The following is a 115343-nucleotide window of genomic DNA, read 5'->3' on the forward strand; positions in this document are numbered from 1 at the left end:
TGCCTTGCGAGCCGATCGAGATGCTGTAGGTCGTCGGCAGGGACACCTGCACAAAGTCGGTCGGGACGGTTTCAGCGACGGTGTAGCCGCCCGAGCCGAGGCCGGCGATGCGATAGTTGCCGTCGGCGTCGGTGACCGCGCTGCCCGAGCCGGCCGTGACGGTGACGCCAGGTTGCGGCACGTCGCCAAGGCCGTCGCCATCGAAGTCGATGGTGACGCGGCCGCGGACCTCACCGCGCGCGGGGGCGGAGAGGCTGCACCCGCCGCAATCGTCGTGCTTGGTGTCGCTGCCTCGACCGCCGAATCGCTTGTCGCAAGTTTGACAGCGGTAGAGATTGTCGTTGCCGCGGTTGCCGAAGAGCCAGTCGCAATTGGAATCCGAGCCACTGTGGACGTGATCGTTGCCGCGGTTACCGAAGGCATAATCGCCGCCGCCCTCGGTGGAGAGGCAGTCGATGCCGCGGTTGCCGAACATGAAGTCCTTGTTGCCACCGCCGGCCATTTGATCGTCGTCGAGATTGCCGAACAGGAAATCGACTCCGGCATCGCCGCGGATGGTGTCGTTGTTCTTGTTGCCGAAGGCAATGTTCGTGCCGCCGCCGCCGAAGAACTGATCGTTGCCCATGTTGCCGAAGAGCAGGTTCAGTCCGCCCGCGCCGACGAGCACGTCATCGCCGCCGTTGCCGAAGGCGATGAACAAGGCCGGCCCGCCGGATTGGAGGATGTCGTTCCCGCCGTTGCCGAACAGGACGCCCAGGCCGCTGCTGGATCGCAGGCGATCTTCGCCGCCGTTGCCAAAAAGCACGGCCAGGCCCGGGCCGCCGGTGACTTCGTCGTGATCGGTATTGCCGAACGCAACGCAGAGGCCTGCGCCGCCGGTGACTTCGTCGTTGTCCTTGTTGCCGAAGAGGACGGACAGGCCGGGGCCGCCGATGACGTCGTCATCGCCCTTGTTGCCGAACAGGACGTTCAGCCCCGCGCCGCCTTCGACGTGATCGACGCCGGCGTTGCCGAACAGGATGTTGACGCCCGCGCCGGCCTGCACGGTGTCGTTGTTCTTGCCGCCGAAGGCGATGTTCAGGCCGCTGCCGGCGTTGATTGCGTCGTCCTCGCGGTTTCCAAAGAGCACGTTCAGGCCGTCCTGTGACGTAATGGTGTCATTGCCGCGATTGCCGAAGACGAGATTCAGGCCCGTGCCGGCGGTGATGGCGTCGTTCTCGGCGTTGCCGAAGAGCAGATTGATGCCGTCGCCGGCGGTGATCGTGTCGTTTTCCTTGCCGCCGAAGACGAGATTCAATCCGTCGCCGGCCGAAACGATGTCGTCGCACGGCCCGCCGAAGAGCAGATCGATCTCCATGGGCGGCACGGTCGGCAGCAGCAGGCGGCCGAGGCTGGTGATGTCGTCCTCGCCGTCACCGCCGAACATGAGGTTGCCGAACGCGATCGGTGTCGGCACGCTGCTGATGGGAACGACGACGATGCCGCCGTTGTCGGCGCGCAGAATGTCGTTGCCGTCGGCGCCGAAGACCAGGTCGATGCCGTTGTAAGCGTCGACTTCGTCGTTGCCCGTGCCGCAGAAGATGAGGTCGGCCGCGCCGCCGAGATCACCCACGCCGAGGTTATTAAGCAAGTCATCGAGGTCTTCGTTGACGCCGGAGCAGAGGTCCGAGCCGTTCGCACCCTGGATAAGGTCATTCCCCGGACCGCCGAAAAGCAGGTTGCCGAAAAAGATGATGACGGCCTGTCCGCTGGTGAGATCGCCAATGATAATGAGCGATCCTTCCTTGCCCTCGATGGTGTCGTTGCCGCCGGCGCCGAAGGCGAGGTCGATGCCGCCCTGGGGATTGTCGGTGTCCTGATTCTCGTAGTCGGCGCGGATCAGGTCGTTATCCGGTCCGCCGAACAGGAGGTTGCCGAAAAGCAGGCAGAAATCCTGATCGGGCAGTTCGATGTTGCCGCCGGTGCAACCATAAATGTTGTCGTCGCCCGTCGAGCCGAAGATCAGGTCGATTCCGTCGTGCTCGTCGCCGCCTTCGGGCGGATCGGCCGCGTCGCCGTGCAGGATGTCGTTGCCAGCTTGGCCGAAGATGAGATCGCCGAGGTCAATCTTGAACGTGTCGTTGATGTTGAGGACATGCCCCTTGCCGGCGGAGGCGGTGTCATCGCCGCTGCCGCAGAAGATCAAATCGATGCCGTCGAGCGTTTCGATCTCGTCGTTCTGGTCGCCGCCGAAGATCACGTTTCCAAGCTTGAGTTCAAAATCGGGGTCGCTGGAATCGCCGATGGAGAGCAGCCCGCCGCCGTAGCCGAAAATGGTGTCATCGCCATCGCGTCCGAAGATCACGTCGATGTCGTCGTCGGCGCGATCGGCCTCGGGGTCGTCGCCATGGAGTTCGTCGTTGCCGTTGCCGCCAAAGAGGAGGTCGCCCAGCGCGAGGCGGAAGTCGTCGTCGCCGATGGTGAGCAGATGGCCTTTGCCGGCGGATGACACGGTGTCGTCATCGTCGCCGCCGAAGATCACGTCGATGCCGGCGGTCGTGTCGATTTCGTCCTTGCCGTTGCCGCCGAAGATGAGGTTGCCCAGCCGCAGCTCGAAGTCGGGATCGCTGACATCGCCGATGCTCAACAAGCCGCCGGCGTGGCCGTGAATGGTGTCGTCGCCGTCGCGCCCGAAGATCACGTCGATGTCCTGATCGGCTTCGTCGGCGTCGGGGTCGTCGCCATGGATCGTATCGTGGTCGCCGCCGCCGAAGATGAGATCGCCCAGGGCGAGGCGGAACTGGCTGCTGCCGCTGCCGATGGTGAGCGACGCGCCCTTGCCGGCGTTGATGGTGTCGTCGCCGTTGCCGCCGAAGATCACATCGATGCCGTTCTTCGTCAGGAGGTCGTCGTTCCCGTCGCCGCCGAAGACGAGATTGCCCAGCTTGATCGTGAACGAGCCGATCGTCAGATCGCCGCCGTGGCTGACGCGCACGCGGTCGTTGTCGCCGCCGCCCATGACAAAGTCGATCTCCTCGGGGTCGTCGTCCTCGCTGTCGCCGGCCACGATCGTATCATCGCCGTCGACGCCAAAGAAAATGTCGCCCAGCGCAACGGAGAGACTTCCGCGGGTAAGCGTCTGGCCGCCGCCGCCGAAGATGCAGTCGTTGCCCTTATTGCCGACGAGGATGTCAACCTTCGCGCCACCCTTGATCAGGTCGTTGCCGCCGCCGCCGAAGATTAGATCGTTGCCGTCGTCGCCATGCAGCTCGTCGTCGCCGCCCAGACCGATGATCAAGTCGGCGTCGTCGCCGCCTTCGATCTTGTCGCTGCCCGTCGAGCCGATCAGTACGTCGTTGCCCGGCCCGCCAGTCAGCGTGTTCGTCGGCGTTACTTCGCAATTGTTGCTGGCGCCGAGCAAGGTCAGCGTGTCCCCGAGGATCGGCGCTGCCGCCGTAATGAGCGCGTCCAGGTCAGCCGCGAGCTGGTCGGCCTCGGCGCGCAGCGCGTCGGCCGCAGCTTCGACGTTGGCCTGCGCCTGGGCTTCCAATGCATCGGCCGCTGCGAGCACTTCGGCCTGCCCGCGCGTGTGCATCGTCTCGCCGCGATTCTCCAGATCGCTCTCGGCTTGCCCGACCCACTGCTCCCAGTCGGCGGCGAGCGCATCGGTCGTCGCGCTAAGCGTGTCGCCGGTGGAAACCAGATTGTCGCCCTGCATCTCCATCTGCGCCGCGTTGGACGAGGGGATTTCATCGTCGCCCTTGCTGTCGGCCAGCGCTTCCAGTGCGTTGCCGTCGGCTTCGTAGGCGTCGCCCTCTAACTCGACCTGATCGACGCGCGCCTCGACGGTGTCCGTGATGGCTTCGAGCGCTTCGACGCGCCGTTCTACTTCGGCGCAGATGGGCGGCAGGCCGCTGGGGTCCTGCAAATCTTCATCAAACTCGGTCTCGGTCGGCTCGGGGTCTTCGTCGCACATCAGGGAGAGTTCACTGATCGTCAGCACGTGGCTCTCGATGGTCTGCATCAAGAGTGCAACGGGGTCGCCGTTCTGCACTTCCATGCCAAGACTCGCCGCGCGGTCATACAACGTCTGCGCGCGAATGAGCAGATCGTTCGCGTAAGGCAGGAGCAATTCGAACTCGTCGATCATCACTTCCACGTCGGCCGAGAGGACTTGTGCTTCCTGTGAGATGCCCTGCACGTCACCGGCGACGTAGTTATTGAGATAATTTGCGATGCGGCCGTGGGCCTTCTGCACCGTCGCGGCGGTCGGCTGGACGAGTTCGCTCTCGATGTCGCGCACGTAATTGGCCGTGGGGAGGACCAGGTTATTCCCGGCGTCCTTCGCCAGCGTTGCGGCGTTCTCGACCAGGCACGACGCGGTGTTGCATCCGCTCTGCGGGGCATCGAGCATGTCCAGCACGCGATCGAGGTAGGTTTGCGCTTGCTGAAGCGTCGAGATCATCGTGAGCGCGTCATTCAGCGACGTGACGTTCAGATCGAGACCGCCCAGGACGATGTCCTCGCCGCCGCCGCCGTGGACTTCAATCACCCACGTGTCGGAGATCGCACCATTGGAATCGTCAAAGACGACCAGGTCGTCGCCGTCGTCGGCCGTGACGCGAATCGCACCGAAGGGCGTGGCGGTCGAGTCGTAGCTGCAACTGGGCGTGGCATCGCCGGCGGGGGTGTAGATATCGACAATCGCCGGATTGCCCGCGTTCTTGACGACGCGCACGCTGTCGTCGCCGGTCGTGCCCTGAATCTCCAGCACGTTGCTGATGACATCGACATTCAGCGTCCCGCAGGGGGCGGCTTGGGCTTGCACCGCCGCGAGGATCGGAAATCCTGCGGCGAAAAGCAGCGCCGTCATCCGGCCGCGTCGCGTACGAGATGAAACGAATACGAGCTTGCTGCGTGCCGTTCGACCGCGCGCGCGCAGAATCGCCATCGCCGCCACGACGAGCAGCAGCGCCGTCGTCGGCTCGGGCACAAGTCGAAACGCCACGGTCCCATCGTCCATCGGACCGGTCTGCGTCGAATTCGGCGGAATGTGAATGTTGCGGAGCGTGATCATGTGCGTGCCGGCTGGCAAGAGGAACGTCGACTTGCTGAACTCGGGGCGATTCCACGCCACGTCCGGATCAGTCGTATAAGGCGCGTCATCAAACGGACCGACGGGGGGAATGAGGGCGGGCCAGTCCGGCATTGCGGGGGTCGCGCCGAGCAGGATGCCGTCGAGCCAGACTTCGTTGCGGTCGGAAACGACGAACAAGTCGGTCACGTCCATCTGCACCGGGTCGGACGACGAGTAGGTAAAGATCGGCGAGTAATACGAGCCGACAGCCATGATCTCGTCGAGCACGGTCCACGAGCCGTCGATCGGCAGGACGATCATGGCTTCCGGCGCGTAGCTCGGCGTGCCTTGGAGGCTCGAGATGGGCGTGGCGATAGCGGACGAGACAGAAGCTGAAAACACAAAAAGTGCGATTGCGGCTCGCAACATGGTTAACCCTCCGGTGCGCACGTTTCCCTACAAGGAGACGTGAGATGTCTTGAGGCGGCTGTAAGCAACGAGCAGTGTATCAATTAATGCTTGTCATGTCAAGATTTATGAATCGATTGGGGATGCGTCGTTGCTTCAAACCGCGAGGTCAAACAGTGGATTCGACACGTTCAAATGAAGCGAAAGTGCGTCAATCAAAAGGATTCGTGCGTTGCGTCACGGGCTGATGCTCGCCATGGCAGTTGGATTGCCGCCGCCGCGAAAGACGAAATACACCGCGCCGCAGAGGCACAGCCCGGCCCAGAGATAATCCAGCTTAATCGACTCGCGAAGATAAAACACCGCAAACGGCACGAATACAGACAGGGTGATGACTTCCTGAAGGATTTTGAGCTGGCCAACGTTGTAAACCTGATGTCCGATGCGATTCGCCGGGACCTGGAAGAGGTACTCCAGCAGGGCCACGCCCCAACTCACGATGGCCGCGAGGATCCACGGCTTGTGTTTCAGCTCCTTGAGATGGGCGTACCATGCGAAGGTCATGAAGACATTGGAAATCGTCAGGAGAAGGATGCTTTGAACAATCACGGGCATGGGAAGTCACCTTGTGCTTCGGCCGGTGCGCCGACCCGATCGGCGCGGGGTCTGCGGCAAATCGCGCCTATTGTAGCAAGCCAGGAGGGAGTTTCATGAGCAGGCAGTTCATTCTTGCATTGCCGTTGCTGCGCGGGTCATCAACCGCCGTGTCAGAGTCGTTCTATTGCGGCCAGCTCGGCTTCCAATTGGAATCGGAGAACCGGCCGGCGCCGCCTGCCACCGACCCGGCCTTCCTCGCGCTGATTCGCGATGGGGTTCGGCTGCACCTCTCGTCGCACGCAGGGGATGGCGTGTTTGGAGCGGTCGTTGCTTTTGCTGTTCGCGACGTGGACGCGCTGCACGCGGAGTTCGGGTCACGTGGCGTGGCCATCGCGCTGCCGCCCATCGATCAGACCTGGGGCAATCGTGAGATGTACGTGCGCGACCCGGACGGCAACGCGCTGCGATTTCTTCAATGCGATCGTTGACAGGCCGATCAGCCTCGCGCCAACTGCTCTTTCTTTTCCGCGATGACCAGTTGGAGAATTTTTTCGAGATTCGCCTTCGGCTCGTAGCCCGTCATTTCGCGGATTCGATCAAGGCAGGGAATGCGCCGCATCATGTCGTCGAAGGGGCGGCCGTATGCTTCTTCATACGATAGAAACCTCTTGGTGCTTTTGCTGCCCGTCATCGCGATGATCTTGTCGGCGAGGCCCTCAATGGAAACTTCTTCGGTGGCTCCGACGTTGTACACCCGCCCGGCGGCCTTCGGATTGTTCATCAGCTTCACGATGGCATCGACGACGTCTCCAACGAAACCGAAGCAGCGCGACTGTTTGCCGGTCCCATAGATGTGGATGGGTTCATTCTTCAGGGCCGCTTCGACAAAGCGTGGAATGACCATGCCGTAGCGGCCGGTTTGCCGGGGGCCGACGGTGTTGAAGAAGCGAGCGACGACGACGGGCAGCCCGTACTGCTGGTGATAAGCGAGTCCAAGAAACTCGTCGATCGCCTTGGAGCAGGCGTAGGACCAGCGGCTGAACCGCGTCGCGCCCAGGACCGTGTCATCGTCTTCGCGGAAAGGCACTTTCTCGCTCTTGCCATAAACTTCGCTCGTGGAGGCGATCAGCACGGGCTTGCGAAACTTGTTCGCGATGGCGAGGACGACTTCGCTACCGTGAATATTGGTTTCGATCGTGTGTACGGGTTCATCGACAATCAGTTGTACGCCTACGGCTGCGGCGAGGTGATAGATCATGTCGCACTGCTCGGTCAGCACGTGCAGAGTGTGTTCGCTGCGCACATCGTCGTGGACGAATCGCAGGCGCGGATTGGACCGGGCGGCTTCGAGGTTGCGCGCGTTGCCGGTGCTTAAGTTATCCAGCGCAATGACTTCGTGACCGTCGGCAAGGAGCCGATCCGCCAGATGAGACCCGATGAAGCCCGCGCCGCCCGTGATGAGAATTCGCATGGGTGTGATTCCGAACCGTCCCGCCACCCGAACCGCCACACGCGGACGAGCACCGATCGCGCGGAAGTATAGAGCAAGGCGCGCGGCGCACCAAATCCGTATGCTCGGCCATTCCGGAAGGGGCCGGGGCGTTCGCGCAACGGGGATTGAGGAGGCGCAGGCAGGGCGCGCAATTCTCCCTCGTGTCACGCGGCTCGCCCGGAAGGCATGTCTTACCGGATTCTAGGCCGACTCTGACCCGAAAAGCAGCGGCTGCGCGCGTGAATCGGTGGGGCGGTCGCGACGATATTAGAAGAGGCGATCGTCCGCGAAGTCGGCGTGCTTGCGCGCATAGACTTTGTTGGCGTCGCCGTGAATCGTGGGGTGCAGAATGAGACAGGGTGAACAAATGGATTTGGAATCGGCCCAGCGTGAGCGTGAGGCGATCGCGGCGCTGGCGGGCAGCCGCGATCAGATTCGCGCGGAACTGGCGAAGGTGATCGTCGGCCAGGAAGAGGTCATCGACCAGATCCTGATCTGCCTGTTCAGCGGCGCGCATTGCATTCTCGAGGGCGTGCCGGGCCTGGCCAAAACGCTGATGATCAAGTCGCTGGCGCGGACGCTAAGCCTGTCGTTCAACCGAATTCAATTCACTCCCGACCTGATGCCCAGCGACATCACCGGCACCGAGATCATCGAGGAGAACAAGGCAACGGGTGTTCGCCAGTTGCGGTTTGTCAACGGACCCGTTTTCGCCAACGTGATTCTCGCCGACGAGATCAACCGAACGCCGCCCAAGACGCAGGCGGCGCTGCTGGAAGCGATGCAGGAGCACCAGGTGACGGCGGCGGGCTTCACGCATCGCCTGCCCGAGCCGTTCTTTGTGCTGGCGACGCAGAATCCAATCGAGCAGGAGGGGACTTATCCCCTGCCCGAAGCGCAGCTCGACCGGTTCATGTTCAAGATTCTGATGGCGTACCCCAGCGCGGCGGAAGAGTTGCAGATCATCAACAAGACGACCACTATCGAATCAATCGAAATGAAACGCGTGTTTACCGCCGATGACCTGCTCGCGCTCCAGGAAGTCGTGACGCGCGTGCCGTGCGCCGAGCATGTCATGGATTATGCAATGCGACTCGCGCGAAGCAGCCGGCCGCAGTTGACGGACGCGCCGGAGTTCGTCCGGCGGTATGTCAGTTGGGGCGCCGGGCCGCGGGCATCGCAGTATCTGGTGATGGCCGGCAAGGCGCGAGCAATTCTGGCCGGACGGTATCACGTTTCGACGGACGACGTGCGTGCGGTCGCCCATCCGGTCATGCGCCATCGGATCGTGACAAATTTCACGGCGGAAGCCGACGGCGTCACGTCGGATGGTGTTATTGATCGGCTGCTGGAATCCGTGCAGGGGGCTTCGACCCCGGATCTGGATGCCATCGATGCGCGGCGCGTGCTGGTGCCGTAAGGGAAATAGGAACCGTTCAAAGGACCGGCGGGCGGTGTCCGCTCAATATTGACAACTGGCCGATTCTCCCCCGGGATCCAATCCAATGATCGCGCAAGGCGAAAATCTTCAGAAATACCTGAACCCGGTTGTGCTGGCGGGGATCGCCGGATTGGATCTCCGCGCGAGGCTGATGGTTGAGGGTTTTGTGAGTGGTCTGCATCGCTCTCCCCTCCATGGATTCAGCATCGAGTTTGCCGAGTATCGCAAGTATGCCCAGGGGGACGATCTGCGGCACCTGGACTGGAAAGTCTTCGGCCGGACCGACAAGCACTACATCAAGGAGTACGAGCAGGAAACGAATCTCCGGATGCTGATCGCGGTCGATGCTTCCGAATCAATGAACTACAAGAGCAGCGATTCCGCCTGGTCGAAGCGCGAGTTCGCCATCACCGCGGCGGCGGGGTTGTCCTACCTGGCGCTCCAGCAGGCCGATTCGGTTGCGCTGGCCACGTTTGACACGCGCCTGCGCCGGCATGGCCGCGCAAGCAATCAACCGAACCAGTGGAAGCAGGTCGTGGCGGAACTGGAGCATCGCCCCGGTACGGGAGCGACGGCGTTTCGCGCGGTGCTCGACGAACTGGCCGAGAGCCTGCGCGAGCGTCACCTGATCATCGTGTTAAGTGATCTGCTCGGCGAGCCGAACGAGATCATCACAGGGATCAAACATCTGCGCCACCGCCGGCATGAACCCATCGTGTTGCAAATTCTGGATCACGCCGAGCTGACGTTTCCGTTTGACGGCCCCGTGCGGTTCATTGGAATGGAGGGCGTCGGCCCGCTTGCGACCGATCCGACCGCGTTGCGCGCGCGCTACCTCGCGGAAATCCATCGTCATCTGGACACCATCCGGCAGGGCTGCCACGCGCAGCAGTGCGACTACCAACTCCTGGACACCAGCGCGCCGCTTACCACGGCGCTAAGCGCTTACCTCGCGAATCGTGCGGCGCGCGTGCGCCGCCACCACTGACCTGCGCGCCGGCGTTGCCCGGCCGGATCCTACGGCGGTTCCCATGTCATTCGTTCACGGCGGGATGGCGATGGCGGCGGCGGGCCTGGCGATGGTGCCGCTGCTGATTCATCTGCTCAATCGCCGGCGTTACCGCGACGAACCGTGGGCCGCCATGCAGTTCATCCTGTCCGCCGTCCAGCGCACGCGCAGGCGGCTGCGCACCGAACAATGGATTCTGCTGGCGGTGCGTACGGCGGTGATGGCGCTGGTCGGATTGGCTGTAGCGCGGCCTTATCTAAAGCCGAAATCCGCACTGCTCTCCGTGGGCGAACGACGCGTCGACCGCGTGATGGTATTGGATGACAGCTTATCGATGCGGGCGTGCACGTCCACCGCGCCGAGTGCCCTGGAGAATGCCCGATCGGCCATCAGCAGATTGCTGGAGCGCAGCGCCGGCAGCGGCGGGTTTGCGCTGGTGACGGCATCGCGACCTGCGCGGGCGTGGTTTGATCAACCGGTGCAGGATCGGCTCGCGTTTCGACAAGCGGTGGAGTCGATCAGCGGCACCTGGGCCGCTTCCGACTTGCACGGCGCGTTGGAACAGGCGGACGCGATTCTGTCGCGCAGCACCGCGCCGCCGGAAGCACGGGAAGTTTATGTTTTCTCCGATTTCTGCGAGCGCGATCTGCAAGCGCCGCCCGGGGCCGGTGAGTCTCCGTTGGCGCCCGTCGTCAATGCCTCGCGCATCGTGTTGATACGATCGACTTCGGATTCTCGTCCCAATCGAGCGGTGACGGACCTGCGCGTCGTTGGTCAGCCGGCGTTGCTGAACGGCGCTGCCGAAATTCGTGCGGAGGTCACGAACTTTTCCACCCATGAGATGGCTGCGGCGACGCTGTCGCTGCACGTTGCGGGGCGTGAAGTCGGTCGTAAGGGGATCGGATCGCTGGCGGGCGGCGGAAAGGCGACGGTTGAGTTTCATATCGCACTGACACCGGGCGCCGTCCATGTGATCGAAGCGATGTTGAACCGATCGGATGACGACTGGCTGCCGGACGATGATCGGCGGTGCTTGGCGATCGATGTTCCGGCGCGGTGCCGAGTCCTGCTGGTCGAAACGCGCACGGCGCATGGAAGAAGCGATCACTCGCTTTTCTATTACCAGTTGGCGCTGGGCGGGATCGATTCAGCACCGACCAGCGGTTCGCCTTTTGACGTGACGCAGGTGGAGGCGGTGCAATTTCGGGATGTCGTGCTGAAGGATTATGACGTTGTGGCGGTGGTTGACTGGGCAGCCTTGCAACCCGGCGACCTTGAACGATTGCGTCGGTTCGTGACCTTGGGGGGCGGGCTGATTGCCTTCTGCGGTGGCGAAGAAGGAGTGCCGGCCGCGGCGCTGAATGGAATCCTTCCGGTCCGACTGCTGGACGTTTACCAGGCACCGACGGCTGCGCCACCGCCGACCCTGATGCTGGCTGATCCGAGACACCCCGTGCTCGGCGACTTCGCCGGGCAGCAGCGGAACATCCTCGGCCGTGCGCACGTCACGGCGTGGCGACGGATACAGCCTGAAGCGAACGAGCCGCGTCTGGATCGTGTCATTGATACAAGCAGCGGCGATCCCGTTCTCCTGACGGCCGAAGTCGGTGCCGGCCGGATCGCGCTGTGGCTGACCTCGGCGGACATGTCGTGGACGAATTTCCCAGCCAAGCCGGATTATCTCCCGTTGATGATGAATTTGACGGGATTCGTCGCGGGGGATCGGAATTCAGGGCGCAACGTGCTCGTCGGCGAGGCGTTGAGCGGGCGTGTTTCGTTGGCCGAGTCGGGTCGAATCGAATTCACGCTTCCGGACAAGACGCGTCAGCGCGCCGAGCCGGATCGGGACGAATGGGGCGGTCGCTGGAATCTGCGCGACACGGCCGAACCGGGCGTCTATGAATGGACGCGAGGTGCCATGCGGGATGCGTACTGCGTCAACGTGGACACGGCCGAAAGCGATCTGCGACGAGCGGATTCCCGGCGCGTGGCACAGGCGTTCGGCGACCGGGCGATTTGCGTCGATTCGTCGGAGCCGGCGGCGTTGGCCGGCGAAACCGGCGTCAGAGAATGGGGCTGGATGCTCGCGGTGATCCTGTTGCTGGCCGCGACGATTGAATCGCTGCTCGGGCGATTGTTCGGGGGCGCGCGATGAGTCGATTCGCGGAATGGTTGCTGAACCTCGAGGCGTCCGGTCTTCACGGCGACGGGACGCTGACGCTGCGTTTCGCGACGCCGCCGGCAGCGTGGATCATGCTGATCGGCGCGATTTTGTCGGTTGCCTTTGTTTATCGCATCTATCGAGCGGAGCCGATTCCTCTCCGATGGAAAGTCGCGCTCATGACGCTGCGCGTCGGAGCCGTGTTGACGGTTTTATTCATTCTCGCCCAGCCGGTGCTTGTGCGGCGAATCACCAACGAAACACGCGGCCACGTTGCCATTCTGGTGGATCGCTCCACAAGCATGGACGCCGCCGATGGCGATTGGCCCGCGTCCAGGGAGGTGGAACCCGGTCCGTCCGCGACAAAGCGCCTGAACGCTGCATTACGATTGCTTCCCCACGGCGACGGCCAACTCGCCGCGCTTCCAGCGCAGCACGAAATCTCGCTTTGGTCGTTTGCCGGGTCCGCGCAGCGACAGGAGGCAATGCTCGAGTCACAGCGCATTGAGATGGGGACCACGACCGATCTGGCCACCGCGATCAGCGCGGTGCTCAAGGAGATTCCCGGCGCGAGGCTGGCCTCGTTGATTGTCATGTCCGACGGCCGCCACACGGCGGCGACGTCCCTGGAGGCCGCGCTGTCGCAGGCTCAAGCCCGTCGCGTGCCGATTCACACCATAGGAGTCGGGTCCTGGGAGCCGCAGCGTGACCTGCGCATTGATTCGGTCTGGCACGATGACGAGGTGTTTGTCCAGGACTCGGTGACGCTTCGCGTGCAAGTGGAGGCTCGCGGGGTTGATGCGGCACAGGATGCGACCGTCGAGCTGCGCGATGTGGAGAGCGGCACGCTGCTTTCTTCCTATCGCGGAGAATTAACCGCCAATCAGCGGCTGGCTTCGTGGGATTTGATCTACCGGCCGTCCGGGGTTGGGCGCCGATCGTTGGAAGTGCGCGTGCTGCCCGTCGCCGGCGAGCGAGACACCACGAACAACACGGCGATCGTTTCGATTCGCGCGCATGAGCAGAAGCTCCGCGTGCTGTATGTTGAGGGGTACCCGCGTTATGAATACCGTTTTCTAAAAAACCTGCTTGTTCGCGATCCGACGCTGGAGAGCAGTTGCCTTCTGCTGTCGGCGGCGCCGGGCTTCGCGCAGGAAGGACACCGCCCGCAGACTCGATTTCCGGCCAGTCCGGAAGAATTGCGAACCTACGACGTGGTGTTGCTGGGCGATGTCGATCTTCGCCGTGAGGATGCGATCAGCGGCACCCAGCAGGAATGGCTCGTGGAGTTTGTATCGGCGCTGGGTGGCGGCGTGGGGTTTTTGGCCGGGACGGATCACATGCCGCAGGTGGTTCGTCAGACAACATTGGAAAAGCTCCTGCCGGTGGCGCTGGATACGCAGTTGGCGGTGGGGCCGCAGCGAGCCGGCGAGGCGCAGTCCCCGCGGATCACCGCCGAAGGAGACGAGAGCGGATTGTTTCATTTCGCCGAGGATCGCGCCGCGCAGCGCGACATCGCGGCTGCGTTGCCGGGATGGCATTACGTGGCGCGGGTGCTTGGTGCGCAACCCGGTGCGAACGTGCTGGCGACGGTCGCCGGTGGCGCGGGGCCGTTCGAGGCGATGCCGGTCATTGTCATGGGACGATATGGCGCCGGTCGCACGCTCTTCGTCGGCACCGATGATCTTTGGCGCTGGCGCGAATACGGCGACGATGCGTACTACGAAACGTTCTGGCTCGGCGCGATCCGGGCGTTGGCGCGCGGCCGGAAGTTTGGATCGGACAGGCCTTGGCGGCTGGAGACCGATCGCAAGCGTTACGATCTGGGGGACCCTGTGCAGGTTCGTCTGACGTTGCGCGATGCGTCGATGCGATATCAGTTCGGTGATCTGGGCGTCGTCGTGCGCGATGCGCACGGCGCGGTGGATCGAGCCGGCCTGCAACTCAAGTTGCCCGGCAGCGGCGTCTGGGAAGGCACGTGGGAGGCATCGGTCGCCGGGACGCTGACGCTCGCGGTCGCGTCGGATGCCTTCTCCGGCGAGACCGAGCCGCCCAGTTGCTCGATTGAGGTGCAATCGATCGACCTGGAGCGGCGCGAACCTTCCGCGGATCGCCAGATGCTTGCCCGCATCGCCGAGCAAACCGGCGGCCGTGCATTCTGGTCGACCGATGATCTTTCGGAGCTTGCGAAGCTCATTCCGGATCGCAGCATTCAGACGCCCGCGGACATCGAGACGCCGCTATGGGATACGCGATTGATCGTTCTGGTGCTGACGAGTTTGCTGGCAACCGAATGGATTCTTCGGCGGGCATTGAGCCTTCCGTAACGAGTTATGGCGATGGGATCGAATCACGTGCCTGGGAACGATCTGCTTGCCCGTCTGGCAGGGGTGCGTCGACGCATTCGGTGGCTTCTGGCGCTGGAGGCCGTCGGGCGAATTCTGCTGGTCAGCGTGTTGTACGCGGTCGTCGTCGCCGGGGCCGACTGGTGGGTGCATTTCCCGGGGTATGCCCGGCTGATTTTTAATGCGACATTTGTCGTACTGATCGGTCGCTATGCCTGGCGTCGCGTCTATCGTCCGGCCACGGTGCCGATCCATCTCGATCAGATCGCGCTGATACTGCCCGAACTGCCTGGAGAACTGCGCGATCGCTTGGCGGCGAGCGTCGCGTACCTTGACCACGGCGGGGCGGGTTCGTCCGCCCTGTGGCAGACCGTCATTGAACAAACGAGCGATTCGCTCGGCCATGCGAGGTTGGCGCGCGGGATTCGACCGGAGCGGGCGCGTCGTTGGATGACGGCGGGCGTGTTGAGCGTGCTTGGGATGGCGGCTCTTGCGACGTGGCAGGGTCCGCTGGTGCGGGTGGGCCTCGCACGGTTGACAACTCCACTTGGTGATTCGGCGTGGCCGCGTCGCGTGGAGATCGTCCCACTGACGGGCGATGCGGTGGTGGCGGTGGGTGAGTCGTTTGAAGTGGCCATGCGGGTGGCGCGGGGCGAAAGCCGACTTCACCGCGTATACCTGAATCTGCACCTGCCGTTTGGTCGCATTCAACGCGAAGTGCTTCGCCGCGGAGCGGATGGCGTCTACCGCCGCACCCTGGATGCCATCCGCGCCGACGTGCAATACTCGTTCGCCTGCGGCGATCACGATTTGTCTGATTCGCCGTTTACGATCCGTGCCGCGACCCGGCCGGAGGTCGTCGCGCTGAACGCCGAGGTGTCACTCCCCTCGTACGCCGGTTCAATCGCACCCGAATTGCAAGCCGACACCGAGGAGGGATTTCATGCAATTCGCGGCGGATCGCTGCGGCTGCGCGCGACCTGCCATCTCCCGAGTGCCGCGCAACGTTCCAACGCGAGCGTCAAGCTGGAATTGGAGGACGGGCGCACCGTGGAAATGCACCACGGAGAGGAGGCGGAGTGGACCGCGACCCTGCTCGCGGAGGAATCGACTTCATTCGTTATCGAGCTTCGTGATGGACTGGGGTTGACGCCGCGCGACCGGCGGAGTTATCGACTCTTCGTCCGAGCGGATCAGCCGCCGTCGGCGCGGATCATTGAGCCGACCGGGGTGCTGGACATCACGCCGCGCGCTGAACTCGACTTGGTCGTTCACGCCGAGGACGACGTGGGTTTGACGGGCGTGCTGCTTGCCGCCTCGGTTGAGCGTGTGTCGGCGGAGAGGCAACCTTCCCAGTGGACCGCTGATCTCCTCGCCGAGGGAGTTGATCTGAAGACGGACGCGATTGCCGGTGCGACATCGATCGCGGAACCGGCGGCGGTCCAGCCAGCCGGTTCGACCGCATCGCCGCGGGAAGTACAACGGGCGTATCGCTGGTCGCTGGCGGAACTCAATGTGCAGCCGGGTGATTCGGTCATCTATCACGTCGAATCGCGCGATGCGTTCGTGCAGGACGGTTCGCCGCGCACGGTGCGCACGCTGCCTCAACGGCTGATTGTTCTCTCGCCACCGGATTTTGCCAAGCGGCTGCGCGACGAATTGCTGACGTCGCAGCGATCGCTTCGGCGCCTGTTGGCGGACATCGTTTCAATCGAAGGCCGCACGCGCGCATTGGAAGAAGCACAGGCGATATCACGAGCCACAACGCGACCGCTTGCGGCCGAGCTGCGCCGGGCGCGTCAGTCCGCCGCATTGATCCTGGATCGGCTTCAACTGGTCATCGACCGCGGCTATGCCAATCGGCTGGGTCACGACGATGCCGTTCAAATGACCCGCCGGGTTCATCAGGAAGTGTCGGAAATCTCGGACGAGTTTCTCGAACTTGCTGCCGTCGCGCTGGAAGCGATTCCGGACGAGCCGGAGGCATCGACCGCGACGCGTCTGGTCGTCACGGCCCTGGAGATGGAGAGCCGGGCGATCACGGGAATTCATGCGATCCTGGACCGGTTGGCGCGATGGAATGACTACGAGGAACTGGTTCGACGTGTGCGCGAATTGCAGGAGCGGCAGGAAGCGCTCATCCGCGTGGTGGCCGAGGCGGCTCGCGCAGCGCAGGACTTGAGAATTGACACGCTCGGCGGAGCGGGCAGCGGAGCCGAAGGCAACGGCGCGAACGCCCCGCGCGTGTTGGATACCGCGGCGCAAGACCAGCGACAGCTAAGCGCCGAAGCGACACGCCTGCTGCTAAGCATGAAGGACTTCGGGCGAGAGGTTGAGGGTGTGAAGCCTGCGCGGGTGGCAGCGCTGGAGGCGGCGGCCGACCTGGGGTATCGACACAACGTCGTCGGGCGCATGGAAGAAGCCGTGGCGGAGTTGAGCGCGGGCCGCGCCGGGCTGGCGGGCGACGCGCAAGCCGGTGCGGCCGCCGGATTGCGGGCGATGGTGGCTTTGTTGGAGGACGCACCGCAGCGGGAACTGTCGCTCCTGTCCAAGGCGCTGGCCGACGCGGCGGACCGGTTAAAGAAAATCATCCTCGCGCAGCGCGACTTGATCGGTCGGACGGAGTCCGCGCAGCCGGAATGGGCGCGCCTGGTCACGCGACAATCGACGCTCGCGCGGACAACCAGTGCGTTCTCGGCGGGTATCAAGGTGGCCGACTCGGAATCGGAGACGGTGCGCGAGCACACCGGCAAATCTTCGGAGGAGATGCTGGCCGCGGCGGACGGGTTGTCTGCGGGGGATGGGATCCGGGCTCGTACACGTCAGGATGCGGCGCTGGAGCTGCTGGAGACGGCGTTGCGTGTTCTGGAGCGTCGGCAAAGCGAAGCCGATCAGGCCGCGGCGGAGAAATCGCTGGCGGCGCTGGCCGAGCGATTGATCGCGATTCACCGGGAGCAGGGATTGATTCACACCGATACGCAGTGGTTCGCGTCGCGCAGCGCGGACGCGGCCCGCTTGACGCGCGCCGATGTGCTTCGCGCGGGGCAGCTTGTTCTGCGGCAGTCGACGCTGAAGGAACAACTGGAGGAAGCGCGGGAAAAGATGGCGGGCAGCATCGTCTTCAATCATGTTGCCGCACGCGTGGCACAGGATATGTCGGAATCGGCCGGATTGCTCGACGCGCGTGCGTGGGATGGCGCCTTGGCGGTGCAGGAGCGTATACTGGGGGCTCTGCGGCAACTGATCGGCGCCATCGAAACGCTTCCGCGTCCCGATCCGTCGAAGCAGTTTGCCGATGCGGCCGGCGCGGGGCAGTCCGCCGCGCAGCCGACGATGGAGCGGTTGATCCCGCCGCTGGCGGAATTGAAGGTGTTGCGGTCCATGCAACAGGCGCTGCATGAGCAGACGGTGCGCTGGGCAAGCGTGAAGGGGGAGAGCGAAGCCGATTCGCAGCGCCGGCACGAAGCGCTGCGGGCCGTGGGGACGGGGCAGCGAGAATTGCATGAACTGGCGACCCAATTGATCGAGCAGTCGGCTTCGCAGGGGAGCGCTCCATGACCAGAAAACCGAACGCGAGACTCAACGTCATGGCCGGGGCGCGCATGGTCGTGTTTATGGCACTGATTGGGGTGATGGCGGCGGTCGTGTTTGCCGCACAGGAGACCGGGCCGACCCATGCCGGAGAAGCTTGCTCGACGCCGCCGGCCTCGACCCAGCCGGTTGAGCATGAGAGCCACGCGACACGTGCCCCGGCTGCAACGCAATCATCCCGTGCATCGCGTGACGAGATGGTGCGGAAGCTGCTCGGCGGGGAATCGACGGTGGTCGATCAAGTCGATCGGATGCTTCAGGACATGGGCGAAGCTACGACGCGCCTCACGGCGCAGCTCGACGCCGGATCGGAGACCCAGGCGGCCCAGCGCCGGGCACTGGAGGGTCTCGACGTGCTGATTCGCCAGGCTGGAGAAAATCGACGCGCGTCGCCGCAAACGTCCCGCGTTCGTCCGCGTGGCGAGCGCGACGCGCAGCGCCGACGCACGCCGGATGAGCGGAAGCAAACGAATCAGGGCAAAGGGGGGCAGGCCCAGCGCGGCGGACCCGGTGCGGCGGGTGGCGCGGGCGAGGATTCGGCGAACAAGAAGGCGGCCAAGGCCGAGATGGTCCGCGGGTGGGGATACCTGCCTGGCCGGGAGCGTGACGAGGTCATTCAGGGGTTCGACGAAGAGTTCCTCGCGAAGTATCGTGAGCAGATCATGGAGTATTATCGGCGGCTGGCGGAAGCGGCTTCGGTGCAACCGGTGTCGGGTGAACCACGATGAAATCGACGCGAGGCATCATGGGGAACGCTGGGATGTCCATTGGAGCGATTCTCCTGCTCCCCGTTATCGCCACGGCGCAGGCGCCGACGTCGCAACCCGTTGCCACCGCGAAGCGCGCGGGGCGCGTGGATCGGCCGACTGTCGAGCAGGCTGCCGCGATTGAACGCGGGTTGAAATGGCTCGCCGAGCAGCAGAAGCCCGACGGCTCCTTTGGCAGCGGGTCACAATACGGGCGCCACGTGGGCATCACGTCGCTGGCGTGCCTTGCTTTCATGAGCGAGGGGAGCATGCCGGAGCGGGGGCGCTATGCGAAGAATGTCGATTCAGGTCTGGATTTCGTGCTCAAGGCCTGTTCGGAACAATCGGGCCTGATCGCGGCGGAGACGTCGTACGGCCCGATGTACGGCCACGGATTCGCGACGCTGTTTCTCGCCGAAGCCTATGGCATGTCGCATCGCGGCGACTTGCGCGAGAAGCTTCAAAAAGCCGTCGCGCTGATCGTTCGCACACAAAATGACCAGGGCGGCTGGCGGTATCATCCCGTCAAGGCGGATGCGGACATTTCCGTGACGATCTGCCAGGTCATGGCGCTGCGCGCGGCGCGCAACGCCGGCATCACCGTCCCGAAAGAAGTGATCGACAAGTCGATCAAGTATGTGCGTGAGAGCCAGAACCCCGACGGCGGGTTTCGCTACATGCTGGACTCGGCCGGCTCGATGTTCGCGCGGTCGGCCGCAGGCGTGGCGGCGCTGTATTACGCCGGCATGTACGACGATCCGGTGATCCGCAAGGGACTGGCGTACCTCAAAAAGTTCACGCCGGGTAAGACGGAAGAACAGACCCACTACTACTATGGGCATTACTATGCGGTGCAGGCGATGCACGTGGCGGGTGGGGAACATTGGGAGCAATGGTGGCCGGCGATTCGCGACGAGTTGCTCGCCAAGCAGTTGCCCGATGGCTCGTGGCGCGGCGAGGCGGGCACGGAGTATGGCACGGCGATGGCGCTGATCGTGCTTCAGGTGCCGCGTGGAAACCTACCGATTCTCCAGCGTTAGGAAATGCCTGACGGGGCCGCAGGTGACATGAGAATGAGGACGCTGATTCAAGACACCAGGCGGCGCCGGTCCGGGCTGGCGGCCTTGATTGCCCTGGGCGCGATGACGACCTTGGCGCGCGGCCAATCGGCGACCGTGTATACAATTGACGGCAGATCGCAGACGAACGCCCTGGTGTCTCTTGCGATTCCCGGCGGCGTGACGCTCGGGCGGGAGGGGGAGCATTCGACGTTCGACTGGAAGGACGTGGACCGGCTCGAACTGAATCCCCGCGGCGAGGCCGTGGCGGGGCCGTGGAGCGTGACCTGTTCCGACGGCAGCGTGTTGTTCGGCCGCATCGCGGGCGGTGGCGAAGACGCGGTGCGAATGGAACACGCGGCGCTTGGCGCGCTGTCGATCTCCCTGGAATACGTTGATTTCATCGACCGGCATGCGGCGCCGGGCGAGGTGATCGAGGCCGGTCGCGGCGACGGCGGGCGTGATCGCGCGGAAGATCGCATAATATTGACAAATGGAGACGTTATCAAGGGGTCGATCGCGCGGCTGACAAGCGAAGGCGTGGCGCTTCTGGCCAACGAGCGTGAGCGGCTCGTCGCCTGGAGCGTGATTCGTCGGGTGAGCCTTGCGGCGTTGCAATCGGGTACCGCGTCAGGAAAGCGCGAAACGTCCGGGGGAATTGCCGAAAGGCCCGGGGCGCTGGTGTGGTTGGTGGATGGCTCGATGCTTGTGGCGCGGCGAGCAACGTTGCGCGAAGCGTCGGTTCAGGTGGAATCGGCGCTGGGACAGACGATGGCGGCGCCGCGGGAAGCGGTTCGAACGATCGAGTCGACCGGTGGGCGTCGCGTATGGCTAAGCGAGGTGCCGCGGTCGAGCGCCCGCGCGATTCGTTATTTTGATCACTCGATGCCGCCGTCTTTTCCGGTGCCGGGAAACATCGAATCAATCAAGCTGGGCGGCGTCACACATTCGCGCGGTCTGCGGTTTGCAGGGGCGGGTCATCGCTCCTGGAATTTACAGGGTCAATTTGCATTGCTTCGCGCGAGCCTGGGCATGGAAGACGGGGCGGGACCGCTGGCTGATGCGGACGTGGTGATTCGCGTGGACGGTCGCCCCGTGATCGAGCATCGCGGCTTGCGGAGCGGCCAGCCGGCCCGGCCGGTGGAAGTCAATCTTGCCGGCGCGAAGGAACTGGAGATCGAGGTCGGCTTCGGCCGGCGCGGTCCGGTGCAGGATTGCGTCGTGCTGGTCAATCCTGCCTTGATAAAGCCGCAATGAAGTCTCTGGCCGCGGCGGCGTAGCGTCCGGCGTCTGGCCGGGCGGCGAGCTGTTCAGCAACCGACTTCGCGGCGGCCGCATCGTGGCTATAATACAAAAGTCGCGCGAGGGCGTAATGGCCGGCCGGGCTGTTGGCTCGATCCGGCGGGAGCGAGGCGAGCATCGCCTTGGCCGATACGATGTATTGGCGCTGCGCGTGCGACATGGAGATCGCAGCCGGCGGTCCGAGCAGTTCGATCAAATCGGCGTCTTCCCCGGATTTCAAAGCGAGCCAAACAGCCGCCCAATCCGCGAATCGGCGATGCTCGGTGGTTTCAAGCAGGGCCTCCCGCTGCGCGCGACACGCCGCGCGATCGCCCCGCACGGCCTGGGCCCAGGCAAGCCAGGCTTGCCGTTCCGGTGCCGCGAATGCGGCAGGCGGCGCCGTATTCCAAAGCGAGAGCAGATCATCGCCGCGTCCCAGGCCGGCCAGCAGATCGTGCAGGCCGATTCGCGCATCGCGGTCGGCGGGATTCAGGCGGAGCAGCTCACGATAGTCGCTCTCCGCCGGGGTGAATTGTCGTTGTGCTGCGAGCAGCGCTGCCCGGTTCAGACGCGGCGCGCGAGCAGAAGGTTCTACGATGATCAGGCGATCGTAAATCGCCATCGCTTCGGCGGGCTGTCCCAGATTAGTGAGGGCCACGCCGAGGTTCAACAGGGCGGGGCGGTCGTTCGCGTTCAAATCCAGGATCTGCCTGCACCGCTTGACGACGGCGGGCCAATCCGCGCGGCGGACGGCGATCATCACGAGTTGATAGATCGCGTCGCGCTGAAACGGGCTGACGGCGACTGCGCGCTCGTAGCATTGCTGCGCGATCTGAAGGTTGCCGCTCTTGAAGAAATGGAAATCTCCCAACGCCATCAGCACCGGCACGTAGACGGGGTTTTCATTTAATACTTTTGAATAAATAGCGGTCGCCTCGGCCTCCTTTCCGACCATTTCCAGGGTTCGCGCGTAGTAATACTGCACGCGCAAGTTGTTCGGCATCCGGCGCGCGGCCGATTCAAGTTCCCGCTCGGCGGCTGTCCAGTCACGCTGGAAGCGATGGGCGATCCCGGCTTGCAGCGCCAGCCGCGGTGAGTCGGGCCATTTTTTGCGTGCCTCGGAAATGACGCAAAGCGCTTCATCGATGCGTTTCTCAAAGATGTACGCTTTGGCCAGCTCCGCGTGCGCGTCAACGTTGTCGGGATTGATCGCCACCATGTGCAGGTCCCGCGCGACGGTCGAACGCCACGTTGGCGCGAGCCGCTGATCGGCCAGCAGCCAAACCACTGCGAGGCCGCAAAAGGGCGTGGCGGCGAGTGCCGGTAACCAGATGGGTCGGCGCTGTGCTCGCAGGAAGTCCAGAAGTTGAATCACCGCGGCCGCGAGCGCCAGATGCAGCCCGACCATCGGCAGGTACATGTACCGGTCTGCGGTGAGGAATCGGCGTGCGAACGTCGCCGCGAGAAAGGGCGTCATGAGAATCACAAACGCGACCAACCCGGTGAAGGCGAGCGGGCACCGGCGCGCGGCGATCCGGATGAGCACCGCCAGGGCTGTCCATTCCAATAGCGCAATGAGCACGGGGATGCTCACAAAGGTGACGTTCTCCGGCGGTGGCGACCATGCTGCAATGCGAGAAGGCCACAGGAAGTTCTCAAAGTAATAACGGCTCGCGAGCAGCAGGCGCACCGGCGCAGGCGTCGAAAGCTCTTTCTCTGCAAGTTCGATCATGCCGAGCTTGTCGGTTGTCAGCAGGGCCGCGACCATGCCGGCCCCAGCCAGCACCAGCAGCACGCCATGCAAAATCCCGTCACGGCGTGAAAGCCGTCCGTGTCGCCGCCACGCCAGCCAGGCGCCCGCGACTGGAACGGTCGGAATGATCTTGGACAACAGCGAGAGCACCCACGCAAGGACGGCCGTCCACGCCGCGCCACGGGACAGAATCCCCGAAGGGCGAAGGCAAGCGATCAAAGTAATCAACGAGAAGAGCGTGCCGAGCAGGATCATCCGGCCGCAGATCCATCCGACCGGTTCGATCACATAGGGATGGATGGCGAACAGCAGCGCGGTAATGAATGCGATTCGACGGCAATTCGCGACGAGGCGGATGAGCCAATGGACGAGCAGCACGTTGATGCCGTGCAGGGCGATGTTGGTGAGCTTGAAGTTGAGCGCGCTGACGGGGAATTGCGCGTCGGGCGTCGGTGCGGCGAGTGCGTAGTTCGCCATGAACGAGAGCATCGGGATCGGCTGGTACAAATCCTGGTGAACGACGGTTAACAGCGTGGCGGCGTGCTTCCATGACGGCCGATTGACCAGTCCGTGCTCGATGATGAAACGCTGGTCGTCGCCGTTAAGAAAATCGCCCTGGCGCGTCGGCAGCACGGCTGTCGCTGCGGCGGCAAGAAGGATGCAGATGGCCGCCAGATGCGGAACGGTTCTCGCGCGGATCGCCATAGGCACTTTCAGAAACTCGGCGTTCGCCGGCCCCGATTCAGGGCCGTATCATTCGGGGGATGGTCAAAACCCGCAACCCGTTGACTCGGCTCGATACCCATCATGGCTCGCTCGAATTCGGCGGGCGTTGCCGGGTCATGGGCATTCTAAACGTGACGCCCGACAGCTTCAGCGACGGCGGGCGATTCGTCGATGCGTCGGCGGCTGTGGCCCGGGCGCTGGGGATCGAAGCCGAGGGCGCAGATGTGCTGGATATCGGCGGGGAATCGACGCGTCCCGGCTCGCTGGGCGTGGAGGCGACAGAACAGGTACGGCGCGTGGTACCGGTTGTCCGCGAGGCGCGGGCGCGGGGGTTGAGAATTCCGATCTCGATTGATACGCGGAGCGCGAAGGTGGCCGAAGCGGCGTTGGATGTCGGGGCGGACATGGTGAATGACGTGTCAGGCTTGCGGGACGACCCGGACATGATCGCGCTGGTGCGCGAGCGGGGCGTTCCTTTCATCGTGATGCACATGCAGGGCACACCGGCGACGATGCAGGCGAACCCGTGCTACCAGGATGTCGTTCGCGAGATCCGCGCGTTCTTCCTGCAACGTGCCGAGGCACTCGATGCCGAGGGCGTGGATACCAGCCGGATGATCGTCGATCCGGGGATCGGGTTTGGAAAGACAATGGAACACAATGTGGAGCTGGTGCGGCGCGTGGCGGAATTCAAGGCTCCGCAACCGGTTCAATCCAGCGCGGCTGTTCCGGCGGCGTGGCCGGTACTGATCGGACCTTCGCGGAAGCGATTCATCGGCGAACTCATGTCCGGAAGGTCCGCCGAACAGGCCGGCGTTAAGGACAGCGACCGGGAAGCCGGAACGGCGGCGGTTGTGGCGTGGTGCGTGCTGGCGGGCGTGGAGATGGTCCGTGTGCACGATGTTCGGACGATGCGCGGCGTCGTCACGATGTTGGCGAACACGGGCCGATAAAGGAGCCAATCGTTCCCGGCGCGTGGAGCCTTCTGATTGCACAATGCCTCGCGCCTCATAACAACCTGCAGATCAAGGCTGGTGTCGATTGACGCGATGTATGAGGGTGCCGTTTGGCACGATCCATTAAGGGGGAAATCCATGCCATCGACGACGCTCCAGCCGGTCCACGTGAAACGCAACGAGAAGAACAACGGCGCGTGCCATGCTTCGCCGCGCGTTGAGTCGAAGCCGCCGCACGAGACGCTGCCGACGGGTCATCATCCCAATTTCAATCGCATCACGGATGAGCAGTTTACCAAAGCCGCCGAGCACATGAAGCTGGAGAGCGAAATCCAGATGCTGCTCCGCACGCCGTATCGCGAACTGGTCGTGCAGATCCCCGTACGGATGGACGACGGGCATCTCGAGTTGTTCCACGGCTACCGCGTTCAGCACAACGCCGTGCGCGGGCCGTACAAGGGCGGCCTGCGGTTTCACCCGGAGGTGGACCTGAACGAGGTTCGCTCTCTGGCCGCGTTGATGACGTGGAAGACGGCGATAGTCGACGTGCCGTTTGGCGGGGCGAAGGGCGGAATCACCTGCGACCCGACGAAGATGTCGCGGCGCGAGTTGCAGACGTTGACGCGAGGCTTCACGCAGAAGATCGACCTGGCGCTGGGTGTTTATCGCGACATCCCCGCGCCGGACGTGAACACGAACGCGCAAGTGATGGCCTGGATCATGGACGAGTATGGCAAGAAGCACGGCTACACGCCCGCCATCGTCACGGGCAAGCCGGTGAATCTCGGCGGCTCGCTGGGCCGGGAGGAAGCGACGGGTCGCGGCACGATGATCATCACGCGCGAAGTGTGCAAGTCGATGAAGCGCGATCTTCGCAAGAGCACCTTCGCGATTCAGGGCTTCGGCAACGTCGGCTCGTGGGCCGCGCGGCTGCTCGCCGAACAGGGCGCGCAGATCGTCGCCGTGTCGGACGTGAAGGGCGGCATCTTCAAGGAGGGCGGGCTGGACATTCCCGCAGTGGTTGAACACTTCAAGCAGACCGGTTCGGTCGTTGGCTTCAAGGGCGCGAAGGACCTCACGAACGAAGAGCTGCTCGTGCTGGACGTGGACATTCTGGTTCCGGCGGCGCTGGGTGGCAGCATCGATCATCACAACGCCGAGGCCGTGCAGGCGGAGATCATCATCGAGGCGGCGAACTCACCCGTGACGCCGCGAGCCGATGAGATTCTCGAGCGGCGGGGCGTGACGGTTGTGCCCGACATTCTCACCAATGCGGGCGGCGTGACGGTGTCGTACTTCGAGTGGGTTCAGAATCTCCAGCAGGTGCAGTGGGAACTGGAGCAGGTGAATGCCCAGCTTGAGAAGAAGATGGTCGCCGCGTGGAACGCCGTCGGCAGCGTCCATCGCGATCAGAAGATTCCGCTGCGCATGGCGGCCTACGTCGTGGCGTTGCAGCGTGTCGCCGAGGCGACGCGGCAACGGTGCTGATTCATTTGATACAATCGTTTTGAGAATGTAGAAACGAGCAGGGCGCGGTCTTGTGGAAACATCCCATGCGGCCGCGCCCTTTTCACATTCTTATTTCTCCATTCTACATTCCGCCGCGTCTGCACGATTGGGCGGAAACGATCGGGTCACCCTACTTGCCCCGTTCGGTCCCGAACCCTTATCATCCGCCCCCATGCTGGTGCGGCTGCAATCTTTTACACTTGTCGGCATTGAGGCCGTCGCGTGCGAGGTCGAGGTTAACGTCGCTTCGCGCGGGTTCGAACACACCGCCATCGTCGGTCTGCCCGACGCCGCGGTGAAAGAGAGCCTCGATCGCGTCCGCACCGTGCTGGAGAATTGCGGCTACCCCAGCCCGGCTCATCGCACGCTCATCAATCTCGCCCCGGCCGATGTTCGCAAGGAGGGGCCGTCGCTCGACCTGCCGATCGCGCTGGGCCTGCTCTTCGCGGCCGACGGTTCGATGCCCGACGCCGCCAGTCATTACATGATCGCGGGCGAGCTGGCGCTGGATGGGCGCTTGCGGCCGATTCGCGGCGGGCTGTCGATGGCCATGCTCGCCAAGCGCGAGGGGTATCGCGGGGTCATTCTGCCGCGCGACAACGCAAATGAGGCGGCGGTCGTCGACGGCATTGAAGTCATCCCCGCATCGTCGCTGACCGAGGCTGTAGGGTTCCTGACCGAGCAGTTGCCGATCGAACCGATGGCGGTCGATCTCAACGAGGTGTTCCGCCAGTCGTCGCAGTACGACGTGGATTTTTCCGACGTGCGCGGGCAGGACGGCGTGAAACGCGCGGTGACGTTGGCGGCCGCCGGCGGACACAACCTGCTCATGATCGGTCCACCCGGCTCCGGCAAGACGCTCATGGCCAAGTGCCTGCCGACGGTTCTGCCGCCGCTCACGCTTGAGGAATCGCTGGAGACGACGCGCATCTGGTCGGCCGCCGGCAAACTTCCGCCCGGCGCTGCATTGCTTGCGACGCGGCCGGTTCGCACGCCGCATCATTCCGCCAGCGCGCCGGCACTGGTCGGCGGCGGGACGATTCCCCAGCCCGGCGAGGTCTCGTTTGCGCATCATGGTGTGTTGTTCCTCGACGAGTTTGCGGAGTTTCCGCGGCCCGTGTTGGAGACGCTCCGCCAGCCGCTTGAGGATGGCGCGGTCACGATTTCCCGCGCGCACAGTACGATTCGCCTGCCTGCGCAATTCATCCTCGTCGCCGCGATGAATCCCTGCCCCTGCGGCTATCTCGCGGATCCGCGAAGGCGGTGCAATTGCTCGGTTGTTCAGATTGAAAAGTACCTGTCGCGCATCAGTGGACCGCTGATCGACCGGATTGATATTCATGTGACCGTGCCGGCCGTGCCGTATCAGGAACTGCGCCACGGCAAGCCCGGTACGACTTCGGCCCAGATGCGCGAGTGGGTCATGTCGGCGCGGCAGCGTCAGCGTGATCGGTTCGGGGCGGGCACGACGACCCTCAACGCCCGCATGTCGCCGCGCCAGGTTCGACAACATTGCCAACTGGATGCTGACGGTGAACTCGTGCTGAAGCAAAGCATGAGCGAACTGGGCTTATCCGCCCGCGCGCACGACAAAGTGCTGCGCGTGGCGCGAACCATTGCCGATGTGGAGGGCAGCGAGACCATTCGCGCGGAGTACGTCGCCGAGGCGGTCCATTTCCGCCAGTTGGATCGGCAGCGGTAGGGCAGTTCAGTGCCATGCATAGCATGGCACAAGGGGTGGCATGGCCGCAGCGTCTGGCGGGCATGTTGATTGAGCAATCGCACCGATCATGGTGGAGCCAAGACAATCCCTCGTTTGCTTAAGGATGCGCTACCGGGCCGCCGCTTCGGGCTTCATCGGAGTCAACGTAATATGCTCCGGGGAACTGGCGCCGCCGGAGAGAATGATCGACATCGCTTGCGCGGGGGTCAGATCGGTCTCGACGAGGTTTTCGACCGGAACAAACTCCATGTACCCGCTGGTGGGATTGATGGCGGTCGGCAGGTAAACGGTCGCGAGTTTCTGACCCGAGTTACGGTCGGTCGTGAAGCCCGTGACGAAGCCGATGGCCTGAAGGCCGGGGCTTGGGAACTCGATCAACACGACTTTTTGCGCTTTGGTCGGGCCGTCGCCGACGCCGCTAAGCGAGCCGATGAAGCGTTTGATGGCGGAATAGATCGTGTCTACCAGCGGGATGCGTCCCAGCAGTTTTTCGAATACTTCGATCAGCCGCCGCCCGACGACGTTCGAGCCGAGCCAGCCGAGCATGTAAAGCATCAAGACGGTAATGACGACGGCGATGGTGATTTCATACCACGCGGCGTTAGCCGGGTCGATCGCGCGGGGCGAGGCCGATCCGACGCCGAACGCACGATAAAGCGTCCAGCTTGACCAGTAGACGAGCTTGACGCCGATCGACAGCGCCGCGTTATAGACGTATCGAATTAGAATCGCCGTGACGGCCAGCGGCATAATGAGGATGACGCCGGTGATGATGCGTCCTCGGAAGGAGCGCGGGGTCATGCCGGACTTGATGCGTTCACGGACTCCTTTCTGTGGCGGCGATGTAGTATCGTTGCCGGGTGGCATTCAGATCGTCCTGTTTCGTGAGTCGTTCGGGGCGTGCTGCCGGATCGGTCCGGTTCGCTGGAGCGATTCCGTCGGCCCGCTGAATTATACGCGTGGGAGTATATCGCGCTGCATGGGAATAGGCATCGGCTCGGCCGGAAAACCCAGAAACGCAATTGCGATCAAGACGTTGATTGAATAGGATGATGCAACGGCCCCCAAGCCCGATCGGAATGCGAGGCGGAGCATGTCAGGACTGGAGCGCGCGGTCAAATCGGCGCAGCGGCGACTGTGGCTGAATCGCTGGCTTCGGCTTTGGGGCTGGTCGTTGCTGTGGTGCGCCGGCGCTTGGATGCTACTCATCGTGGCCGATCGGGTATTCGCGCTTCGGATTCCCATGAAGTGGGCATCGGGCGTTGCCGGGGGGTTGAGCCTAGTTGTTTCGTGTGCTTGGTTCGCCGCGACGCGGGAGGCGAAGCTGACGGCGGCGCGGGCGCTGGATGCCGCAGCGGGGCTGCGCGAGCGCGTCTCGACGAGTCTGGCTCTTGATGCCGCCCGTACAGATGTTAATCCGGATGATCCTTTCACCCGCGCGGTAGTGGCGGACGCCGAAGATCGCCTGGCTGGGATTCGAGCAAGTCGCCTGATTAGCGTGCGCTGGTCGCGGTCGATGACGCTGGGCGCGACGATGGCGTTGGCGGCGGCGCTGACGCTGCTGCTGCCCGAGTTCGATATTCAGAAAAAGAACGAGAGCCGGGCGCAGGCCGAGGCACGGCTGGCGGCGCTGAACCGATTGCGCAACGCCGTGGCAAAGCCGGTGACGGCGATGCAGCAGATTGCCGACAAGCAGGGCGATGAGGCGTTGAAGTCCCAGGTGGCTCAATTGGAGCAGGCGCTGGAGCGCGATCCGAATGCCGATGCCGAGGTCGTGCGGCGCGAAGCGGCCAAGCAACTGGACAAGCTCCAGGATGCGCTGCGAAAAAAGGCGGAGGAGGACCGCTTTCGGGCGATGGAAGAGATCAAAAAGCGTCTGAACCGCCTGGGCGCGCCGGAAGATCCGAAGGGCGAGGCCGCGAAGCTGATGGAGCGTCTCGCGGCGGGCGATTTCGAGTCGGCGCGCGACCAGGCGATACGGTTGCAGGAGGAACTGGCGAAGCGCGCGAAAGACGGCACGTCCGACCCGCAGAAGACGAAGGCATTGCAGAAACAACTGAACGAGTTGGCGGAGAAGTTGAACAAGGCCGCGGAAGACAAACAGACCGAGCGCGAGATGAAGAACGCCGGTCTTACCAAGGAGCAAGTGAAGAAAGTCCTCGATACGCTGGCCAAGAAGGATAAACACCAACTTGAGAAACTGGCGCAGGAGCTGGCCGAGCAGTTGAAGAATAAGGGCATCACCGAAGATCAGATCAAGATGATGGCGGACAAGGCCCAGCAGCGTCTGCAAGCCGCGCAGCAGTGTAAGAAACTCGGCGACCAGATGAGCGAGGCCGGCAGGCAATTGGAGCAGGGCGATACGGAGGCGGCGGCGAGCGAGCTGGGCGAAGCCGCGGAGATGCTAAGTGACTTAGAGCAGGTGGAACAGACCATGAATGAATTGGACGCGCAGATGTCGCAGTTGGCGGAAGCGCGCGATGAGTTATCCGGAGACGGCGACAACCACGGCGATGGGGAGGGGGACGGCGAAGGCAACGGTGAAAGCGGCAAGTGCGGAAGTTGCAATGGCACCGGGTTTCGAAAGGATGGCTCGCTGTGCGGCGGCTGCGAGGGGACCGGCAGTGAGAAGGGCAGCGGGAGTGGTAAGGGAAGGCTGGGGCGCGGTCACGGATCAGGCCGGCGAAATATTGACAACACGACCGACGTGGATTTTGTGAACAAGAAGGACAAGGGCAAGCTGACCAAGTCGGGCAAGATCATCGGGCAGCAATTCATTCAAGGCGAGCACCTCAAAGGCAAATCAGACGTCGAGCTGATGGAGGTGTCCCGTGCGGCGGAGGCGGATGCGGCCGACGCGATCAGCAAGGATCGCATTCCGCGAGCCTATCGCAAGGGCGTGAAGAATTACTTTGATCGACTGGGTCAGGACCTTGGCCATCGCGACGCACAACCAACGGGCGCCAGGCCGGGCGAACCCGAGAAGAAACCATGAGGACAGGCCGCTGGTTGCATTGCGTAGCTTCCAGCGAACGTCAGCAAGAGTCAGTCACATCTGATTGAATCACGAGAATACTGCTTGTCGGTCGAAGGACGCGCATCATGGCCGGATTGAATGGATTGCGCGTTTGGGTTCCGGGAGGAACGGGATTATTGGGCACGCCGCTGGTGCGCCGATTACGCGAAAGCGGGGCTGGTGTCCGCGCGGACGGCGCCGCAACGTGCGACATCACACGCGCGGAACAGGTCGGTACGGTCGCGGAGGAGTTTGCACCTCACGTCGTGATCAACGGCGCGGCGTTTACACAAGTCGATGCGTGTGAATCGCGCGAGGCCGAGGCGATGGCGGTCAATGCCGATGGAGCGGGGCACGTCGCCGCGACGTCGCGCAGGATCGGGGCGCGGCTCATTCACATTTCGACTGACTACGTCTTCGCGGACCCGTCCGATTCACCGGGTGACGCGAGGCCGCATCGGGCGCGGCGGGTGGACGACGTGACCGGACCGCCGGAAGCGCTCTGTGCCTACGGGCGGACAAAACTGGCGGGTGAACAGCGCGTGTTGCAGGCGCATCCGGAAGCGTTGATTGTACGGACGGCGTGGTTGTACGGGCACGACGGGCCGGGCTTTCCGCAGGCGATTCTCCGCCAGGCGCGGGCCGGCGGGCCGCTGCGAGTCGTCAACGATCAGACGGGGTCGCCGACGTATTCGGAAGACCTGGCGGATGCGCTGGTTCGGTTGGTTGTCGCAGGCGTGGATCACGGGCATCGCGTATTACATGTCACGAATGCCGGCGCCTGCACATGGTGGCTGTTTGCGCGAACGGTGATTGATTTGGCGGGGTTGGAGGCGACGGTGGAGCCCATCACGTCGGCGCAGGCAGGTCGTGCGGCGCGGCGGCCAAGTTGGAGCGTGCTGGACAACAGCGTGTACCAGCAGATCACAGCTCATCGCATGCGTGATTGGCGCGATGCGGTCGTGGCGTTCATGAAGAGAGAAGCCGACGCGCGACGTCCGGTCTAGACCCAGCCGCGGAGCTTGCAGGCCTCGGCCACTCGAGCGACGCTGACCATGTAAGCAGCCAGCCGCATGTGAACCTTGGCCTGCTCGCGCGTCTTCCACACGGCGTTGAAGGCGTCGGTCATGTGGCGATCGAGCTGCGAGCAGACGGCCTCCAGCGACCAGTAGTAGTTGTAGGTGTTCTGAACCTGTTCGAGGTAGCTGACGGTCACGCCGCCGGCGTTGGCCATGAAGTCGGGCAAGACCAGGATGCCCTTCTTGTGCAGGATGGCATCGGCGTCGGGGGTCGTCGGACCGTTGGCCAGCTCGCAGATCAGCTTGGCCTTGATGTTGTTGGCGTTGGCGCCGGTGATGACGCACTCCAGCGCCGCCGGAACCAGAATGTCCACGTCCAGCACGAGCAGCTCTTCGTTCGTGAGGTCCTTCGCGCCCTTGAAGCCGATGACCGAGCCGGTCTGCTTGAAGTGTTCAACCACTGCGGGAATGTCCAGCCCGCCCTCCTTGAAGATGCCGCCCTTCACGTCCGACACGGCGACGATCTTCGCGCCCTGTTCGGCGAGCAGCCGCGCGGCACACGAGCCAACGTTGCCGAAGCCCTGAATCGCGTACGTGGCCTTGGAAGGATCGAGGCTGATCTTGGCGGCCGCCTCGCGGACGGTGTAGATGCCGCCTCGCGCGGTGGCGTTGCCGCGGCCTTCGGAGCCGCCCAGCGGGAGGGGCTTGCCGGTGATGACACCGGGATGGCTGTGTCCGACGATGGTTTCGTATTCATCCATCATCCAGGCCATGATTTGCGGGGTGGTGTTGACGTCGGGCGCGGGCACGTCTTTGTGAACGCCCAATTCGCCGGCGACGGCGCGGATGTAGGCGCGGGCGAGGCGCTCCTTTTCGGTCTCGGAAAGCTCATTCGGGTTGCAGATGATGCCGCCCTTGCCGCCGCCGAGGGGGATGTTGACCACGGCGCACTTCCAGGTCATCCAGGCCGCGAGGGCGCGAATCGTGTCGATGGTCTCATCGGGGTGCCAGCGGATGCCGCCCTTGGTCGGGCCGCGCGCGGCGTTGTACTGCACACGGTAGGCATGAAAGACACGCGTCTTGCCGGTGTCCATCTTGACGGGCAGCGTGAAGTGAAACTCCTTCATCGGCCAGCGGAGCAGTTCGTGCGTCGCGGTGTCGAGTCCGAGCTTGGCGGCGGCTTCGTCGAGTTGCTGCTGGGCGATCTTGAACGGGTTCATCTCGGCCATGGTTGAATGCTCCTTGCGTAGCGGCTTGACTCGAAGGGCCAAATGCTAACGCGGCCGAGCGATCACGACAAACCGGTCCACACAAGCGCGAACCCGGCGCGGACCGCGTGGGTCGGCCCTTCGCAGAATACCGATCTTGCAATCTGTGTGCCGCCGCGCCGACGCTGGAAGGACTAAGCGGTACCGCAGAATGATTCATAGGGTGTGGTACCCGCCCCAGCGGGTGAACCACAGGCGAGACGCCTGTGCCACAGGTGAAGACTCATTACGGCTTCACTTAGCCTGCATGACGGATCGGGACATGAGAATAGGATCGACGGCCCGAAGGCGTGATCAGAATGAGGATTGTTCGATGCGATCCGCGACGCCGGAATCAGCGGTTGGAACCGGTCAGGGACTCGATCAACGATTGCTCTTTCTCAATCAAGGTGCGCAGGGCCTCGCGGAAAATGCGCTGGGAGAGGAACGGGTCGCCCAGCAGAATTCGGCGGAAAGCCGGGGCCGGCCACTCCAGGATCACGGACTTTTCCGCAGCCCGGACCGAGGCGGAACGCGGGATTCCGCACAAGACCGCCAATTCTCCAACGATCGCGCCGGGATCCGTGAATTTCAGACTCATGTCCTTGCCGTCGCGCTGGACGAAGACTTCCAGACGGCCGTCCAGCACGAGCAGGGCGCATTCCGCGGCATCCTTCTCCTTGAAGACGACCTCACCGGGATTCAATTCACGAATCTGGCCGGCCTGGAGAATCGCCTGCGCCCCGTGCGGCGTGAAGCCCGCAAAGAGCGGGAACCGGGTGATGGCGACATCGTATGCGTGAGACATGTGCGCGATCCTGGTGCCACTCATGAGGCACGTTCGGGTTATTTGAGATTTCCCAGATTCGGCTGGGTCAGCAGCTTCTGCACCAGCAGGTAATTGACGCCATGGTACGCGGTCATCTCGCCGCTGACGAGGAAGACAATGGGCTTGGTCGCGCCGGAGGTAACGATTTCCATGTCTTCGAGGAGTCGATTCGGCAGCAGGCGGACGGGCGGTTCAACCGGCCCTTGCCCGCGGCTTTCGAACGAGAAGGTGTAGTAATCTCCTTCGCGCGTGAGGCGACCGGGGCGGTCCACGATGCGATACCCATCGGGGTAGAGTTTGGGCACCAGCGCGCCGACCGCGTTGACCGGCAGGGCCGTCGGGTCAATGGCCGAGGTGCGATCCTGACCGGGCCGCGACGGCAGAATAACGGGCCGGGGCGTATCGCCGGAATCGCGCGACAGCTCGCGAAGAATCTCCGCCGCGCTGGGTTCGCGACGCGGCTCGGCCTCGTCATCCGTTTGACGCGAGGCCCCTGCGGCAGCGGCGGCCGGCTGCGAAGCGGCGGGTTTTCCTGATGTATCGGGCGCGGTCTGCGCGAGAAGCGGCCACGCCAATGCGAGCATCGCGGAACAGGCCCCTGCCGCAACGCAACAACGATCCATTGATGCGAAAGACTTCATGGTGTTGATCTCCAGGTCGCAGTGCCTTCCGTGGCATGCCGCCGGGATTATACCTCCTAGCATCCCGCGCGAATCGGCGCGGCGCGTGGGCGCTTCGTCCCGGCTGTCAGGGCGCCAGCAGCGCACGGAGTTGTTCGGCGTCGCTGGTTGGCGCCTTGCAAGTGAAGTTCCGACAGACAAAAGCCGCTGCGCCGGTCGGCGGCGGCTGCTTGCCGGCAAGCAAGGGGATGCGTTTCGCCAAATCGGCTGCATCGGGAGCATCCACGTAGATTCGCGCGAAAACGACGTTGGGCACGTACGTCCGCCACGCTGTTTCGATCAATTTGTCGAGGTTCGCGGCGTCTGCCGAGGCGGCGACGAAGGCCAACTCGCGCGGGCGACGGTGATAAAAATCGATTGCGGAGAGCATCCGTTCGGAGCGAAACGGCGTTTCGTCCAGATGTTTGCTGAACGCGCGAATCATCCGCTCGGCTTCTTCGTGGAGGTCTTTGCGATCCAGCAGCACCGCCAGGCGCAGCAGATTCATGAGTTGCACCGAGTTGCCGGACGGAGTCGCGCCGTCGTTGTTGTCCTTCGCTCGAACGATCAGTTTCTCGCCATCAACGGGCGTGTAGTAGTACGCACCGTGGTCCGCATCGCGGAAGTACCGCGCCAGATCGTCGTTCAGCTTTTCCGCGTGATCCAGCCATCTCGTATCAAAGGTGGTCTCATACAGGTTCAGCATCGCTTCGATCAAACAGGCGTGATCGTCGAGGTAGGCATGCGTATGCGCCTTGCCGGCGCGGTACGTTCGCAGCAGGCGGCCTTCGCGGACCATCCGGGTCATCACAAAGGTCGCCGCCTTCTCCGCCGAGACGCGATAGCGGTCATCACCAAGAATCCGAGCCCCGCGGGCCATGCTCGCGATCATCATGCCGTTCCAGCCCGACAGCACCTTGTCATCCAGATGCGGCTTGACGCGCTTCTCTCGCGCGGCGAAGAGCGTCGCACGCGCCGTGTTCAGGCGTTTTTCCGCTTCGCCGATCTCCAGACCGTGCAGCTTCGCGACGGTCTCCAGGGGACGCTGGATGTTCAGAATGTTCACGCCTTCCCAGTTGCCGTCCTTCGTCACGTCGTAGTAATCGCAGAACAGGGCGGCGTCGCTTCCGAGCAGGGCCTTTACTTCGTCCAGGGTCCAAACGTAGAACCGGCCCTCGTGCCCCTCGCTGTCGGCGTCGCGCGTGGAGTAGTACCCGCCTTCGGGGCTTTGCAGGTCGGCGATGACGTAATCGAGCGTCTCGCGCGCGACGCGCCCATACAGCGGCTTGCCGGTCAATTGAAACGCTTTGAGATAAATGTCGCTTACCAGCGCCTGATCGTACAGCATCTTCTCAAAATGCGGCACGAGCCAGTCCACGTCGGTGCTGTAGCGTGCGAACCCGCCACCGAGTTGATCGTAGATTCCGCCGTGCGCCATCTTCTCAAGCGTCAACTCAACGGCGGCGAGCATGCGCGCGTCCGGCTCCGCCCGGCTGCCGTCGCGTGACTCCTGCGAGGCGTGATAAACACGCAGCATGAGGTCCATCGCCATCGCCGGCGGGAACTTGTTCGTGCCGCCGCCGCTCATGCCGCCCTTGACCGGGTCAAAGGCCTTTGTCAGAAAGACCGCGGATCGCTGGACGACTTCCCAGGGGACCAGTTCCTGTCCTTGCGCGACAGTTGTCAACTGCTGCACCGCCTGCGTCAACTGGTCCGCCTGATCCAATGCCTTTTCACGCTGGTTCTTCCAGATGTCGGCGAGGAACTCCAGCACACGCTTGAAGCCGGGCCGGCCGTAGCGATCATCGGGCGGGAAATACGTTCCGGCGTAGAAGGGCTTGAGATCGGGCGTCAGCCAGACCGACATGGGCCAGCCGCCCGAGCGGGTCAGCGCCTGCGTGGCCATCATGTAGATGTCGTCAAGGTCGGGGCGTTCCTCGCGGTCGACTTTGATCGGCACGAAATGCGCGTTGAGGAACGCGGCGATCTCCTCGTTCTCGAAACTCTCGCGCTCCATGACATGGCACCAATGGCACGCGGAATAACCGATGGACAGGAAGATGGGCTTGTCTTCGCGTCGCGCCTTGTCCAGCGCTTCGGTTCCCCATTCGTACCAATCGACGGGGTTGTATGCGTGTTGCAGCAGGTACGGGCTGGTGGCGCGGGCGAGGCGATTGGGCTTGCGCGAAGAGGTCGAGGTCGTCATGCGGGCGTCCTGTTGAGGGGGTGAGATCGTGCCGGTATTGCTCACAGCCGGCGCGCGGTTGAGTCCTTGCCGGGCGATTTCATCGGATTCGTAGGCGGCATTGCAACCGACGACCAGCAGCACGGTCAACCTGGCAACCCGGAGTATTGCAACATGCCGGTTGCGCGGCAGCGTGATGGTTGATTGCGTATGAAACATTCCGGGAGTATAGGGCGAATGCCCCAAAAGAGCCGATTGCGCAAACCATCGAACCAGGGGCACAAACGCAAGCGTCACGCTTGCGTAGTTGAGCCAAATAAGGTGGCCCAGTCGCCCAAACGGTGAGTTCAGACGACCGGGCCAGAGGGTGGAGTGGGATCTGTTAAAGCCGGACTGCTTACGCGTCCGGGTTTGTTCTGGTTCGTTCGGGTCTCAACCTATTAGACCCGATTGGTTCACCAAGGTTAGATCGCTTTTCCGCGATCCTTCTGTTCTGCTTGGTGAAACGTTCTGCCGCGTCGGGCTTCACTTCGACAGCGTCGTGAAACTCGGTCCAATGAGTAATACTCCGTCCTGCGACAGAAGTTCCATGTGGATCAGAAAATCTTCCACGGCCCGGGCCTTGATGGGGTCAAGGCGACGGATTGCTTCCAGACCGGCCGCCATCGCGGGCAACCGTGCGTAACGCGAGAGCGCCTGAACGCCCGTTCGAACGGCCGCGCCAGTGTGGATGAACTCATGGTCCTTGTCCTTCCCGCCGCCAAACGCTTCCGCGAAAATGTCGGCGAGGTTCTTGGGCTTCGGGAAGACTTTCAATTCGTAATCGCTTTCGATATCCGCCTCGCTCGCGGTGTAGCGAATCGCATCGGCGAAACCGCCGAGCCGATCGACGAGGCCGATCTCAATTGCCTGTTCGCCTGTATAGACTCGTCCGCCCGCAAGGCTCTCCAGGTCACCCTTGATGCGGTCGCCGCGGCCCTGCGTGACGCGATCTTTGAACTCGCCGTAAATGCGATTCATGAAGCCGCTCATCACCTTGTGTTCCTCCTCGGTGAATTTGCGATTGGTGTTCATGATGTCGGCGTGCTTGCCGCGCTTGTATTCGTGACCGGTGACGCCGACCCAGTCCCACAGGCCCTTGGTCACCAATTTGCCGCCGACGACGCCGATGGAACCGGTGATGGTCGAAGGCTGCGCAAAAATCGTGTCCGCCTGCGTGGCGACGTAATACCCGCCGCTGCCGGCCACGTTGCCCATTGAGCAAATGAACGGCCGACCGCTCTTCTTAAATCGCATCGTGGCTTCGGCGATGATTTCGCTGGCAATGGCCGATCCGCCGGGCGAGTCGACGCGCAGGATGAGGGCCTTCACGTTTTTATCCGCCGCGGCCTCGGCGATGGCTTTGCGTATCGTGTCGGAGCCGGCGTTGGAGGGCGGGCCTCCGAACATGCCCGGTTCGCTTTCGCCCTGCGTGATCGGTCCTTCGACGTACACGACGGCAATGGCGGGCTTCTGGGATTCTTCCTTGGGTTTCATGACCTGGGCAAAGAAGCCCCAGATGGCGAACGGGTTCTCAAGATCAAGCTCCGGACCCTTCTTGCGGCCGTAGTCGAAGGCGACTTTCGCATTCTTGCCGTATTTCTTGCGAACGGCCTTGACGAAGTCCTCGCGGAACATCAAGTCATCGACAAGGCCGGCTTCCTTCGCTTCGGCGGGCGACAGGATGGCTTTGTCGATCAATTGATCGAGTTCGTCGATTTCGATCTTGCGGCTCTTGCAGATCTCGCTCTTGAGGGTGGCGAAGATCGAATCGATCAATCGATTGGTCTGCTCTTCCGCCGGTTTGCTCGGTCCTTCGAGGTAGAACGGCTCGCCAGCGGACTTGTAGTCACCGCAGTGGATGATGTCGGCTTGCACACCGATCTTGTCCATCATGCGCTTGAAATAAAGCCCTTCCGAGTACATGCCGGCCAGCTCGACCACGCCGCGCGGCATCAGCACCAGCTTGCTGGCTGCCGACGCCAGCATCAGCCTGCCCATGCCGAGTGTCTCGGTGAAAACCCAAACGTCCTTGTCGGCGGCCCGCAGCGCTTCAATCTGCGTACGCAGTTCCTGAATTTGGGCGATCCCCAGTGCCGCGTTCTCCATGTCGAGGATGACGGCTTTCACCTTGTCGTCCGTTCGGGCCTTTTTGAACTTCGCCAACAAATCGAACATGTTGGTCGGCGCCTTGCCGCCAAACAGTTCGCCCAGTCCGGCGAGTTGTTCGGGTTGCTCGGAGATCTGCCCGGCGACCTTAAAATAGGCAACGATGCTCTTGCCATCCTGCGCGCGGGCGGTCTGCGTGAACGCCGGCCCAAGCAGCGATGCGGACAAGATCAGTGCGAGATTTCGAAACGTGCTTCGCATGGTTTGAGGCTCCACATCAAAAGTGAGTTGTTCCGGGCCGGCCGAATATTCACCACCGCTCAACGCGGCCGATGGCCCGCCGGATGTTTGACCGTCTCCCATCCCAAGCCGTAGAACGAAAATGCCCGGCGCGACTCACGCCGCCGCTTGACAGGCAAAAATCTCCCGCTCGCGGGGTTCAATCCACCTGTTCGGACCGTGCCGAGCGCTCGTCCACGCGCTTGGAATGGCCGGTCTGGATGCCGCCGAATCCCTTGATCGATGGCATGTCTTCGGGCTTTTCGTCCGGGTGATAAGCGAAAACCTCCACGCGGACGACCTCATCAAATGGCAGGGTGACCACAAAGGCACCGACCTTGTAGGCATCGTCGGCGGGGGCACATTCGAAAGAGAGTGAGCTGGTCGTGGATGAAATGATGAGTTCCTTCAATTCATACGAGAAGCCGTCGCGCAGATAGAGAATCGACCGCGCCTCCAGCTTTTCGAGGAACGCGGCGGCCGCCTTGTCGCGTTCGAGGTCCTCGTTCTTCAGTTTTGGAAAATGCGACCGGACGCAGCGGCGTTTGGCCTCGGCGATGCGGTTCTGGTAAGCGCCGCCGAACCACCAGTCGTAATCAAAAATCATGGCAACCCCCATTATGGGCGCGTGTGTTCACGTAGCGTTGCGGATTGTCGCGTACAATCAGGCGAATGTCAAACGCACTTCCAAGCTTGGCGGCGTCGGCGCGCGCTGCGATGGTACGAGACCTCGCGGCGCAGCTGGGTCTCGACGCCTGCGGCATCGGTCCGGCGGCGCCGATTCCGCGCGGAGAGTATCTGCGCACGTGGCTTGCCTCCGGCCGCGCGGGGACGATGCATTACTTGAACCGCCACGTCGGATCGCGCGAGGACGTGCGCGTCTGGTTGCCATGGGCGCGAAGCGTGATCGTGACGGCCTTGAACTATCGCCAGCCGTTGCCTGCGCCCTCGCCGCCGATCGGCGGCGCGCCGCGTGGTCGGGTGGCGATGTATGCCTGGGGCGAGGATTACCACGTCGTCATGAAGGACAAGCTGGGGGCGCTGGCCGAGCGATTGCAGGCAGCGTTGGGTCATCCGTTTCAATTCAAGGTATGCGTCGATACGTCTGCGGTGACGGAGCGCGAACTGGCCGCGATGGCGGGGGTGGGCTGGATTGGTAAAAATACGCTCATATTAAACGCATCGCTGGGTTCTTATTTTGTGCTGGGAGAGCTGTTCACTGATCTGGAGCTGCCGATCGACGGGCCGCAGGCGGACCACTGCGGCAGTTGCACGCGGTGCCTCGACGCCTGTCCGACCGGTGCGTTTCCCGTGGCCTACGAACTGGACGCGAGCCGCTGCATCTCGTACCTGACGATCGAGCATCGCGGCGAGATCGATCCGGAATTGACCGCGGTCATGGGAGACTGGGTCTTCGGTTGCGACGTGTGCCAGGAGGTCTGCCCGTTCAACCAGCGTTCGCCCGAGACGCGCGAGCCGCGCCTGATCGGGACGCTCGATTCCGCCCGGCCGCGGCTGGGAGACCTGGCCCGGTGGAACGGGCCGACGCACCGGCGTGCGACCGCCGGCAAGGCAACGGCCCGCGCGACGCCGGCGACGTGGCGGCGCAACGCACGGATCGCACTGGAGAACATCGTGCGCCGCGCGGAGGACTCGCGATGACGCAAAATCGCTCTTAATCACGTGCGTACACGCGCCGACCTCCGACAAACGTCTGATTCACGCGAACGACGCGGATCGCCGCGGCGCGGATCGCCAGGACGTCGGCATCCAGGATCACGAAATCCGCCAGTGCGCCGGGGCGGATCACCCCCAGCTTTTCGCGGTCGCCCGAAGCCTGGGCCGCGCCGGTCGTATACGCGCGAAGCGCCTGCTCACTGGTGATGTTCTGCTCGGGGACGAAGGTCTGGTCGTTCAAGGTCCGGCCTGTTACCGCGGCGTGAATTCCTTCCATCGGATTGAGCGAAACCACCGGCCAGTCGCTCCCGAACGCCACCACCGCGCCCGCATCGATGAGCGAACGAAACGCGTAGCTCGTCCGGCAACGCTCGATGCCAATAGCACCGAGCGCGTAGCGCCCGTCGTCGGCCTTGTGCAACGGCTGCATCGACGCGACGACGCCCAGCGTTGCGAAGCGTTCGATGTCATCGGGCAACAAATGCTGGGCGTGTTCGATTCGCAAAGGAACCCTGTGCGCGCCCGACTGCGATTCGTTGCTTCTGCGAACCTGTTCGTACGTGTCCAGCACAATGCGGTTGGCCTGGTCGCCGATGGCGTGAATCGCCGGCGACAAGTCCGCCTCCACGGCAGCGCGACACATCTCGGTCAGATGTCCCGCATCGGGCTGATCCTTTCCGCTCGCATACATCACTTCACGAAGCACGCCGTGATGGTCCGGCTGGTCGACGTACGGCTCGGCCATGAAAGCCGTGCGCGAACCAAGCGAGCCGTCCATGAATTGTTTGAATCCGCAGATACGCAACCAGTCGTCGCTCCGTGTGCGGCGGACCTTGCCGATCAGCGGCCGCCAATCCGACTCGCTCACGTATTGGCGCACACGCAGCGTCATGCGGTTCGCTTTGCGCGCGCGGTCGAGTACGGCGTATTCGTTCCAGGGCGACATCGTGTGAACCGCCGTGATGCCGTGGGAATTCGCATGGTGCATGGCGGCTGCCAGCGCCGTGTCCAGCTCGCCGGCCGAAGGCGTTGGCACATGACGCGACACCAGCTCGATCGCCGATTCCTTGAGAATCCCGGTCGGCTCGCCACTCTTTGGATCGCGCTCGATCAGCCCGCCGGGCGGGTCGGGCGGGCCTTCGGCCGTGATGCCGGCGAGTTTCAGGGCGGCGCTGTTCGCCAGCGCGCCGTGGCCATCCATTCGATGAAGGAGCGTCGGCCGATCGCCGGTGACCGGGTCGATCCATGACTTGTTGGGTTGCGTCGGGTCGGGCCAGCTTTCGGTAGACCAGCGCCCGCCGAGAATCCATCGACCGGTGGGAGTCGCCTTGGCGCGTGCCGCGACGCGTTCGATGAAAACCGCGCGATCAGGCACGTCACGAAGATTCAATCGCGTCAGTTGCAAACCGCCGGAGATCAGGTGCAGGTGGGCGTCGATCAGACCGGGGACGATGCGAGCCTGTTGCGCGTCGATGACCTGGGTGTGCCGACCGATGCGCGACGGATCGGGCATTTCGCTGCCGACGTAGACAAACTCGTCCCCTCGGACAGCCAGGACACTTGCTTCGGGCTGGTCGGGATTGCCGGTCCAAATGGCTGCATTGTGCACGATAAGATCGTACTCCCGCGCGCCGCCGGAGCAGCCCGCGATCAGCCCGCACAGGGCGACACTTAAACAAAACCATCGATGCACGGCGAGGCTCCTTAATTGCTCGCATTCGCTGACGCCGGGTCCGCTGCGGTGGCCGGCTCGAGAGCAAGGGTCCTTGCACGGGTCCGTTTCATTTCATTCAGCGCACGGAAGACGGCCCGGCGATCCTCCTGTGCGGTAAAGGACCCGCGTAATCGGCACGGCCCGAACAGATCGTTGGCATCCGTGACGTCCTTTGCGCGAAGCAGGCTGCCCGATTCGATCCGACCGACCAGCGGTTTACCCGGCCGGGGCGGTTGAAAATAGACAAACCCAGCGCCTTCGTAGGTCAAGACGCCGCTCGGCGTCACGAGGTGGTAGGTAATCGCCGCGTTGGTTTGAGTCGATTCCGCATGAGTCCGCCCCGGGTAAGGCACCCAGAAGACCTCGACGTGAACCAGTTGCGACGTCCAGCCGGAAGCATGGCTGGAGCCGGGCCTGGCGTCGGTTTCCGCTTGGCGGCCTTCGACCCAGACCGGCGGCATCTCCATGACGATGAGCCAGTTCCCGTGCGCGTCGCGACAGTAATGGCTGCGGTCAAAAGTCTCCGCATAGCGGACCGGTTCCTCAACCCGTTTGAACGACAGGATTTCAATGCGAGTCGGAGTCGTGCTGCAACCGTAGAGCCCCAGGCACAATGCCAATGCACGGACCAGGCGGCCGGAAGGCGCGAGACCGCAATCGACCCGATCACGTCCGGCCTGGCCATGGCGCAGGCGATCAGGCATCGTGGCCGTCCAGCAATCCGTTGTCAGGGGAGCGCGCGAGGCCGGGGGCGGCATGCTCGATGCCAAGCAGTCCGAGGGCGTCGCGCTCCACGATTCCGACGAGTGCGGCGCGAGGAATCGTGGGCAGGTTCGTACCGATGACGAGTTGGTTGAGCCGATAGAGCGATTCGATGGCGCTTTTCGCCGAGGTGAAGGGGAAATCACTGCCAAAGAGCAGTTTGTCGATCACACCGTACTGAAAGGCCGACAACAGGGCGTTGTAGGCGTGCCAAGAGCGGTGCAGCAGGCCGCTGATGTCCGCGAAGACATTGGGATGCTTGCCCAGAAGCACGATGGTCTCTTCCACCCACGGGTACCCCAGATGAGCGATGACGATCTTCAGCTGCGGCAGATCGCGGGCCACTTCGTCGACCAGCGACGGCCGGGCGAACTCCATCTTGCCTGCCGACGAGAAGTGAACACCTTGGTGAAACAATACCGGCATCCCCAGCCGCGCCGCTTCGGCAAAGACCTGCATTGCGCGGCTGTCGGCCGGGTGAAAGTCTTGCGCGGCCGGTGACACGGTGACGGCTTTCAGCCCGAATTGCTGGTTGGCCGAAGCGAGGTCTTCCATCGCCTCGGAGAGGTTGGTCGGGTCGATGCCGACCGCGCCGATGAGCTTTTCCGGGTGTTCGCGGACGTACCGTGAGATGAGGCTTAGCGGAACCTCGGCGCCGAGGTAACGGCTTTTGAAACCCAGCACGAAGGATTTATCAACCGGGTCGCTCGCCGAAAAGTGGCGGGCGATCGACGCATCGGGAAGGGGGGCGTTGTTGCCACCCAAGCCGGCCGCGGCAGCGCGAGTGGCCCGCGCTTCGAGGGCCGCCTTGGCCATACCCAGTTGCTCCGGTGATTCCCAGACGTGTGTGTGGCAGTCGATAATCATATCGGGGTACGGATCCTGTGTGCTTGACTCGAGCCGCAGCAGTTTCACCCGGTATGCAGGAGAATTCAAGCGCGGGTGAATCGGTCTGTTTGGTGGCGGATGCCCTGTGGCGGCATTTGACGGCGCGATACCGCTCTGGAACGTGTGCGTTGTTTCCCGCGATCCCGGGCGGAAATGGGCGCAGCCGGGCTGCGCCGCATCGTCCCCGAAAGATCGGAATTGAGAACGAACGCATGCGATCGCGCGTCAACGCAGCCCGGCGGAGCTTGTTTGCCGCTCGTTTTCCGGACGACTGTCGGAGTTCCACGCCCTGGGCACGGTGGTTGCATCACGTCCTTGCGATGCGATGGACGGCGTCGGTTGGCTGCGCGGCTCATGCGAGCATCGCGAATCAGCCGAGCGGAGTTGACGACCTCGATGAGGTCGTTGGCGGCTGTCGGGGGCGCGCCGAGATCCATCGCCCAAGCCGGCTTGCATGAGGAGTAGGACCATGATGATTGAATTGAGCCGGGAAGACCTGGCGATCCTGAAAACGTTGGTCAAGGAACGCATAAACGAGTTGGGGCCGGAGATTCGCCACACGCGTACACCGGAATTCCACGACGATCTCAAGAGCCTGCGGACCACCCTGCGCCGCCTCTATGAACAACTGGAATCCGCAGCCGTCGCGAAGGTGTGATGCCGCGGTATGGGTTTCAACGGAATCAGACCTGAATGCGTTTCCAGCGGCCGAGGCGAAACCGCAGCGACATCAGCACGGCACGGCTGACGATATCACCGAACATGCCCAACCAGGCGCCCAGCAGGCCGCCCCGGAATACGATTCCGCCGAGATAGGCCAGCGGCACGCGCACCAGGGCCATCGAGAGAGCGGTGTAGAGCATCGGCGACCGCGAATCGCCGGCTCCGCGCAATGCCCCCACGTACACAATCAGAAACGCAAGCGGAATTTGCACGCATGCCAGTCCGCGCAGCGCGGGCACGCCGCAAGCCCAAACACGCGGGTCATCGGAGAGAATTCGAAACAGCGGCTCGGCCGCGAAATAGAACAACAGCCCGTTGAACGCAAGCAAGCAGGCCGCTTGCCGGGCGGCCTCGCGCGCAGCCAGTGCGGCGCGGTCGGGCTGGTTCGCGCCGAGGTTTTGTCCGACCAGTGCGGCGGCGGCGACGCCGTAGGCGTTCGCGGGCAGGTAGCTAAGCGATTCGATCCGAATGCCGACGATGTGCGCGGCGTAGAGCACGGCCACAGGGAACTCCGACGGAACGCGCGTGACGATCATCATGAACACGAAATGGCCGGAGAAAGTCACCAGCCCATCTCCGGCCGCGGGCACGCCGATTTTCAGAATCCGCCGGATCAGCTGCGAATCCGGTCGCATAAACGACGGTCGTAGCTGCAACGCGGCGCGCAGCACATTTCGGCTGGTTTTCGCAGCGTATTCGCCTGAAGCAGAACCGCCGCCGGATCGTGCCAGCAGGGCGATCATCCAGATCGCACCGCACCATCGCGCCGCGACGGTCCCCCAGGCGATGCCGTCGACGCCGAAGGCGGGAATCGGCCCCCAACCCAGGGCCAGAATCCAGGTCAGCGTGATGTTGATCACGTTCACACCGCCCAGCACGACCAGTGGGGTGCGCGTGTCGCCCGCGCCGCGCAGACAGGCTGCCAGCGCCAGGGAAATCGCGGCCCCCGTCAATCCCAGCGCGTCGATCCGCATGAATCGCACGGAGATGCTGTTGGCTGCGCCGTGCATGTTCAACAACGCCGCGAAACCCGGAGCCGTGGAGAGAACACACAACGTACCCGCCATCCCCATCGCCACGGCGAGCGCAAACGCCTGATTGGTCGCATGACGTGCTTCGTTGAAGTTTCGCGCGCCGGTTGCCCGCGCGACGATGGCTGTCGCACCGGTATCAGCCATCCAGAACAGCATCGTCATGAGCCAACTGATGTAGCCTGCGATGCCGATGGCGTTGGTGGCTTCGGCGGAGATGCGACCGGCGATGAGCGCGTCGTTCCAAGTGACGGCTGCATTGAGCAGTTGTTCACCCAGAACGGGCAGCGCCAGCGCAAACACGGCGGGTCGAATCGGCCCGCCAAGAAGCAGGGATGAGGCGGATTCGGTTGAAACCGGCGGAAATTCTGCGAAACATTCGCTCGATTCGGCATCGGGCACGATCGACGCCGCAGGCGCTTGCGGGGCGGATGGCGGGTTGGTCGATGGAGATGGCATCCGTGCGTCGAGTTCCTGCGGGCCGGAGCAGCGATTCGGATACGGTCGCCGGATTCAGGGTGCCGACTTACGAGTGACTTGCCGGATCCAGCTTACGCGTCGCAGGGCGCGAGGTCGGAACGGATCGACTCGTCGGCTGGTGCCGCGGCTGCGGCGTCGGCGTACGTTTGACCTTGACGGGGGCGGGGCCGTCGCCTCCGGTCGAGATCACTCCAGGCCCCGAGCGCGAGCTGCGCAGATCACGCGCGCCGGGTGGCACGCGGCTCTCGTTGGACCGATTAGGCTGCGTCGCCGGGGGCGGCGTTTGCTTCAGTTGGTCGAGGATTTGTTTTTCGGCGTCCGTCAGCTTGGGTAGGACTTTGCCGCCGACCAGGGGCGGTCTCGCCGGCGGTCCGGCAAGCGTGCGGATTTTCAACACTTGCGTCGTCGCTTGGCGGATCTGCATTTTTCCCGTCGTTTGCGATTCCACATCGGCTACGAGGCTGATTTCCTTTCGCAGCGAGACCTGGATGGGTCGATTGCGGGTGAGGTCATACTCGATGGTTCCCGAATAGGCCCCCTTGTCCAGGCGAAAGTCCTTGGTCTGCTTGCGGGGCGGACGCGGGTACGCGATCGGGCGAGTCGTCGCAGGCTGGGTCGCGGCCGGATGCGGCGGTGCCGGCTGCGACGTGGTCGGCGGCATGACCTGCGCAGGTTGCGTCGTCGGCTGGCTGGCAGGATTCAGCACGACCGGCGATACGGTCGGCTCGGGTTCGGCAATCGGCTCGAGTTTCAAGTCGGACGTCAGATCGATCAGGGCGATGTCGCGGCCTTCGACCTGGCGAACAGACCGGAGGGTGCAGCGCGTGGTGATTTGGATTGCGCCGACGTTTGTCTGCGGCTCGCTCGTGGCGACGGTCCACGTGTCACCCACCCGCTTCGGTTCTTTGGGAAACCAGGACGCTGCGAGCGCTTCAAGCATGACTTTCATGTTCGGCGCCGTCAGCGTGCTGCGCTCGATGGTCTTTCCCATCGATCCGCGCCGCGGGATCGGGCAGGTCAGCGGGGCCGGCGTCAGGGTGATGTTGTGAATGCCGCCGGTTTCCGGCAACAGGAGGAAGGCGGTCTTGGAGCCGGCGATGGCCTCCAGCTCCCGCATCGAGGCGGGCGGAAAGAGGTGCCGGTGCGAGTCGTACACTTCTTCCTCTTTCATGCTCTGCTCGCGCGCTTCATACCGGTCGCATTCCCAGACGAGGCTAAGCATCCCGCTGCCGGGCATGGCCAGAGGCTGCGAGGTCGGGGAGTTGGCCCGCTGTGTGATTGTTCGGCGATCTTTGAGGGTGGCGGTGTAAGTGAGGAGCGGGGCAACCCCGCCGCTGTCGCGAAACTCCGACTCGATTTCGTAGTAAACCGTCTCGGCAGGGTCGAATCGCAGCGAGAACGTGTACGCGGGCGCGTCGTTCTGCGGCGAATCCGCATCGGCGGATTCGAGCGACAGCATCGGAGCGAGTCCGCTCAACAGGACGAGCGCGGTCATCGCCGCGGGAATCCATCGGCGAAGAATCGCGATCGGCATCACGGCTGGCCTCGGTCGGGTCGATCGTGTCACAACGACTCAATCGCTGTCGCAACGATCACACATGAAACGCGCGGCATGGGATCTGTTGATCTTTGTACGCCGGAACTCTGCCCGGCCGGTCATTCGGCGATTTTCTCGATCTTGACCTGAAGCAGGTTTTGACGATGGCCCTTGTGCAGCTTGTAGCCCTTGCGGCGGCGAAACTTCACGATCTCCAGCTTGGGCCCGCGAACGGCCTTCATCAGCGTGGCGGATACTTTCGCACCGGCGACCCATGGCGTGCCGATTCTGCTCTTGGCGCCGTCGCCCAGCATCAGCACTCGATCGAATTCAATGGACTTCGCGCCGGCCGGCAGTTCGCGCGTCTCGACGAAGAGCGTGTCGCCCTTTTCAACTCGGTATTGCTTGCCGCCGTCCTCGATGATGGCATACATGGTGTTCTTCGGCTCCCGTTTGCAAAGGCAGTCTGTGTGCGTCGTTCGATCGGTCGAAGCATCCCAGTATCGGGGAAACGGCTTCACTCGGCAAGGGGTCGGCAAGCTACCAATGGGACCATCGGCGGCCTGCCGGACTTTGCGTACGCGATTAAAATCATGTAATTAAGCGGGTTACGAAAGGGGATCATTCTTGTTATTGCTCCTGCCGATCAAAACTCATTCCGAAGTGCGACGCTGGCCGTGGGCCAACCACGCATTGATCATCGCCAACATCGCCTTGTATGTCATTGTGCTGGCGATGGGGTCCATGGCGCGGTCGGGGCAGGGCGCCGGCGCCGATCTGCGAGAGAGCTGGATGCTGGTGCCCGGCGATTTGCGCCTGGTCTCGTTCTTTTCGTATCAGTTCATCCATGGCGACCTCTGGCATCTTGGCGGCAATCTGCTCTTCCTCTGGTTGTTCGGAAACAGCGTGAACGACAAGATGGGGAACATCGCGTATTTGCTTTTTTACCTCGCCTGCGGCGTATTCGCCGGCGTGGGGTTTGTTCTCACGAGCGACAATCCGTGCCTCGGTTCAAGCGGCGCGATCGCTGGTGTGACCACGGCTTACCTCGTTCTGTTCCCGCGGGCCGTCGTGACGGTCTTCTACTGGCTCTTCTTCACGATTGGCGCCGTGCACGTCCAGGCGATGCTGCTCATCGGTCTGAAGATCATCCTTTGGGACAATATCCTGTCACCGCAGCTACAACACCGGGGCGAAGCGATTCAAGTCGCGTATTCCGCGCACCTTGCCGGCTACTTCTTTGGGTTCGTCGTGACGCTGGTCATGCTTCTGGTGCGCGCGCTTCCGCGCGATCAATATGACATCCTGGCGCTGATCCGACGGCACTACCAGCGCAAGCAGTTCAAGATCGCCATGGCCGATCCGGCGGCGCGGGCCCGGGCACAGTTCGGACGCGTTGCCCGGCCGATCAGCGCCGACCGCGTCGATTTGGCGACGCCCGCCCCGATGAGCGAGGCGGCCCGTCTACGGGCTGATATCGCGGACCTGCTGGCGCAGCGCAATTACGTCGGCGCGGCCGATCGCTATGAGCAACTGGTGGTTCATGAACCGGAAACGTGCCTGCCGCGACGACAAATGCTGGAAGTGGCCAATCAACTCATGACGTTGCAGCGCCATCCACAGGCGGCCCGGGCTTACGAGCAATTTCTCAAGACCTATCCATCCGATTCCGAGACGACGCAAATCAAGCTCCTGCTCGGCATCATTTACGCCAAGTATCTCGAACAACACGAGGCGGCGGTGCACTACCTCCGGGATTGTCTGGAACGGCTGACCAACCGCGACCAGGTCGAACAGGCACAACACTGGCTCAACGCGAGCTGCACGGCGCTGGGCCGTCCGATGGAGTAGACGTCGCGTCGGCGGGGTGTCGAGGATACAATCGATCGTTCCGCGTGCGACGCAGGCGTCGTTGCCGGCAGGTCCGGGGTCGCGTTTTTCGGGAGCCGCCATGAGCGATTCGCTTCGATCAAACGGCCCGTACTCTCTGATTCCCGCCGCGTTGATGTTGTATTTTGGCTGGATGGTGCTGACGCCCTGGCAACATCCGGATTCGTTTTTGCAAACCACGGGGAACATCCTGTGTTGGACCCTTCGCCTCGGCGGGATCGGCATGGGGCTGGTGGCCCTGTTGTACTTCGCGGGCCTGCCGGCGGCGAGGCCTATTGAGACGGTTGTATCGAGCTTGTCCGGGTTGCTGATGATCTTCGGCGGGGGCTATGGCGTCGTCGGCTCCGGCGGCGGCAACGTGCAGGCGATCCTGTACGTCGTGTTCGGTCTGATGTTTCTGCGCGAGGCACGGCAGGCGTGGCGCATGCATCAGGCGGCCCAGGCCGCAGGCACTGCGGATTCGACGGCTGCGGCCGCGCGACCGGTTTCGTCGGCTTTCGCGGAAGCGCCCCATCCGGCCGGCATTCGTCCCGCCCCGCTGGCCGATGCCGACCGAAATCCGCCGCCCGAGGGCTACCTCGACGCATTGGCCAGGGAAGACGGCAAACCACCGACGGCATCGTACGAATGAGTCACGACTCGACCCATCGCGCCACGGATTGGCGGCAAAGTCGCTATTCGCGACAGGTCCTGCTGCCGCAAATCGGACCCGCCGGGCAGGAGCGCCTTCGTGCCGCGAATGTGACGCTAATCGGCTGCGGCGCGCTGGGCACGGTGCTGGCCGATCAGTTGGTGCGCGCGGGCGTCGGGCGCCTGCGCCTCGTCGATCGCGATTACGTCGAATTAAACAATCTCCAGCGTCAGGTATTGTTCGACGAGTCCGATGTGGCGACCGGGTCGCCCAAGGCCGTCGCCGCCGCGCAGCGCCTCGCCGCGGTCAATTCCGATGTTGCGATTGAGCCGATCATCGCGGATGCCTGCGCGACAAACATCGAACAATTCGTTGAAGGGGCGGACGTGCTGCTGGACGGGACGGACAATTTCGAGACGCGTTTCCTGATCAACGATGTCGCCGTCAAGCACGGGATCCCGTGGGTCTACGGCGCGTGCGTCGGCATCGAAGGGATGATCATGCCGATCCTCCCGCGGCAGACGCCGTGTCTTCGGTGCATCTGGGATCAGCCGCCGCCGCCGGGCATGAACCCGACGTGCGATACGGCTGGCGTGCTGGGTCCGCTGGTGCATCTTGTGGCGTCGCGCCAGGCGATCGAGGCGATCAAGATTCTCACCGGCGCGCTCGGCGAAGTGAGACGCTGCTTGATTCAGATCAACGCATGGACCGGCGCGATGGATTGCTTCGATATGCAAGGTGCGTACGAACCGGGGCGGTGCACCTGCTGCGGCCGAGGGCAATACGAGTACCTCGCCGCGGGCGGCGCGCGCACGGCGACCTTGTGCGGCCGGGATGCGGTGCAGATTCCCGGAAGCAGATCGGGGGTCGATCTGGACGCGGTGGCGCGGCGGATAGCCGGTGCGGCAAAGTCGCCGCCTTGTTTGAACCGATATTTACTACGCTTCGATGTGGATCGCTTTACGGTGACGCTGTTCCGCGACGGGCGCGCGATCATCAAGGGGACCGGTGATCCGAATGAAGCCAGGACGGTTTATGCGAAATACATCGGGCAATAGTCGGAGTGGACGCCGCGCGTGGATCGGCGCGGCGGCGCTGGCGGGGTGTCTCATTGGTGGCACCGGCTGCCAGGAGCTGGTCCACATGGGCCAGATCAGCGATCGGCAATCCGCCTGGTCGGTCAACGATGTCCTGATCGAACAGCAGCAGAGCGACGGCTCGTGGAAGCAACTGGGGCGCACCGACGGCAACGGCCGCTGGTGGATCATCAAGGACAAGTTTTCCGGTGGGGGCAAGGTTCGCCTGTCCAAACCGGGGTATTACAGCATCACGATGCCCGAGGCAGAATTCCTGCAACAGAACAACCTGTTGATGATTCCGTCAGGCGAGGCGGAAATGGGCGACGATTACGGAACCGGAAACCGATAAGGGAATGAAGTCGCCGTAATCGTTCCGTTCGGATCGATCGCCGGATGCACGCATGATGGACGCACCGCTTCTTGGAGCCACGATCGTCATGTGCCTGGGTGGGGTGGTGTTTCTCCGTATCCTGGCGCGCGGCCGGGAATTGGCACGCCGCGAGCTGGAGTTCAAAAAGATGCAGGAAGAAATACAAAACGCATTTCAAGCAAGGGGAGCGGCTCCGCCTCCGATCGTATGAATCACTCGATCGGGGTTTGCTTTGCCGGATCGGGGATTCGTCGCTGCGACACAGCGCGGGCGGGCTGGTACATGCCCAGCAAATCTTCGCTGCTATGTAGTACGATTGGCATCAGTTTAACATAACGTTATTGTTTTCAGATGGTTAACAATTTCTGCATCATGCAGGCCATTGGCGATCATCAGCAGAGAGCATAAGATTGAATAGGCTGCCGGTTTTGAGGGGGCGGCCGCTCACACGAGGTCGGGCATGTCTGAAGCACCCACCAGGCTGGACAACATACGGCGTGCAGCGCGATTCGGGCGATGGCTGGCGGTCGTCGGGCTGGCGTCGATGGGCATCGCCGGGCTCTACCTCGCCTCGTGGGCGGAGGTTGACACCTTTCTGCGTACGGTGCTGATGGTTGGCGTGGCGTCGATGGTGTTTCTCCTGGCGGCGGCGTTTATTTTCGCCTGGGACTTGATCGATCTGTTGTTCAAGGTCGAGGCCAACAGTTTTCGATCGTACGATATTCTGCGGGACGTTCATGCCACGATGGCGTCACATGACCGGTTGCTGCAATCCATCGCCGAGAACGCGCCGTTGTCGGACGTCGCCCGCTCGATCAAGCATCGCGAATACGAACGAAACGCCCTGCGGCTGGCCATCAACGAGGAAATCATCCGGGGCGATCACGAAGCGGCTTATGCGCTGCTGGATCAGTTGGAGCAGCGGCATGGCTATCGCAACGAGGCCGAGCGCCTGCGTCGCGACGTGGATCAGTCCCGGGATCGCGAGCGCAATGAGAAACTTCAGGAAGCCGTCCGGCACGTCGAGGACCTGATCGGTCACCTTCAATGGGATCGGGCTCGTCGCGAGATGGACCGGCTCCTGGCGGAGCATCGCAACGATCCGACGGTGGCGGAACTGCCCAAGCTCTTTGCGCGGCGGCGCAACGAGCACAAGCGCCGCCTGCTGAAAGAATGGGATGAATCGGTCCAGCGGAACGAAGTCGATCGCGGTCTAGCCATTCTCAAGGAGTTGGACCAGTTCCTGACGCCGAATGAGGCGGCTGCGTTGGAGGAAAGTGCACGCGGCGTCTTCCGGGCGCGGTTACACAATCTTGGCGTGCAGTTTTCGCTGGCGGTCACGGAACAGAATTGGAAGGGAGCGCTCGAGGCCGGACAGCAAATCATCGACGAGTTTCCCAATACTCGCATGGCCCGGGAGGTGCGCGAGCACATGGTTGTCCTGTCGCGTCGTGCGGCGGAGAACGGCGGGATGGAACCGTCCGGAGTTCCCGTCGAGACGGCTTCGCAAGGATAGTCGTGGCGAAAGACGATATACGGTAAGCTCCGTACGGAACTTACAACGCGAGCCGTGACCCGGCGTGTGCTTCCAGGAGCGGTCGAGTGCATGCGGGTGATCGAAGGATCGGCTCGAGGAGATCAGGGATGATGAAGGCGAATCGAATCACCGCGCGGCGTGGAGTACCAGCATCCATCTTAGTTGCTTCGTTGAGTCTGATGTCGCTGGGTCCTGGTTTGACGGGCTGCACCACCGACGGCTATCCGCTGGACAACACCTATCACTACCAGGGCAAGGCGCCCTCGGCGGCGCCCCCGCCGTCGACGTTCCGTTATCGCTATCCCGACGTGCCGCCGGTGCTCGATGCCGAAGGGTTGAAGCGGCTGGTGTCTCAATATCGTCATCACGTCGTGTTGATCGACTTCTGGGCGTCGTGGAACCAGCGCAATCGGGAAGAGATGCAGATGCTTTCGCGTTTGCAGGAGGACCTGGCCGACGAGGGGTTCCAGGTGATTGCCTGCTGTTTCGACCCGCCGGAGAAGTGGGGCAACGTGATCGTGCCGATGCTGCACGGCGGCAACGCGAATTTTCCATGCGTCGTGATACCGGAATCCAACCGCGCGGCGATTCGGGAATGGCTGCATCCGCAGTGGACGTACGACATTCCCGCGCGATTCGTGATCAGCCGCACCGGCAAGATCGTGAGCTTTGGTTTCTCCGATACGCCGCTTTCTGCCATTGAGCAGCAGACACGCGACCTTGTGCGACACGGGTTGATGGCTTCGCCCGGAGGCATTACGGATGGCCGCGTCGCACAGGTGGCGAGGGTTCCGGACAGCGGTCTGCGAGCCAAGATCATCAATGTGAAGACCGGATCGTACGAATCCATCGCCGAGGTGACGGCCGGTCCGGGTGATTCTCGAAAGCTGGCCGACGCGATGGCCGCGCAAATCGCGCAGCGAATCGACCGTGGAGAGAATCCTCGGATCGGCGTGCTGCCGTTCCCCACGGGGATGGGCCGTCGCGAGGCGGATGCGCTCGGTGTTCTGACGGCGGATTACCTGGTCGAAGCGTTGCAGAAGCAGGGATTCTTTGACTTCATCAAGCCGGCGCAGACGCAGAAGCTGCTGCAGCAGGCAAGCCTGACGCCGACGTCGATCGAATATGATCCGGGCAGCGTGAAGGGGGCGATCCAGTGCGACTACCTCGTCGTGGGCTGGTTGCGCGAGTCGGGATCGGCATCGGGCGAACAACCGGCGCAGCGTGCGAAGGGCGCCGAATCAACCGGCGTGGAGGAAACGCCGGTTCGGCCGGCATCGGCGGGGCTGGAACGCGAGCCGAGCCGTGATCGATTTGACGAGCCGGACGAAGGCGCGGAGTTGGAAACGATGGAATCCATACCGACGAAAAAGGCGGCCAGCGCCCGCAAGCCCGCCCGGGGCGAGTCGGAGTATGAGGAAGACGTGCCTTGACGGCCCGAGCGTGTATCAGCCGATTTTCAGCAGTTCCACATCGAATACAAGTGTAGCGTTTGGCGGGATGACGCCGCCGGCGCCGGCCGCGCCGTAGCCCAGGTCGGGCGGGATGATGAGCATGCGCCGGCCGCCGACCTTCATGGAGCCGACGCCCTCGGTCCATCCGGAAATGACCTGGTTCAATCCGAAGGCGGCAGGCTGGCCGCGATCGCGCGAGGAGTCGAACTTCTTCCCGTCGGGCAGCCAGCCGGTGTAATGCACCGTGACCTTGTCAGTCGGCTTCGGAGAGGGACCGGTGCCCTCGGTCACATCGATGTGGCACAGGCCGGTCCGGCTGGTCTGCGCCTTGGAGAGATCGGCGCCCTTGGATAGGGCGAAGGCCCTGGCTTGTTCCAGTGCGTTCATGCGGCGTCCTTTCAACGACCCGGCGGGCCGTTACTTGACGATGTCCAGCAATTCCATTTCGAAGACAAGGGTCGCATTGGCTGGAATGGCCGGCGGCATGCCCCGCGCGCCGTAGCCCAGTTCCGGCGGAATCAGGAACATCCGCTTGCCGCCGACCTTCATGGTTTGCAGCCCCTCGGTCCATCCCTTGATGAACTGATTCACGGGGTGAACCAACGGCTCGCCCTGATCGCGCGTGGAGTAGAACTTCTTGCCGTCGACCAACCAGCCTGTGCAATGGACCTTGACGCGATCCGTGACGGCCGGCGTCGCGCCCGTGCCGACCTGCACGTCGTACATCCACAGGCCCGATGCGGTCTTCGTCCCTTTGTCCGGGTCGCCGCCTTGCTTTCGCACGACGTTCATGCCGTCGTCCCAGGCCTTCTTCGCCGCCTCCTCGAGGCGCTTCGCTTCCTGCTCCTCGGCCAGCCGTTCCTTGGCGATCTCGGCTTTTATTTCGTCATCCTTGGGATTGAGGCGGGTGGCCTTGGTGATGATGATCGGCTCGACCGGCACGTTCTGGTGGCCGGCCATATCCTGCACCGGGACGCCCTTGATGCGATCGACCACGTCCATGCCCTTGATGACCTTGCCGAAGACGGCATAGGCGGCGCCGTCGCGTGGCATGTTCAGGGCGTCATTATCGACGACGTTGATGAAAAACTGTGACGTGGCGGAGTCGGCCTGGCCGCCGAGACGCGCCATGGCGATGGTCCCGCGTTTGTTGGTGAGGCCATTGCGCCATTCGTTCTTAATTCCGGCGCGAGTGGTTTTCTGCTTCATGTCTTTTTCAAAGCCGCCGCCCTGGATCATGAAGCCGTTTATGACCCGGTGGAAGATCGTGCCGTTGTAGAAGTCGCTCTCGACGTAGTCGAGGAAGTTCTGTGTGGAGATCGGTGCGTGGAAGCGATCCAGTTCGAGGTAGATATCGCCCATCGTCGTGGAAAGTTTCACGTAGTCGCGATCGGCGATTTTCACTTTGTCTTCTCCGGCGGGGGTTGAAGCGGCGTCCGCGGGCTTCTTGTCGTCGGCCATGGCGCAGGCGCTGAAAATCAAGACGAGGGAAAGCCCCAGAACGCGTACAAGCGGTGCAGCGGTCATTCGAAACACTCACATGGGAGATCGCCGCGCCGACCGGTCAAGAACGCCTCGACGTTGCAGCGCAGCCTGTGGGGGAGAATAATCGCGTACGCGGCAGGGGTCAAGAATCGCGCGGATGACGCGGTTCTAAACCGCGCCGGCGCAAAGCGAATTGCGAAGGACCGGCGCGGGAGAATCGCTTTGTCGCGCGATGGCGACGCGCGGCGCGACGTGGACCGGGCCGCCGGAAAGGGACTCCCCGTCGATGATCAGGCGCGCCGCATGCGTGTCGAATACGGCGTAGTGCGAGCCGGTTGCCTCACGCACGTGCAAGCCGATGGCGTACGCGCCGGGGACGACGTTCGCGAGGAACTCGTAGCAAACGTGATGCGACTCGCCGGGCTGCGCGGGTGGCGCCACGGCGTTCAGGCGCGTGCTGCTCGTTTCAAACACCACCGCCTGGTCGTCGAGGCGAATCAGCGACAGACCGTAGGAAGGCCGGAGCATTTCCATCGAGTACGCGACATCAAATTCAAACCGCAGGGCCTCACCGGGATGGAAGACAGCCGAATCGCCCGGCTCGATTCCGTTCAGGCGCAGGTTGCGAACCCGCGCGCCCGCGCCCGGAGCCGCGGCATGGGGCGTCGTTTCGCCGGAGACTTCCCAGTAATGGCCGACGGCGCGGACGGCCGGTCCGATGAACGCGGGGCGGCCGTGCGACAGGACCATGGCGCGATGACAGAATCGCTGCACCGCGCCGAGATCGTGTGAGACGAAGACAATCGCGACGCCATGGCGGAGAAACTCGCGCATCTTGTCCATGCAGCGCGCTCGGAAGGCGCGATCACCCACCGACAGCACCTCGTCGACCAGGAGCACCTGCGGCTCGACGTGCGCCGCGACGGCAAACCCCAGCCGCGCGTGCATGCCGCTGCTGTAGCGTTTCACGGGTGTGTCGAGGAACTCGCCGATCCCGGCGAACGCTACAATGTCGTCGAACCGAGCTGCCGTCTCGCGGCGCGACAGGCCGAGGATGCTCGCGTTCAGGTAGATGTTCTCGCGGCCGGTCAGGTCGCCGTGAAAGCCCGCGCCCAGTTCGATCAGCGCGGAGACCCGACCGGTGATATCAATCTCGCCGCGCGTCGGCGGCATGATGCCGGCGAGCAGCTTCAGCAGCGTGCTCTTGCCCGCGCCGTTCGGGCCGATGATGCCGAAGGCCTCGCCGGGGTTCACTTCAAACGAGACGTCGTCCACGGCCCAGAAATCGTGCCGGGACTCACCGGATGCGCGGCCCGTTGCATCGGTTGGATGGCGACGGAATCGTCGGAGCGATCGCGCCAGCACATCGCGCAGGGAATCCATCGCTTCGCCGCGGCGAAATCGCTTGCTGACGTGCTGGACACGGACGGCGGCGGTCATGTGAGCGCGGATTCCTCCCTGTCGGTGCTTCGCTATTGTTGGTATCGGCTGGGTTCAGGCGGCGGGTCCATCGATCGCGCCGGGCGGTGCATGTGGGCGGGATCGTCGCAGACGGGTTGGCAACGCAGCGGCTCCTGGCGGCCAAGCGGATTCGATTTGCATGCGCCATCGGCTCCTGGGTGGCCGCTCCTGTTTGCGCAGCGCTGTGCGACCGAGTATAGTGCCCCGTTTGATCGAAACGGATGGTGCCCTTTGAGCGGGAAGTCATCGGAGGAAGGCCGTACCAGCGATTCGCGCCTGGCGAAGGTGCGGAACATCGGGATCGCCGCGCACATCGACGCGGGCAAGACGACGACGACCGAGCGCGTGCTGTACTACGCGGGGCGGACGCACAAGATCGGCGAGGTCGACGACGGCACGACGACGACCGATTTCGACGAGCAGGAGCAACAGCGCGGGATTACCATCTTCAGCGCGGCGGTGACGCTTTCGTGGCGCGATCACTCGATCAATCTGATTGATACGCCGGGCCACGTCGATTTCACCGCCGAGGTGGAGCGCAGCCTGCGCGTGCTGGATGGCGCGGTCGTGGTGTTTGATTCGAAGGAAGGCGTCGAGGCCCAGTCGGAGACGGTGTGGCGACAGGCGTCGAAATACAAGGTTCCGCGGATTTGTTTTTTGAACAAAATGGACAAAATCGGGGCGGACTTCTTCGCCTCGGTGACGTCCATCGCCGAGCGGCTTGATTCGCATCCGATCCCCGTGCAGATTCCCATTGGGGCAGAGGGGACGTTTTCAGGCATCGTTGATCTCGTTGAAATGAAGGCCTATCGCTTCACGGGGCAGCAGGGCGCGACGGTCGAGGCGTTTGAGATTCCCTGCGAACTGCTCGACGAAGCAAAGCAATGGCGGCACAACCTTGAAGAGAAAGCCGCCGAGCTGGACGACGACGTGATGCACAAGTATCTCGAAGGCCAACCGCTTGATCCGGCTGAGATTCGCGCTGCCCTGCGCAAGGGCACGCTGGCCCTGAAGGCCAACCCGATCTTCTGCGGCTCGTCGCTCAAGAACATGGGCGTTCAGAAGATGCTCGACGGCGTGGTGGATTATCTGCCCTCGCCGCTGGATCGGCCGCCGGTGGAGGGCTTCGTCTCGCTGAAAGATCACGCGATCATTCATCGTTCGGCTCGGCGCGACGAGCCGATGAGCGCGCTGGTGTTCAAGATTGTCGCCGAGAAGCCGATGGACCTTTACTACGTTCGGGTCTACTCCGGCGTGTTCAAGGGCGGCTCGCGCGTCTTCAATGCGAACACCGGCGAGAAAGAAAACGTCAGCCGCATGTTCCGCATGTTCGCCAAGCGGCGCGAGCAGATCGACGAAGCCGGCCCGGGTGATATCGTCGCGGTGGTGGGGCTGAAAAGCGCGTTGACGGGCCACACGCTCTGCGAGCCGCGTGATCCGATCGTGCTGGAGCGCATCGAATTTCCCACGCCGGTCATCAGCGTATCGGTCGAACCGAAGAACACGAAGGACAAGGAACTGCTGCTCGAAACGCTCGGCAAGATGGCGCGGCAGGACCCGACGTTCAAGCACTTTTACAACCCCGAAACGGGTCAGACGCTGATCTCCGGCATGGGCGAGCTGCACCTCGAAGTGCTGACGTACAAACTGGAGAAGGACTTCAAGGTGCCGGTGCGCGTGGGGCAGCCGCTGGTGGCCTATCGCGAGGCGATCACGAAGCGCGCCGAGGCCGAGGGGCGGTTCATCCGTCAGACGGGTGGTCATGGGCAATACGCCGTCGTGAAGCTGCGCGTCGAGCCGTTCACGCCGGCCAAGGGCGGCGAGCAGTTTGAGTTTTTCAACGAGATCGGCGGAGGCAAGATCAAGTATGAGTATGTGCAGGCCGTGGAGCGCGGTGTGCGCGACTGCCTGCCGATGGGCGTGCTGGCGGGGTACGAGATCCTGAACGTGCGGGCGACGCTGCTCGACGGCCAGGAGCACGAGGTGGACAGCTCGGAGCTGGCGTTTGAAAGCGCCGGGCGGCTGGCCTTTGAAGAAGCCTGTCGAAATGCAGGCCCGGTGATGCTCGAACCGATCATGCGATTAATCGTGACGGTGCCGGATGATTACTTCGGCCCGGTCAGCGGCGACCTGTCGGCGCGGCGCGGGATCATCGAAGACACGGAAATCCGCGGGCGCGACCGTGTGATTCACGCGCGCGTGCCGCTGGCGGAGATGTTCCAGTATTCGACGCGCGTGCGCACGCTCACGCAGGGGCGGGCAAGCTGGTCGATGGAGCCGCTGACCTACGAAGCCATGCCGGAAAATTTGCAAAACGAGCTGTTGCGCAAACACGGGTACGTTTAGACCGAGTCGCCTCGGTTAGTTGCTGGAACGTCAAATAAAGCAGGGCAGGCATCGCACGGCTGCACAGAGTGCACGGCCGGCGGGTTGGAGCTTTTTTGGATGCCGTGCGTCGTAGACCTCGGTCCCGGAATCGCCATAACTTATTGCCGTAAATGTACTTGCGACACGGTGCAATGGGCTTCGCATAATCAGGCATCATGGTTGTTGACAACGTTGGGAAGATGATTACCATTGCTGGGCTACGTTACGCAGAAACGGCGTAACCGGGTCTGTTGGCAGCACGAAGAAGGACAAGCGGTGGCGTTAGACAAGATTCGAATTCGAATGGAAGCGTACGATCACAGCGCGCTGGATATCTCGGCGCGCGAGATTGTGGACCACGCCAAGCGGACCAATGCACGCGTTCGCGGGCCGATTCCATTGCCGACTCGCATCGAGCGCTACACGGTGCTCCGCAGTCCGCACGTGGACAAGAAGTCTCGCGAGCAGTTCGAGATGCGCACGCACAAGCGCGTGATCGACATCTTCGAGCCGACCGCGCGGACGGTAGAAGCTTTGAACCGGCTTGTGGTGCCGGCGGGCGTTTTTGTGAAGATCAAAGCTTAGACACGAACCGGCGATGTCGTCTGTCGCCCGTTCCTCTGTTTTGATCCATTCAAAGACCCTTTTTGATTAGCGTACGCGTGAGCCTTTATCGCGCGTGAAGAAGTCGCATGGATCGCCGGACCGGTGAGGTCTCGGCGCAGGTGGAAGTGCCTTATGAGAGCCGCCATCCTTGGCAAAAAAATCGGCATGACCCGCATCTTCGACGAGGCGGGGGCATCGGTCCCCGTCACGATCGTGCAGGCCGGGCCTTGTCCCATTCTTCAAGTGAAGAAGTTGGAGATTGACGGCTACGAAGCCGTGCAGCTGGGTTACGAACAGGTCAAGCCCAGCCGCGCGACGCTGCCGCAGATCGGGCATGCAAGCAAGGCCGCCTCGAAGCCGCAGCGCTTCGTTCGGGAGATTCGCCTGACCGAAGCGACCGACAAGAACCCGGGCGATGTGGTGACGGTCGAACTCTTCGCCGAGCAGGAGATCAAGTTCGTGGACGTCGTCGGCACGTCGATCGGCAAGGGGTTTCAGGGTGTCATGAAGCGGCACCACTTTGCCGGCCAGGAAGCCTCGCACGGCGTCGAGCGCAAGCACCGATCGGCCGGCGGCATCGGCGCGCAGGGCAATCGTGGGTTCGGCCGCTGCGTGAAGAAGGGCAAGAAGATGGCCGGCCACATGGGCCACGAGCGATGCACGGTCCGCAACCAGCGCCTCGTTTCGATCGACAAGGATCGAAACCTGCTGTTGATCAAAGGCGCGGTACCGGGCCCGAAGGGTGGATACGTTCTGGTTTGTAAGGCGAAGACAAAGGGATAGCACGACGGGTCGCAGGCGGCATCCGGCCGCGGCGGCCTTTTTTGTTTGAGGGAAGACGCGGCCGAGCGGGCGCGAATGGGACGCGCGATTGAGACGGTAAGGACATGATTGAGATACCAGTCTTCAACATGAAGGGCGAGCAGGTCGGCATCGAGAAGCTGGACCCGGCGGTGCTGGGCGGCCGCGTGCGGACCGCGCTGCTCAAGCAGGCGGTCGTGGCGTATCGCAACAACCAGCGGCAAGGCACGGTTCAGACGCGCAGCCGCGGCATGGTCGACGGCTCGACGCGGAAGCTGTACCGCCAGAAGGGGACGGGCAACGCCCGCGCGGGCAACGTTCGCACGCCGGTACGGGTCGGTGGCGGCCATGCCTTTGCGAAAATCAATCGCGATTTCTCGCAGAAGCTGCCGCAGCAGATGCGACAGCTCGCCCGGAACAGCGCGGTGCTGGCCAAGGCCAAAAGCGGCGCGGCGGTGATCCTGAAGGATCTGAAGCTGACCGCCCCGAAGACCAAGCAGATGGCCGGGATGTTGAAGGCGATCAAGGCGGATCGCGGCGCGTTGCTGGCCGTGACGACGGAAGATCCGAACGTGCGTCTCTCGTCGCGGAACATTCCGAACTTCGGCGTGAAGCTGGTGTGGGATGCGAATGCGTATGACATATTGCGTGCGCGGATGCTGATCTTCACGCCCGAGGCGTTTGGCGCGATTACGAAAGACCCGCGAACGGCGGGCCGACCGGCGAGGGCATAGGTGAAGCATGGATATCTATCAGATCATCAAGCGACCGCTGGTCACCGAGAAGGGCATGCACCAGACGAAGCTTTCGCACGCGGCGACGCGAACGCGTCCCGGTCGCGGCGGCTCGTACACGTTTGAGGTTCACCCCGAGGCGAACAAACAGGAGATTCGCGCGGCGGTGGAGAAGATCTACAACGTGAAGGTGTCGAGCGTTCGCACGAGCAACCATCCCGGCAAGCGCCGGCGGTACAAGTTCAAGATGGGTCTGACGCGGCATTGGAAGAAGGCGGTCGTCGTGCTGGATGCGAACTCGCACATCGACCTGTTCTAAACACGGCGCAACGAGAACGAAGGCGAACGAGCCATGGGCGTAAAGATCTACAAGAAGACGACGGCCGGTCGGCGGCAGAGCAGCGTCAACGATTTCGCGGAGTTGACCGACAAGCGCCTGCGCCCGGTGAAGTCGCTGCTTCGTCCGCTGGTCAAGACCGGCGGGCGTAACAACCAGGGTTTCACGACCTCGCGGTTCCGCGGCGGCGGCGCCAAGCGGATGTACCGCGTGATCGACTTCAAGCGCAACAAGGACGGCGTCCCGGCGTCGGTCCAGGCGATTGAGTACGATCCGAATCGAAATTGTTTCATCGCCCGGTTGAAGTACCCCGACGGCGAGCTTCGCTACATCCTCGCGCCGAACGGCCTGATGGCCGGTGACACGGTGATGAGTGGCCCGGAGGCCGAGCCGAAACTGGGCAACTGCCTGCCGTTGAAGGTCATGCCGGTCGGCATGGACATTCACAACATCGAGATGGTCGCGGGTCAAGGCGGCAAGTTGGTGCGCACGGCCGGCGGGGTGGCGCGGCTGGCGGCGCGTGAGGGAGGCTGGGCGACGATCATTTTGCCAAGCGGCGAAATGCGCCAGGTTCGCGCGGAATGTCGCGCGACGGTCGGGCAGCTCGGCAATCTCGACTTCAAGAACATCATTCTCGGCAAGGCCGGCCGGAAACGGCATCTGGGCCGGCGGCCGCACAATCGCGGCACGTCCATGAACCCGGTGGCGCACCCGCTGGGTGGCGGCGAGGGGCGCAGCGGCGGCGGTCGGCATCCATGCAGCCCGACGGGCAAGCTGGCCAAGGGCGGCCGGACGCGGAACCCGCGCAAGAATTCGAATCGTCGCATTCTGCGTCGGCGCAAGAGCCGCCGGTACGGCCAGGTGTCGCTGAAGCGGCGCAAGTGAGAAGAAGCTGAAGGAGTGACGAGGACAGCATGGGACGCAGCCTGAAAAAAGGACCGTACGTCGATCCCCGCCTCTTCGAGAAGGTGGAGCGGGCGATCCGCGAAAACAGCCACGAGCCGATCAAGACGTGGGCGCGGCGCTGCACGATTCCGCCGGAGTTTGTCGGTCGGACGTTCGACGTGCACAACGGCAAGCAGTTCAAGAAGGTGTTCGTGACCGAAGACATGGTCGGCCACAAATTGGGCGAGTTTTCCCCGACGCGTACGTGGCGAGGCCATTCGAAGAAGGCGGCCGGCGAAGCGGCCCCGGCGAAGTGATCGCGCGGAGTAGTAAGACATGGCACTGTTTACATCCAAACACCGATTCGCCCGGATCAGCCCGCGCAAGGCGCGTCTGGTGACCGAGCTGATCGCCGGGCGTCACGTGAATGAGGCGCTGGATCTGCTGAAGTTTACCAACAAGCGCGCGAGCGTCCTGGTGGACAAAGTGCTTCGCGCAGCGATGGCCGACGCCGACGAGAAGGAAGCCGACGTGCGGCGGTTGTTCGTTCACGAGGCGCGGGTCGATGGCGGACCGATCATCAAGCGTTTCCAGCCGAAGGATCGCGGTCGGGCGCATTCGATTCACAAGCGAACCAGTCACATCGTGGTGACGGTCGGCGAAGGACCGAGGGGCTAAAGGCAACATGGGACAGAAAACGCATCCAATCGGATTCCGAGTCGGCGTCACCGAAGACTGGCGGTCGCGCTGGTACGCGCCGAAGGCGGCCTACGCCGAGTTTCTGATCGAGGACCAGCGCATTCGGAAGCTCATCGATGAGAAGCTGAACCGCACGCCGCCCTTTGCGGGTTGCGCCAAGGTGGAGATCGAGCGGACGCGCAACGAGGTGAAGGTCGTACTGCACACGGCGCGGCCGGGCATGGTCATCGGTCCGAGGGGGGCCGAGGTGGACAAGCTCCGCGAGGCGGTGGAGGACCTGATCGATCGCAAGGTGAGCGTCAACATCGTCGAGATCAAGAATCCCGATTTGAACGCCCAGTTGATCGCTCAGGACATCTGCGAGCAGCTCAAGCGCCGCGCCTCATTCCGCCGGGCCATGAAGCAGCGCTGCGAGCAGGCGATCGGCGCCGGCGCGCTGGGCGTCAAAGTCATCTGCAAGGGGCGGCTGGGCGGCGCGGAGATGTCGCGGATGGAAACGCAGAAGATCGGCTCGATTCCGCTCCAGACGCTGGACGCCCACGTGGACTACGGCTTCGCGACGGCGTTTACGACGTATGGCGCGATCGGCGTGCGGGTCTGGCTCTACAAGGGTCAATATGGCGAGGAAGTCGACGCCGCGTCGGCCGTCGAGGGCGGATCGGCGACGGCGCCGCGCGGTCGACGGGCGCGCGCGTTGCGTCAGCAAAGTGGACCGCCCGGCGTGGCATCGGCGCCGGATTCGGCGCCGTCGGGCAGTGACGGCACGAACGCGAGCCAGGAAAGTTAATACGAGGGAGTGAGCAGTCATGGCGTTGATGCCGTCGAGAGTGAAGTATCGCAAGCACCAGCGTGGAAAGGTGCGCGGCAATGCCACCCGCGGCAACACCGTCTCGTACGGCGAGTTCGGGTTGCAGACGCTGGAGGGCGGCTGGATCAGCGGTCGGCAGATCGAGGCGGGACGCATGTGCGCGTCGCACTTTTTGCAGCGGCAGGGTCGTGTGTTCATTCGCATCTTTCCGCATAAGAGCGTGTCGAGCAAGCCGTTGGAGACGCGCATGGGCAAGGGCAAGGGCGAGCCGGATTACTGGGTCGCGGTGGTCAAGCCCGGCACGGTGTTGTTTGAGATTGGCGGCGTGGATGAGACGGTGGCGCGGCAGGCGTTGGGTGGGGTGGCCCACAAGATGCCGATGCGGTGCCGGTTCGTGAAGCGGCGACACGGAATTTGAAGAGAGCGAGTCCGGCGCTGGGCGCCGGGGAGCAAGGGCGATGAAGGTAACGGATATCCGCGAGTTGAAGACCGACGAGCTTCATAACGAGCTGGACCGTCTGCGTCGGCACCTGTTTGACTTGCGCAGCCAGCGCGTGACGGAGAAGCTGGAAGATCCGACGCAACTGGCCAAGACCAAGAAGGACATCGCGCGCCTGCTGACGGTGTTGAATGAGCGTGGCGAGAAGGACGTCGAGCAGAAGCAGATGAAGCTGGAGTCGACCGGCGGCAGCCGGAGCGCGAAGGCGACGGCCAAGAAGGCATAGCGAGCAAACCGGCACGTGCGAATCGTGCCAATGGGTAGAACGATGGCAGCAATGGACACGATGACGACATCCGGTGCGACGGCACGCAAAGGCCGGCGCACGAAGATAGCGGTGGTCGAGAGCGACCGGGGCGACAAGACGCTGCGGGTGCGCATCGATCGCCTGGTGAAGCATGCGAAGTACGGCAAGTATCAGCGTCGTCGGAGCGTGCTGCACGTTCACGACGAGAAGAACGAGGCGAAGGCGGGCGACGTGGTCGAGATCATGGAATGCCGGCCGATCAGCAAGACGAAATCGTGGCGATTGCTGCGCGTGGTGCGCAAGGCGATACAGGTGTCGTAATGATCCAGGCAGAGAGCGTAGTGGACATCGCGGACAACACGGGCGCCAAGCGGGCGTTGGTGATCCGCGTATTGGGCGGCTCGACGGCGCGGGGTTCGTTCACGCGGCGCACGGCGTCGGTCGGGGACATCGTGGTGTGTGCCGTGAAGAAGGCGCTGCCCAACAGTGATTACCTCATGGGTTCGACGCGCAAGGAGCGCGGCGCCCGGCGCAAGGTGAAGGCCGTGGTCGTGCGGACCAAGAAGCAGGTTCGCCGGCCCGATGGCAGCTACGTGAAGTTCGACAGCAACGCGGCGGTGATCATCGACGACGAGCGCAATCCGAAGGGAACGCGCATCTTCGGCGCCGTGGCCCGCGAGCTGCGCGAAAAGGGATTCATGAAGATCGTCTCGCTCGCGAGCGAAGTGGTTTGACACGCTGGGGCCGCCGGCGGCGGCGCTGACAAGGGACGGAACAACGATGGCAGCGAAGATTCGCAAGAACGACCTGGTGGAAGTCATCGCCGGGGACCACAAGGGCGAGCAGGGGCGCGTGCTCCGCGTCGACCCGAAGAACGACCGCGTCTTCATCGAAGGCGTGAACCTGGTCTATCGCCACCTTCGACCCAGCCGCACCAATCCGCAGGGCGGACGCATCCGCAAGGAAGCGGCGATTCACGTGTCGAACGTCTTGCCGGTGGATCCGAAGACGGGCCGCCGGTCACGCGTTCGGTTCGATGTGCAACGGGATTCCGCTGGCAAGGTGCTGTCGCGCAAGCGCGTGACGCGAAGCGGCACGGTGCTGGAAGAGGCGAAGGCGACGGCGACGAAGTAACCATCGGCAACGCGGCGTGAAGTGAATCGCCGCTCTGGAAGAATCAGGAAGAATGCGGTCGCGGCGGACGCGGCCCGGTTTGGAAGACGAGACATGGCACGGTTGCAGGAACGGTACAAAAAAGAGGTGCTTCCGGCGCTCCAGAAGGAGCTGAACCGGACGAACGTTCTGTCGATCCCGCGACTGGAGAAAATCGTGGTGTCGATGGGCGTCGGCAAGGCGACCCAGGAGAAGAAGCGGCTGGACGCGGCGGCGAAGGAGCTTGCGCAGATCACCGGTCAGAAGCCGGTGCTGTGCGCGGCGCGCAAGAGCGTTTCGAACTTCAAGCTGCGCGAGGGCCTTCTGATCGGCGCGAAGGTGACGTTGCGCGGCAAGCGCATGTACGAGTTTCTCGATCGGCTGATTTGCGTGGCGATTCCGCGTATTCGCGACTTCCGCGGATTGGACCCGCGCAGCTTCGACGGCCGTGGCAATTTCAGCATGGGCCTGACCGAACAAACGGTCTTCCCCGAGGTCGACGCGGACAAGGTCGAGTTTCAGCAGGGAATGAACATCACGTTCGTGACGTCGGCCCGGAACGACAACGAGTGCCGGCGGTTTCTGACGTTGATGGGCATGCCGTTCCGGAAAGACGAAAAGACGGGCACGAATAATTAAGGACGGCGGACATGGCGAGAAAGTGCTGGCGGATCAAGGCGAAGGCGAAGCCCAAGTTCAAGGTTCGGGCGTACACGCGTTGCGAAGTGTGCGGGCGGTCTCGCGCGGTGTACAAGAAGTTCAAGTTGTGCCGATTGTGTTTTCGCAACATGGCATTGGAAGGCAAGATCCCCGGCGTGCGCAAGGCGAGCTGGTAAACCGACCACGAAATGAACCGGACAGCCGCATGTTGACGGCCGCCGCGGTGAATGAAACGAGAACGAGGCAGATGCATGTGGAGTGATCCGTTAGCAGACCTGTTGAGCCGGATTCGCAACGGCGTTCGGAACCGGACAAAGCAGATCATGGTTCCGTTCAGCAGCGTGAAGCTGGCCGTTTGCGAGGTGCTGAAGCAGGAAGGCTTCATCGAAGGCGCCGAGAAGATCGACGACGGCAAGCAGGGTGCGTTGCGCATCACGCTGAAGTACGGTCCGCGCGGCGAACAGGTGATCAATTTCGTGAAGCGTGAGAGCAAGGCGGGTTGCCGCAAGTACGTCTCGGTCGATGAGATTCCTCGGGTGCTGAACGGCATGGGCATCGCGATTGTATCGACGAGCCAGGGCATGATGTCGGACCGGCAGTGCCGGGAGAAGAAGGTCGGCGGCGAACTGGTTTGCACGGTGTATTGATTGGTTGGTTGATTCGCTCGGCGACCGGACGCGCCGCGATAGAGGACAGGACGATGTCACGAGTAGGAAAAAAGCCGATTGCACTGCCGAGCGGCGTGAAGCCGACGATCCAGGGCGATCAGATCAGCGTGACCGGACCGAAAGGCACGCTTTCGTTTCGCCATGCGCGCGGCGTGAAGGTAGCGCACGATGCCGGCGCCAATGTGCTCGTCGTCACGCGCGAGGGCGACAGTGCCCAGCATCGCGCGCTGCACGGTACGACCCGCGCGCTGCTTCAGAACATGGTGGTGGGCGTGAGCACCGGTTACGAACAAAAGATGGAAATCTACGGCACCGGATACAGCTGTGCGGTGCAGGGGCAGACGCTCGAGTTGAACGTGGGCTATTCGCACCCGATCAAGGTGCCGATTCCCGCGGGTGTGAAGGTCGCGATCGAGGTCGCCCAGACCAAGGGCGACGAGACACCGGCCAAGCTGACGATTACCGGCATCGATAAGCAGGTGGTCGGCACGGTCGCGCGGGCGGTGAAAGACGCGCGGCATCCCGAGCCGTACAAGGGCAAGGGTGTTCGCTATCTTGGTGAGCAGATTCGACGCAAGGCCGGCAAGGCGTTTGCCGGAACCGGCGCGTAAGCAGGCGATGGGTTGGTGATGCAATGAAGAAACTGAAACTCAAACAGGCGCGTCATGATCGCCGCAAGCGGCGGGTTCGCGCGAACCTGCTGGGCACGCCCCAGCGCCCGCGGCTGACGGTTTTCCGCAGTTTGGCGAATATCAGCGCGCAGCTCGTGGACGACTTGAGCGGCCGAACGCTCTGTGCGGCTTCGACGGTCGACAAGGCGCTCGCCGAACAAGTGAAGTACGGCGGCAACTGCAAGGCCGCTGCGCTGGTCGGCCAGGTGATTGCCGAGCGCGCGAGGATGAAAGGGATCAAACAGGTGGCGTTCGATCGGAACGGCCGCCCGTATCACGGTCGCGTGAAAGCGCTGGCCGAGGCGGCGCGCAAGAGCGGTCTGGAGTTTTAAGGAAAGACGGAAGAGTCAAGCATGGCGATTCGCAGACGACAACAACAACAACCGCGCGACGAGCAATCTGGTCCGTCGTATGACGACAACGTGGTGAAGGTCTACCGTTGCGCGAAAGTGGTCAAGGGCGGTCGGCGATTCAGCTTTGCCGCGCTGGTGGTGGTGGGCGATCGCAATCGCCGCGTCGGTTTCGGCTACGGCAAGGCCAACGAAGTGCCCAACGCCGTGGAGAAGGGCCGCAAGGCTGCGACGCGCGCGATGCGACAGGTGCCGTTAAGCGGCTCGACCATTCCGCACGAAGTCATCGGGCGCTTTGGTTCCAGCCGCGTGAAGCTGCTTCCGGCATCGGAAGGAACCGGCGTCATCGCCGGCGCGAGCGTCCGCGCGGTGCTGGAGCTTGCCGGCGTGAAGGACTGCCTGACCAAGGCCTACGGTTCGAGCAGCCCGAAGAACCTGGTCAAGGCCACGATGAACGCGCTGCTGACGCTGCGCGATCGAGCGACGGTTGAGAAATTACGCGGCGTGACGCTGTCGGCCTGATGGCCCGAATGAAAAAGACCGCCTAGCGAGACGGGAACGGCGACTATGAACATCACAGAGATCACCAAGAAAGCCGGCGCCAAGCCGCCGCGAAAGCGGGTCGGTCGCGGCGAAGGCAGCGGCTGGGGCAAGACGGCCGGCCACGGCCACAAGGGGCAGAATGCGCGCTCGGGCGGGAGCAAGGAGCGCGGTCTGTTGAGCGAGGGCGGCGTGTTTCCGTTGTTTCGGCGGATTCCCAAGGTGGGGTTCAACAACAAGAACTTCGCCGTGCGATACCAGGTCGTGAATGTGTCGGATTTGGACGAGCGATTTGACAACGGCGCGCACGTCACGGCGGCGACCCTTTGGGAGGCCGGTCTGGTACGCGATGCCAAGGCGCCGGTCAAGGTGCTGGGCGATGGCGCGATAAGGAAGAAGTTGACCGTCGAGGCGGAGCGTTTCAGCGCAGAAGCCGCGAAGAAAATCGAGTCGGCCGGCGGCAAGGTGACGCGTCTGGGCCCGCAACCGAAGAAGAAATTTGTCAAGCGTCCGGCGGCGGCCGGGAAGGCTTCGACTGAGGGCGAGCGCGACGATGCGAAGCCCGCCAAGGAACCAACAAGCAAGGATGGGAAAGGCAAGAGCGCGGCGCAAGGGGACGGGGGTAAATCGGCCTGATTAGGCTGGGCTGCGTCGGTGTCGGCGCGGCGATGGGGCGGTGAAACGATGCGGTCACGGCGGAGCGGTGTCCGCGGAAGGACGCGAGAGCGCGATGTTTAAGGCTTTTTTGAACATCTTCAAGGTGAAGGACCTGCGGAACAAGATTCTGTTCACGCTGGGGCTCCTTGCCGCCTATCGGATCGGTTTCTATGTGCCGCTGCCTGGTGTGGATCAGGAGCAACTGACGCGTCATTTTCAGAACATGGGCGGCGATGGCGGCGGCATGCAGCAGTTGACGGAGTACTTCGCCCTGTTCAGCGGCGGCAGTCTTCAGCAAAGCACGATCTTCGGCCTGGGCATCATGCCGTACATTTCGGCGTCGATCATCTTCCAGCTTCTTGGCACGGTCATCCCGGCTCTGGAGAAGCTGCGGAAGGAAGGTGAGGCCGGAAGGAAGAAGTTGCAGGAATACACGCGTTACGCGACCGTAGGGATTTGCATCATTCAGGGTGCCTTCTGGCTGCGCTACATGCAGGCGTCGCGCCTCGTGTTCGCCGAGTACGCTGATATCAGCGCGAGCTTTACCCCGACGGTGTGCTTCTGGCTGATCGGCATCACGGCAATGACCGCGGGCACGTTGTTCCTGATGTGGCTTGGTGAGCAGATCGACGAGTACGGCATCGGCAACGGGGTGAGTCTCATCATCATGTCCGGTATTCTCGCTCGGATGCCGACGGCGATTCTCGAAGTGGCGCAGAACTCCTCGATGGAGGTCGGCGGCACGGCGCAGTTCGGCCCCGCCAAGATCGTCTTCCTGCTTCTCGCGTTTGTCGGCGTTGTCGCCGGATCGATCCTGATCACGCAGGCCCAGCGTCGCATTCCGATTCAGCAGGCCAAGCAGACGCGCGGTCGTCGCGTGTGGGGCGGTCAGCGGCACTACCTGCCGTTGCGCGTCAATCATGGCGGCGTCATGCCGATCATTTTCGCCAGCAGCTTGCTCATCTTTCCGCACCTGATCCTGGACTGGCTGGCCAACATGTTCCCGACGAGCGGTTTTCTGAACATGTTGTCATCCGAGTTCCGCCGTTCGGGTTTTCTGTACGTGTTGAGTTACATCGTCCTGGTGTACTTCTTCGCGTATTTCTGGACGACGGTTCAGTTCCAGCCCAAGGAGATGGCGAATCAGCTCCGCGATTACGGCAGTTTTATTCCGGGTCTTCGGCCGGGCAAACGGACGGCGGATTACCTCGAAACCGTGATGACGCGGATCACCTACGTCGGCGCGGGTTTCCTTGCTGCGATCGCGATTATTCCCCAGGTGGCTGCCGCGGCGATGGAGATTCCCATGGGCGTCGCATCGTTTCTCGGCGGCACCGGATTGCTGATTGTGGTCAGCGTCGGTCTGGACCTCGTGCAACGGATCGAGGCCAATCTGATCATGCGGAATTATGGCGGCTTCCTCGATGAATCGGGCGGAACACGAATCAAGGGAGCTTACGCGTGAACCTGATCCTGCTGGGGCCGCCGGGCGCCGGAAAGGGCACCCAGGCGGTGAAGATCTCCGAGGCGTTCAATCTTGTGCATCTGTCCAGTGGAGACATCCTCCGGGCCGAGCGCAAGAACCAGACGGAGCTTGGCAGGCGGGCGCAGGAGTATATGGATAAAGGCGTGCTGGTGCCGGACGACCTGATACTCTCGATGATGATCGGTCAGATCGGGCGAATTGAAACCGGCCGAGGCTTTTTGCTGGATGGGTTTCCTCGCACGCTGGCGCAGGCAGAGGGGCTTGACCAGCGGCTGGAGACAGCCGGGAGACGAATTGACCGCGTGGTGAACATCGTGCTATCCGACGAGATCGTGACGAAGCGCCTCACCGGGCGTTGGTCCTGTCCGCAGGATGGCCGGGTTTATCACGAGATGTTTTCGCCGCCGCGAGCGGCCGGTGTATGTGATGCGTGCGGGGCGCCTTTGACGCGGCGGAAGGATGATGAGCCGACGGTGGTGGCCCAGCGGCTTCGGACGTATCACGAGGAGACGCGTCCGCTGGAAGCCTATTATTCCCGTCGCGGCCTGATGGTGAACGTGGACGGCTCGGCGGAAGTGAGCGCGGTGACGGACGCGATCCGGAAGGTTTGTCAGGCGGCATGAGAGAAGGGCTGGCACAACATCCGGAGCGCACGGCGCGGGCAGGCTCGAGTATGGCAGTCCTGAAGAGCCCGCGCGAGATTGAGTTGATGCGCGCGGCCGGTCGCGTGGTGTATCAGGTTTTGCAGCGGATGCGCGAGATCGTGCGCCCTGGCATCCGCACCGAGGTGCTGGGCGCCGAGGCGGATAAGCTGATCGCGGAAGCCGGCGGCACGGCATTGTTTCGCGGCGTGAAGACGCCGGCGACGAAGTTTCCGTTTCCGTCGGCGGTTTGCGTGAGCGTGAACGAAGAAGTGGTCCACGGGATTCCGGGGCCGCGTGTGTTGAAAGAAGGCGACGTCGTCAGCATTGATTGCGGCGTGCGCATGAAAGGTTACTGCGGCGATTCGGCGACGACGTTGCCGGTCGGCCGCATTCATCCCGACGTGCAGCGTCTGCTGGACGTCACGTCGGGCGCGCTGGATCTGGCGATTCGTGAGATGCGGCCGGGCCGCATGTGGAGCGAGGTTGCCGGCGCGATGCAGCATTATGTCGAGTCTGCGGGCTTCTCGGTGGTTCGGGAGTTCGTCGGGCACGGCATCGGTCAGGGTATGCACGAGGAGCCGAAGGTTCCGAACTACACCGACCGCAAGCAGCGCAAGACGGACTTCCGGCTGGAGCCGGGATTGGTGTTGGCGGTGGAGCCGATGGTGAACATGGGATCGGCCGAAGTTCGTGCGGGGGATTCGACGGGCTGGCCGCAGGTGACGAAGGATGGTCGCTGGTCGGCCCATTTTGAACACACGGTGGCGGTGACGCCAACGGGTGTGGACGTGTTGACGGACGGTCGATGACGGTCGTCCAGGGCGCGAACGCGCCGGAGGAAGTGCGATGAAAGTACGTAGTAGTGTTCGGCGCATTTGCGAGAATTGCAAGTTGATCAAGCGCAAGGGCGTGATCCGGGTGATCTGTTCGTCCAATCCGCGTCACAAGCAGAGGCAGGGTTAAGACGGCGGGCCGGCGCGCCCCTTGAAGGAGTCACAATATGCCGCGTATTGCAGGCGTGGACATTCCGAATGAGAAGCGAGTTGAGATCGCGCTTCAATACATCCATGGGATCGGGCCGCACCTGTCCCGAGTGATCCTGAAGGAGGCGGGGATCTCCCCGGATGTCCGCGCGAAGAACCTGACGGAAGACGAAATCAGCCGCATCGCCGGCATCATCGATCGCAACTATGTGGTGGAGGGTCAGCTCAAGCGCCAGGTGTCGCAGAACATCGCGCGGTTGAAGGACATCCAGTGCTACCGGGGTCTGCGTCATCGGCGCGGCTTGCCGGTGCGAGGTCAGCGTACGCGGACGAACGCACGGACGCGCAAGGGTCCGAAGAAGACGGTCGCCGGGAAGAAGGGCGTGAAGGAACTGCGCAGCTAGGGCTGCGACGAAACGATCGGCGCCGGTGGTTTAAATCGACCGGCCGCCTGAACGAGGAGTACGACGAGCGTGGCAAAAGCAGCAGGCGCAAAGAAGAAGACGCGGCGAAACGTCGCGCGAGGCATCGCGCACGTGAAGGCGTCTTTCAATAATACGACCGTGACGATCACCGACACCAACGGTGAAGTGCTGTGTTGGCAATCGGCGGGGACGGTGGGTTTCAAAGGCACGCGCAAGAGCACGCCGTTCGCGGCGCAGCGTGCGGGGGAGCAAGCCGCCTCGGCGGCGCGCAAGTTCGGCCTCTCGGAGATTGAAGTCCGCGTGAAGGGTCCGGGCAGCGGGCGGGAGTCCGCGATCTCCGGCCTGCAATCAGGCGGCCTGCGGATTTTGAGCATCGAAGACGTGACGCCGCTACCGCACAACGGGTGCCGACCGGCGCGCAAGCGGCGCGTGTAACCAGAAGGGTTGTTTGAATGGGAAGATACATCGGACCAGTATGTCGGCTTTGTCGGCGCGAGGGCATCAAGCTGATGCTCAAAGGTTCTCGGTGCGAAAGCGCCAAGTGCCCGATGGAGAAGCAGGGTCGCAACATGCCGCCGGGCCAGGCGAAGGCGTTTCGCCGCGGCCAGGGGAGCGAGTACGGCAAGCGCCTGCGTGAGACGCAGAAAGTCAAGCGGTACTACGGCCTCTTTGATACACAGTTCCGCCGGTACTTTGAACGGGCCGCGCACACTGCCGAGAACACCGGCACGGCGCTGCTGACGATGCTGGAGCGCCGGCTGGATAACGTCGTGACCAAGCTGGGCTTTGCGCCGTCGCGGCGAGCCGCGCGGATATCGATCGGTCACGGGCATTTTTCCGTGAACGGTCATTGTGTGAACAAGCCGGGCTATCTCGTGCGTCCCGGTGACAAGATCACGGTCAACAAGCGTGAAGCGAGCAAGAAGATGGTCAAGCACTGGGTGGACTTGGATCCGAATCGCCCGGTGCAGGGATGGCTGAAGCTGGATGGCGGGCAGTTGGAGGGGCAGGTGGTCGCCATGCCGGGTCGCGAGGACGTGCAGATTCCCGTTGAAGAGCAGTTGATCGTGGAGTTCTGCAACCGATGATCGCGTCCGAGGAAAAGCTGAAAATACCGGCCGAGCCGAGCTTGTCCTTAGGCATCGAGCCGAACGAATACGTGGGCGCTTCGGCGTCAGAAGGAACGTCACGCCGTTCCCGGGAGGTCAGAGCGATGCGAATTAGGTGGCGAGGTTTGGAGTTGCCGACCCGTGTGGTGCGGGATGACGCGACCAGCACGCCGACGTATGGGCGGTTTTTGATTGAGCCGTTTGAGCGCGGTTTCGGCACAACGGTGGGGAACAGTCTGCGCCGCATCCTCTTGAGCAGCCTGGAGGGTGCCGCGGTGACGCATGTCCGGATCAAGGGCGCGGACCATGAGTTCATGTCGCTACCGGGCGTTCTGGAAGACGTCACCAACATCATTTTGAACGTGAAGTCGCTCATCGTTCGTTTGAGCGGTGAGACGCCCAAGGCGATGCGCGTTTGTGTGAAGGGCCAGGCCAAGACGATGACGCCGATCCGGGCTGATCAGATCGTCTGTGATCCTGCAATTGAGATCATCAACAAGGACCAGCTTCTTTGCACGTTGACGGACGCGACTGAATTCGACATGGAAATGACCGTCGCGCACGGGCGCAGCTATGCGACGGCAGACGACAACAAGCAGGGTGAGGATCAGGTCATCGGGATCATCCCGGTCGATTCGGTTTTCAGCCCGGTGAATCGCGTTCGCTATCGGGTGGAAGACACGCGCGTCGGCCAGCGCACGAACTATGATCGACTCGTGCTGGAAATCTGGACCAACGGCACGATCACGCCGGAGATGGCGCTGGTCGAAGCCGCCAAGATTCTCCGCAAGCATCTCAATCCGTTCGTCCAGTACTTTGAGTTGGGCAGCGGTCTGGCCATTGAGACGGCCGATGGACAGGGCGATGCGGCGTCGAGCGCGCCGGACGAGGGCATCCTGGCGATGCCGATATCGCGGCTGGAGCTGTCGGTCCGGTCGAGCAATTGTCTCGCGTCGGCGCAAATCGCGACGATTGGCGAATTGGTGCAGATGGACGAGAGCAGCCTGCTGAAGCTGCGAAGCTTCGGGAAGACCTCGCTGAACGAAGTGAAGCGCAAGCTGGCGGAGCACGGCCTATCACTCAAGGACGCTCAACCGATAGATGAGAGTGGCGAGCTGGACGACCACCGGGGCGGCGAAGGCGTGCAGTCGTCGTCTGGGATGCTGGGCGGGTTGGATTCCGGTTCGATGCCGGCGTCGGGCGCTTTGGATTCCATGAGCGGGCATTATTCACCGCCGTCGGGAGATCCGGCCGCCAGTAACCCGGGGTTCAACGGTTGACGGGGTTGTTTTCGATCGACCGGCGCGCGGCGCAAACAGACGAAGCAGTGAAGGTAAGACACCATGCGACACAAGAAATCCGGACGACACCTGGCCCGCACGACGGCGCATCATCTGGCCATGCGGCGTAATATGGCCCAGAGTTTGTTTCAGTACGGTCAAATTGAAACGACGCTGATCAAGGCGAAGGAAGTTCGGCCGTTCGTTGAGCGGCTGATTACCCTCGCGCGGCGCAACACGCTGGCAAGCCGCCAGCGGATCCTGTCGATGCTGAACGATCGCGCCTGTATTCTTCCAGAACAGCAGGAGGCCTACGAGGCAATGAGCTACGCCGATCGCGAGCGCGTTCTTCGCGCTCGTACCGGCCGGCGTCATCGAACCGGGGCCGTCCCGGCCAGCTACAACAAGAATAAGTTTACGTTTGTCGCCACGTCGGTGGTGCACCGGCTGGTGACGGATATCGCCCCGAAGTTCGCCGATCGCCCGGGTGGCTATACGCGGATTGTCCGGTTGGCCAAGCGGCGCGTCGGCGACGGCACCGATCTCGCCCTGCTCCAGTTGGTCGGGTTTGACGATCAGAAGCCCAGCGACTTGAAGAAGGTGGTCGGCAGTCGCCGCCGGAAGACTGCGGAGCGGAAGCGCGCGCTGGAGGGCAAGCGCACCAAGCCGGTCAAGGCCAGCGTGAAGGCCGTCTCGGCGTCGCCGGCGAGTGACGCCGGCAAGTCGACTGAATGACGCGATTTTGACATGCTCGGGGCCGTCCATGTCCGGTCCATGCATATTTTGCAAGATCACCGAGGGAGTGATTCCTTCCCGGCGGATCTATTCCGATGAGCATTGCACCGCCTTTCTGGACATTGCTCCGCTGGCTCCGGGGCATACGCTGGTTGTTCCGCGCCAGCATGTCACCAACCTGCTGGATTGTTCCGCGGACGCGCTGGCCGCAGTGACGCGAGCGTTGCCGCGCCTCGCGACGGCTCTGGTTGCCGCGACGGGGGCGACGGGTTTGAATCTCCTTCAGAATAGCGGCGCCAGCAGCGGGCAGGTGGTCATGCATCTGCATTTTCACCTGATTCCGCGCCGCGACGGTGACGGTCTTGGCTATCGGTGGAACGCCGGCAGCTACGCGCCCGGCGAGGCGGAATCGTTGCAAGATCTCCTGATCAAGCAACTCCAATCGTAAGTCAGCCGCAGTTCGCAGTTCGCGTGCTGTCGCGCGTGCGCGGGGTCGCGTATAATCGCCGCGCGAAGCCGTTGAGGGCCGCAACGCGCGGGAGGTAAAGGCGTGATGAATGACGTGCGACGCGAGCAGGGAGGATCCGGCCGGAGGCGTTTCCGGTTGAGCGGGTGGTTGCTTGCCGCGTTGAGTCTGCAAGCATGTTTGGCGCGCGTGAGCGCGGGTGAGCCGTGGCAGGGCGGTTCGGGCTTTCATGGCGCGGACGATTACCCGGCGCTGAAGCTGCTTTCCTATCGATTTGAACGGGCCGAAGCGAATTTCGCGGACACGGTTGAATTTCCCGGCGGCACGTCGCTGCTGGGCAAGGCGCTGGAATGGGGCGATCTCGTGTTGCTGTTTCGGGCCGACGGACGCGCGGAGGTATTTCGTGCTGACGAGGTGGAAGCGATTCGGCTGCGACGGTTTCGCCGTCATGTTCAGAAGCCGTCCGCGGCAGATTTGACAATTGGCTACATTGAGCGGCTGCCGCGTGACGCAAGCTTTCACGGTCACGTCGCCCTGTCCGATGGGTTGCCCCGACTGGAAGTCGATCCGACAAAGATCGCAGCGCATCCGGCCCCAGGCAGCGACGTCGTTTTTCGCATTCATGTTCGCAATGCGGGGTTCGCCGGGTCGTCGCCGTGCAAGTGGCGGATGTCGGTGGACGGCAGGGAAATCGCGGCTGGGGACTTGCCCGAGGTGTCCGCCGGCGCGGAGCGTGTGATTGAGACACGATGGAAGTGGGATGCGACGGCTGGAATGTTGTGCGTCGAGTTGGACCCCGACAACGCCACGCCGGACTGGTTGAAGTGGAATAATGCCCGGGAGGAATCGCTGGCGGCGCAGGCCATCGCCGTGGTCGTGGATAAGTCGTATTACGAGCGGTTTCGGCAGTATCCGAACATGCTGGATTCGTACTGCTTCGAGGATTGGCTCACGGGGCAGCTCGGGTCGCTCAACGCGTTGTTCGCTGATTCGGTTCATCCATCGTCGCCGCAGGGGATCCTGGAGCGCGTGCGGTGTGATCGAATCCTCGTGGTGGATGAGCCGAACGTGCCGCGGCATCGTGATGCCTGGATGCCGTCACTTCGCCAGGGCGGCCAGCGTGAAGGTCTGGCAGAATACGGCGCGCTGGTCGTACTGGATGATGTGGGCGAGGACCGCTGGGATCTCTACCATCCCCTGAAGTTGAATTGGAGTTTGTTGGGCGACGTTGCCAGCCAGATGGGCCTGGTGGATTGGACCGTGACCGACACGCGGCTGGACCAGTGTCTGGCGGTGAATCGCTTTGAGCGTTATGTGCAGCGGCAACACTTTTTTCCCTATCCGAATACGTTCATGTATCAGCATGGCCCGTATCGATTCAGCGAGGTTTGCGCGGGTTATCTGAACAAGGTGCGTGGCAAGCCGCGCGGCGTATCAGGGGAATTTTTGTATGACGTGCCCGAGACGATTACGCTGGATGTTCGCGCGTGCAACGGCGTGCCGCTGGAGGGGGTGCGTGTCGATGCATATCAGTTGCAGGCGACCGGCGAGCTGGCGGGCTACATCGCGGGAACCAGTCCGCGCGACCCGCTGTATTCTTCCGTGACGGGGCCGGACGGTCGCGTCGATTTGCTGAATCTGGATGCGCCGCAACATACGACTCCCGGCGGATACAGGCTTCGTGCGAATGCGTTCGGCAAGATCGCGGTCGACGGCCGCAACGGGTTGCTGCTACTGAAACTTCAGTCCGGGGATGCCGAGGAGTATCACTTCCTCCGGTTGTTTGATGCGAACGTGGCGTATCTGCGTGGTCATGAGAAGCAGTGGCTGGTAGAAGTTCGCACGAATTTCGGCGTGCCCGATGGTCCGAAGCCCGTGTTGACGATTCCCATTCTGATGGACGATCGCCGCGGCAAGGCGCCGCCGATGCAGGCGACGTGGACGATGCCGCCGATTCCCGATCCAACGGTGATCGAGGAGTTTCGTATTTATAAGCGTGTCGGTCTGGGCGGCGACAACGATTATCCTTATTCGCTCGTCGGGACGCTGCGGCGTATCAGCCGGCGCTGGTCGCTGGTGTACGAGGGGACGTACTTCGATCCGGCGCACATTCTGAATGATCGTTATTCGCGCGATACGTTCTACACCGTCGCACCGGTCGATCGACAAGGGCGGCAGGGGTCGCTTGCGCCGCCCGGTTACCTTGCGCACGACAAGTACCCACGCAAGTTCGCGATCGACGTGGATAGCGCGTACATCACGCTGGGTGGTCCGGGGCCGATGCAAATGCTCCGTTGGGATGGTGACATCGGTACGCATCCGTTCGGTCCGCGGACGCTCCAGGCGCCTGGGTATCGTCCTGATTTCGCCGGTATCGCCGTGACGGCCGATCATCAGTTGGTCATCACCGACCCGACCAATCATGTGCTCGCGTTTTATGATGTTCGCGGGGATTTGCAGCAGATCGTTCCGCAGCGGGCGTATTGGCCGGGCTATTCCAGCGCCAAACCAGGGGAGTTCTTCGAACCGGTTGACGTGGCGGTGGATGGCGAGGGTCGCTTGTATGTGGCCGATCGCGGGAACAACCGGGTTCAGATCCTTGATGCGCAGGGTCATTATCTTGCGAATCTCGACGACGGGTTTCGCTTTGACGCACCGCACGCGGTGGCGTATTCGAACGGGCATCTCGCCGTGACGGACCAGGCTGGCCGGCGTGTGCGGTTGTACGATCTCCGCGAGGGCGAGGCGAAATTGGTTCGCGAGTTGACCGACCTGGTTGAGGCGGATCGGGCGATCGTGAGTCGCAGCGGGCGCCTGTATGTGACGGGCTACAACGCGGTTTCCGAGGAGTATGGTCTGATGATCTGGGCGAAGGGCGACGACGTGCGGCCGGTTCAGACACTGACAAACGTCGAAATGGGCAAGGTCCACGAGCCGCGCGGTCTGTACCTGTACACGAACACCATGGATCAGGACTACGCGTACTTTGTAAACATCTTCCCGTTCGACGTGCGGCGCGTGTTCATGGAGTAGACGCGGGTCGGGCAGATCGCCGGCCTCGGTTTACTCACGAGAAGGCCAGGGTGGCAACTTATTGTGGTGCAAGCCAACCTTCGCGCGCCTCCTCTGGCCAATCGTTGTCCAGCGGTCGAGTCGCGCCGGCCTTCCATTGTGTCAATTGGCCGCCGTCCTTGCCGTCAGCGGATTTCACCGGGCGCACGAACGTGAATTCGTCGTTGTTGCGCCACGCCGGGACGGTTTGCGTTCGCTCGTTGACGTCTTCGGTTTGAATGGCATGCGTCTGACCGGTTGCAAAGTCATAAAGATACAAGCGACCTTTCGAGCCGGGGATCAGCACGCGCGTTTCATCGGGTGAAAGCTGAAACAGCGCCGAGGTCATTTCCATCGGCTCGCTGAAATCGCGAGGCAGGACGCGCAACACGGATGCCGGGGTGCGCGGGTCCAGGACAAAGAGTGTCCATCGCTGCGGCATGTCGCGGTTTGTCGCCGGCAGCGTGAATTCCACCGAGGAGAACATCAGCCGGCCGTCGCGGAGATACCGTACGTTGAACAACTGGCTGAAGAGCACGCCGACGTGGTCCTCCTGCTTGTTGAAAGTCTCCAGGAGTGAACCATTCTCCGCGGCGACCTCAATGGTGGACACGCTTCCGAGCGTCACGGCGCTGTCAGTTCGGCCATCGGTCGGCCCACAGAGGTAGACAAGGCTTCGCCCGTCGGCGCTCCAGTCGTATCCCATTGCGACGTTTGGGTGAATCAGCCGTGGCTCGCCGCCACGGACGGAGATGACGTACAGGCCCACTGCGTCGCCCTGGGCTTCGCCGCCCTTGGCGAGGTAAGCAATCGCCTCGCCTCGAGGCGATACCGCCGGCATCCACATTTCATCGAGCGATTGCCGCAGGAGCTTCCCCGGCGTGAGTTGGTCGGCGTCAACATCAAACAACTGAAGCGACCAGATCGTGGCGTTGGCCTCGCGGAAGTCGGCCCACTTGTCGCCGAGCTTCTCGGGCAGGCCGTCAGGAAGCCTGTCGCGCAAATAGAACAGAATGGCGGCGTTCATGCCCGGTGAATGTCCGCCGTCCGGATCGAGCTTGAACCGGCTCCAGTCACCGTCATAGGCCAGCACGCGTTCCTTCGCGGCCTGGGCGGCCTTCGCTATGTCCTGAATCTTCTGCGGGGAGTAAATCGGCGCGATCTGCTCCCAGCCTTTTACTTCTCGAGCGTATGCAATGGCCAGTCGACGATTGTCGGGGAACCACGCGGCTCGTGCGGCCGTACAGTCGAGCCGGGCACCGAGAAGTTGTCCATCGGCGGCGGCCAAGCGCAATCCCTTGTGGGTCGAAATCGCGGCGGTCTTGCCGTCGTGTGACCAGATGACGCGCTTCTCGGGGATGCACCCGACGGAACTGACAAATAAGAGACACGACAATCGTAGCAGGGCAATGCGATTCATGATCCTTCTCCAGGTTGCGGCAGGGACCGTGGGGATGTCCAGTTCAAGGTACGCGGTTGAGCGGCGACGGAGGGCATCACGCGGCGCAACCGATCAAGCGACCAGAAGCCGACACCGGCCGGCTTGGAATTCGCCAGGGCGACGGATGGTCTCACATTCGAATTCGGCGATGGGATCGACGCGGTTCGCGTGCCGGCGAAGAACGCCAGCCCAATTGCGGCCGCCATCGCAAGCCGCCGGCTGCCGGTTGAGCGCCGGATCGGGGGCGTGGCGATTCGGAGCGGCGGCAGGGTCGCCGGTTGCGTGGGGGGCGGCGCAGCCAGGGCCGCACGGAGATGCCGGAGCGTGGAGGGGATGTCCGTCTCCGCGGTGCCACTCGAGCCGCCCATTACAAGGAAGGCATCCAGCAAAGCCGAGGTGTCGGCATTCAACTCGCCGAGTTCGCGGTCGATCAGGAGTCGATCCAGCGTTGCCTGATCCATTCTTTATCTCCCGTTCGCGCCGATTGGTCAATGATCCCGGCGCAGGATAGACGATAGCTCGCAATCGCGGAATTGACGCCGCAGGGCTTCGACGGCATGGTGCAGTCTGGATCGCACCGTGCCGACAGGGATGCGCAGCGCTTCGGCGATTTCGGCGTAACTCATGTCGTCGCGCAGGCGCAGCTCCAGTGCTTCGCGCTGCGCGGCAGGAAGACCGGCGATTGCCATGCGAATCCCTTCCAAGCGGTCGTCAGCGACATGCGTTACAGCCGGAATCTCCAGATCGCCGTTGATCGTCGCCGTGCGGTGTCGGCGACGAAGATGTTCGCGCAACAGGTTTCGCGCGATCCCGATGAGCCAGGCGCGGGGCGATGCGGCGGCTTCATAGCCGCGCGAATCCGTCGCAATCGTGAGGAAAGTTTGTTGCAAGAGTTCCTCGCAGTCGTGGGCATTCGCCAACCGGGCGCGCAGATACGCGAGGACCTTCGGGCCGTGTGTCTCGTACGCGTCCTTCAGCGCTGCCTGATTCATGGGGTTCGGCGCGGCCATTGAGCGTCGTCGCCGCCCATCCTAAGAGTGAGCGAGGCACGGTCCCAAGTTCATTGATTTTCAGCGGTCTGGGAGTATTTGATAAGTGCTTGGACTGCTGATGGTTATGGTGCAATCGGAGGTGGATCAGGGAATCTGGGCCTGGATGCGGCTGATTTTCTCTTCGACATCGGGGCCGTTCTTGATGCGCTGGGCTTCGCGGTATGCGAGCAGCGCGGCGGTCATGTCACCGCGCAGGAAAGCCTTGTCACCGCGGTCCATTGCCTGCCCGCGGCGAGCCTGAAGAATCTTGTCCTGAACGTCTTTGCGTGCGGACTCGGGCAATTGCGGCAAGGCACTGCGATACACCTGTTCCGCCTCGTCGAACTTGCCGGCGAGCATCGCCGCATCACCGCTCTTGACCAGCCGCGCAGCCTCGAAGGCCGGCGCATAGCGTTCCATCTGGCGACGGGCTTCTTCGGTGTCGGCGTTGTAAAGCGAATTACGGAGGAGGTCTTCGCTGGCAAGGACATCCCCGGCGGCAATGGCGTGCTTGGCCTGTTCCAGGAAGAGGTGGGCACGTGCGGATTTGAGCTTTGCTTCCACTTCAGCGCTGGGGGCCGATTCGCTGGCGCGTTCGTAGGAACTCACCGCGCGGCTGAAGTCCCGCGACATCAGGGCTTCGTCTCCGGTCAGGATCCACTCGAACCGATTCTTTGCGTCAATGATTTCTTTCCGCAGATCGCGCGTTTCACTGGTAATTCGAATGGCTTCGGCCTGCCCCAGGCTGCCGAGGGCCGCGGCAAAGTCGTCGCGCAGGAGCGATCTGCGAGCGTCTTTGAGGGATTGGCGATAGCGGTAATCCCGCTTGGCGGATTCCAAGGTCTCGCGCAGTGATTCGGAATCGGCGCCGCCTTTGCCGGCGCGCTCCTCGTAAGCGGCAAACGCGCGTTCGGCGGCGGCAAAATCTTCGCGAGCGAGGGCTTCCATTCCCTCGGTGACCATGCGCTCGTTGTCCTTCTTGTCCCACATGCGCGTCTGAACTTCCTGGATGCGGAAGGACTCGACTCCCTGCTCGCGCGCGGATGCCAGTCGGAGCTGAACGGCTTCGTAGTCGCTTCGGTCCAGTGCGCGATAGGCTTCGATCAGATCCAACCAGCCGCCCGCCGCGCGCTGAAGCGCGACATCGGAAGGCTGGGTGAGTTTCATGTTGGACAATTCGCGGAAGCGTGCGCGTGCTTCCTCCAATTGTCCGGCTCGGTAGGCGTCTTCCGCCAGCGTGAAGACGATGCGTGCCGGGCTGCGAATCGAACCGTGGAAATAGGACTGCCAGGCCCACTTGCCGCCGTAGGTGGCCACGGCAATGATCAGTGCCGCCACAAAGGCACTCTTGAGCATGCGCGGGTAGCGTTTTTTGTAGCTCTCGTGGGCCTCGGGGGCAGAGGGAACGTGTTCGATGCGCGGAATGACGCGCGCGGCAGGCGGCGTCGCACGGACGTGTCGGCGCGTGCGCGGTCGTGGCGCGGTCGATTGAGCGTCGGCCGGTCTGCCGACGTGGGAAGTCGACGCCGGGCGCGCCGCGGTCGCCGGTCCACCGGGTGAGACCTGTGCCGCCGGGCGCACGGTATGCGGCTGCGTGGCAGGTCGAAGCGGCGGAGCCGTTGGCGCGGGCGCGACAGGCTCGGGCGCGGTCGGCCTCGCCTCGACGGGGACCGATGCAGGAGGCTGCCAGAATGACGGCATGAAACGAGTGGGCGGTCGAACGGGAGCAGGTCGCGGGACAACGGGCGGGGCCGGTCTGGCTGGCGGTGACGATTTCGCGGCGTTCGACGATGCCGCCAATGTGTCAATCGCCTCTTCGATGGAGGTGAATCGATCCTCCAGTCGCTTGGCGGTCATTCGCTCAACGACGCTTGCAAGCGACGGTGGCACAAGCGGGTTGACGGCGTCGGCACGGGGCAGCGTCTCGCGCGGGTTGGCCACCCAGTCGATCCATCGACCAAACCCGGCGGGGCCGGAACCCGCCACCTGTGCGATGAACTGTTCGAAGGCCCGGCGGCCGACGCATACTTCGTAGAGCGTCATGCCGAGGCTGTAGACATCGACGCGATCATCGTAGCCCTGCTCCATGAGCAGTTCTGGCGCGGCGTAACGAGGTGTGATCACCGGCGGGCGGCTGGCATCGCTTTCGTGGGCCGCGCAGGAGAGGTTTGCGATCTTTCCGACGCCGCTGGGTGTGACCAGAATGTTCGTCGGGTCGATGCATCGATGGACGATGCTCAAGCTGTGAAGCAGTTTCAGCCCCGCGCCGGCCGTCCGAAGCAGCCGGGGGGCATCCCTGGGTCCGACGCGGCGTTTGGCGATCAGAGAATCGAGCCAGTGGCCATCGACGTATTCCTCGACGATAAACAGCCCGACTTCATCCTCGATGAGTTCGAAGACGTTGACGACGAATCGCGGGTCGAAGGAGCAGCGGGCGAGGAAATGCGCTTCGCGCTTGAAATTTCCGCAGGCAATGGGGTCGTCGAGCAGATCGGTCGCCATCTGCTTGAGCGTCACGAGGCGATCCAGCATGCCGTCGCGTGCTTTGTAAACGACGGCGTGGTGATACGTTCGGATGCGCTCGAGGATGCGATACTTTCCCAGTCCGGTGCCGGTCGGCAGACCGGGGTGCAGGGGCTGCGCGCGCGATTCCGGCGCGCCGCCGGGCAAGGCGTCGCCTGCGGCGTCCGGTGGCTGACCGGGCTGACGATGCTGCGAATCTGTCATTTATCAGCTCGACTGGGTCGGCGAAAGTTCGCCGGGCTGGCCACTCCCCTCGCGGCCGGCTCGCGTCGCTGTGATACTGCAAGTATACCCGTTCTAACCGCTGGAATCAGCCTTGGTGAATGCGGTAAAGGCCGACCTTGCCGGGGTCCTGTCTTGGGGCGGTCGATGAACGAGACGATATTGGACCTGCGATTTCGGCCGCGTTGCCAGATGCCTGATCGGACCTAGAATCCGGACATGTCAATGAACGTGAAGCGCGGGCTGGGGTTTGGAAGAATCGGTAGCCTGATAGCCGTTATCGTAGCGCATTCGCTGACGGTTTCGATGGCGCGGGGTCAACCCGCCATGGCGCGCGCCGTGGAAGTTGCAGCGGTGGAGCGCGAACTTGTCGCGCCGACCATTCAACTGGTCGGCACGGTCCGGCCGCGCATTCGCACGATTGTGGCAACCGAAATCGCGGGTCTGGTGTCCGAGTTGCCGGTGGAAGAGGGGGACTCGGTGAAGAAGGGCGACGTGCTTTGCCGGCTGCGCGAGACCCAGCGGCAACTTGCCCTGGATGAATCCAAGGCGAGGCTGTCGGAGTTGGGGGATGTCATCGTGGAGCGCGAGGCGATGCTGCGCAAGACGGAGTTCGAGGCGCAGCGGATGGAAGGGCTGTACAAGCTGGAGCGCTGCACCGAGAAGGAGTTCCGCGATGCGCGCGAGGAGTACGAGGCGGCCAAGGGGCGCCACCAGCAGGCGGTCCACGCGCACGCGGCCTATCAGGCGACGGTCGATCGCATGGCAGACGATGTGTCACGGATGACGATCCGCGCGCCGTGTGATGGGTTTGTGGTCAGCAAGCAGACCGAGATCGGCAGTTGGGTGGAGTTAGGCGGGGCGGTGGTGGAGCTGATTGATCTGTCGACGGTCAAAGTGCGCGTGTCCGCGCCGGAGTCGGCCGCACCGTGGTGCGAGCCGGGCGAGCCGGTGGTGGTTCACATCGACGCATTGGGACGGAGCTTCGATGGGAAGATCGCACGCCGCGTTCCGGATGCCGATCCACAGGCACGAACGGTGCCGATTGAAGTCGATGTGCCGAATGCCAAGGCGGAAATCCTGGCAGGAATGTTTGCTCGTGTAGCGGTGCCGAACGGGCCACGACGAATGGCGCCGATCGTGCCCAAGGATGCGGTGGTGGTGCGCGGCGCGCAGCAGATGGTGTTTTCCATCACAGAAACAGCTGAAGGGTTTCTGGCTGTTCCGGTTTCGGTGAAGATCGAGTCAGAGCTAGCCGATCGTGTGTCGATTTCCGGGGCGGGCGTGGAGGCATTGCGAGCGGTCGTGATCCGCGGCAACGAGTACCTGTTCGGGCCTACACCGGTCGGTTTGTCACCAGAGTCCGCCGCGATGCTGAAACCGGCCCGCGCACCGACGAGTCAGCCAACGGGGCCGACCACCCAGCCTGTGGCGCCGAAGCGCACGGCGATGATCCATGATTTCCTGCCTGCTTACCTGATCGGCCACGGGGGCCGGCCGCGCACCTGTTGAAGGCGCCAGCTCCATGAACGTGATTGACTTTTTCATTAAGAACCCGGTCAAGGTGGCCGTCGGCGTGCTGCTGCTGGTGTTGTTCGGTTTGTTGACCGTGGTGCCGCCGTCGATCCTTCCGTCGCCGATTCGCGTACCGGTTCAGTTGACGCCGAACATGGATGAGCCGGTGGTGTCGGTGACGACGCTTTGGGAGGGGGCCAGCCCGGAGGAAGTCGAGCGCGAGATCATCGATCCGCAGGAAGAGGTGCTCAAGAGCGTCACGGGCCTGAAAAAGCTGACGTCGGCGGCGTCGCAGGGCAGCGGGGCGATCACGCTGGAGTTCGTCGTCGGCACGAATCAGGACGTGGCGAAGCAGGACGTGAGCGATGCGTTGCGTCGGGTGAAGTACCAGATTCCGCTGAATGAGTTTGAGAATCCGATCGTGATATCGGGTCGGCCGTTCGGGCAGGAGGCGATTGCGTGGATGATTCTGTCCAGCGAGGCGCCGGACGTGTCGGTTCCCTCGATGAAGACTTTTGTAGATGATAACGTCAAATCGGTGCTGGAGCGGGTGGAGGGGATCGCGTCGATCGGGGTGTATGGCGGGCGCGAGCGCGAGGTGCAGGTGGTCGCGGACCCGTGGCGGCTGGCGCAGGCGGGGATCACGTTCAACGAGTTGGCGCAGGCGTTGACGAGCCAGAATACGAACGTTTCGGCCGGTGCGAGTTCGCAGGGCAAGCGGGACATCGTGATTCGCACGATGGGTCAGTTCACGTCGCTGGAGGAGGTTCGTCAGACGGTGATCAAGACCGGTCCGGGCGGGCCGATCCGCGTGGGCGACGTGGCCGAGGTGCGGGACGATTTCAAGAAGCAATACGAGTTCGTTCGGAGCAAGGGGCGCGAGGTGATCGCGCTGGCGGCCTATCGCGAGACAAACGCGAACGTGATCGAGACGATGGAAGGGCTGCGTGAAGCGGTGGCCGGCGTGAACCGGGAGGTGCTGGCGCCGCGGGGCCTGGACTTGGAATTGACGAATGTCTATGATCAGACGGTGTACATTCACTCGGCGATCGGGCTGGTCAAGGACAACATTTATTTCGGCGGCGCGCTGGCGGTGGTCGTGTTGTGGCTGTTTCTGCGGAGCTGGTCGGCGACGGGCATCGTGGCGCTGGCGATCCCGATCTCGGTCATCGGCACGTTCCTGGTGATTCCGCTGGCGGATCGCACGGTGAACGTTGTGATGCTGGCGGGTCTGGCGTTCGCGGTCGGCATGGTTGTCGATAACGCGATCGTGGTGTTGGAGAACATCTACCGCCACATGGAGATGGGCAAGCCGCGGGAGCAGGCGGCGCTGGAAGGATCGGCCGAGGTCTGGGGCGCCGTGTTGGCGAATTCCCTGACGACGGCGATCGTGTTTCTTCCGATTATCTTTGTGAAGGAAGAGGCTGGTCAGTTGTTTCGCGATATCGCGATTGCGATCTCGGCGGCGGTTCTGTTGTCGTTGGTGGTGTCGCTGACGGTGATTCCGCCTTTGGCGGCGCGGTATCTTGTGTCAAGCCGTGCGAAGGCGCGCGAAGAGGGCGGGCGCATCGCGCACGCGCTGGGGCGATTCGTCGGATGGATCAACGGACGAGTGGGAACGCGGCTGGCTGTGGTGCTGATTGCGACGTTCGGCTCTGTGTGGTTGTCCATGCGCTTGGCGCCGGAGCCAAGTTACCTGCCGTCCGGGAATCAGAATTTGATTTTTGGGTTCCTGATTACGCCGCCGGGCTACAACGCGCAGGAGTTTCGCCAAATCGGCATCTCGCTGGAGGAGGGCGACCCCGCGAAGGGGCAGATCGGGATTCGGCCGTTCTGGGAGGCGGAACCGGGTTCGGAGCAGTACGCGAAGCTGTTGAGCGATTGGAACACCATGGTGGAGAAGTTTGTCGTTCCTGGAAAGCAGGCGGAAATCGCATCGCAGGAGGCGATTCTGAAGGACGGCAAGAGTGATCGTCGGGAGCGAGCCGATGCCCGCGCCCGCATTCGCGAGCTGCGGCGCGATATTGCGCTGTGGCGCACCCCGCCACCGCCGATTGACAATTTCTTCTACGTTTCGTTCGGCGGACAGGCGATCATGGGGTGCTCGAGCAAGGATCCCGGCAATGTGCGGCCGTTGCTCAACGTGCTGAACAGCACGGGTTTTTCCATACCGGATTCGTTCGCGATTTTTTTTCAGACTTCGATTTTTACCAATCTCGGCGAGAGCAACTCCGTCGAAGTGGAAGTGCGTGGCGACGATCTCGATCGCGTCACCGCCGCAGCGGGCAACATCGCGATGGCGTGCCGGGAGCGATTCGGGAATATGCCGGAGTCGACGCCTCGAAACTTCCAACTTGGCCGGCGCGAGGATCGGCTCGTTCCCGATCGCGTGCGCGCGGGGGAGGTGGGACTGAACGTGGCGGACATCGGGTCCATCGTTCGTGCCTGTGGCGATGGGCGCGTGGTGGGGCAGTATCGCGAGGGGGGCGATAGCGTCGATTTGACGATCAAGTTCGCCGGGTTGGACGACCCGGACCAGGCGCGTGGCGCGACCAGCCGAATCACGGAGACGCCCGTATTCACCCCGTCCGGCCGGATCGTGCCGTTGTCGTCGGTGTGTCGGCTGGAGCGGACGACGGCTCCACAGGAGATCGACCACATCGAGACGCAGCGCTCTGTGAAGCTCACGATTCGCCCGCCGGAGGGCATGGCGTTGCCGGAGGTGATCAACACGATTCAGGACGAGATCGTCGCGCCGATGCGCGCGAGCGGCTACGGCCCGCAGCAGCTCAAGATTGAGCCGGGCATCATTGTCAGCCTTGCGGGGAACGCGGACAAACTGCGCACGACCTGGGACGCGCTCAAATGGCTGCTGCTTCTGTCATTTCTGATCTGCTACCTGCTCATGGCGGGCCTGTTCGAGTCCTTTGCCTATCCGTTTGTCATCATCTTCACGGTGCCGTTCGCGGTGATCGGCGGGTTCATCGGCTTGGCGCTGGTCAATCAATGGACCTGGTCGAACCCATCGCTGGCCGTGCAGCAGCTTGACATGCTGACCATTCTCGGATTCGTGATCCTGCTGGGCATTGTCGTGAATAATGGCATTCTCATTGTGCATCAGTCGCTGAATTACATGAGTTACGGCCGCACGGCGCAAGCGGCCATTGTTGAGTCCGTTCAGTCCCGTCTGCGGCCGATTCTGATGACCGTGATGACGACCTTTTTTGGCCAATTGCCACTGGTGATTCGACCAGGCTCCGGGGCGGAGTTGTATCGCGGACTGGGGGCGGTCGTGCTGGGCGGTTTGCTGGTTTCGACCCTCTTCACGCTGATCGTGGTACCGGCCGTGTTGTCGCTCTTCCTCGGGGCGCGCCTGCACTTGAGCCGGGCGCTGTTCGGACGGCGCGCGCGGCAGGCGGGCGGGGAGATCGCGTTGGCGGCCGCAGGTTCAGCGCCGTTTTCCATTCAGGAAGGCACTCCATCCTTTGTCGGCGCCACGGCCGGCGCTTCGGTGCAATCGGCGCCCGCAATGGAGTCAGATGACGAGCCGCAGCCGCTCGCCGCGTCCCCCCGTCAGGGCTAGAATCGCCGCTGGTGTCTCCGTGGAAATGGGGCCGGGTTGTGTGCGCGGGGCTGGAGCTTGTCATGCGTCTGATTCGATTCCTCGATTGCGACGGAAAGGTGCGTTACGGGCGGCCTGCGGATCCCGAGCGCGCATTTCCCGTGGTGGGTGACATTTATACGGAGTACGAAGTCGCAGATCGACCGATCCCGATCCTGGCGCGGCTTGCGCCGGTGGATCCGCCCAACATCTTCGCGATCGGGCGGAACTACGTTGAGCACGCCAAAGAGATGAGCGCCGAGGTGGAGAAGGAGCCGCTCATTTTTCTGAAGGCGACGACGTCGGTCATTGGTCCGGATGAGCCGATCATCCTGCCGGCGTCGGCCCCGGACGAAGTGGACTTCGAGGCGGAATTGGCCGTCGTCATCGGGCGTCCGGCACGGAATGTGCCGGAGTCGCGGGCGATGGAACATGTGCTGGGATTCACGGCGGCGAACGATGTCACGGCGCGTGATTGTCAGAAACGGCGCGACAAACAATGGGCACGTGGAAAGAGTTTCGACACGTTCTGCCCGCTCGGCCCGGACTTGGTGCCGGCCGGCAGCCTCGACCCCGGTCGGCTGACGGTTCGATCCATTCTGAACGGCCGGGAGATGCAATCCGGCAACACGGGCGACATGATTTTTTCCGTGTCGTTTCTTGTCAGCTATTTGTCACACCAGTTTCGTCTGCTGCCGGGCACGGTGATCCTCACTGGTACGCCGCCGGGCGTCGGTGCTGCGCGGACGCCGCCGGTCTTCCTTCGAGCGGGGGATGTCATCGAGGTGGAGATCGAAGCGATCGGGCGGCTGACGAATCGCGTAGAAGCGGCGTCCACGCCCGCGTCCCATATCGCTTGACGGACTCGCCCAGAATTGAACTGTTCGGACGCATGAGCCGATAGGCCCATGCCATGAGCCATGATCCGATCAATGCCGCTGCGCGCCAATTCCAGCGCCATGCGACGCAGTATCGCGCGCGAATCGAACCGCATCCCGATCAGGCCGAGCAGTTTCGATTGAGTTATTCCGGATTCTCGGACGATCTGGCGGTTGTCGACGTGAGCGCCGGCGGCCTTGCGTTGCACGCTTGTTTCTTCGTGCCGCGCAATCTGCGCCTGGCTGTCACCATTCTCGAACTGAAGACGGCGGATGGCAGGCAGTTGGGCGATATCACGGTGCGCGCGGTGGTGCGGCGCTGCGTGCTCGTGGATTACAAACCTACGTACCAGGTCGGCCTGCAATTCATCGATCCGACTGGCACAGACGAAAAGATGTTCGTCCAGGTGGCGACGGATGCGGGCGCGATCACGTCGGCCGGGCGTCTGGAGGCAGCCGGTGTTCGTTAACGCCAACGATGAATTGCGCGATCAACTTCTGCGCGAGGGCGTGCTTCCTCCCGCGGATGTGGAGGCTGCCTACAAACAAGCGGAGGAGGTCGGTCTCGATCTGGAGATCGTGCTTCGCAAGTCGCACCGACTGTCGGATACGCATCTGACGGCCCTGCGAGCGTTGCGGCAGGGCGTGACCTATTGCAACATCGGGGACTTTCTTCCTGCGCTGTCGAACGCGGCGCTGGTCAGCGAGGAGCTGGCGCGGCGCCATGTCATGTTTCCGTTGTTTCAATGCGACGGCGTCATCACGCTCGGGATCAAGGACCCCAACGACCTGACGGCGATCGACCAGGTGCGGCGGCTGACGCGGCAGGAGGTGGACGTTGTCCTCGCGGGTGAGACCGAGCTGCTCGGTCTCATTGAGCGGGCCTATGGTACAAGCCGCTACATCGAGGAAACATCTGTTGCCGATTCGTTGACTGAATTGTCGGATGCTGCGGCGCTGGAGGACAACCAGCCAGTCATCCGTCTCGTCGAGAATCTCATCAACGAAGCGGTTCGGCAGGGTGCATCGGATATCCACATCGAGCCGACTGAACACGAATTGCGCATTCGCGTGCGCGTTGACGGTGTGTTGCGGGAGATCGCGGCACCGCCGCTGGCACTTCACCGCGCTCTGGTCTCGCGGATCAAGGTCATCGCCAAGCTGGATATCTCCAAGACCCGCACGCCGCAGGATGGTGCGTTTCACCATCGAAACGTCGAACACGAAGTCGTGATCCGCGTATCGATCCTGCCGTCGGTGTTCGGCGAGGCGGTGGTGCTTCGTATTCTGCGCAACGAGTCGGACTCGGTGACGCTGAACGACCTGGGCATGCCGCAACGGGTGTTGAATCGATTCCGTGCGGTGATCTCGAATGCGCACGGGATGATACTGGTGTCCGGTCCGACCGGTTCGGGCAAGTCCACCACGCTGTACGCCGGGATCAAGAGCATCGTCTGCCCGCAGAAGAACATCATCGCGATCGAAGACCCGGTGGAATACCGCAACAGTCGCATTCGCCAGGTGCAGGTGAACACCGAGGCGGACTTGACGTTTGCCAACGGCCTGCGATCGGTGCTTCGTCAGGATCCGGACGTGATCATGGTCGGTGAGATTCGTGATCGCGAGACCGCGCAGATCGCGGTGCAGGCGGCGCTGACCGGTCACTTGCTCTTGAGCACGGTTCATACGAACGACTCGATCAGCGCGATCGCGCGGCTTCGAGACCTGGGTGTTCCGGAATATCTGATTTCTTCGTCGTTGCTGGCCGTGTTGGCGCAGCGGCTGTGTCGGCGGGTGTGCCCGGAATGCAAAGCGCCGGAAAGCCCGCCGGAGTTCCTGTTGCGGGCGATCGGTCTGGAGTCGGCCGAGCAGTTGGATTTTGAGCCGATGCGTGGCAAGGGATGTCGCCGCTGCGTGGGAAGCGGTTACGTTGGCCGCGTCGGCCTGTATGAGCTGTTCGAGCTGAATGAGACGTTCTCGGAAATGGTTGTGCGTGGCGAGAGCAGCGAGGCGATTCGCGCTGCCGCGCGGGCCGCGGGCATGCAGTTCATGGTGCAGGACGGGGTCGAGAAAGTCCGAGCAGGCCTCACGACGGTCGAGGAAGTCGCGCGCGTCGCCGGTCGTGCCTAGAACCGATTTCAAAACTCCTCTCCCGCTTGGGGGAGAGGTCGGGTGAGGGGGAAATGTGGTTCAAACGAAATGATTCACCCTCGCCCCAACCCGCTCCCTGGAAGGGAGAGGGAGTATTGAAACAGCTTGTAGGGTGATCCGTGCCCGCTGGGAGCGGGAACGGGGCGAGCGTGCCGCGATTGAGGGTTTGACGGAGCAGCCAGCATGCCGGAATACGAAGTTCAATTCGCCGACGCCAATGGGCGAATCGGTATCCAGCGCCTGGAAGCGGTGTCGGAGCGTGCGGCGGTGGCGCAACTGGAGAGCGCCGGCAAGACGCCGATCAGCGTCGCGCCGGCGGCAGGCAGCAAGCATCGCGCCTCGAGCGGCGCGGCCGAGCAAGGCACGATGCGACTAGGTCGCATGGGTGGCGGCCGGGGAACGCGTCGCGCGGTGCTGGACTTCACGCATCAATTGGCGGCGGTGGTGGAGAGCGGTATCCCCATTATCAGCGGTTTGAAAGCGGTCGGCGAACAGACCGGGCATCCGCAGCTTCGATCGGCGATTGCGCGGATCGCCGGACGGATCGAAGGCGGACGCACACTGGCGGATGCGCTGGATGCCGAGCCGACGTTTTTCCCGCCGATTTATGTCAAGACTGTGGCAGCAGGCGAGGTGGCGGGAAAGGTCCCGGAGGTGCTGCTGGCGCTCGCGCGTTATCAGGAGCAGGAGCAGGAGACACGCGGACAGATCAAGAGCGCGCTGTTGTATCCTGCCTTGGTTGTGGCGGCATTGGTTCTGGCGACGGCCATGATGCTGGTGTTCGTGGTGCCGCAATTCGCCACGATGTTTGAGAAGTTTAACGGAAAGCTCCCGTTGCCCACGCGGATTCTGCTGGCCGCGAGCGGCGCGGTGACGCATCACTACTTCTGGGTGATGGCCGGCTTTGTCGGTTTGTATGTTCTGATTCGTCGCATGATGAAACTTTCGTTCGTGCGGGCGTTTCTTGACGAGCGCCTGCTTCGACTTCCGGTGTTCGGCAACCTCCTGCTGGGTGTCTACATGGTGCGGTTCATTGAACTGCTCGATCTGCTTATGCGTGCGGCGCTGCCGATTACCCAATCGCTTCGTGTGACGGCCGACAGCATGACGAATGCGTCCCTGAAGCGCGATGTACGTGCGATGATGCGCGACGTGGAAGGCGGTCGCTCACTGACCGAGGCCTTCTCGCAGGCCCGGTGGCTGACGCCGCTGGTAAAGCGGATGCTGGCCATCGGCGAGCAGGCCGGCCGAACCGACCAGATCTTCTCGTACCTTAAAAAGTATTATGCGACCCAGACCGCGCGAAGCGTGAAGCTATTATCGACCCTTGTCGAGCCGATCCTGGTCACCGGGCTGGCTAGCGTGGTTCTTTTCTTTGCGCTGGCCATCTTTTTGCCGATGTGGAAGTTGCTCAAGATCGTCGGAACGGCCTAGGGCCTCCGGCGGGCGTGGTGCACGTAAGCGGCCGGGCAAGGCCGCCTGAAAAAAGCCTGAAAGGAGTTCGTTCGATGTTCCAGAAGTCTCATGTTCGTGGTCGACGCGGTTTCACGCTGATCGAGCTGGTCACGGTCATTGTCATCCTCGGCATTCTCTCCGCCGTCGCGCTGCCCGTGTACCTCGACTATCGCAACGATGCCAAGACCGCAGCCTGCAAAGGCTCGCTCGGCGCGATGCGCGCGGCCGTTGCGAACTTCTACGCCAAGTCCGCGGTTGGCGGCGGTACACCGGCGTATCCGACGATCACGCAGTTGAATACGGTCGGGACCGTGCTGATCGACACGGTGCCGGATAATCCGTTTGACGGCGACAGCACGAAGAACAACATTGTGGACGGCACCGGTGTGACCAAGGGCACTGTAACCGGCACGTCGGGCGGATGGTGCTACAACCCGACCAACGGCCAGGTCTGGGCCAACACGAATACGTCGGGTGTCGGAGAAAACTCGTTCTAAGCAGACAGTCACGACGGACGCTTTCCGGGGGGAAAGGTCTCTTGTGAGAAACAAGGCCTCGGCCGACTCCCGGCCGGGGCCTTTTTTATGCTCGATGAATCACGAGTCGGAAAAGTCCGCGTTCGAAGGAGACACGATGACGCGTCCACGAAAAGCCGGGGCATTTACCGTCGTGGAACTCGTCACGGTCGTTGTGATTCTTGGAGTTCTTTCGCTCGCGTCGGCCGGGCCGGTGCTGACGTACCTGACGACGGTGCGCGGCGGGGCGGTGGCATCGCGCCTGGCGTCCGACGTGCGATTCATGCAGCGGCTGGCGCTTAGCTCCGGGCTTCGCACCTGGATCGTGTTCAACACGTCGGCGCAAACCTATCAACTCTATTGCGAAGATCGCAACAACCCGGGCAAGGCGAGCCGCGTCGCCGTCAGCCATCCCGTGGATCAAACCACGTCCGCGGTGATGCTCAACACCGGCCCCTTTGCCGGCGTGACGATGACCTCGGTGAACATCAACGGCGCGGCCGAGCTGGAATTTGACAGCTTCGGCCAGCCGTACGACTCGATGAGCGCGGCCCTGACAACCGCGGGTCAGGTTGTCTTGTCGAGCGGTGGAACCGTTGTCGTGCATCCGGTGACGGGATTGGTGGAAATCCAATGATCACGATGCCTCTTCGACAGCGCGGCGCGACGGTCATCGAGCTGGCCATTTGCATGGTCATTCTGGGCATCGCGCTGCCGCCGCTTGTGGGGGCGTTTGCCGATGCTTCGCGCCAATCGATGGAGCCTGCGGCGAACACGGTCGCGGGTTTTCTGGCGATTGAGCGGATGGAACAGATGGTTGCACGTCGCTATCGCGGCACCGACGGATACGCACAGATTACGGAGGCGAATTTTCCGGCCGAATCTCCTGTTTCGGGCTTTGCGGGCTTTTCACGCAGTGTGACCGTTTCGCTCGTGGATTCAAACCTCGCATTGGTGGGAACGGATCAGGGTTACAAGAAGGTGCGCGTGACGGTGACGTGGCAGGGTGGCGAGCGATCGCTGGTGATCGAGCGCGTCTTTGCGGAGTTCGTGCCATGAATCGGCGAATCCCTTCACGGATGAACTCACGAAGAAGCCGGGGCGCGGGCGGTCCAACGGTGCGCCGCGGTTACACGCTAATTGAGCTGATTGTATGCATCGCCGTCGGCGTGATCATCAGCGGATCGGCCGGCATGATTCTTTGGAATGCGTCGTCCCAGCGCGTGGAACTGTCGGCGCGGGCCGAATTGCACGAAATCGCCGCGGCGGCCATGGAGAAGATCGTGCGGCATGTGCGGGAAGTGGAACAGGACGAGTGCCCCGGCAATCCGACGCCCTGCCTGCTCGGCAACGCGCAGGTCTCGACGGCCGCGTTGACGGAGTTGCGATTCGGGAGCAATGGTATTCGCCAGACCGGTTCCACCATCGAGATGACGATCGACAACGGCACCAGCTGGCACGTGCTGGTGCGCGATGTTTCGAGTTTTGCGCTGGCCTACACAAATCGCCTTGGTTCGGTGATGACTTCGCTTCCGCTGTCACAGTCCGATCGCGAGGACATCCGACAGGTTCAGATCACGGTGGGCCTGACGCGTGGAGGGCAGACCGCCAACGTCCGCACGACCGTGTATCTCCGCAACTTCATGAACGAGGTGATGAGTGACCCATAACCGATGCAAAAGGAATGGAATGCCGCGGCGCGGAGTCGCCATTCTGGGCTTCGTGACGGCGATGCTTGTCCTGGGCAGCCTCACGCTGTGGGTGTTCCAGTTGACCGGCACGTCGAATCACGCTTCCACGGGCTATTTTTATAGCACCGCCGCGTTTTATGCGGCGGAGGGAGGCATCGAGATGGCATTAGCGGAACTGAACGCATCGCCTCCCACGGATATCGACAGCGACGGCACGATTGGGACGATATCAGACAACGGAAACGATTCGGACGATCCGACGCTGGCGACCGGAAGGGTCGTTGTAACGCGGATCGGATTGAGTCCGGCGATGTATCGCGCGACCGGCCGGCCTGTCACAGGCCAGGCGCCGTGGAGCGGTTTTCGCCGGGTGTTGGAAGTGCAGACGCAGTGAAGCCCAGAGCTTGCCGCGTGTGTGGCAGTCAGGGATTGGAGCCGACGGTTGCAGGGAGCGACGACAAGGATGTCATCCGGTAAACAACTGCTGATTTTCCAGGTTCTACCTGATGAACTTCGCCTGGTCGCGGCGCAGGTCGAGGCGGGGCGCGTACGTCTGAAGAGCCCCGCTTGCTTTTTGACCGGCGTACGAAGCGGCGATATCACCGCATTGACCGATCAGACGGTACTGGACAACGTCAGGGCGCATGTTTCGGCGCAAGGCTGGATCGGGCGGGATGCGCTCGTGCTGGTCGGCGGCGCGAACGTGGCATGTCAGTATTTTGACATGCCTCCGCTGGAAGAGTCGGCGTTGCGTCAGGCCGCGCAGCTAAAGCTCGCGCAGCAGGTTCACTTCGACTTGAATCAGGCCGTCGTCTCGGTGCAGCCGCTGTCGCGCGTGTTCGGCGCGGATGCGGTTGCGCGTCGAAAGGCGAAAGAAACTGCCGGCTCTGATTCGAAAGCGGTCCCGATTGAAGTGGTCGCGGCGCACGGCGACGTCTGCAACGCGGCGTTGACAGCGATCGATCGGACGGGATTGGTCGTTCGGAGCATTTCGGCGTTGCCGGCGGTCTTCGCCGCGCTGGCCCGGCGTTGCATCAATGCGGACGCCGGAATCCATGCCGCGCTGTACGTCGATGAACGCGTCAGTCTGCTGTGTGTTCAAGTCGAAGGCGTCGCGTGCGTCTCCACGGAACTGCCTTTTGGAGCGGCGGATCTCACGGCTGCCCTCATGCGGCCGATCATCACGGGTACGGAAGTACTACAGCTGGACGAAGCCAAGGCAGCGGCGCTCCGCGACAGCGTGGGAATCCCGAAGGCGGAAGAGACGATTGGTTCGCTCGGCGTGACGGGGGAGAAGCTGGTTCCGCTGTTGGAGCCGGTGTTGCAGAAGCTCGGCAAGCAGTTGACGCAGTGGTTGACGTTCGCCGCGACGCAGGCGGGCGGCCGGCGCGTCGAGACGCTGTGCCTGGTCGGGCCGGGCGCGGGGATCGCCGGACTGGCCGATGCGATCGCGGCGCGCCTGAAGGTGCCCGTTCGCGTAGTGCCATGGGGGCGGCAGCAGTCAGAGGTGGATCCGGTTGATGCGGAGCATGCAGTCGAAGCATACGGTCTCGCAGTCGCGGCAGCACTGTCCGGTGACGCGCTTCCGGACCTGCTTCCGAGAGCGGTGCGGCGCGAGCGTCGCATGGCGAAGACGCGGCGCTGGATCACGCTCTGTGCGTCGAGCGCGGCGGCGATGCTGGCGCTCGCGGCCGTCATGCTGCACCGCCTGGACGAGTCCGTCGCGTTGAGACTGGAGCGGCATCGCAGCGAGCTGGCAGAGGCGGCGGGCCTTCTCGACGTGAATCGAAGGTGTTCGGCTCAATCAAGTCGAAACGAACAGATCCAATCGCAGATGAATGATTTCGCGCGGGCGAATCCGACGTGGACAGGCCTGTTCAAGGAGTTGTCCAATCTTCTGCCACCCGAGCTGATGGCCACGCAGTATGAATCGCGCACCACAAACGGGTTGCTTACGCTGTCGATCATCGCCAACGTCCACACCCCGCCAGGCGGGCGCAGTTTTGATGAGATTGTCTCCGCGACGCTGCAAGTCCTGCAAGGAAGCGCATTCTTCTCGCGGGTCAATCTCGAGTCCGCCAATCGCGGGCCGCAGGCGAACGATCCCGATGCCGTGGGAACGCTCACCATTGTTCTGGATCTCAACTATCCCCGACTGCAAGCGAGGGCCTGACCCATGAAGACGAGTCTGCAGGTGATTCGCGAATGGATGGTGCCGGGCACGGCGGTTGCGGCGATGTGCGTTTCGGCGGTGTGCGCGGTGATCGCTTACTCCGACGCCGGGTCAACGCTCAAGCAGTTTCACCGCGTGGGCGTTTTTCTGACGGATGTCGCCGCACGCGCGGTCGCAGGCACGATGACGCCGCAGCAGGTCAAGGCGATGGAGACGGAGTCGCTTGATCTGGAGCAGCGCTTGCAGGATTTGCGCAAGCCGGGCTTGTTTCAAGCGCAACTCGTTGACGCCGCCGGCGCGGCGAAGTTACGCGTTCGGGAGATTCGTCCCCAGCCTTCACAGAATGAGCCTGGAAGGCCGGTGACCGCGCCCGATGCAGTCGTTGCGCCGGTGTATCGCATTTTGGTTGAGGGCAGTTACCGGGAGATCGCCGCGTTCATGGATGACGTCAAGCGGCAGCGATTGCCCGCGCGGGTTCTTGGCTTTCGGATCCTGGCCGTCGTGCGCGAGGACCATTCGGATGCGATCGGCTTGCCGGCCGAGATTGATATTGAGGCCTATCAGCCGCCTGCCCCCGCGCCGTCACCGGAGGTGAAGCCGTGATGGACGCGCGCAAGAAAAAAGTTCTGACGGTGCTGGTGATAGGCTCGGTGATCCTGATCTGGCGCGTCTACGCACTCATTACGACCTACGGCCCGGCGGCTGTTCAGGCACAAGGGAGCGCTGCTGATGCGGGACTTACGAGCAACGGTGCCGTGGCGCTCGCGTCGAGTTGGCTGGAGCTGCCTCCCGAGCAGGCACAGGCGCAACGAGCAGTGGAGAACCAGCCTTGGGGACGCGATCCGTTTCTTGTCCTGGTCCGACGTGCTGAACCCAATGAGCAGAAGAAAGACACGGCTCCATCCGCCGCGGCGCAGCAACCCGATCCCCCGCAAGTCAACAAGTTTCGCGGCGTCTCACGCAGCGGAGATCGCTGGCTGGCGGCAATTGATGGCCGGATTTACCGCGTGGGCGACGCATTCGACGGTCGCCTCACCATCACCGAGATCACGTCCAATTCCGTCACGATGACCCAGGCGGGATGGGCGTTCACGTTTACCTTGGGGAGCCAAAGCCCCACGATTCGCCAACCGACGGAGCAGCCATGAAGCAGACCATTGCATGGAATCTGATGCTCGTTTTAGCGATCGCAAGCCGAGGCGTCGTGCCCAGCGTTGCGGACGAACCGGTTCCCGCGACCCAGGCTGCGGCACGCGGAGCCTCCGGGACGATCACCTTGAATATTGACAAAGGCGAAATCGGCGACGCGCTGCGGCTCGTCGCGGAGCAGGGCGGGTTGAATCTGGTGGTCGGCCCCGAAGTCAAGGGGGAGGTGTCGGTCTATCTGGCGAACGCGAAGCTGGAGACCGCATTGCGTGCGATCGCGGTCAACAACGGGTTTGCCTACAGCGTGGAAGAGGGCGTCATTACGGTATCGAAGCCGCCGGAGCGCCTGCCTGAATCGGCGTTGCCGCCGCCGCCGCTGGTCACGCGGGTGTTTACGCTTCGCTCAATGGACGCCGAGCGCGTGCGCGATGCGCTGGAGTACGCATTGACCAAGTACGGCAAGATGAAGGTGTTGAATGAGAACAGCAATCCGGGCTACGGATCGCAGCGGCTGACGAATCTGGCGGGAGATTTCCAGCAGCAACAGAATCAGGGCGGCGCCGGCGGGACCGCGCAGGGTGGGGCGTTCGGCGGCGCGGGCAACGGCGGCGTGCAAACGTCGTTAAGCGGCGCGCCGGGTCAGGGCATGATGGGCGCGGGTTATCCGCGGAACGCCGCCAAGCTCGTGGTGACGGACGTCGCGGAGAACGTGGATCGGATCGCCGAACTCGTTGCGGACCTGGATCGCCTGCCGCCGCAGGTGTTGATCGAGGCGCGCATCGTCGAGATGAGCGTGGTCCTCCAGCGGCAGCTCGGCATCGATTGGGACGTCAACGTACTGGCCAACGGGCCGATTCTGAATCATGAGTTGCCGCTCGATTGGCGCGCCGGGTTCGCCTCCGGTTCGCAGGTTCGTCGCAATGCCAGTGGTACGGCACAGTCCACGGCAGGGCTGGCCCTGGGCAGCGTGGATTTCTCCCGCCTGACCGCGCTGCTTCGGATTCACCAGAGCGACAACGCCGTTCGTTTGCTCGCCAATCCGCGTCTGCTGGTTTACAACAACCACAGCGCCAGCATCCTCGTCGGCGAGCGCTACCCGATCCTCCAAGCCAACATCACCGACTTCGGGACGGTCACCGAGGCTTTTGACACCTACATCCCCGTGGGGGTCCAGCTCGAAGTCACGCCGACCATCATGATGGACGGCAGCATCAGCATTCTCGTGCACCCCGCGACCAGCTCGCTGGGCGACGACGTGGTCGGGACGACCGGCCTGCGCGTGGCTCGAATCCTGACGCGTGAAATTGATACGCGTGTCATCATGCAGGACGGCGACACGATCGTGCTGGGCGGCCTGATCAGCGATCGCAAGACGCGCAACGTTCAGAAGATTCCGGGGCTGGGTGATCTGCCGGTGCTGGATGTGTTCTTTCGGCAGGAGAACCCCGGCACCGACCGCGTGGACCTGCTTGTGTTCCTGACAGCCCGGGTGCAGGGTGCGACGGAGATCAACGAGCGCGACCAGCGCGTGTTTGACCTGTATAAACCGCAATTCAAGCAGATTGACCGCATACAGGACGTGCCGGTGCACTTTGAGGTGCCGACGGAGTTCGAGATGCCGCGGCCGATGTTCGGTGATCCGACGAACGTGGCCGATGACGATGCGTTGAATCAGCCTGCACCGGAGACGGAAACGGAAGAATCGAGGGATCGGCCCGCGCCCACGAAGGACCACGGCGGGGAATCGAACGATATGGAGGCCGAAGCGGCCCAGTCTCTGCCCGAAACACCTCGCGTCGTGGCCAATCGGCCGATGAAGCTGGACGAATAGCTCGCTCAAAACGAGGAGGCCAGGTGATGCAGGCATTGAAGCGCGGGTTGTTGGCAATGTGCACCTTTGCGGTGCTCTGGAGCAGCGGCTGTGCCCGGCATGCGCAAAGTGAACCGAAAGCGGCGCGGATGGCGGAAGTCGTTCATGAGGATGAAACCCTGCTGACGCCGGCGCAGCGCGACCAGCGCTATCGGGAGGCATTTGATCAGGGAGTCGCGCTGGTGCGTCGCGCGCAATACGGCCCGGCGCTGGCGGCGTTTGAAGAGGCGCTTCGGCTCAAGCCCGATTCCGTCGATGCGCAATTCAATCTCGCGGCGTGTTACGAAGCCGCGGGGGATCCGCTTCGTGCGATTCATTTGTACAAGGCGTTGATCGCGCAGACACCGAACGACCCGGATTGTTACACGAATCTCGGCACGAGCTACATCAAGATGTTCCATCGCGAAAAGACGCCGTCGTGGCGCGACATGGCGATCGAATCCTGGCGTCGCTCCCTGGCGATCAATCCTCATCAGCCGCACGTCAAGCGGTTCATCGCGACAGCGTCGAAAGGAAGTTGACGCATGCCCTCGCCGGCGCAAATCCTCGCCGCGATCCGCGCGCAGCCGAAGATTCCCGCGCCGTCGCAGGCCGTGTCGAAGGTTCTGGCGCTGACGAGCGACCCCGAATGCGCGATTCCCAAGCTGGCTGACGTGATCGGGAAGGATCCCGGGCTGACGGTGCAGCTTCTTCGTCAAGCCAACAGCGCGCTGTACGGTTGCGCCAACCCGACCAGTTCGGTGAATCAGGCGTGCGTGCGATTGGGTATCAAGCGCGTGCGATCGGCCGTCGTCAACCAGCACATCGTCAACGGGTTGAGCAAGGTTTTCCCAAAGGCGTTTGATCCATCGCGTTTCTGGCAATCGGCGCTGGCGATCAGCGTCGCTGCCCAAGAGTTGGCCAAGCGCGTCGATCCGCCGGCCGCCGAGGACGCCGGCACGGCGGGACTGCTGTGCGATCTGGGAATCGGCCTGCTGGCATCGGCGATTCCCGAAGAATACAAGCCGGTTCTGGCGGAATTGCCACGCGTGGGTCTGGGCGGTTTGCATCGACTCGAGACGCCGTTGATCGGCCTGACGCACGCGGAAACGGCTGCGGCGGTGTTAACGGATTGGAAACTGGATGCGCCGATCATCGAGGCGGTAAGGAAGCACCACTTTGATTTGGCCACGCAGGCCGCCGCAGAGTCCTGCAAAGAAGCGCCGTCGGTGTTGGCACGCATCGTGCGGTCGGCGGTGATTCTCTCCGAGATCGCGCTGGACGGCTCCGAGATGGAGCGAATCGACAATTTGTTTCGCCACGTCGAAACGCTCGCGCCGCAGGCCGATGCGCTCGTGGGCGAGTTGCTTGATTCGCTCGTCGCGACGATTCAGGCGACCGCGCAGTCCCTTAGCGTCGAACTGGGCGATCTCAACGACATGGAAGCCAATTTGGCGCGGCTTGTCAGCGATGCGCTGGCGTCGGAAGAAGCGCAGGCGTAAGGCGGGCGTGCGGTATCAGCCCGGGACGCGCACTTCGGCCGGTCGCGGCGTCGGAGCTGGGGCCGGTCGCGGCGTCGGGCGCTGCATGTCGGGCGCGGGAGCCGACTCCTGCGCCATGGGGCGCCGCATGGGGGAATCGGCTGCGGCCTGACCCACGACAACGTTGCCGATGAAAATGGCGCCGTCGGCGATTTCAAGGCGATTCGCACGAAGGTCGCCTTCGACCTTGGCGGTCGCGAGGAGGTGCAGCTTTTCCGAGACGACGAAGTTGCCCTTGCACTCGCCCTCGAGGCGAACGTTCGCCGCTTCAATGTTCGCGGTGACGCGCGAACCCTCGGCGACGTGCAGCGTGCCCTTGGACTTGATGTGCCCGTCGAAGCCGCCTTCGATTCGGACGCCTTTCTCAAAACTTAACTCGCCCTTGAAGCGGGCGTCCGGACCGATCACCGTGGGAAAATCACCGCTCATATCCGCCATCGTCTTATCCTCCAGCGCCGCGCGGTGGCCGCGCGAGCAATGCGCAATACGTGCGCAGACCTAAGCTTACGCATCCGATGCAGCTTGTTCCATCCGTGGAAGGCCCGCCAGTATATCGTCTGCATCGGGGAATACAATGGCGGGTCGGGCCGCGTGCAGTGGGTCACCTAGTTCCTTCCGAAACCGTTAGTCCTTCTGGTAACGGCCTTCCATGAATGGTCGCCAGTTCTGGCCATCGGGTGAAATGCCCAGACGGAAACCGTAGTGACCCGGTTCGCGCAGGTCAAACACGGCGCGCGACAGCCCGGCGGTTGTCATGCAGGTCAGCGTCAGAACATCGCCCTCGAAGCCTCCCTGATACACATGCGGCCCTGCCACGCCCATGTTGTCCCACCAGTGCATCGTATAGAGGTTGCTGGCGGGGTTGTAGGCAAAGACGCCGTGTCCGGTGAAGCTCGCAGCGCCGTTGCGTTCCTGGCGATAGTCCTGAATCACGACGAAATCGCTTAACGCGAGGCGATTCTCGACGAATCCTGTCGCGGGCCCGCCAGTCGGGTCCCACGGGGAGGGATGGACACGTTCCTCGCCTTTCCATCGGCCCGCAAGCCTTGCCAGTTTTCGATGACCTTCGGCGGGCTGGGGCATGTTCATGAGGGACCTCCCGGGAACAACGCAGCGCGTGAACGGTGCCGGCGATCAGACCAGCGAAACACGCTTGGCGCACGGTCCTTTGTGGTTCTGACCGAGGACGTAATTGACTTCGTCGCCGATCCGCAACTCGTTGAAATCGCAGTTTTCGACATCAGTATAAAAGAAGAACAGGTTGGCGGCCGCGCCGCCTGCCGGCGTGATGAAGCCGTAACCGTCGAGCAGATTCTGGATCGTGCCGCTTTGCGGCTCGGCGGAAATCGGCATGGACGCGCCGTTCGTCAGGTCGGCGGGAGGTCTCGGCTCGCGACGCGAAACGAACAGTCCGCTGACGATGGGGTCGTCCGTGCGCCCTTGATCGTTGATGATTTCATGCATCATGACCGGATAAGTGGATTCCTCGAGCAGAGCCTGGGCGGTGCGGGTCTCGCGCTCCATCCCGTTGTGATCGACGTAAGCGAAGTCCCATGCCAGCACCATGACGCGAGCGCCCAGGGTATTGATCTTCCGGACCAGCGGGAGGTAATCGCCGTCGCAGGCGATGAGAACAATCACGTCAAAATGCTTGTGGATGGACTGCTCAAAGGCCTCCAGCGCGAACCAAACCTGCATGTCTTTCGCGCCGTCGCGCGTGCTGGGCAGGTAGTGCGTCGTGACGCCCTCGCGCATCAGCACCTCGTCGAAGGTGCGTTCCTTGCGGAGCAGATCGCGCTCCTCGGCATCCGACGCACGGAGCCGCGTGCGGAAATAGTGGGCGTCCACGATCTGACAATAGCGGATGTCTACGTCCTCCCCTCGAGATACCTCGTCGCGAATGAAAGCATGCAAACCCGAAATGCTGATTCGGGCCTTACGCTCGTGGTGGTAGTTGTAGTAGTTGCTGACGTGGAAGAAAAAATCCCCGTCATAGAAAACGCCAATGCGAATCAAACCGCTGCTCGTGGTCATGATGTGTGACTCCGTTATTCATGAAATCGCCAATTCGATTCGTTCATGAAACCTATGCAAGGCCATGTGCCGCAAGCCATTGCGGCGTGCGGTGCCTATATCTTGGGTCGCGGGGACGCCGCTTGTCAAACCGCTCAAAATAGGCCGTTGAGCCGTGTACGAGCCGTTATAATGGTCGCAGATGGCCCGATTGGGGATGGGTCAGCAAGGCGGAGGAAAGAGTACCAATGAATCCGAATCGACTGATGGTTGTGGCGATCGGTCTGGGGCTGCCGCTGGCGGCGTTCGCGACGCCGGTGCAGTTCACTGTGAATCCCGGATTGAGCAACGTCAACGTGCAGTTGTGCATACAGGGAAGCTGCGATTCCGATCCGTCGAGCGTGTCGGGCTTCATGTCGGCGAAGACGCTGCCGGTGCCCGCACCCGCGGCCGTGACCTTGTATGACTTCCATTTTATTTTGAACGACCAGATCGACCTGTTCATCAGCTTCGGCATCTTTGGGAGCTTCACGGGAACCGGGCAGAATATCAATCTCCTGTATGCCACCCCGGGCGTGCCGCAGCCGCCGGCACCGGTGCTCGGCAATGCGTTCACGATTCCCGGTGTGCCAACGAATCAGACTGGTACGTTCACGTACAACGCGACGGGTATCATCTGCACGCTGCTTCAGGGACAGGTGCCGCCGATCCCCTGCAACGACGTGGTAAACCTCGCTGATCAGGGGACGCAGAACGGCGACTTGAGCGGCACGCTCGCGGTCGTCGGCCGCACGGTCACGCTGACGAGCAATCCGAATGTGTCGGTCCCGCTGGACCCGGCGAATCCGAGCCTGGGCAGCCTGACCGTGACCGGGACAATCGTGGCATCGGCGACGATTCCGCTGCGCGGGGATGTCAACTTGAGCGGCGGCGTGAACGGGCTGGACGTGCAGGAGTTCACGCGCGTGATGCTCAACCCCGGCGGCTTCGACTGGCAGAAGCGCTTCGCGACGGACATGAACGACGACGACGCGTTTGATGCGACGGATGTCGCGATGTTCGTGGATTGCCTGGTGAATGCAAACTGCCCGGATTAATGCGGCTTCCGAAACAGTCGCCGACTCGAGATGGGCCGCGACCGTGAGGTTGAAAACTCGCCGTGGCGAGGAGCGGGTTCTTCTTCGCTGAAGGGCGAGACTCGGATGCGCTGTTTCCTTTGCCAAGGTCTAGAACCGGTTTCAAAACTCCTCTCCCCCTTGGGGGGAGAGGTTGGGTGAGGGGGAAAAGTGGTTCAAACGAATTGATTCACCCTCACCCCAACCCTCTCCCTGGAAGGGAGAGGGAGTTTTGAAACAGCTTGTAGGGAAAGAGCTGCGCCCCTTTGAGTTGCCCGCCCCCTTTGATTTGATCCTATGATCCGTTCCAAATGACTCATGCTTCTCGTAGCCGGTCGCTGCACTGGGCAAGTATCTGTTCGGCGACTTGGTTCGGATGGTAACCGGCAGGCAGGCGGACAAGCGGCTTCCCGAATTTGTCGCACGAGGTCTTCACTTCCGCGTAGCTGTGCCGCGACCAGCGGATTGCCAGCAACACGACGGCCACATCAGAACGCGAAACTTCAGGGTCGAAATCGATGCGCGGGTTGTGCTCACGCGTCTTCATCCACACAAGCTCGCGAAGTCTGAACGCCGATTCAAGCGACCTCTTTGCGTGGGGGCGCACTTCACCACCGATCATCAGGATGGACTTTCCGGTAAGAAGCTCGGCGACCACTTCGACACTCGGGGTTGGCTGCTCTTTCGTTCCCGGCTCTATCGAGGTCGGGCGAGACGCAAGGTATCGGTCAATTTCGACCAGCACCCGCTGCATCCCAGGTCTTTCGACTACCCCATCCGGCATCGAGTCGACGAAAGGCAGAAGGAGGTCACGCAACTCCACGCTGCTCGGCGGAACCGCTTCCTCGATAAGCGATTCGACCGTGCGTGATATCGTCTGCCAGTCACGATCGTGATCCGCTGCGGGTTTCTGGGTAATCTGCTTGAGGTGATAACGGATCTTGTTGAAGTGACTTCGCCGCGCTTTGTCCCGCTCGCGCCGCTGGTTGACCTCGGTATCGAGAGCTTGTATCCGTTCTCGAAGCTCGTCGATTTTTGATGGTTCTGCCGGGTCATCGAGCCGCATGTGCCGCTGTATCAGGATCTGCGCTTCCCGGCACTTCTGTCGCAGCCATTGAAAAAGGTAATTCTGGTCTCCGTCCGTGACATCACCAAAGCTCATAAGCATCACTCGAAGCATGGACTGAGCCTCGGCGGCAAGGTCCAGGGCGCGTTCGAGGTACCCGGTACTGTCCGTAGCGCCTTCCGACACGGTCCGAAGCAGAACTGCCGCGTCACTGCAGACGTCGAAGCAGTCCGCGACGTCGTCGTAGCGCGAGAGCTGTTCGGGTATCGGGGCGTTGGGATTGCACATCCACAGGTAGCAATCTTGCACGTTTCGCGCACGGTCGATGATCTCGGCATCGAGCGGCTGTATCTCGGTCCTGAAGTCCGCCCCATCTTCCAGAAGCCGCTGCCTCTTGAGCTGCCAGCGACATGCTTCAGCTTTGATTCGACAGCGCGCTTCGATCAGTGCAAGATTTTCCGGGCTTGCAACGAAAGCGAGCCGAGTTCCATACTGCTCGTTAGCTGGTGCTGCGGATGGTGGTTGTGCAAAGGTCAGGCTCGCGAGGTCTACTGGGCTTGGCTTCGGTTCAAGTACATCCCCGCGATTCGCCCGGCGCTGTGTGGCGGTGTCCGCAATCGGTGCGCTGGTAATGAGTTCCGCTGTTGCGCAAGCAACATCCTCTGGGCGAAGTTCCATCTCGTCGGGCGGCGAAGACCTGGCAGTTGCGGCCATCCGAAGGAACGCCTTCCCCAGTTGTTCGATCAGGTCAGTCAGTCGCTGATCCGTTTGCGCCAGGATGCTTAGGTGGCGCACGATCGCTCCGATGGCCTCCGATAGACGGCTATCCTTCGAGCTGTTTTCTGAATGGTCCATGTGTGATTCCCGCTGTCGCATTGGCTTTAAATCAGTCGGGTAGGGTGTGTCTGGCCACCTCGACCCACCGATGCTTCTCAAAACCGCCCCGGGTCGTCGTCGAGGGCGAGCAGGAAGGCGATCAGGTCGACCTGCTGGGCGTGCGCGAACCAGGTTTCCTGCCGTGGTTGTCTGCGTAACCATCGACGCGCAGGGCATTTATCAGCCAGTAACCAACAGTACCGAACCCGCAGGTCGGGCGCTCGCAAGTCGTACTTCGTTCGCCGCAGAAGTTTGAGCAAGGATCGGTCAATCCTCCCGCGGAGGAAAAGTTACGTTTCCCCAGTCCTCCGTCACGCCGGCGTCAATCGTAATCTGAAGGAATGTTTGAAGCAGGTCCATCAGAATGGCCGCCGAGATCTGCAGCGTTCGACGATTGAGGCGGCTGCCCTTCGTGCTTGCCCCATGAAATACCTGATTGCGGAGCACGTACAACCGTTCAAACAGCAATCGCAAAATGGGTAGCCAATTGGTTTTCTGATATCCCAGAATCGCGGATTTTACCTCTTGCTTGACCTGCCTGATCGCCGGGGCGGTCTCACCGTCCCAGAAACGGCTGTTGAGGTACTTGTTATCTATCAAGTTTAGGACCGAGCCCTGACGTTTGCCAAGAAGCTTGTGGAGCAAGCCGTGACTATCGAGGCGCCATACTTGCGATAGGAAGGTACCTAGCGATTCGCGATCACCCCACGGGCGGTGAGCGGAACTCTGTCGTCCGTACAGGGCGTTCATCCCGATCCAGCAGAAGATAAACTGACCATCGACGTCGCCTGAATCAAGACTTTCAGCACGCTCCAACCACGACAGCGCCCGCCAGACGCGGATAGAGAAGTCCTGATTGCCATCACGGAGGTCGCGGGGCAGCTGGCGAAAGCGGTTGCGAAGCTCAACAGACGAGTACATAGCGAATAGTAAAAAGTCTCGGTCAAAGCGAGACAAACGCCTTCGGGAATAAAGGATGGCTTTCCCTGCCCACCGGGTCGAGTCTTCGGCCGGGGAGGGCAGCGGGTGTTGGCAGAGCGTGATGTTCTCCTGCTTTCGCAGTTGTCTGGCCGTGGTCAGTTTCCGGCGGCGCTCGGCCAGCAGCGCCTCCGGGTTTCCTCGATAATAATCCACCGGCCGCAGGAGGTTCAAACTGCTGTGCAGCCGGTGGTGATTGGAGTGGTCGAAAGTAATGTTTCAGGTCTTTCACGGGGTGACTCCTTAGCGCGGGGATGAAGATTGCGAACGCCCTTGCCGCGGTCATAGACTGTAGCAACTTGGCAGGCGAGCGGGTACTGATGAACCTGAACCAGCAACGGATTGTCGTGACCGGCGGGGCCGGTTTTCTTGGCCGAACTGTTTGTGCCGAGTTGGTTCGGTGCGGCGTTCCGCGCGAGAATGTCCTGGTCCCGAGAAAGCAGCAGTTTGACCTTACTTCGCTGGAGGCCGTTCGGCGATTGCATGACGTCATGCAGCCTACGGTGGTGATTCACCTCGCGGCGGAAGTGGGGGGAATTGGCGCGAATCGCACGCAGCCGGGTCGGTTCTTTTATTCCAACCTTGCGATGGGGATGAATTTGATCGAAGAGGCGCGGCTGCGCAACCTTGCGAAGTTTGTGCAGGTGGGGACGGTCTGCTCGTATCCCAAGTTCACGCCTGTGCCGTTTCGAGAAAAAGATTTCTGGGACGGATATCCGGAAGAAACGAACGCGCCGTACGGCATTGCCAAGAAGGCGCTGCTGGTCATGCTTCAGGCATATCGGCAACAATATGGCTTGAACGGAATTTATCTTATTCCGGTCAATCTTTACGGCCCCGGTGATAACTTCGATCTTGAGACGAGCCACGTCATCCCTGCGATGATCCGAAAGTTCGTGGAGGCCACGCGCCGAAATACACCGCGTGTTGATCTGTGGGGAACCGGCGCGGCAAGCCGAGAATTCCTGTACGTCGACGACGCCGCGCGTGGAATCGTCCTGGCGCTGGAGCGGTACGACGGCGCCGAGCCGGTCAATCTTGGGAGCGGCTCGGAGATCACAATTCGAGACCTGGCGGAAAAGGTCAAACGGATCGTGGGGTACACAGGAGAGGTTGCGTGGGATTCATCAAGACCGGATGGCCAGCCGCGACGGCGCCTGGATATCTCCCGTGCAAGGGCGTTGTTCGGGTTTGACGCAGCGGTTTCGCTTGACGAAGGGCTTCAGCGCACGCTTGATTCGTATTTGCGATTAAATCAGTAGGATGTTTTGATGGAAGCTGGTGACACTCAACAACCGAGCACCGCAAAGGGCGGCCCCTCCGGCGCGACGGGAGCCGCCGGTGCCAAGCGAATGCCATCGCGTTCGAGGAAATCAATCGGGTTCAAGCTCCTCGCAATGGTCGCGGCGCTCTGCATCGTTCTGGTGTGCTCGGAAATGGCCGTGCGCTTGCTGCTGAAAGTGACAGATGTCGCGTTCATGATCTGGGATCCGCTGATTGGGCCGAGGCGAGCGCCCAACCAGAGCGGACAATTCTACGTGGGGCTGGAAGCCCAGGGTCGATACTCGTTCAACGCACACGGATGGAACAACCTTCACAGCACGTACTCGGCAGTCAAGCGAGCGGGCGCTCGACGTGTTTGCCTGGTAGGCGATTCCATGGTTGAGGCCATGCACGTGAACGTGGAGGATTCGATGGCCAGCGTCGCCGAACGCGCCATGAGCCGTCCCGATCGTCCTGTTGAATGGTACACATTTGCCAATTCCGGTTACGGCACGACCCATGAGTACCTGTTGATTCATCATTATGCGTTGGATTACCGTCCGGATGTTGTGGTGATGCTGTTCATCGCAAATGATCCCGTCGATTGTTCGATCTATCTGGCTCCCCAGGAGCCGTGGATGGCGCGGCTCCTGCTGGATGAGAACGGAGAGCTGGTCTACGTCGCACCCGAACAATACGTTCCATCGACGCTGAAGCGTGTGTTCGCAAAATCGGCGTTGGTGCGGTACTTGTTTATTCAAAAGCGGCTCTTCGAGCGCGGCGCCTCGCGCCTGGCCCCCGGCCAGATGCCGGTGCGCGAGCAGACGCTGGCCAACCTGGCGGCGACCAGCACGAAGACCGACACTTTGGAGGATCGCGTCGCGCGAACCTGGGAACTGATTGAAGCAGTACTCAAGCAGACCAGGCAGGAATGCGAGGCACGCGGCGCCGAGTTCCTGCTGGTATACCAGGGACACCGGTTCGAGATGGAAGCAGCCGCCGAGGGTCGAACGTATTCGCCTCCCCCGCGCGAAGTGGACCCGCTCTGTGTGTGGGAGCGTCTGAACGAGATGGGCCGCGACTACCTGGAACCGCTTGCCCGGCGGCAGGGGATTCATTATCTGGATCTGACGGATGCCGTTTCCGCAGCGTGCCGCGCAGCGCGAACGAGATTCAATTTCGTGGATGACGGGCATTTTAACACCTTCGGGCATCGCGTGGCGGGCGAAGCCATGGCGGCGAAAGTGGAAGTGATTCTGGCCGGTAAGCGAGGAAAACCGTGAATGCAGGGGGTGTTCAGTCGTTGGCTAAGATCGAGATCCCTCCGGTGCGGGAGGGGACCGCGTGGTGGGTGGCCCATACCAAACCCCGCCAGGAAAAGGCGCTCGCGGAGGATCTTCGATCGCTGGGGCTTCCGTCTTATCTGCCGCTCTATGAACGCGTGACCCGAAGCCGGCGAAGCGGCCGAATGTCGCGATCGTGGATTCCGGTTTTTTCGAGCTATGTCTTTCTGGTGGCGTCCCCGGAGGATCGTCAGCGCGTCTTGCGCACCCAGCGCGTGGCGCAACTGCTGGTTGTTCGCGATCAGTCGCGGCTCGTGACCGAGTTGACGCAGATTCAGCGGGTGCTCTCCAATCCGGTCGAGTTCCGCATTCATCGTGGGTTGAAAATCGGCGCGTGGGCGCGCGTCATCAGAGGGCCGTTGCTTGGAACCGAGGGCGTCGTGCAAAAACGGCTATCGCGTATGCGGCTGGTTCTGAACGTCGAGATGCTCGGGCAGTGCATCAGCGTGGAGGTCCTGGAGGACATGCTCGAAGCGATACCTGATTCCACATTCGATCGCCATGGCTGAAGCCGCGTATCAAGGCGGAGGCCGATCACGGACGCTTATACATGATGACAAAATCCCCGACCTGCGTCAGGGCCAGCGCGCGCACCCACGGGCTTTTCTGAATGAGCTTGTAGGCCATGCGGCGGACCAGCGAGCGCTGGACACTTGGATCGCTGGGGCGGACCAAATCAATCAGCGAATAAAATTGGGCAAATCCTGCATAGCGCCCCAGCCTGCAAAGCTCGCTGTAGGTAAACCAATGGACCGCCGGACGCAGGGAATAATTCGCGAGGTGCGGCCGGACATGCAGGTGATGGAAGACATAGGATTCCTTCACGAGCGCCGGAAACCAGTTGTAGAAGGGGACGCGGTATTCGCCGTTTTCGCCGGTGAGGCGAAATCGGTGGCGGTTGGTGGTCGAGACCACCGCGATGCCGCCGGGCGACGTCACGCGAAAGATCTCCTTCAACGAGTCCTCGGGACTCTCCACGTGTTCCAGGACGGCTTCGAACAGGACGAGGTCTTGTGACGCGTCCGGAAGGCTGATGCGTTCGGCCGCTCCCTCTGTGACGAGCGGAGCGCCTAGGAAGGCGTTCGCTGATTCTACAAATGACTTGATAGGTTCGATGCCTCGGGTCTCGTAGCCCGCGTTGCGAAGGCAGGCGATGGGCTGCGGCCGGGGCCCGCAACCCAGAACGAGCACGTTCTTGATGCGATCGCGACCGACGAGGCGATGGAGATAGCCCATCACGCGCAGGATTCGCTCATCTTCTTCCGTTCGGCTGGAAACCGAACGCTCGAAGGTTTCGTGGTATCGGCGGGCAAGATCGGGATGACCGTTGACTAACGGCCGATCATTCGGGTCTTCGCTCATGCACGAAACCTGGCGTTGGTGGGTGTATTGGCCGAGAACGAAAGCATCTGGACATCGACCGCATCGGGAGCGTGATCTAGTTTAGATGGCGGCTGATTCCCAGGCAACCAATCCCACACGGAGGGCGGTTGCCAAGGAGATCCCTATGGCTGCGGCGTGAAGATTATTGACCCGGGCGAGGTTTTTCGGGATACGAGTTACCGGCGCCGAAGCCTGCAAACACCCACTGACGAACTCCTTTCAACAACTTCCGTATGGAAGTGCATGCCAATTGCGGAGGGTCAATTCGGCAAGCGCGGGATGGGGCATGGGGGAGTGGCTGCCGATAGAATAGAAGTGATCAAGTTACCGGCTGGATGTCTGTAACTATGGATCCTGTCGCGAGTTGTATGCAGCGAGGCCGTGCGGCTGACGGGGACGGAGTCTGCCCGCAGAGCTCGCCGGCCATCTGAAGCCGACCAGTCATATGGAAGACGCGGTACAAAACAATGCGGATTCAATATGTCCAGACAAATCAACGACTTCTTCGAGACGAGCCGGTTCTGCTGATCTGGTGAGCGCTGGGGATCGCTCGGGCCCAACCGGTCGCGGCGCCGCACGCGAGGCGACCGGCAAGACCATGATGGTCGTGACGTCCCGCCTGCTGGCGATGGGAGTGTCGCTCGTCGGGCTGTATTTTTATACTCGCGTATTAGATAAATCCGACTGGGCGGCGGGGTTGGTCATGGCCTTGATCGGCGAGACGGCCTTTGCGATGCTGGACATGGGCTTGGGGCTGTGTC

Annotated in this window: 106 protein-coding genes and 1 pseudogene (2 of these 107 cut by a window edge); 77 read left to right on the plus strand and 30 right to left on the minus strand. The window is 62.6% G+C overall.

The window, feature by feature from the left end; translation table 11 throughout:
• Together HRU71_15040 and HRU71_15045 are read right to left on the minus strand one after the other, a co-directional pair.
• Positions 1-5485 carry the 5' portion of a hypothetical protein gene (locus HRU71_15040; protein QOJ04722.1) on the minus strand. 1127 nt of this gene lie to the left of the window's left edge, so the window shows 5485 of its 6612 coding nt (coding positions 1-5485); it begins with the start codon at positions 5483-5485; its stop codon lies off the left edge, out of view.
• A gap of 216 nt (positions 5486-5701) precedes the next feature.
• Positions 5702-6079, minus strand: a complete 378-nt coding sequence (locus HRU71_15045) for a DMT family protein (GenBank protein ID QOJ04723.1) — start codon at positions 6077-6079, stop codon at positions 5702-5704.
• A gap of 95 nt (positions 6080-6174) precedes the next feature.
• Here HRU71_15045 and HRU71_15050 point away from each other — a divergent pair, with 95 nt between their 5' ends.
• Entirely contained in the window at positions 6175-6549 is a 375-nt protein-coding gene (locus tag HRU71_15050; protein QOJ04724.1) for a VOC family protein, read from the plus strand.
• A gap of 8 nt (positions 6550-6557) precedes the next feature.
• Here the strand turns inward: HRU71_15050 and HRU71_15055 are convergent, their stop codons facing one another.
• Complete coding sequence (locus HRU71_15055; protein ID QOJ04725.1) at positions 6558-7532, minus strand: GDP-mannose 4,6-dehydratase; 975 nt, start codon at positions 7530-7532, stop codon at positions 6558-6560.
• A gap of 388 nt (positions 7533-7920) precedes the next feature.
• On the opposite strand from HRU71_15055, the gene HRU71_15060 reads away from it, so the two are divergent.
• The 8 genes from HRU71_15060 (at position 7921) to HRU71_15095 (ending at position 21161) form a co-directional block, all read left to right on the plus strand.
• Positions 7921-8973: an AAA family ATPase gene (locus tag HRU71_15060; protein QOJ04726.1), complete on the plus strand. Its 1053-nt coding sequence runs from the start codon at positions 7921-7923 to the stop codon at positions 8971-8973.
• Positions 8974-9058: 85 nt separating this feature from the next.
• The gene (locus tag HRU71_15065) at positions 9059-9982 is read left to right on the plus strand and encodes a DUF58 domain-containing protein (GenBank protein ID QOJ04727.1); all 924 of its coding nucleotides are present in this window, start codon (positions 9059-9061) and stop codon (positions 9980-9982) included.
• Positions 9983-10025: 43 nt separating this feature from the next.
• Entirely contained in the window at positions 10026-12158 is a 2133-nt protein-coding gene (locus HRU71_15070; GenBank protein ID QOJ04728.1) for a BatA domain-containing protein, read from the plus strand.
• Positions 12155-14491: a hypothetical protein gene (locus HRU71_15075; protein QOJ04729.1), complete on the plus strand. Its 2337-nt coding sequence runs from the start codon at positions 12155-12157 to the stop codon at positions 14489-14491. Before HRU71_15070 ends, HRU71_15075 begins: the two co-directional genes overlap by 4 nt.
• 27 nt (positions 14492-14518) lie before the next feature.
• Positions 14519-18067 (plus strand): hypothetical protein, encoded by a 3549-nt coding sequence (locus tag HRU71_15080; protein QOJ04730.1) that lies wholly within the window; start codon positions 14519-14521, stop codon positions 18065-18067.
• Positions 18064-18828 carry a hypothetical protein gene (locus HRU71_15085; protein QOJ04731.1) on the plus strand — a complete coding sequence of 255 codons (765 nt, stop codon included), beginning with the start codon at positions 18064-18066 and terminating at the stop codon, positions 18826-18828. Before HRU71_15080 ends, HRU71_15085 begins: the two co-directional genes overlap by 4 nt.
• A complete protein-coding gene (locus HRU71_15090; GenBank protein ID QOJ04732.1) occupies positions 18825-19886 on the plus strand; it encodes a terpene cyclase/mutase family protein in 1062 nt (353 codons plus the stop codon). The genes HRU71_15085 and HRU71_15090 overlap by 4 nt, the downstream gene beginning before the upstream one ends.
• A gap of 33 nt (positions 19887-19919) precedes the next feature.
• Entirely contained in the window at positions 19920-21161 is a 1242-nt protein-coding gene (locus tag HRU71_15095) for an NPCBM/NEW2 domain-containing protein (protein QOJ04733.1), read from the plus strand.
• Here the strand turns inward: HRU71_15095 and HRU71_15100 are convergent.
• Entirely contained in the window at positions 21133-23643 is a 2511-nt protein-coding gene (locus tag HRU71_15100; GenBank protein ID QOJ04734.1) for a hypothetical protein, read from the minus strand. The genes HRU71_15095 and HRU71_15100 overlap by 29 nt on opposite strands.
• Before the next feature lie 59 nt (positions 23644-23702).
• On the opposite strand from HRU71_15100, the gene folP reads away from it, so the two are divergent.
• The 3 genes from folP to HRU71_15115 all read left to right on the plus strand — a co-directional run bounded on the left by folP (position 23703) and on the right by HRU71_15115 (position 27831).
• On the plus strand, positions 23703-24617 hold the full coding sequence (gene folP, locus HRU71_15105; GenBank protein QOJ04735.1) for a dihydropteroate synthase: 915 nt from the start codon (positions 23703-23705) through the stop codon (positions 24615-24617).
• Positions 24618-24758: 141 nt separating this feature from the next.
• Positions 24759-26108 (plus strand): glutamate dehydrogenase, encoded by a 1350-nt coding sequence (locus HRU71_15110; protein QOJ04736.1) that lies wholly within the window; start codon positions 24759-24761, stop codon positions 26106-26108.
• 193 nt (positions 26109-26301) lie between these two features.
• Positions 26302-27831, plus strand: a complete 1530-nt coding sequence (locus tag HRU71_15115; protein ID QOJ04737.1) for a YifB family Mg chelatase-like AAA ATPase — start codon at positions 26302-26304, stop codon at positions 27829-27831.
• A gap of 129 nt (positions 27832-27960) precedes the next feature.
• Here HRU71_15115 and HRU71_15120 read toward each other — a convergent pair whose 3' ends face one another.
• A complete protein-coding gene (locus tag HRU71_15120) occupies positions 27961-28653 on the minus strand; it encodes a DUF502 domain-containing protein (protein QOJ04738.1) in 693 nt (230 codons plus the stop codon).
• A gap of 292 nt (positions 28654-28945) precedes the next feature.
• On the opposite strand from HRU71_15120, the gene HRU71_15125 reads away from it, so the two are divergent.
• Positions 28946-30847 (plus strand): hypothetical protein, encoded by a 1902-nt coding sequence (locus HRU71_15125; protein QOJ04739.1) that lies wholly within the window; start codon positions 28946-28948, stop codon positions 30845-30847.
• 107 nt (positions 30848-30954) lie between these two features.
• Positions 30955-31875 carry a dTDP-4-dehydrorhamnose reductase gene (gene rfbD, locus HRU71_15130; GenBank protein QOJ04740.1) on the plus strand — a complete coding sequence of 307 codons (921 nt, stop codon included), beginning with the start codon at positions 30955-30957 and terminating at the stop codon, positions 31873-31875.
• Here rfbD and HRU71_15135 read toward each other — a convergent pair.
• From HRU71_15135 to HRU71_15160, 6 genes are all read right to left on the minus strand, one after another.
• Positions 31872-33116 (minus strand): Glu/Leu/Phe/Val dehydrogenase, encoded by a 1245-nt coding sequence (locus HRU71_15135; GenBank protein QOJ04741.1) that lies wholly within the window; start codon positions 33114-33116, stop codon positions 31872-31874. The two genes, rfbD and HRU71_15135, sit on opposite strands and share 4 nt — an antisense overlap.
• Before the next feature lie 373 nt (positions 33117-33489).
• Complete coding sequence (locus HRU71_15140; protein ID QOJ04742.1) at positions 33490-33942, minus strand: cyclic nucleotide-binding domain-containing protein; 453 nt, start codon at positions 33940-33942, stop codon at positions 33490-33492.
• 38 nt (positions 33943-33980) lie between these two features.
• A complete protein-coding gene (locus tag HRU71_15145) occupies positions 33981-34604 on the minus strand; it encodes a hypothetical protein (protein QOJ04743.1) in 624 nt (207 codons plus the stop codon).
• A gap of 106 nt (positions 34605-34710) precedes the next feature.
• Positions 34711-36828, minus strand: a complete 2118-nt coding sequence (locus HRU71_15150; GenBank protein ID QOJ05037.1) for a thioredoxin domain-containing protein — start codon at positions 36826-36828, stop codon at positions 34711-34713.
• Positions 36829-37332: 504 nt separating this feature from the next.
• A complete protein-coding gene (sppA, locus tag HRU71_15155; protein QOJ04744.1) occupies positions 37333-39216 on the minus strand; it encodes a signal peptide peptidase SppA in 1884 nt (627 codons plus the stop codon).
• Positions 39217-39394: 178 nt separating this feature from the next.
• Positions 39395-39841 (minus strand): hypothetical protein, encoded by a 447-nt coding sequence (locus tag HRU71_15160; GenBank protein QOJ04745.1) that lies wholly within the window; start codon positions 39839-39841, stop codon positions 39395-39397.
• A 65-nt stretch (positions 39842-39906) separates the two neighbouring features.
• Here HRU71_15160 and queG point away from each other — a divergent pair, with 65 nt between their 5' ends.
• Positions 39907-40896 (plus strand): tRNA epoxyqueuosine(34) reductase QueG, encoded by a 990-nt coding sequence (queG, locus tag HRU71_15165; protein ID QOJ04746.1) that lies wholly within the window; start codon positions 39907-39909, stop codon positions 40894-40896.
• 13 nt (positions 40897-40909) lie between these two features.
• Here queG and HRU71_15170 read toward each other — a convergent pair whose 3' ends face one another.
• Genes HRU71_15170 through HRU71_15180 form a run of 3 tightly spaced genes read right to left on the minus strand, consistent with a single transcriptional unit; the run spans position 40910 to position 44254 of the window.
• Positions 40910-42604, minus strand: a complete 1695-nt coding sequence (locus HRU71_15170) for an amidohydrolase (GenBank protein QOJ04747.1) — start codon at positions 42602-42604, stop codon at positions 40910-40912.
• A gap of 11 nt (positions 42605-42615) precedes the next feature.
• Positions 42616-43329 carry a hypothetical protein gene (locus HRU71_15175; protein QOJ04748.1) on the minus strand — a complete coding sequence of 238 codons (714 nt, stop codon included), beginning with the start codon at positions 43327-43329 and terminating at the stop codon, positions 42616-42618.
• Positions 43322-44254: an amidohydrolase family protein gene (locus tag HRU71_15180; GenBank protein ID QOJ04749.1), complete on the minus strand. Its 933-nt coding sequence runs from the start codon at positions 44252-44254 to the stop codon at positions 43322-43324. The genes HRU71_15175 and HRU71_15180 overlap by 8 nt, the downstream gene beginning before the upstream one ends.
• A gap of 490 nt (positions 44255-44744) precedes the next feature.
• Between HRU71_15180 and HRU71_15185 the strand changes: the two genes are divergently transcribed.
• Positions 44745-44933, plus strand: coding sequence for a hypothetical protein (locus tag HRU71_15185; GenBank protein QOJ04750.1), 189 nt, complete (start codon positions 44745-44747; stop codon positions 44931-44933).
• A gap of 25 nt (positions 44934-44958) precedes the next feature.
• Here the strand turns inward: HRU71_15185 and HRU71_15190 are convergent, their stop codons facing one another.
• From HRU71_15190 to rplU, 3 genes are all read right to left on the minus strand, one after another.
• Complete coding sequence (locus tag HRU71_15190; GenBank protein ID QOJ04751.1) at positions 44959-46488, minus strand: MATE family efflux transporter; 1530 nt, start codon at positions 46486-46488, stop codon at positions 44959-44961.
• Between the two features lie 67 nt (positions 46489-46555).
• Complete coding sequence (locus HRU71_15195; protein ID QOJ04752.1) at positions 46556-48043, minus strand: hypothetical protein; 1488 nt, start codon at positions 48041-48043, stop codon at positions 46556-46558.
• A 122-nt stretch (positions 48044-48165) separates the two neighbouring features.
• The gene (gene rplU / locus HRU71_15200) at positions 48166-48480 is read right to left on the minus strand and encodes a 50S ribosomal protein L21 (GenBank protein ID QOJ04753.1); all 315 of its coding nucleotides are present in this window, start codon (positions 48478-48480) and stop codon (positions 48166-48168) included.
• 193 nt (positions 48481-48673) lie between these two features.
• Between rplU and HRU71_15205 the strand changes: the two genes are divergently transcribed.
• The 7 genes from HRU71_15205 (at position 48674) to HRU71_15235 (ending at position 54986) form a co-directional block, all read left to right on the plus strand.
• Positions 48674-49897, plus strand: coding sequence for a rhomboid family intramembrane serine protease (locus HRU71_15205; protein QOJ04754.1), 1224 nt, complete (start codon positions 48674-48676; stop codon positions 49895-49897).
• 100 nt (positions 49898-49997) lie between these two features.
• Entirely contained in the window at positions 49998-50567 is a 570-nt protein-coding gene (locus HRU71_15210) for a hypothetical protein (GenBank protein QOJ04755.1), read from the plus strand.
• Entirely contained in the window at positions 50564-51625 is a 1062-nt protein-coding gene (locus tag HRU71_15215; protein ID QOJ04756.1) for a ThiF family adenylyltransferase, read from the plus strand. The genes HRU71_15210 and HRU71_15215 overlap by 4 nt, the downstream gene beginning before the upstream one ends.
• Positions 51603-51995 carry a hypothetical protein gene (locus HRU71_15220; protein QOJ04757.1) on the plus strand — a complete coding sequence of 131 codons (393 nt, stop codon included), beginning with the start codon at positions 51603-51605 and terminating at the stop codon, positions 51993-51995. The genes HRU71_15215 and HRU71_15220 overlap by 23 nt, the downstream gene beginning before the upstream one ends.
• A gap of 52 nt (positions 51996-52047) precedes the next feature.
• On the plus strand, positions 52048-52227 hold the full coding sequence (locus HRU71_15225) for a hypothetical protein (GenBank protein ID QOJ04758.1): 180 nt from the start codon (positions 52048-52050) through the stop codon (positions 52225-52227).
• A gap of 249 nt (positions 52228-52476) precedes the next feature.
• Positions 52477-53532 (plus strand): hypothetical protein, encoded by a 1056-nt coding sequence (locus HRU71_15230; GenBank protein QOJ04759.1) that lies wholly within the window; start codon positions 52477-52479, stop codon positions 53530-53532.
• Between the two features lie 128 nt (positions 53533-53660).
• On the plus strand, positions 53661-54986 hold the full coding sequence (locus HRU71_15235) for a TlpA family protein disulfide reductase (GenBank protein QOJ04760.1): 1326 nt from the start codon (positions 53661-53663) through the stop codon (positions 54984-54986).
• A gap of 15 nt (positions 54987-55001) precedes the next feature.
• Here the strand turns inward: HRU71_15235 and HRU71_15240 are convergent, their stop codons facing one another.
• The 3 genes and pseudogenes from HRU71_15240 to HRU71_15250 form a co-directional block, all read right to left on the minus strand.
• The gene (locus HRU71_15240) at positions 55002-55394 is read right to left on the minus strand and encodes an FKBP-type peptidyl-prolyl cis-trans isomerase (protein QOJ04761.1); all 393 of its coding nucleotides are present in this window, start codon (positions 55392-55394) and stop codon (positions 55002-55004) included.
• Positions 55395-55910: 516 nt separating this feature from the next.
• Positions 55911-56468 (minus strand): annotated as a pseudogene (locus HRU71_15245) (peptidylprolyl isomerase).
• 192 nt (positions 56469-56660) lie between these two features.
• Positions 56661-57875, minus strand: a complete 1215-nt coding sequence (locus HRU71_15250; GenBank protein ID QOJ05038.1) for an ABC transporter ATP-binding protein — start codon at positions 57873-57875, stop codon at positions 56661-56663.
• Between the two features lie 147 nt (positions 57876-58022).
• Between HRU71_15250 and fusA the strand changes: the two genes are divergently transcribed.
• The 32 genes from fusA to HRU71_15410 all read left to right on the plus strand — a co-directional run bounded on the left by fusA (position 58023) and on the right by HRU71_15410 (position 80795).
• Positions 58023-60299: an elongation factor G gene (gene fusA / locus HRU71_15255; protein QOJ05039.1), complete on the plus strand. Its 2277-nt coding sequence runs from the start codon at positions 58023-58025 to the stop codon at positions 60297-60299.
• Positions 60300-60596: 297 nt separating this feature from the next.
• Positions 60597-60905: a 30S ribosomal protein S10 gene (rpsJ, locus tag HRU71_15260; protein QOJ04762.1), complete on the plus strand. Its 309-nt coding sequence runs from the start codon at positions 60597-60599 to the stop codon at positions 60903-60905.
• A gap of 153 nt (positions 60906-61058) precedes the next feature.
• Complete coding sequence (gene rplC, locus HRU71_15265) at positions 61059-61709, plus strand: 50S ribosomal protein L3 (GenBank protein ID QOJ04763.1); 651 nt, start codon at positions 61059-61061, stop codon at positions 61707-61709.
• 104 nt (positions 61710-61813) lie between these two features.
• Positions 61814-62461, plus strand: a complete 648-nt coding sequence (gene rplD / locus HRU71_15270; protein ID QOJ04764.1) for a 50S ribosomal protein L4 — start codon at positions 61814-61816, stop codon at positions 62459-62461.
• 7 nt (positions 62462-62468) lie between these two features.
• Positions 62469-62780 carry a 50S ribosomal protein L23 gene (rplW, locus tag HRU71_15275; GenBank protein QOJ04765.1) on the plus strand — a complete coding sequence of 104 codons (312 nt, stop codon included), beginning with the start codon at positions 62469-62471 and terminating at the stop codon, positions 62778-62780.
• A gap of 33 nt (positions 62781-62813) precedes the next feature.
• On the plus strand, positions 62814-63683 hold the full coding sequence (rplB, locus tag HRU71_15280; protein QOJ04766.1) for a 50S ribosomal protein L2: 870 nt from the start codon (positions 62814-62816) through the stop codon (positions 63681-63683).
• 29 nt (positions 63684-63712) lie between these two features.
• Positions 63713-64000 (plus strand): 30S ribosomal protein S19, encoded by a 288-nt coding sequence (gene rpsS / locus HRU71_15285; GenBank protein ID QOJ04767.1) that lies wholly within the window; start codon positions 63713-63715, stop codon positions 63998-64000.
• Positions 64001-64019: 19 nt separating this feature from the next.
• Positions 64020-64361 carry a 50S ribosomal protein L22 gene (gene rplV / locus HRU71_15290; protein ID QOJ04768.1) on the plus strand — a complete coding sequence of 114 codons (342 nt, stop codon included), beginning with the start codon at positions 64020-64022 and terminating at the stop codon, positions 64359-64361.
• Between the two features lie 7 nt (positions 64362-64368).
• A complete protein-coding gene (gene rpsC, locus HRU71_15295; protein QOJ04769.1) occupies positions 64369-65169 on the plus strand; it encodes a 30S ribosomal protein S3 in 801 nt (266 codons plus the stop codon).
• Positions 65170-65188: 19 nt separating this feature from the next.
• Positions 65189-65608 (plus strand): 50S ribosomal protein L16, encoded by a 420-nt coding sequence (gene rplP, locus HRU71_15300; protein QOJ04770.1) that lies wholly within the window; start codon positions 65189-65191, stop codon positions 65606-65608.
• A 40-nt stretch (positions 65609-65648) separates the two neighbouring features.
• Positions 65649-65915, plus strand: a complete 267-nt coding sequence (rpmC, locus tag HRU71_15305) for a 50S ribosomal protein L29 (protein QOJ04771.1) — start codon at positions 65649-65651, stop codon at positions 65913-65915.
• Positions 65916-65975: 60 nt separating this feature from the next.
• Entirely contained in the window at positions 65976-66257 is a 282-nt protein-coding gene (gene rpsQ, locus HRU71_15310; GenBank protein QOJ05040.1) for a 30S ribosomal protein S17, read from the plus strand.
• The gene (gene rplN / locus HRU71_15315; protein ID QOJ04772.1) at positions 66257-66670 is read left to right on the plus strand and encodes a 50S ribosomal protein L14; all 414 of its coding nucleotides are present in this window, start codon (positions 66257-66259) and stop codon (positions 66668-66670) included. Before rpsQ ends, rplN begins: the two co-directional genes overlap by 1 nt.
• A gap of 46 nt (positions 66671-66716) precedes the next feature.
• On the plus strand, positions 66717-67070 hold the full coding sequence (rplX, locus tag HRU71_15320; GenBank protein ID QOJ04773.1) for a 50S ribosomal protein L24: 354 nt from the start codon (positions 66717-66719) through the stop codon (positions 67068-67070).
• Positions 67071-67163: 93 nt separating this feature from the next.
• Positions 67164-67727, plus strand: coding sequence for a 50S ribosomal protein L5 (gene rplE / locus HRU71_15325; protein QOJ04774.1), 564 nt, complete (start codon positions 67164-67166; stop codon positions 67725-67727).
• An 11-nt stretch (positions 67728-67738) separates the two neighbouring features.
• A complete protein-coding gene (locus tag HRU71_15330; GenBank protein QOJ04775.1) occupies positions 67739-67924 on the plus strand; it encodes a type Z 30S ribosomal protein S14 in 186 nt (61 codons plus the stop codon).
• 75 nt (positions 67925-67999) lie between these two features.
• Positions 68000-68395, plus strand: a complete 396-nt coding sequence (rpsH, locus tag HRU71_15335) for a 30S ribosomal protein S8 (GenBank protein ID QOJ04776.1) — start codon at positions 68000-68002, stop codon at positions 68393-68395.
• Between the two features lie 53 nt (positions 68396-68448).
• Positions 68449-69027 (plus strand): 50S ribosomal protein L6, encoded by a 579-nt coding sequence (rplF, locus tag HRU71_15340; protein QOJ04777.1) that lies wholly within the window; start codon positions 68449-68451, stop codon positions 69025-69027.
• Positions 69028-69050: 23 nt separating this feature from the next.
• A complete protein-coding gene (locus tag HRU71_15345; protein ID QOJ04778.1) occupies positions 69051-69419 on the plus strand; it encodes a 50S ribosomal protein L18 in 369 nt (122 codons plus the stop codon).
• 21 nt (positions 69420-69440) lie between these two features.
• Positions 69441-69959, plus strand: a complete 519-nt coding sequence (gene rpsE, locus HRU71_15350; protein QOJ04779.1) for a 30S ribosomal protein S5 — start codon at positions 69441-69443, stop codon at positions 69957-69959.
• A 45-nt stretch (positions 69960-70004) separates the two neighbouring features.
• Positions 70005-70613: a 50S ribosomal protein L15 gene (gene rplO / locus HRU71_15355; protein ID QOJ04780.1), complete on the plus strand. Its 609-nt coding sequence runs from the start codon at positions 70005-70007 to the stop codon at positions 70611-70613.
• 94 nt (positions 70614-70707) lie between these two features.
• Positions 70708-72099, plus strand: a complete 1392-nt coding sequence (gene secY / locus HRU71_15360) for a preprotein translocase subunit SecY (protein QOJ04781.1) — start codon at positions 70708-70710, stop codon at positions 72097-72099.
• Positions 72096-72743: an adenylate kinase gene (locus tag HRU71_15365; GenBank protein QOJ04782.1), complete on the plus strand. Its 648-nt coding sequence runs from the start codon at positions 72096-72098 to the stop codon at positions 72741-72743. Before secY ends, HRU71_15365 begins: the two co-directional genes overlap by 4 nt.
• 50 nt (positions 72744-72793) lie before the next feature.
• The gene (map, locus tag HRU71_15370) at positions 72794-73573 is read left to right on the plus strand and encodes a type I methionyl aminopeptidase (protein ID QOJ04783.1); all 780 of its coding nucleotides are present in this window, start codon (positions 72794-72796) and stop codon (positions 73571-73573) included.
• A 37-nt stretch (positions 73574-73610) separates the two neighbouring features.
• Entirely contained in the window at positions 73611-73727 is a 117-nt protein-coding gene (rpmJ, locus tag HRU71_15375; protein QOJ04784.1) for a 50S ribosomal protein L36, read from the plus strand.
• A gap of 37 nt (positions 73728-73764) precedes the next feature.
• Complete coding sequence (gene rpsM, locus HRU71_15380) at positions 73765-74151, plus strand: 30S ribosomal protein S13 (GenBank protein ID QOJ04785.1); 387 nt, start codon at positions 73765-73767, stop codon at positions 74149-74151.
• 69 nt (positions 74152-74220) lie between these two features.
• Positions 74221-74607, plus strand: a complete 387-nt coding sequence (gene rpsK, locus HRU71_15385) for a 30S ribosomal protein S11 (protein QOJ04786.1) — start codon at positions 74221-74223, stop codon at positions 74605-74607.
• A gap of 17 nt (positions 74608-74624) precedes the next feature.
• A complete protein-coding gene (rpsD, locus tag HRU71_15390) occupies positions 74625-75260 on the plus strand; it encodes a 30S ribosomal protein S4 (GenBank protein ID QOJ04787.1) in 636 nt (211 codons plus the stop codon).
• A gap of 125 nt (positions 75261-75385) precedes the next feature.
• Entirely contained in the window at positions 75386-76561 is a 1176-nt protein-coding gene (locus tag HRU71_15395) for a DNA-directed RNA polymerase subunit alpha (protein QOJ05041.1), read from the plus strand.
• 63 nt (positions 76562-76624) lie between these two features.
• Complete coding sequence (gene rplQ / locus HRU71_15400; protein ID QOJ04788.1) at positions 76625-77296, plus strand: 50S ribosomal protein L17; 672 nt, start codon at positions 76625-76627, stop codon at positions 77294-77296.
• A 28-nt stretch (positions 77297-77324) separates the two neighbouring features.
• On the plus strand, positions 77325-77744 hold the full coding sequence (locus HRU71_15405) for an HIT family protein (GenBank protein QOJ04789.1): 420 nt from the start codon (positions 77325-77327) through the stop codon (positions 77742-77744).
• Between the two features lie 156 nt (positions 77745-77900).
• Complete coding sequence (locus HRU71_15410; GenBank protein ID QOJ04790.1) at positions 77901-80795, plus strand: hypothetical protein; 2895 nt, start codon at positions 77901-77903, stop codon at positions 80793-80795.
• Between the two features lie 58 nt (positions 80796-80853).
• Here the strand turns inward: HRU71_15410 and HRU71_15415 are convergent, their stop codons facing one another.
• From HRU71_15415 to HRU71_15430, 4 genes are all read right to left on the minus strand, one after another.
• A complete protein-coding gene (locus tag HRU71_15415; GenBank protein ID QOJ04791.1) occupies positions 80854-82233 on the minus strand; it encodes a hypothetical protein in 1380 nt (459 codons plus the stop codon).
• Complete coding sequence (locus tag HRU71_15420) at positions 82230-82715, minus strand: hypothetical protein (GenBank protein ID QOJ04792.1); 486 nt, start codon at positions 82713-82715, stop codon at positions 82230-82232. Before HRU71_15420 ends, HRU71_15415 begins: the two co-directional genes overlap by 4 nt.
• 27 nt (positions 82716-82742) lie before the next feature.
• Positions 82743-83264 carry an RNA polymerase sigma factor gene (locus HRU71_15425; GenBank protein QOJ04793.1) on the minus strand — a complete coding sequence of 174 codons (522 nt, stop codon included), beginning with the start codon at positions 83262-83264 and terminating at the stop codon, positions 82743-82745.
• 126 nt (positions 83265-83390) lie between these two features.
• A complete protein-coding gene (locus tag HRU71_15430) occupies positions 83391-86012 on the minus strand; it encodes a protein kinase (GenBank protein QOJ04794.1) in 2622 nt (873 codons plus the stop codon).
• Between the two features lie 237 nt (positions 86013-86249).
• Here HRU71_15430 and HRU71_15435 point away from each other — a divergent pair, with 237 nt between their 5' ends.
• From HRU71_15435 to HRU71_15515, 17 genes are all read left to right on the plus strand, one after another.
• Entirely contained in the window at positions 86250-87542 is a 1293-nt protein-coding gene (locus HRU71_15435) for an efflux RND transporter periplasmic adaptor subunit (GenBank protein QOJ04795.1), read from the plus strand.
• 13 nt (positions 87543-87555) lie between these two features.
• On the plus strand, positions 87556-91128 hold the full coding sequence (locus HRU71_15440) for an efflux RND transporter permease subunit (protein ID QOJ04796.1): 3573 nt from the start codon (positions 87556-87558) through the stop codon (positions 91126-91128).
• Positions 91129-91190: 62 nt separating this feature from the next.
• Positions 91191-92006 carry a fumarylacetoacetate hydrolase family protein gene (locus HRU71_15445; GenBank protein ID QOJ05042.1) on the plus strand — a complete coding sequence of 272 codons (816 nt, stop codon included), beginning with the start codon at positions 91191-91193 and terminating at the stop codon, positions 92004-92006.
• Between the two features lie 53 nt (positions 92007-92059).
• Positions 92060-92494, plus strand: a complete 435-nt coding sequence (locus HRU71_15450; protein ID QOJ04797.1) for a PilZ domain-containing protein — start codon at positions 92060-92062, stop codon at positions 92492-92494.
• On the plus strand, positions 92484-94154 hold the full coding sequence (locus tag HRU71_15455) for a type II/IV secretion system protein (protein QOJ04798.1): 1671 nt from the start codon (positions 92484-92486) through the stop codon (positions 94152-94154). Before HRU71_15450 ends, HRU71_15455 begins: the two co-directional genes overlap by 11 nt.
• Positions 94155-94358: 204 nt before the next feature.
• Entirely contained in the window at positions 94359-95609 is a 1251-nt protein-coding gene (locus HRU71_15460) for a type II secretion system F family protein (protein ID QOJ04799.1), read from the plus strand.
• Between the two features lie 74 nt (positions 95610-95683).
• Positions 95684-96127 (plus strand): type II secretion system protein, encoded by a 444-nt coding sequence (locus HRU71_15465; protein ID QOJ04800.1) that lies wholly within the window; start codon positions 95684-95686, stop codon positions 96125-96127.
• Positions 96128-96263: 136 nt separating this feature from the next.
• On the plus strand, positions 96264-96782 hold the full coding sequence (locus HRU71_15470) for a hypothetical protein (GenBank protein ID QOJ04801.1): 519 nt from the start codon (positions 96264-96266) through the stop codon (positions 96780-96782).
• A complete protein-coding gene (locus HRU71_15475; protein QOJ04802.1) occupies positions 96779-97204 on the plus strand; it encodes a hypothetical protein in 426 nt (141 codons plus the stop codon). The genes HRU71_15470 and HRU71_15475 overlap by 4 nt, the downstream gene beginning before the upstream one ends.
• Positions 97205-97224: 20 nt before the next feature.
• A complete protein-coding gene (locus HRU71_15480; protein ID QOJ04803.1) occupies positions 97225-97815 on the plus strand; it encodes a type II secretion system protein in 591 nt (196 codons plus the stop codon).
• Positions 97816-97834: 19 nt separating this feature from the next.
• Positions 97835-98230, plus strand: a complete 396-nt coding sequence (locus tag HRU71_15485) for a hypothetical protein (protein ID QOJ04804.1) — start codon at positions 97835-97837, stop codon at positions 98228-98230.
• A gap of 69 nt (positions 98231-98299) precedes the next feature.
• Complete coding sequence (locus HRU71_15490) at positions 98300-100009, plus strand: hypothetical protein (protein QOJ04805.1); 1710 nt, start codon at positions 98300-98302, stop codon at positions 100007-100009.
• 3 nt (positions 100010-100012) lie between these two features.
• Positions 100013-100612 carry a hypothetical protein gene (locus tag HRU71_15495; GenBank protein QOJ04806.1) on the plus strand — a complete coding sequence of 200 codons (600 nt, stop codon included), beginning with the start codon at positions 100013-100015 and terminating at the stop codon, positions 100610-100612.
• Positions 100609-101157, plus strand: a complete 549-nt coding sequence (locus HRU71_15500) for a hypothetical protein (protein ID QOJ04807.1) — start codon at positions 100609-100611, stop codon at positions 101155-101157. The genes HRU71_15495 and HRU71_15500 overlap by 4 nt, the downstream gene beginning before the upstream one ends.
• Positions 101154-102986 (plus strand): hypothetical protein, encoded by a 1833-nt coding sequence (locus tag HRU71_15505; GenBank protein QOJ04808.1) that lies wholly within the window; start codon positions 101154-101156, stop codon positions 102984-102986. Before HRU71_15500 ends, HRU71_15505 begins: the two co-directional genes overlap by 4 nt.
• Before the next feature lie 26 nt (positions 102987-103012).
• A complete protein-coding gene (locus HRU71_15510) occupies positions 103013-103546 on the plus strand; it encodes a tetratricopeptide repeat protein (protein ID QOJ04809.1) in 534 nt (177 codons plus the stop codon).
• 3 nt (positions 103547-103549) lie between these two features.
• A complete protein-coding gene (locus HRU71_15515; protein ID QOJ04810.1) occupies positions 103550-104506 on the plus strand; it encodes an HDOD domain-containing protein in 957 nt (318 codons plus the stop codon).
• A 15-nt stretch (positions 104507-104521) separates the two neighbouring features.
• On the opposite strand, the gene HRU71_15520 is transcribed toward HRU71_15515, so the two are convergent.
• From HRU71_15520 to HRU71_15530, 3 genes are all read right to left on the minus strand, one after another.
• Positions 104522-104983, minus strand: a complete 462-nt coding sequence (locus HRU71_15520; GenBank protein ID QOJ04811.1) for a polymer-forming cytoskeletal protein — start codon at positions 104981-104983, stop codon at positions 104522-104524.
• A 186-nt stretch (positions 104984-105169) separates the two neighbouring features.
• Positions 105170-105634 carry a DUF1579 family protein gene (locus HRU71_15525; GenBank protein QOJ04812.1) on the minus strand — a complete coding sequence of 155 codons (465 nt, stop codon included), beginning with the start codon at positions 105632-105634 and terminating at the stop codon, positions 105170-105172.
• Positions 105635-105679: 45 nt separating this feature from the next.
• A complete protein-coding gene (locus HRU71_15530; protein ID QOJ04813.1) occupies positions 105680-106579 on the minus strand; it encodes an NYN domain-containing protein in 900 nt (299 codons plus the stop codon).
• 227 nt (positions 106580-106806) lie between these two features.
• On the opposite strand from HRU71_15530, the gene HRU71_15535 reads away from it, so the two are divergent.
• Positions 106807-107655: a hypothetical protein gene (locus HRU71_15535; GenBank protein QOJ04814.1), complete on the plus strand. Its 849-nt coding sequence runs from the start codon at positions 106807-106809 to the stop codon at positions 107653-107655.
• Between the two features lie 334 nt (positions 107656-107989).
• Here HRU71_15535 and HRU71_15540 read toward each other — a convergent pair whose 3' ends face one another.
• Both HRU71_15540 and HRU71_15545 read right to left on the minus strand, forming a co-directional pair.
• Positions 107990-109594 carry a hypothetical protein gene (locus HRU71_15540; GenBank protein QOJ04815.1) on the minus strand — a complete coding sequence of 535 codons (1605 nt, stop codon included), beginning with the start codon at positions 109592-109594 and terminating at the stop codon, positions 107990-107992.
• 288 nt (positions 109595-109882) lie between these two features.
• Positions 109883-110767: a hypothetical protein gene (locus HRU71_15545; GenBank protein QOJ04816.1), complete on the minus strand. Its 885-nt coding sequence runs from the start codon at positions 110765-110767 to the stop codon at positions 109883-109885.
• A 146-nt stretch (positions 110768-110913) separates the two neighbouring features.
• On the opposite strand from HRU71_15545, the gene HRU71_15550 reads away from it, so the two are divergent.
• The 3 genes from HRU71_15550 (at position 110914) to HRU71_15560 (ending at position 113708) form a co-directional block, all read left to right on the plus strand.
• Positions 110914-111855: a GDP-L-fucose synthase gene (locus tag HRU71_15550; GenBank protein QOJ04817.1), complete on the plus strand. Its 942-nt coding sequence runs from the start codon at positions 110914-110916 to the stop codon at positions 111853-111855.
• A gap of 90 nt (positions 111856-111945) precedes the next feature.
• Positions 111946-113139 carry an SGNH/GDSL hydrolase family protein gene (locus HRU71_15555; protein QOJ04818.1) on the plus strand — a complete coding sequence of 398 codons (1194 nt, stop codon included), beginning with the start codon at positions 111946-111948 and terminating at the stop codon, positions 113137-113139.
• Between the two features lie 20 nt (positions 113140-113159).
• Positions 113160-113708, plus strand: coding sequence for an antitermination protein NusG (locus HRU71_15560; GenBank protein QOJ04819.1), 549 nt, complete (start codon positions 113160-113162; stop codon positions 113706-113708).
• A 25-nt stretch (positions 113709-113733) separates the two neighbouring features.
• On the opposite strand, the gene HRU71_15565 is transcribed toward HRU71_15560, so the two are convergent.
• Positions 113734-114561, minus strand: a complete 828-nt coding sequence (locus HRU71_15565) for a class I SAM-dependent methyltransferase (protein ID QOJ04820.1) — start codon at positions 114559-114561, stop codon at positions 113734-113736.
• A gap of 619 nt (positions 114562-115180) precedes the next feature.
• Between HRU71_15565 and HRU71_15570 the strand changes: the two genes are divergently transcribed.
• A protein-coding gene (locus HRU71_15570) for an oligosaccharide flippase family protein (GenBank protein QOJ04821.1) crosses the window boundary here: on the plus strand, positions 115181-115343 show its beginning. 1304 nt of this gene lie beyond the right edge of the window; the window shows 163 of its 1467 coding nt (coding positions 1-163); the start codon lies at positions 115181-115183; its stop codon lies beyond the right edge, outside the window.

This window comes from Planctomycetia bacterium (assembly GCA_015200345.1).
Lineage (GTDB): Bacteria > Planctomycetota > Phycisphaerae > UBA1845 > UTPLA1 > PLA3.

Coding starts and splice junctions, on each gene's coding strand:
- HRU71_15045 (QOJ04723.1), bottom strand. CDS start 6,079: ATGCCCGTGATTGTTCAAAGCATCCTTCTCCTGACGATTTCCAATGTC.
- HRU71_15050 (QOJ04724.1), top strand. CDS start 6,175: ATGAGCAGGCAGTTCATTCTTGCATTGCCGTTGCTGCGCGGGTCATCA.
- HRU71_15055 (QOJ04725.1), bottom strand. CDS start 7,532: ATGCGAATTCTCATCACGGGCGGCGCGGGCTTCATCGGGTCTCATCTG.
- HRU71_15060 (QOJ04726.1), top strand. CDS start 7,921: ATGGATTTGGAATCGGCCCAGCGTGAGCGTGAGGCGATCGCGGCGCTG.
- HRU71_15065 (QOJ04727.1), top strand. CDS start 9,059: ATGATCGCGCAAGGCGAAAATCTTCAGAAATACCTGAACCCGGTTGTG.
- HRU71_15070 (QOJ04728.1), top strand. CDS start 10,026: ATGTCATTCGTTCACGGCGGGATGGCGATGGCGGCGGCGGGCCTGGCG.
- HRU71_15075 (QOJ04729.1), top strand. CDS start 12,155: ATGAGTCGATTCGCGGAATGGTTGCTGAACCTCGAGGCGTCCGGTCTT.
- HRU71_15085 (QOJ04731.1), top strand. CDS start 18,064: ATGACCAGAAAACCGAACGCGAGACTCAACGTCATGGCCGGGGCGCGC.
- HRU71_15090 (QOJ04732.1), top strand. CDS start 18,825: ATGAAATCGACGCGAGGCATCATGGGGAACGCTGGGATGTCCATTGGA.
- HRU71_15095 (QOJ04733.1), top strand. CDS start 19,920: ATGAGGACGCTGATTCAAGACACCAGGCGGCGCCGGTCCGGGCTGGCG.
- HRU71_15100 (QOJ04734.1), bottom strand. CDS start 23,643: ATGGCGATCCGCGCGAGAACCGTTCCGCATCTGGCGGCCATCTGCATC.
- folP (QOJ04735.1), top strand. CDS start 23,703: ATGGTCAAAACCCGCAACCCGTTGACTCGGCTCGATACCCATCATGGC.
- HRU71_15110 (QOJ04736.1), top strand. CDS start 24,759: ATGCCATCGACGACGCTCCAGCCGGTCCACGTGAAACGCAACGAGAAG.
- HRU71_15115 (QOJ04737.1), top strand. CDS start 26,302: ATGCTGGTGCGGCTGCAATCTTTTACACTTGTCGGCATTGAGGCCGTC.
- HRU71_15120 (QOJ04738.1), bottom strand. CDS start 28,653: ATGACCCCGCGCTCCTTCCGAGGACGCATCATCACCGGCGTCATCCTC.
- HRU71_15125 (QOJ04739.1), top strand. CDS start 28,946: ATGTCAGGACTGGAGCGCGCGGTCAAATCGGCGCAGCGGCGACTGTGG.
- rfbD (QOJ04740.1), top strand. CDS start 30,955: ATGGCCGGATTGAATGGATTGCGCGTTTGGGTTCCGGGAGGAACGGGA.
- HRU71_15135 (QOJ04741.1), bottom strand. CDS start 33,116: ATGGCCGAGATGAACCCGTTCAAGATCGCCCAGCAGCAACTCGACGAA.
- HRU71_15140 (QOJ04742.1), bottom strand. CDS start 33,942: ATGTCTCACGCATACGATGTCGCCATCACCCGGTTCCCGCTCTTTGCG.
- HRU71_15145 (QOJ04743.1), bottom strand. CDS start 34,604: ATGAAGTCTTTCGCATCAATGGATCGTTGTTGCGTTGCGGCAGGGGCC.
- HRU71_15150 (QOJ05037.1), bottom strand. CDS start 36,828: ATGACGACCTCGACCTCTTCGCGCAAGCCCAATCGCCTCGCCCGCGCC.
- sppA (QOJ04744.1), bottom strand. CDS start 39,216: ATGCGAAGCACGTTTCGAAATCTCGCACTGATCTTGTCCGCATCGCTG.
- HRU71_15160 (QOJ04745.1), bottom strand. CDS start 39,841: ATGATTTTTGATTACGACTGGTGGTTCGGCGGCGCTTACCAGAACCGC.
- queG (QOJ04746.1), top strand. CDS start 39,907: ATGTCAAACGCACTTCCAAGCTTGGCGGCGTCGGCGCGCGCTGCGATG.
- HRU71_15175 (QOJ04748.1), bottom strand. CDS start 43,329: ATGCCTGATCGCCTGCGCCATGGCCAGGCCGGACGTGATCGGGTCGAT.
- HRU71_15180 (QOJ04749.1), bottom strand. CDS start 44,254: ATGATTATCGACTGCCACACACACGTCTGGGAATCACCGGAGCAACTG.
- HRU71_15185 (QOJ04750.1), top strand. CDS start 44,745: ATGATGATTGAATTGAGCCGGGAAGACCTGGCGATCCTGAAAACGTTG.
- HRU71_15190 (QOJ04751.1), bottom strand. CDS start 46,488: ATGCCATCTCCATCGACCAACCCGCCATCCGCCCCGCAAGCGCCTGCG.
- HRU71_15195 (QOJ04752.1), bottom strand. CDS start 48,043: ATGCCGATCGCGATTCTTCGCCGATGGATTCCCGCGGCGATGACCGCG.
- rplU (QOJ04753.1), bottom strand. CDS start 48,480: ATGTATGCCATCATCGAGGACGGCGGCAAGCAATACCGAGTTGAAAAG.
- HRU71_15210 (QOJ04755.1), top strand. CDS start 49,998: ATGAGCGATTCGCTTCGATCAAACGGCCCGTACTCTCTGATTCCCGCC.
- HRU71_15215 (QOJ04756.1), top strand. CDS start 50,564: ATGAGTCACGACTCGACCCATCGCGCCACGGATTGGCGGCAAAGTCGC.
- HRU71_15220 (QOJ04757.1), top strand. CDS start 51,603: ATGCGAAATACATCGGGCAATAGTCGGAGTGGACGCCGCGCGTGGATC.
- HRU71_15225 (QOJ04758.1), top strand. CDS start 52,048: ATGATGGACGCACCGCTTCTTGGAGCCACGATCGTCATGTGCCTGGGT.
- HRU71_15230 (QOJ04759.1), top strand. CDS start 52,477: ATGTCTGAAGCACCCACCAGGCTGGACAACATACGGCGTGCAGCGCGA.
- HRU71_15235 (QOJ04760.1), top strand. CDS start 53,661: ATGATGAAGGCGAATCGAATCACCGCGCGGCGTGGAGTACCAGCATCC.
- HRU71_15240 (QOJ04761.1), bottom strand. CDS start 55,394: ATGAACGCACTGGAACAAGCCAGGGCCTTCGCCCTATCCAAGGGCGCC.
- HRU71_15250 (QOJ05038.1), bottom strand. CDS start 57,875: ATGGATTCCCTGCGCGATGTGCTGGCGCGATCGCTCCGACGATTCCGT.
- fusA (QOJ05039.1), top strand. CDS start 58,023: ATGTGGGCGGGATCGTCGCAGACGGGTTGGCAACGCAGCGGCTCCTGG.
- rplC (QOJ04763.1), top strand. CDS start 61,059: ATGAGAGCCGCCATCCTTGGCAAAAAAATCGGCATGACCCGCATCTTC.
- rplD (QOJ04764.1), top strand. CDS start 61,814: ATGATTGAGATACCAGTCTTCAACATGAAGGGCGAGCAGGTCGGCATC.
- rplW (QOJ04765.1), top strand. CDS start 62,469: ATGGATATCTATCAGATCATCAAGCGACCGCTGGTCACCGAGAAGGGC.
- rplB (QOJ04766.1), top strand. CDS start 62,814: ATGGGCGTAAAGATCTACAAGAAGACGACGGCCGGTCGGCGGCAGAGC.
- rpsS (QOJ04767.1), top strand. CDS start 63,713: ATGGGACGCAGCCTGAAAAAAGGACCGTACGTCGATCCCCGCCTCTTC.
- rplV (QOJ04768.1), top strand. CDS start 64,020: ATGGCACTGTTTACATCCAAACACCGATTCGCCCGGATCAGCCCGCGC.
- rpsC (QOJ04769.1), top strand. CDS start 64,369: ATGGGACAGAAAACGCATCCAATCGGATTCCGAGTCGGCGTCACCGAA.
- rplP (QOJ04770.1), top strand. CDS start 65,189: ATGGCGTTGATGCCGTCGAGAGTGAAGTATCGCAAGCACCAGCGTGGA.
- rpmC (QOJ04771.1), top strand. CDS start 65,649: ATGAAGGTAACGGATATCCGCGAGTTGAAGACCGACGAGCTTCATAAC.
- rpsQ (QOJ05040.1), top strand. CDS start 65,976: ATGACGACATCCGGTGCGACGGCACGCAAAGGCCGGCGCACGAAGATA.
- rplN (QOJ04772.1), top strand. CDS start 66,257: ATGATCCAGGCAGAGAGCGTAGTGGACATCGCGGACAACACGGGCGCC.
- rplX (QOJ04773.1), top strand. CDS start 66,717: ATGGCAGCGAAGATTCGCAAGAACGACCTGGTGGAAGTCATCGCCGGG.
- rplE (QOJ04774.1), top strand. CDS start 67,164: ATGGCACGGTTGCAGGAACGGTACAAAAAAGAGGTGCTTCCGGCGCTC.
- HRU71_15330 (QOJ04775.1), top strand. CDS start 67,739: ATGGCGAGAAAGTGCTGGCGGATCAAGGCGAAGGCGAAGCCCAAGTTC.
- rpsH (QOJ04776.1), top strand. CDS start 68,000: ATGTGGAGTGATCCGTTAGCAGACCTGTTGAGCCGGATTCGCAACGGC.
- rplF (QOJ04777.1), top strand. CDS start 68,449: ATGTCACGAGTAGGAAAAAAGCCGATTGCACTGCCGAGCGGCGTGAAG.
- HRU71_15345 (QOJ04778.1), top strand. CDS start 69,051: ATGAAGAAACTGAAACTCAAACAGGCGCGTCATGATCGCCGCAAGCGG.
- rpsE (QOJ04779.1), top strand. CDS start 69,441: ATGGCGATTCGCAGACGACAACAACAACAACCGCGCGACGAGCAATCT.
- rplO (QOJ04780.1), top strand. CDS start 70,005: ATGAACATCACAGAGATCACCAAGAAAGCCGGCGCCAAGCCGCCGCGA.
- secY (QOJ04781.1), top strand. CDS start 70,708: ATGTTTAAGGCTTTTTTGAACATCTTCAAGGTGAAGGACCTGCGGAAC.
- map (QOJ04783.1), top strand. CDS start 72,794: ATGGCAGTCCTGAAGAGCCCGCGCGAGATTGAGTTGATGCGCGCGGCC.
- rpmJ (QOJ04784.1), top strand. CDS start 73,611: ATGAAAGTACGTAGTAGTGTTCGGCGCATTTGCGAGAATTGCAAGTTG.
- rpsM (QOJ04785.1), top strand. CDS start 73,765: ATGCCGCGTATTGCAGGCGTGGACATTCCGAATGAGAAGCGAGTTGAG.
- rpsD (QOJ04787.1), top strand. CDS start 74,625: ATGGGAAGATACATCGGACCAGTATGTCGGCTTTGTCGGCGCGAGGGC.
- HRU71_15395 (QOJ05041.1), top strand. CDS start 75,386: ATGCGAATTAGGTGGCGAGGTTTGGAGTTGCCGACCCGTGTGGTGCGG.
- rplQ (QOJ04788.1), top strand. CDS start 76,625: ATGCGACACAAGAAATCCGGACGACACCTGGCCCGCACGACGGCGCAT.
- HRU71_15405 (QOJ04789.1), top strand. CDS start 77,325: ATGTCCGGTCCATGCATATTTTGCAAGATCACCGAGGGAGTGATTCCT.
- HRU71_15415 (QOJ04791.1), bottom strand. CDS start 82,233: ATGAATCGCATTGCCCTGCTACGATTGTCGTGTCTCTTATTTGTCAGT.
- HRU71_15420 (QOJ04792.1), bottom strand. CDS start 82,715: ATGGATCAGGCAACGCTGGATCGACTCCTGATCGACCGCGAACTCGGC.
- HRU71_15425 (QOJ04793.1), bottom strand. CDS start 83,264: ATGGCCGCGCCGAACCCCATGAATCAGGCAGCGCTGAAGGACGCGTAC.
- HRU71_15430 (QOJ04794.1), bottom strand. CDS start 86,012: ATGACAGATTCGCAGCATCGTCAGCCCGGTCAGCCACCGGACGCCGCA.
- HRU71_15435 (QOJ04795.1), top strand. CDS start 86,250: ATGTCAATGAACGTGAAGCGCGGGCTGGGGTTTGGAAGAATCGGTAGC.
- HRU71_15440 (QOJ04796.1), top strand. CDS start 87,556: ATGAACGTGATTGACTTTTTCATTAAGAACCCGGTCAAGGTGGCCGTC.
- HRU71_15445 (QOJ05042.1), top strand. CDS start 91,191: ATGCGTCTGATTCGATTCCTCGATTGCGACGGAAAGGTGCGTTACGGG.
- HRU71_15450 (QOJ04797.1), top strand. CDS start 92,060: ATGAGCCATGATCCGATCAATGCCGCTGCGCGCCAATTCCAGCGCCAT.
- HRU71_15460 (QOJ04799.1), top strand. CDS start 94,359: ATGCCGGAATACGAAGTTCAATTCGCCGACGCCAATGGGCGAATCGGT.
- HRU71_15465 (QOJ04800.1), top strand. CDS start 95,684: ATGTTCCAGAAGTCTCATGTTCGTGGTCGACGCGGTTTCACGCTGATC.
- HRU71_15470 (QOJ04801.1), top strand. CDS start 96,264: ATGACGCGTCCACGAAAAGCCGGGGCATTTACCGTCGTGGAACTCGTC.
- HRU71_15475 (QOJ04802.1), top strand. CDS start 96,779: ATGATCACGATGCCTCTTCGACAGCGCGGCGCGACGGTCATCGAGCTG.
- HRU71_15480 (QOJ04803.1), top strand. CDS start 97,225: ATGAACTCACGAAGAAGCCGGGGCGCGGGCGGTCCAACGGTGCGCCGC.
- HRU71_15485 (QOJ04804.1), top strand. CDS start 97,835: ATGCCGCGGCGCGGAGTCGCCATTCTGGGCTTCGTGACGGCGATGCTT.
- HRU71_15490 (QOJ04805.1), top strand. CDS start 98,300: ATGTCATCCGGTAAACAACTGCTGATTTTCCAGGTTCTACCTGATGAA.
- HRU71_15495 (QOJ04806.1), top strand. CDS start 100,013: ATGAAGACGAGTCTGCAGGTGATTCGCGAATGGATGGTGCCGGGCACG.
- HRU71_15505 (QOJ04808.1), top strand. CDS start 101,154: ATGAAGCAGACCATTGCATGGAATCTGATGCTCGTTTTAGCGATCGCA.
- HRU71_15510 (QOJ04809.1), top strand. CDS start 103,013: ATGCAGGCATTGAAGCGCGGGTTGTTGGCAATGTGCACCTTTGCGGTG.
- HRU71_15515 (QOJ04810.1), top strand. CDS start 103,550: ATGCCCTCGCCGGCGCAAATCCTCGCCGCGATCCGCGCGCAGCCGAAG.
- HRU71_15520 (QOJ04811.1), bottom strand. CDS start 104,983: ATGGCGGATATGAGCGGTGATTTTCCCACGGTGATCGGTCCGGACGCC.
- HRU71_15525 (QOJ04812.1), bottom strand. CDS start 105,634: ATGAACATGCCCCAGCCCGCCGAAGGTCATCGAAAACTGGCAAGGCTT.
- HRU71_15530 (QOJ04813.1), bottom strand. CDS start 106,579: ATGACCACGAGCAGCGGTTTGATTCGCATTGGCGTTTTCTATGACGGG.
- HRU71_15535 (QOJ04814.1), top strand. CDS start 106,807: ATGAATCCGAATCGACTGATGGTTGTGGCGATCGGTCTGGGGCTGCCG.
- HRU71_15540 (QOJ04815.1), bottom strand. CDS start 109,594: ATGGACCATTCAGAAAACAGCTCGAAGGATAGCCGTCTATCGGAGGCC.
- HRU71_15550 (QOJ04817.1), top strand. CDS start 110,914: ATGAACCTGAACCAGCAACGGATTGTCGTGACCGGCGGGGCCGGTTTT.
- HRU71_15555 (QOJ04818.1), top strand. CDS start 111,946: ATGCCATCGCGTTCGAGGAAATCAATCGGGTTCAAGCTCCTCGCAATG.
- HRU71_15565 (QOJ04820.1), bottom strand. CDS start 114,561: ATGAGCGAAGACCCGAATGATCGGCCGTTAGTCAACGGTCATCCCGAT.